This window comes from Limnohabitans sp. Hippo3 (assembly GCF_003063665.1).
In the GTDB taxonomy this organism is placed as follows: Bacteria; Pseudomonadota; Gammaproteobacteria; order Burkholderiales; family Burkholderiaceae_C; genus Limnohabitans_A.
Map to the genome: position 1 here is coordinate 55,561 of NZ_NESF01000006.1, position 86,119 is coordinate 141,679.

Annotated in this window: 89 protein-coding genes, 3 tRNA genes and 2 pseudogenes (1 of these 94 cut by a window edge); 55 read left to right on the top strand and 39 right to left on the bottom strand. The window is 61.5% G+C overall.

Annotation, left to right across the window (positions count from 1 at the left end; translation table 11 throughout):
• Positions 1–340 carry the 5' portion of a glycine zipper 2TM domain-containing protein gene (locus tag B9Z34_RS08520; protein ID WP_108427696.1) on the bottom strand. It extends 275 nt beyond the left edge of the window, so 340 of the gene's 615 nt are visible here — the first part of the coding sequence; its start codon is at positions 338–340; its stop codon lies beyond the left edge, outside the window.
• Between the two features lie 122 nt (positions 341–462).
• A complete protein-coding gene (locus B9Z34_RS08525) occupies positions 463–807 on the bottom strand; it encodes an ArsC family reductase (RefSeq protein WP_108427697.1) in 345 nt (114 codons plus the stop codon).
• 50 nt (positions 808–857) lie between these two features.
• Between B9Z34_RS08525 and folC the strand changes: the two genes are divergently transcribed.
• From folC to B9Z34_RS08575, 10 genes are all read left to right on the top strand, one after another.
• On the top strand, positions 858–2,147 hold the full coding sequence (gene folC / locus B9Z34_RS08530) for a bifunctional tetrahydrofolate synthase/dihydrofolate synthase (RefSeq protein ID WP_108427698.1): 1,290 nt from the start codon (positions 858–860) through the stop codon (positions 2,145–2,147).
• Between the two features lie 10 nt (positions 2,148–2,157).
• A complete protein-coding gene (locus tag B9Z34_RS08535; protein WP_108427699.1) occupies positions 2,158–2,946 on the top strand; it encodes an SPOR domain-containing protein in 789 nt (262 codons plus the stop codon).
• A 1-nt stretch (position 2,947) separates the two neighbouring features.
• On the top strand, positions 2,948–3,442 hold the full coding sequence (locus B9Z34_RS08540) for a CvpA family protein (protein ID WP_108427700.1): 495 nt from the start codon (positions 2,948–2,950) through the stop codon (positions 3,440–3,442).
• 39 nt (positions 3,443–3,481) lie between these two features.
• Complete coding sequence (gene purF, locus B9Z34_RS08545; protein WP_108427701.1) at positions 3,482–4,996, top strand: amidophosphoribosyltransferase; 1,515 nt, start codon at positions 3,482–3,484, stop codon at positions 4,994–4,996.
• An 8-nt stretch (positions 4,997–5,004) separates the two neighbouring features.
• Complete coding sequence (locus B9Z34_RS08550; RefSeq protein ID WP_108427702.1) at positions 5,005–6,216, top strand: O-succinylhomoserine sulfhydrylase; 1,212 nt, start codon at positions 5,005–5,007, stop codon at positions 6,214–6,216.
• 1 nt (position 6,217) lies between these two features.
• Positions 6,218–7,612: a glutamate--tRNA ligase gene (gene gltX, locus B9Z34_RS08555; protein WP_108427703.1), complete on the top strand. Its 1,395-nt coding sequence runs from the start codon at positions 6,218–6,220 to the stop codon at positions 7,610–7,612.
• A 75-nt stretch (positions 7,613–7,687) separates the two neighbouring features.
• Positions 7,688–7,763, top strand: a tRNA-Ala gene (locus tag B9Z34_RS08560).
• Positions 7,764–7,816: 53 nt separating this feature from the next.
• Positions 7,817–7,892, top strand: a tRNA-Glu gene (locus B9Z34_RS08565).
• A gap of 56 nt (positions 7,893–7,948) precedes the next feature.
• Positions 7,949–8,025, top strand: a tRNA-Asp gene (locus B9Z34_RS08570).
• 410 nt (positions 8,026–8,435) lie between these two features.
• On the top strand, positions 8,436–8,870 hold the full coding sequence (locus tag B9Z34_RS08575; protein WP_108427704.1) for an Hsp20/alpha crystallin family protein: 435 nt from the start codon (positions 8,436–8,438) through the stop codon (positions 8,868–8,870).
• 64 nt (positions 8,871–8,934) lie between these two features.
• Here the strand turns inward: B9Z34_RS08575 and B9Z34_RS08580 are convergent, their stop codons facing one another.
• Complete coding sequence (locus B9Z34_RS08580) at positions 8,935–9,513, bottom strand: HPF/RaiA family ribosome-associated protein (protein WP_108427705.1); 579 nt, start codon at positions 9,511–9,513, stop codon at positions 8,935–8,937.
• A 203-nt stretch (positions 9,514–9,716) separates the two neighbouring features.
• Here B9Z34_RS08580 and B9Z34_RS08585 point away from each other — a divergent pair, with 203 nt between their 5' ends.
• Entirely contained in the window at positions 9,717–10,178 is a 462-nt protein-coding gene (locus B9Z34_RS08585; protein ID WP_108427777.1) for a CBS domain-containing protein, read from the top strand.
• Positions 10,179–10,478: 300 nt separating this feature from the next.
• A complete protein-coding gene (locus B9Z34_RS08590; RefSeq protein ID WP_108427706.1) occupies positions 10,479–10,913 on the top strand; it encodes a host attachment protein in 435 nt (144 codons plus the stop codon).
• On the opposite strand, the gene B9Z34_RS08595 is transcribed toward B9Z34_RS08590, so the two are convergent.
• Positions 10,890–11,522 (bottom strand): phosphoribosyltransferase, encoded by a 633-nt coding sequence (locus B9Z34_RS08595; protein ID WP_108427707.1) that lies wholly within the window; start codon positions 11,520–11,522, stop codon positions 10,890–10,892. The two genes, B9Z34_RS08590 and B9Z34_RS08595, sit on opposite strands and share 24 nt — an antisense overlap.
• Before the next feature lie 190 nt (positions 11,523–11,712).
• Positions 11,713–12,894, bottom strand: coding sequence for a methionine adenosyltransferase (metK, locus tag B9Z34_RS08600; RefSeq protein WP_108427708.1), 1,182 nt, complete (start codon positions 12,892–12,894; stop codon positions 11,713–11,715).
• Between the two features lie 177 nt (positions 12,895–13,071).
• On the opposite strand from metK, the gene B9Z34_RS08605 reads away from it, so the two are divergent.
• Together B9Z34_RS08605 and B9Z34_RS08610 are read left to right on the top strand one after the other, a co-directional pair.
• Positions 13,072–13,293 (top strand): SlyX family protein, encoded by a 222-nt coding sequence (locus B9Z34_RS08605; RefSeq protein ID WP_108286412.1) that lies wholly within the window; start codon positions 13,072–13,074, stop codon positions 13,291–13,293.
• 20 nt (positions 13,294–13,313) lie between these two features.
• On the top strand, positions 13,314–14,372 hold the full coding sequence (locus B9Z34_RS08610) for an RNA methyltransferase (protein ID WP_108427709.1): 1,059 nt from the start codon (positions 13,314–13,316) through the stop codon (positions 14,370–14,372).
• Here the strand turns inward: B9Z34_RS08610 and B9Z34_RS08615 are convergent.
• Both B9Z34_RS08615 and B9Z34_RS08620 read right to left on the bottom strand, forming a co-directional pair.
• Positions 14,353–15,249: a DMT family transporter gene (locus B9Z34_RS08615; protein ID WP_108427710.1), complete on the bottom strand. Its 897-nt coding sequence runs from the start codon at positions 15,247–15,249 to the stop codon at positions 14,353–14,355. The two genes, B9Z34_RS08610 and B9Z34_RS08615, sit on opposite strands and share 20 nt — an antisense overlap.
• Before the next feature lie 11 nt (positions 15,250–15,260).
• Positions 15,261–15,761, bottom strand: coding sequence for a methylated-DNA--[protein]-cysteine S-methyltransferase (locus B9Z34_RS08620; RefSeq protein ID WP_108427711.1), 501 nt, complete (start codon positions 15,759–15,761; stop codon positions 15,261–15,263).
• Positions 15,762–15,931: 170 nt separating this feature from the next.
• Between B9Z34_RS08620 and B9Z34_RS08625 the strand changes: the two genes are divergently transcribed.
• From B9Z34_RS08625 to B9Z34_RS08650, 6 genes are read left to right on the top strand one after another with little or no spacing between them, the layout of a single operon-like run.
• Positions 15,932–17,335 carry a phosphomannomutase/phosphoglucomutase gene (locus B9Z34_RS08625; protein WP_108427712.1) on the top strand — a complete coding sequence of 468 codons (1,404 nt, stop codon included), beginning with the start codon at positions 15,932–15,934 and terminating at the stop codon, positions 17,333–17,335.
• A gap of 25 nt (positions 17,336–17,360) precedes the next feature.
• Entirely contained in the window at positions 17,361–18,443 is a 1,083-nt protein-coding gene (locus B9Z34_RS08630) for a glycosyltransferase family 4 protein (protein WP_108427713.1), read from the top strand.
• The gene (locus B9Z34_RS08635; RefSeq protein ID WP_108427714.1) at positions 18,440–19,795 is read left to right on the top strand and encodes a 3-deoxy-D-manno-octulosonic acid transferase; all 1,356 of its coding nucleotides are present in this window, start codon (positions 18,440–18,442) and stop codon (positions 19,793–19,795) included. The genes B9Z34_RS08630 and B9Z34_RS08635 overlap by 4 nt, the downstream gene beginning before the upstream one ends.
• Positions 19,792–20,652: a glycosyltransferase family 2 protein gene (locus B9Z34_RS08640; RefSeq protein ID WP_108427715.1), complete on the top strand. Its 861-nt coding sequence runs from the start codon at positions 19,792–19,794 to the stop codon at positions 20,650–20,652. Before B9Z34_RS08635 ends, B9Z34_RS08640 begins: the two co-directional genes overlap by 4 nt.
• On the top strand, positions 20,649–21,440 hold the full coding sequence (locus tag B9Z34_RS08645) for a glycosyltransferase family 2 protein (RefSeq protein ID WP_108427778.1): 792 nt from the start codon (positions 20,649–20,651) through the stop codon (positions 21,438–21,440). The genes B9Z34_RS08640 and B9Z34_RS08645 overlap by 4 nt, the downstream gene beginning before the upstream one ends.
• Before the next feature lie 27 nt (positions 21,441–21,467).
• On the top strand, positions 21,468–22,448 hold the full coding sequence (locus tag B9Z34_RS08650; protein ID WP_108427716.1) for a glycosyltransferase: 981 nt from the start codon (positions 21,468–21,470) through the stop codon (positions 22,446–22,448).
• A gap of 102 nt (positions 22,449–22,550) precedes the next feature.
• Here B9Z34_RS08650 and B9Z34_RS08655 read toward each other — a convergent pair whose 3' ends face one another.
• The 7 genes from B9Z34_RS08655 to B9Z34_RS08685 all read right to left on the bottom strand — a co-directional run bounded on the left by B9Z34_RS08655 (position 22,551) and on the right by B9Z34_RS08685 (position 31,280).
• Positions 22,551–23,867 carry a TolC family outer membrane protein gene (locus B9Z34_RS08655; RefSeq protein ID WP_108427717.1) on the bottom strand — a complete coding sequence of 439 codons (1,317 nt, stop codon included), beginning with the start codon at positions 23,865–23,867 and terminating at the stop codon, positions 22,551–22,553.
• Between the two features lie 35 nt (positions 23,868–23,902).
• On the bottom strand, positions 23,903–24,232 hold the full coding sequence (locus B9Z34_RS08660; protein WP_108427718.1) for a rhodanese-like domain-containing protein: 330 nt from the start codon (positions 24,230–24,232) through the stop codon (positions 23,903–23,905).
• A 10-nt stretch (positions 24,233–24,242) separates the two neighbouring features.
• Positions 24,243–24,902, bottom strand: a complete 660-nt coding sequence (locus B9Z34_RS08665) for a protein-L-isoaspartate O-methyltransferase (protein WP_108427719.1) — start codon at positions 24,900–24,902, stop codon at positions 24,243–24,245.
• A gap of 40 nt (positions 24,903–24,942) precedes the next feature.
• Positions 24,943–28,137, bottom strand: a complete 3,195-nt coding sequence (locus tag B9Z34_RS08670; RefSeq protein WP_108427720.1) for an efflux RND transporter permease subunit — start codon at positions 28,135–28,137, stop codon at positions 24,943–24,945.
• A 12-nt stretch (positions 28,138–28,149) separates the two neighbouring features.
• Entirely contained in the window at positions 28,150–29,286 is a 1,137-nt protein-coding gene (locus tag B9Z34_RS08675) for an efflux RND transporter periplasmic adaptor subunit (RefSeq protein WP_108427721.1), read from the bottom strand.
• Between the two features lie 28 nt (positions 29,287–29,314).
• Complete coding sequence (locus B9Z34_RS08680) at positions 29,315–29,959, bottom strand: TetR/AcrR family transcriptional regulator (RefSeq protein ID WP_108427722.1); 645 nt, start codon at positions 29,957–29,959, stop codon at positions 29,315–29,317.
• Between the two features lie 133 nt (positions 29,960–30,092).
• On the bottom strand, positions 30,093–31,280 hold the full coding sequence (locus B9Z34_RS08685) for an acyl-CoA dehydrogenase (protein WP_108427723.1): 1,188 nt from the start codon (positions 31,278–31,280) through the stop codon (positions 30,093–30,095).
• Positions 31,281–31,380: 100 nt separating this feature from the next.
• Here B9Z34_RS08685 and B9Z34_RS08690 point away from each other — a divergent pair, with 100 nt between their 5' ends.
• From B9Z34_RS08690 to B9Z34_RS08705, 4 genes are all read left to right on the top strand, one after another.
• Positions 31,381–32,271 carry a LysR family transcriptional regulator gene (locus B9Z34_RS08690; RefSeq protein WP_108427724.1) on the top strand — a complete coding sequence of 297 codons (891 nt, stop codon included), beginning with the start codon at positions 31,381–31,383 and terminating at the stop codon, positions 32,269–32,271.
• A gap of 28 nt (positions 32,272–32,299) precedes the next feature.
• On the top strand, positions 32,300–32,833 hold the full coding sequence (gene msrA, locus B9Z34_RS08695; RefSeq protein ID WP_108427725.1) for a peptide-methionine (S)-S-oxide reductase MsrA: 534 nt from the start codon (positions 32,300–32,302) through the stop codon (positions 32,831–32,833).
• 21 nt (positions 32,834–32,854) lie between these two features.
• On the top strand, positions 32,855–33,094 hold the full coding sequence (locus tag B9Z34_RS08700) for a hypothetical protein (protein WP_108427726.1): 240 nt from the start codon (positions 32,855–32,857) through the stop codon (positions 33,092–33,094).
• 99 nt (positions 33,095–33,193) lie between these two features.
• A complete protein-coding gene (locus B9Z34_RS08705) occupies positions 33,194–34,150 on the top strand; it encodes an AEC family transporter (RefSeq protein WP_108427727.1) in 957 nt (318 codons plus the stop codon).
• Between the two features lie 14 nt (positions 34,151–34,164).
• On the opposite strand, the gene pdxH is transcribed toward B9Z34_RS08705, so the two are convergent.
• Both pdxH and B9Z34_RS08715 read right to left on the bottom strand, forming a co-directional pair.
• Positions 34,165–34,797, bottom strand: coding sequence for a pyridoxamine 5'-phosphate oxidase (pdxH, locus tag B9Z34_RS08710; RefSeq protein ID WP_108427728.1), 633 nt, complete (start codon positions 34,795–34,797; stop codon positions 34,165–34,167).
• A 98-nt stretch (positions 34,798–34,895) separates the two neighbouring features.
• Positions 34,896–35,510, bottom strand: coding sequence for a gamma-glutamylcyclotransferase (locus tag B9Z34_RS08715; RefSeq protein ID WP_108427729.1), 615 nt, complete (start codon positions 35,508–35,510; stop codon positions 34,896–34,898).
• A gap of 51 nt (positions 35,511–35,561) precedes the next feature.
• On the opposite strand from B9Z34_RS08715, the gene B9Z34_RS08720 reads away from it, so the two are divergent.
• The 3 genes from B9Z34_RS08720 (at position 35,562) to eda (ending at position 38,429) form a co-directional block, all read left to right on the top strand.
• Positions 35,562–35,783, top strand: coding sequence for a hypothetical protein (locus B9Z34_RS08720; RefSeq protein ID WP_108427730.1), 222 nt, complete (start codon positions 35,562–35,564; stop codon positions 35,781–35,783).
• 166 nt (positions 35,784–35,949) lie between these two features.
• Positions 35,950–37,791 (top strand): phosphogluconate dehydratase, encoded by a 1,842-nt coding sequence (edd, locus tag B9Z34_RS08725; protein WP_108427731.1) that lies wholly within the window; start codon positions 35,950–35,952, stop codon positions 37,789–37,791.
• The gene (eda, locus tag B9Z34_RS08730; RefSeq protein WP_108427732.1) at positions 37,782–38,429 is read left to right on the top strand and encodes a bifunctional 4-hydroxy-2-oxoglutarate aldolase/2-dehydro-3-deoxy-phosphogluconate aldolase; all 648 of its coding nucleotides are present in this window, start codon (positions 37,782–37,784) and stop codon (positions 38,427–38,429) included. Before edd ends, eda begins: the two co-directional genes overlap by 10 nt.
• 215 nt (positions 38,430–38,644) lie before the next feature.
• On the opposite strand, the gene gloA is transcribed toward eda, so the two are convergent.
• From gloA to B9Z34_RS08745, 3 genes are read right to left on the bottom strand one after another with little or no spacing between them, the layout of a single operon-like run.
• Entirely contained in the window at positions 38,645–39,055 is a 411-nt protein-coding gene (gene gloA, locus B9Z34_RS08735; protein ID WP_108427733.1) for a lactoylglutathione lyase, read from the bottom strand.
• Positions 39,052–39,624 carry a PaaI family thioesterase gene (locus B9Z34_RS08740; protein WP_108427734.1) on the bottom strand — a complete coding sequence of 191 codons (573 nt, stop codon included), beginning with the start codon at positions 39,622–39,624 and terminating at the stop codon, positions 39,052–39,054. Before B9Z34_RS08740 ends, gloA begins: the two co-directional genes overlap by 4 nt.
• Before the next feature lie 14 nt (positions 39,625–39,638).
• Positions 39,639–40,433 carry an SDR family NAD(P)-dependent oxidoreductase gene (locus B9Z34_RS08745; RefSeq protein WP_108427735.1) on the bottom strand — a complete coding sequence of 265 codons (795 nt, stop codon included), beginning with the start codon at positions 40,431–40,433 and terminating at the stop codon, positions 39,639–39,641.
• A 249-nt stretch (positions 40,434–40,682) separates the two neighbouring features.
• Between B9Z34_RS08745 and B9Z34_RS08750 the strand changes: the two genes are divergently transcribed.
• From B9Z34_RS08750 to B9Z34_RS08760, 3 genes are read left to right on the top strand one after another with little or no spacing between them, the layout of a single operon-like run.
• Entirely contained in the window at positions 40,683–41,060 is a 378-nt protein-coding gene (locus B9Z34_RS08750) for a VOC family protein (RefSeq protein WP_108427736.1), read from the top strand.
• Positions 41,060–41,815 carry a tRNA-uridine aminocarboxypropyltransferase gene (locus tag B9Z34_RS08755; RefSeq protein WP_108427737.1) on the top strand — a complete coding sequence of 252 codons (756 nt, stop codon included), beginning with the start codon at positions 41,060–41,062 and terminating at the stop codon, positions 41,813–41,815. The genes B9Z34_RS08750 and B9Z34_RS08755 overlap by 1 nt, the downstream gene beginning before the upstream one ends.
• A 17-nt stretch (positions 41,816–41,832) precedes the next feature.
• Entirely contained in the window at positions 41,833–42,711 is an 879-nt protein-coding gene (locus B9Z34_RS08760) for a pirin family protein (protein WP_108427779.1), read from the top strand.
• Positions 42,712–42,853: 142 nt separating this feature from the next.
• On the opposite strand, the gene B9Z34_RS08765 is transcribed toward B9Z34_RS08760, so the two are convergent.
• The 3 genes from B9Z34_RS08765 to B9Z34_RS08775 are packed head-to-tail and all read right to left on the bottom strand — an operon-like array spanning position 42,854 to position 45,380.
• A complete protein-coding gene (locus B9Z34_RS08765) occupies positions 42,854–43,492 on the bottom strand; it encodes a 2-dehydro-3-deoxy-6-phosphogalactonate aldolase (protein WP_108427738.1) in 639 nt (212 codons plus the stop codon).
• Complete coding sequence (locus B9Z34_RS08770) at positions 43,489–44,412, bottom strand: 2-dehydro-3-deoxygalactonokinase (RefSeq protein ID WP_108427739.1); 924 nt, start codon at positions 44,410–44,412, stop codon at positions 43,489–43,491. The genes B9Z34_RS08765 and B9Z34_RS08770 overlap by 4 nt, the downstream gene beginning before the upstream one ends.
• Positions 44,409–45,380 carry a sugar kinase gene (locus B9Z34_RS08775; RefSeq protein WP_108427740.1) on the bottom strand — a complete coding sequence of 324 codons (972 nt, stop codon included), beginning with the start codon at positions 45,378–45,380 and terminating at the stop codon, positions 44,409–44,411. Before B9Z34_RS08775 ends, B9Z34_RS08770 begins: the two co-directional genes overlap by 4 nt.
• An 89-nt stretch (positions 45,381–45,469) precedes the next feature.
• Here B9Z34_RS08775 and B9Z34_RS08780 point away from each other — a divergent pair, with 89 nt between their 5' ends.
• Positions 45,470–46,765 (top strand): alanine racemase, encoded by a 1,296-nt coding sequence (locus B9Z34_RS08780; protein WP_108427780.1) that lies wholly within the window; start codon positions 45,470–45,472, stop codon positions 46,763–46,765.
• Positions 46,766–46,834: 69 nt separating this feature from the next.
• Here the strand turns inward: B9Z34_RS08780 and denD are convergent, their stop codons facing one another.
• Complete coding sequence (denD, locus tag B9Z34_RS08785) at positions 46,835–47,839, bottom strand: D-erythronate dehydrogenase (RefSeq protein ID WP_108427741.1); 1,005 nt, start codon at positions 47,837–47,839, stop codon at positions 46,835–46,837.
• A 240-nt stretch (positions 47,840–48,079) separates the two neighbouring features.
• Positions 48,080–49,828: an IlvD/Edd family dehydratase gene (locus B9Z34_RS08790; RefSeq protein ID WP_108427742.1), complete on the bottom strand. Its 1,749-nt coding sequence runs from the start codon at positions 49,826–49,828 to the stop codon at positions 48,080–48,082.
• 189 nt (positions 49,829–50,017) lie between these two features.
• Between B9Z34_RS08790 and B9Z34_RS08795 the strand changes: the two genes are divergently transcribed.
• Positions 50,018–50,818: a FadR/GntR family transcriptional regulator gene (locus tag B9Z34_RS08795; protein WP_108427743.1), complete on the top strand. Its 801-nt coding sequence runs from the start codon at positions 50,018–50,020 to the stop codon at positions 50,816–50,818.
• A 12-nt stretch (positions 50,819–50,830) separates the two neighbouring features.
• Here the strand turns inward: B9Z34_RS08795 and gndA are convergent, their stop codons facing one another.
• Genes gndA through B9Z34_RS08835 form a run of 7 tightly spaced genes read right to left on the bottom strand, consistent with a single transcriptional unit; the run spans position 50,831 to position 56,732 of the window.
• On the bottom strand, positions 50,831–52,240 hold the full coding sequence (gene gndA, locus B9Z34_RS08800; RefSeq protein ID WP_108427744.1) for an NADP-dependent phosphogluconate dehydrogenase: 1,410 nt from the start codon (positions 52,238–52,240) through the stop codon (positions 50,831–50,833).
• Between the two features lie 9 nt (positions 52,241–52,249).
• Positions 52,250–52,999, bottom strand: coding sequence for an SDR family oxidoreductase (locus B9Z34_RS08805; RefSeq protein WP_108427745.1), 750 nt, complete (start codon positions 52,997–52,999; stop codon positions 52,250–52,252).
• 40 nt (positions 53,000–53,039) lie between these two features.
• A complete protein-coding gene (locus B9Z34_RS08810) occupies positions 53,040–54,080 on the bottom strand; it encodes an L-idonate 5-dehydrogenase (RefSeq protein ID WP_108427746.1) in 1,041 nt (346 codons plus the stop codon).
• A 21-nt stretch (positions 54,081–54,101) separates the two neighbouring features.
• Positions 54,102–54,869, bottom strand: a complete 768-nt coding sequence (locus tag B9Z34_RS08820; RefSeq protein ID WP_108427747.1) for an SDR family oxidoreductase — start codon at positions 54,867–54,869, stop codon at positions 54,102–54,104.
• A 4-nt stretch (positions 54,870–54,873) separates the two neighbouring features.
• Positions 54,874–55,212 carry a hypothetical protein gene (locus tag B9Z34_RS08825; RefSeq protein ID WP_108427748.1) on the bottom strand — a complete coding sequence of 113 codons (339 nt, stop codon included), beginning with the start codon at positions 55,210–55,212 and terminating at the stop codon, positions 54,874–54,876.
• 18 nt (positions 55,213–55,230) lie between these two features.
• The gene (locus tag B9Z34_RS08830; protein ID WP_108427749.1) at positions 55,231–55,755 is read right to left on the bottom strand and encodes a gluconokinase; all 525 of its coding nucleotides are present in this window, start codon (positions 55,753–55,755) and stop codon (positions 55,231–55,233) included.
• A gap of 14 nt (positions 55,756–55,769) precedes the next feature.
• Entirely contained in the window at positions 55,770–56,732 is a 963-nt protein-coding gene (locus B9Z34_RS08835; RefSeq protein ID WP_108427750.1) for a 2-hydroxyacid dehydrogenase, read from the bottom strand.
• Positions 56,733–56,876: 144 nt separating this feature from the next.
• On the opposite strand from B9Z34_RS08835, the gene B9Z34_RS08840 reads away from it, so the two are divergent.
• Positions 56,877–57,260 (top strand): hypothetical protein, encoded by a 384-nt coding sequence (locus B9Z34_RS08840; protein WP_108427751.1) that lies wholly within the window; start codon positions 56,877–56,879, stop codon positions 57,258–57,260.
• A gap of 57 nt (positions 57,261–57,317) precedes the next feature.
• Here the strand turns inward: B9Z34_RS08840 and B9Z34_RS08845 are convergent, their stop codons facing one another.
• A complete protein-coding gene (locus B9Z34_RS08845) occupies positions 57,318–59,117 on the bottom strand; it encodes a DEAD/DEAH box helicase (protein ID WP_108427752.1) in 1,800 nt (599 codons plus the stop codon).
• A 328-nt stretch (positions 59,118–59,445) separates the two neighbouring features.
• On the opposite strand from B9Z34_RS08845, the gene B9Z34_RS08850 reads away from it, so the two are divergent.
• From B9Z34_RS08850 to ettA, 10 genes and pseudogenes are all read left to right on the top strand, one after another.
• Entirely contained in the window at positions 59,446–60,447 is a 1,002-nt protein-coding gene (locus B9Z34_RS08850) for a tripartite tricarboxylate transporter substrate binding protein (protein ID WP_108427753.1), read from the top strand.
• A 258-nt stretch (positions 60,448–60,705) separates the two neighbouring features.
• Positions 60,706–62,217: pseudogene (gene istA / locus B9Z34_RS08855) on the top strand (IS21 family transposase).
• Positions 62,210–63,035, top strand: a pseudogene (gene istB / locus B9Z34_RS08860) (IS21-like element helper ATPase IstB). The pseudogenes istA and istB overlap by 8 nt, the downstream one beginning before the upstream one ends.
• A 71-nt stretch (positions 63,036–63,106) precedes the next feature.
• Positions 63,107–63,685 (top strand): hypothetical protein, encoded by a 579-nt coding sequence (locus B9Z34_RS08865; RefSeq protein WP_108427754.1) that lies wholly within the window; start codon positions 63,107–63,109, stop codon positions 63,683–63,685.
• On the top strand, positions 63,682–63,948 hold the full coding sequence (locus B9Z34_RS08870; protein ID WP_233249501.1) for an AbrB/MazE/SpoVT family DNA-binding domain-containing protein: 267 nt from the start codon (positions 63,682–63,684) through the stop codon (positions 63,946–63,948). Before B9Z34_RS08865 ends, B9Z34_RS08870 begins: the two co-directional genes overlap by 4 nt.
• Positions 63,949–63,995: 47 nt before the next feature.
• Positions 63,996–64,541 carry a hypothetical protein gene (locus B9Z34_RS08875; RefSeq protein WP_199220099.1) on the top strand — a complete coding sequence of 182 codons (546 nt, stop codon included), beginning with the start codon at positions 63,996–63,998 and terminating at the stop codon, positions 64,539–64,541.
• Positions 64,541–65,260 (top strand): hypothetical protein, encoded by a 720-nt coding sequence (locus tag B9Z34_RS08880; RefSeq protein ID WP_233249503.1) that lies wholly within the window; start codon positions 64,541–64,543, stop codon positions 65,258–65,260. The genes B9Z34_RS08875 and B9Z34_RS08880 overlap by 1 nt, the downstream gene beginning before the upstream one ends.
• The gene (locus tag B9Z34_RS08885) at positions 65,257–66,756 is read left to right on the top strand and encodes a class I SAM-dependent DNA methyltransferase (protein ID WP_108427757.1); all 1,500 of its coding nucleotides are present in this window, start codon (positions 65,257–65,259) and stop codon (positions 66,754–66,756) included. Before B9Z34_RS08880 ends, B9Z34_RS08885 begins: the two co-directional genes overlap by 4 nt.
• Positions 66,757–66,764: 8 nt before the next feature.
• A complete protein-coding gene (locus tag B9Z34_RS08890) occupies positions 66,765–67,835 on the top strand; it encodes a 3'-5' exonuclease (RefSeq protein ID WP_108427783.1) in 1,071 nt (356 codons plus the stop codon).
• A gap of 219 nt (positions 67,836–68,054) precedes the next feature.
• The gene (gene ettA, locus B9Z34_RS08895) at positions 68,055–69,716 is read left to right on the top strand and encodes an energy-dependent translational throttle protein EttA (RefSeq protein WP_108427758.1); all 1,662 of its coding nucleotides are present in this window, start codon (positions 68,055–68,057) and stop codon (positions 69,714–69,716) included.
• Between the two features lie 137 nt (positions 69,717–69,853).
• Here ettA and B9Z34_RS08900 read toward each other — a convergent pair whose 3' ends face one another.
• Entirely contained in the window at positions 69,854–70,132 is a 279-nt protein-coding gene (locus B9Z34_RS08900) for a hypothetical protein (protein WP_108427759.1), read from the bottom strand.
• A gap of 90 nt (positions 70,133–70,222) precedes the next feature.
• On the opposite strand from B9Z34_RS08900, the gene B9Z34_RS08905 reads away from it, so the two are divergent.
• On the top strand, positions 70,223–70,942 hold the full coding sequence (locus B9Z34_RS08905) for a pseudouridine synthase (protein ID WP_108427784.1): 720 nt from the start codon (positions 70,223–70,225) through the stop codon (positions 70,940–70,942).
• A gap of 93 nt (positions 70,943–71,035) precedes the next feature.
• Here B9Z34_RS08905 and B9Z34_RS08910 read toward each other — a convergent pair whose 3' ends face one another.
• The gene (locus B9Z34_RS08910; RefSeq protein WP_108427760.1) at positions 71,036–71,863 is read right to left on the bottom strand and encodes an alpha/beta fold hydrolase; all 828 of its coding nucleotides are present in this window, start codon (positions 71,861–71,863) and stop codon (positions 71,036–71,038) included.
• 84 nt (positions 71,864–71,947) lie between these two features.
• On the opposite strand from B9Z34_RS08910, the gene B9Z34_RS08915 reads away from it, so the two are divergent.
• The 9 genes from B9Z34_RS08915 to ntrC all read left to right on the top strand — a co-directional run bounded on the left by B9Z34_RS08915 (position 71,948) and on the right by ntrC (position 81,461).
• The gene (locus tag B9Z34_RS08915; RefSeq protein WP_233249505.1) at positions 71,948–72,904 is read left to right on the top strand and encodes a YncE family protein; all 957 of its coding nucleotides are present in this window, start codon (positions 71,948–71,950) and stop codon (positions 72,902–72,904) included.
• Complete coding sequence (locus B9Z34_RS08920; RefSeq protein ID WP_108427762.1) at positions 72,888–73,721, top strand: polysaccharide deacetylase family protein; 834 nt, start codon at positions 72,888–72,890, stop codon at positions 73,719–73,721. Before B9Z34_RS08915 ends, B9Z34_RS08920 begins: the two co-directional genes overlap by 17 nt.
• 4 nt (positions 73,722–73,725) lie before the next feature.
• The gene (locus B9Z34_RS08925; RefSeq protein WP_108427763.1) at positions 73,726–74,688 is read left to right on the top strand and encodes a sterol desaturase family protein; all 963 of its coding nucleotides are present in this window, start codon (positions 73,726–73,728) and stop codon (positions 74,686–74,688) included.
• A gap of 72 nt (positions 74,689–74,760) precedes the next feature.
• Complete coding sequence (locus tag B9Z34_RS08930; RefSeq protein WP_108427764.1) at positions 74,761–75,684, top strand: EI24 domain-containing protein; 924 nt, start codon at positions 74,761–74,763, stop codon at positions 75,682–75,684.
• Positions 75,685–75,711: 27 nt separating this feature from the next.
• Entirely contained in the window at positions 75,712–76,527 is an 816-nt protein-coding gene (locus B9Z34_RS08935) for a molybdopterin-binding protein (protein ID WP_108427765.1), read from the top strand.
• A gap of 286 nt (positions 76,528–76,813) precedes the next feature.
• Positions 76,814–78,229 carry a type I glutamate--ammonia ligase gene (gene glnA / locus B9Z34_RS08940; protein WP_108427766.1) on the top strand — a complete coding sequence of 472 codons (1,416 nt, stop codon included), beginning with the start codon at positions 76,814–76,816 and terminating at the stop codon, positions 78,227–78,229.
• A gap of 69 nt (positions 78,230–78,298) precedes the next feature.
• On the top strand, positions 78,299–78,811 hold the full coding sequence (locus B9Z34_RS08945; protein WP_108427767.1) for a hypothetical protein: 513 nt from the start codon (positions 78,299–78,301) through the stop codon (positions 78,809–78,811).
• Positions 78,808–79,872 carry a nitrogen regulation protein NR(II) gene (gene glnL, locus B9Z34_RS08950; RefSeq protein WP_108427768.1) on the top strand — a complete coding sequence of 355 codons (1,065 nt, stop codon included), beginning with the start codon at positions 78,808–78,810 and terminating at the stop codon, positions 79,870–79,872. The genes B9Z34_RS08945 and glnL overlap by 4 nt, the downstream gene beginning before the upstream one ends.
• A 35-nt stretch (positions 79,873–79,907) precedes the next feature.
• Complete coding sequence (ntrC, locus tag B9Z34_RS08955) at positions 79,908–81,461, top strand: nitrogen regulation protein NR(I) (RefSeq protein WP_108427785.1); 1,554 nt, start codon at positions 79,908–79,910, stop codon at positions 81,459–81,461.
• Positions 81,462–81,541: 80 nt separating this feature from the next.
• Here ntrC and B9Z34_RS08960 read toward each other — a convergent pair whose 3' ends face one another.
• The gene (locus B9Z34_RS08960) at positions 81,542–81,832 is read right to left on the bottom strand and encodes a 2Fe-2S iron-sulfur cluster-binding protein (protein ID WP_108427769.1); all 291 of its coding nucleotides are present in this window, start codon (positions 81,830–81,832) and stop codon (positions 81,542–81,544) included.
• A 120-nt stretch (positions 81,833–81,952) separates the two neighbouring features.
• Between B9Z34_RS08960 and B9Z34_RS08965 the strand changes: the two genes are divergently transcribed.
• Positions 81,953–82,852: a DMT family transporter gene (locus B9Z34_RS08965; protein ID WP_146179628.1), complete on the top strand. Its 900-nt coding sequence runs from the start codon at positions 81,953–81,955 to the stop codon at positions 82,850–82,852.
• Positions 82,853–82,856: 4 nt separating this feature from the next.
• On the opposite strand, the gene B9Z34_RS08970 is transcribed toward B9Z34_RS08965, so the two are convergent.
• The 4 genes from B9Z34_RS08970 to B9Z34_RS08980 form a co-directional block, all read right to left on the bottom strand.
• Positions 82,857–83,546 (bottom strand): RluA family pseudouridine synthase, encoded by a 690-nt coding sequence (locus B9Z34_RS08970; protein WP_108427771.1) that lies wholly within the window; start codon positions 83,544–83,546, stop codon positions 82,857–82,859.
• Positions 83,547–83,586: 40 nt separating this feature from the next.
• A complete protein-coding gene (locus B9Z34_RS14625; RefSeq protein ID WP_019427071.1) occupies positions 83,587–83,727 on the bottom strand; it encodes a hypothetical protein in 141 nt (46 codons plus the stop codon).
• A 125-nt stretch (positions 83,728–83,852) separates the two neighbouring features.
• Positions 83,853–84,491 (bottom strand): NAD(P)H-dependent oxidoreductase, encoded by a 639-nt coding sequence (locus B9Z34_RS08975; RefSeq protein WP_108427772.1) that lies wholly within the window; start codon positions 84,489–84,491, stop codon positions 83,853–83,855.
• Positions 84,492–84,578: 87 nt separating this feature from the next.
• The gene (locus B9Z34_RS08980) at positions 84,579–85,109 is read right to left on the bottom strand and encodes a pseudouridine synthase (protein WP_108427786.1); all 531 of its coding nucleotides are present in this window, start codon (positions 85,107–85,109) and stop codon (positions 84,579–84,581) included.
• A 58-nt stretch (positions 85,110–85,167) separates the two neighbouring features.
• On the opposite strand from B9Z34_RS08980, the gene B9Z34_RS08985 reads away from it, so the two are divergent.
• Positions 85,168–85,908, top strand: coding sequence for an SOS response-associated peptidase (locus tag B9Z34_RS08985; protein WP_108427773.1), 741 nt, complete (start codon positions 85,168–85,170; stop codon positions 85,906–85,908).
• Positions 85,909–86,119: the final 211 nt, after the last annotated feature.

The window sequence follows — 86,119 nt, forward strand, 5'->3', positions numbered from 1 at the left end:
AGACGGTTTGGGTGGTGCAGGTGGTGGTTGGCGTGGATGCGTTTTGGCCTTCCACATTGTTGCCCAGGACTGCACCGCCGATCATCCCGGCCATGGTGGCGATGCCTTGGCTGTCGCGGCCGCCCAGCTGGCTGCCAATCAACCCCCCGGTGATCGCGCCGATGATGGCACCTCCGCCAGACGTTTGCGCTGGGACTGAGGGGGGTGGGGTCGTACAGGTCTGGCGCGGCACAGCCACCTGTTGGTAAACCGGGGTGCGCGAAAGCACTTGACCGACTTCCTGGCCGTGCGCCCAAGCGGCTGTGACACAGATCAAAGCGATGGTGGCGTGTTTTTTCATGAAATGGTTCTTTGCGGCGGGCGCGAAATGAAGTTTATGCCGACCGAGCTGTCTGGCGTATGGCGAGATCGTAAAGTTTTGTAGCTGGCACCCGATCGAGCGTCGATTCACCGATTCGCGGTTCAGGCAGGCCACTGCTCGGGTGTGAACCCGATGGTGATTTGCCCCGAGGGCCAGGCAATGACCGGCCGCTTGATGGTGCTGGCGTGTTCGAGCATGACTTTTTTGGCGCTGGCGCTGTCGGTCACGCTGGCTTGCACCGCGGCGTCCAGCTTGCGCCAGGTGGTGCCTTTGCGGTTGAGCAGGGTTTCCCAGCCCACCGCGTCCAGCCACGTGTCCAGCTGCGCCTCGGGCACGCCTTGTTTTTTGAAATCGTGAAATGCCGCGTTCAAGCCCTGGTCAGTGAGCCAGGTGCGGGCTTTTTTGACGGTGTCGCAATTGGGAATGCCGTAAACAATGGGGTCCATGGGGATTTGATCCAAGGGAAAGTGACAAGACTGGGCGACAATCGCCGCCTATGAAGACTCTACAGGAATGGCTCGACTGGTGCGAGCAGTTACACCCCGTGGCCATAGACATGGGGCTGGACCGCGTGAAAACCGTGGCCGACCGCATGCAGCTGCGTTTCGACTGCCCGGTGATCACCGTGGCGGGTACCAATGGCAAGGGCTCGACCTGCGCCATGCTCGAAGCCGTTTTGCTGCAAGCCGGTTACCGCACAGGCGTCTACACCTCGCCGCACCTGGTGCATTTTGAAGAGCGCTGCCGCCTGCATGGCGAATCGGCTTCGGCCGAAGTGTTTGCCGAAGCTTTTGCCGCCGTGGAAGCGGTGCGGGGCGATGTGAGCCTGACCTATTTCGAGTTCAGCACACTGGCCATCCTGCATCTGATGGCCCGCGCCAACCTGGATGTGGCGATTTTGGAGGTCGGTTTGGGCGGGCGTCTGGACGCGGTGAACATCATCGACGCTGACTGCGCTGTGATCACCAGCATCGACATCGACCACACGGCCATTTTGGGCAAAGACCGCGAAAGCATTGGCTTTGAGAAGGCGGGCATCATGCGCGCCGGGCGGCCTGTGATCGTGAGCGACCCGGTGCCGCCGCAAAGCGTGATCGACCATGCGGCTGCAGTCGGCGCTGATCTGTGGCAGTTTGGCCGTGATTTCAATTTTTCGGGCGACAAGCAGCAGTGGGCCTGGGCGGGGCGCGACCGCCGCTACAGCGGCATGGCCTATCCGGCCTTGCGCGGGGCCAACCAGTTGATCAACGCCTCGGGTGTGTTGGCTGCGCTGGACGCCTTGCGCCAGCGCATCCCCGTCACGGCCCAGGCGGTGCGCAACGGTCTGGCCATGGTGGAGTTGCCTGGGCGCTTCCAGATCGTGCCGGGCCAGCCGGTTTTGGTGCTGGACGTGGCGCACAACCCCCATTCGGTGGCGGCACTGGCGGCCAACCTGGACGCCATGGGCTTTTACCCCACCACCCACGCGGTGCTGGGGGCCATGGCCGACAAGGACCTCTTGCCCATGCTGCAAAAGGTCAACCCGATGGTGGATAAGTGGTATTTCACCGATTTGCCCCTGCCCCGGGCCGCCAAAGCGGCCGATTTGCAGCAGGCCTGGCAAACGCAAAACACCCGCACCGACACCGCCTCGAGCGTACACGCCGACCCCATGCAGGCCCTGCAGGCGGCCATCGATGCGGCAGACCCGGCTGATAGAATCGTGGTCTTTGGCTCCTTCTATACCGTGGGCGGTGTTTTGAAAGACGGCATCCCGCGTCTGCATGCCAAACACCTGAGCCCGTGAGCACCACGCCATGGCCTTTTTCAAGTTCCGATTTCCTGGTCAAACCGCTTCGGGTGAAGCGGTGACTGCCGGCCCCAACGAAAACATCGAAGTGGTTCGCCGCCGCGCGCGGCACCGTTTGATGGGGGCTGTGGTGCTGGTGCTGGTGGCCGTGGTGGGATTTCCCCTGCTGTTCGATACCCAGCCCCGACCTGTCGCGGTGGACACGCCCATCGTGATTCCTGACCGGCAAAGCACACCCCCCTTGTCGAGCGGCACCCCGGTGCCCGCAAGCCAGGCCCCAGCCAAACCATTGTTGCCTGCCTCCGAGCCTGTGACGGCCCAAGCCAGTCTGGATGCCCGTGAAGAGGTGGTCCCTGCGCCCGCGCCCACCTCGCCAGCCCCCCAGGCAGAGCCTGCCAAAGTGGCTCCGCCAGTTGCGAAAGCCCCAGACAAAGAACCCGTGGTTAAGCAGAATGTCCCTGCCGCGGCCCCGGTAAAGGCGGACAAGCCCGCACCCGTGAAGCCCAAGGACGATGGCGACAAGGCCCAGGCACTGCTGGAGGGTAAGCAATCTGTCAAGGCATCCGCTGGGCGCGTCGTGATCCAGGTGGGCGCGTTCAGCGATCCTGCCAAAGTGCGTGAAGTGCGCAGCAAGCTGGAGCAAGCGGGCGTGAAAACCTACACCCAGATGGTGGAGCGCGACGGCAAGAGCACGACCCGCATCCGTGTGGGCCCTTTCGAAACGCGTGAAGAAGCCGACAAAGTGGCCGCCCGCATTCGCAAGCTCGACTTGCCTGTGTCTTTCTTGAAGATCTGACATGGCGGTCAGCCTCACCGATTGGGTTTTGTTGGGGGTGTTGTTCGCCTCCATGCTGGTGGGACTTTGGCGCGGGCTGGTCTATGAGGTGTTGTCCCTGGCGGGCTGGGTGGCTGCTTTTGTGGTGGCGCAGTGGCTGGCAGCCGATGTGGTCGGTTGGCTGCCCATGATCCAGGGCGCTCCCCAATCGGTGCAGTACGCGGTGGCTTTTGCGGTGGTTTTCATGGCCACGGTCTTTGCCGCTGGCTTGTTGTCCTGGTTGATCAAGAAGCTGGTGGAAACGGTCGGTTTGCGTCCGGTCGATCGCACGCTGGGCGGTGTGTTCGGCTTGGCGCGTGGACTGGTGCTGTTGTTGGCTTTGACTGTTGTCCTGCAATTGACGGGCATGGCGCGTGACACCTGGTGGACGTCGGCCCAAGGCCCGGTTTGGCTGGACCTCATCCTGACGGGCCTGAAGCCCCTTTTGCCCCAGACCTTTGTGGAATATCTGCCCTGAGTTTTTCGGGACAGTTCGATTTTTGAACGGATTAAAAGTATGTGTGGAATTGTCGGCGTTGTCAGCAGCGCACCGGTCAATCAGTTGATTTACGACGCCTTACTGCTGCTGCAGCACCGTGGCCAGGATGCCGCAGGCATCGTCACGCAACTGGACCGCAAGTTTTTCATGCACAAGGCCAAGGGCATGGTGCGCGACGTGTTTCGCACCCGCAACATGCGCAGCTTGCCCGGCAATTGCGGTCTGGGCCAGGTGCGTTACCCGACAGCGGGTAACGCCTTCAGCGAAGAAGAGGCGCAGCCGTTTTATGTGAACGCCCCCTTTGGCCTGGTGCTAGTGCACAACGGCAACCTGACCAATGCGCACGCGCTCAAGGCCGAATTGTTTTCCAACGACCACCGCCACATCAACACCGAGAGCGACTCCGAGGTGCTGCTCAACGTGCTGGCCCACGAGCTGGAAAAAACCACGCGCGGCTTGCCGCTGAAGCCGGTGGACGTGTTCGAGGCCGTGCGCGGGGTGAACCGCCGTGTCAAAGGCTCTTACGCGGTGATCGCGCTGATCGCTGGTCATGGCCTGGTGGCTTTCCGTGACCCGCACGGCATTCGCCCCTTGTGCGTGGGCCGCAGCGCCGACGGCACCATCATGTTGGCCAGCGAGTCGGTGGCGCTCGATGGCACAGGGCACCAATTCGAGCGCGATGTGGCGCCAGGCGAGGCGATTTTTGTCGACCTGCAGGGGCAGATGCACAGCCAGCCCTGCAGCGACAAGGCGCAGTTGAGTCCCTGCATTTTTGAATACGTCTATCTGGCCCGGCCTGATTCCACCATGGATGGCATCTCGGTCTACCAGGCCCGCTTGAACTTGGGCGAGACCCTGGCCAAGCGTGTGATTTCCACCGTGCCACCGAGCGACATCGATGTGGTCATTCCAATCCCCGAGTCCAGCCGCCCCAGCGCCACGCAACTCGCACACCTGCTGGGCATCCCCTACCGCGAAGGTTTTGTGAAAAACCGTTATGTGGGCCGCACCTTCATCATGCCGGGTCAGGCGGTCCGCAAGAAGTCGGTGCGTCAAAAGCTCAACGTCATCGTGAGCGAATTCAAGGGTCGCAATGTGCTGCTGGTGGACGACTCCATCGTGCGCGGCACCACCAGCCGGGAGATTGTGCAAATGGCACGTGATGCCGGTGCCCGCAAGGTCTACATGGCCAGCGCCGCGCCGCCTGTGCGCTACCCCAACGTGTACGGCATCGACATGCCCACCAAAGAAGAGTTGGTGGCGCACGGCCGCAGCATCGAAGAAATCCGCGAGATCATTGGTTGCGACGCCCTGATTTACCAGGACGTGGACGCCATGAAAACCGCCGTGGCCCAAGCGCGTGTCAACGCTGCCGGGGCACTGTCCAACTTTGATGCGTCCTGTTTCGACGGTGTGTACGTGACAGGCGACATTTCCATCGACGACATCACCCGCTTGAACCAAACCCGCCCCCAGGTGGAAGAGGGCGACGACGACCATTCGCGTTTGGCTTTGCCCAACGCCAGCGATTGAGCCCAGCCATGACGCAAGCCAAGCAATTTGACGATCTGCACATCGAAACCCTGGCGGTGCGTGCCGCTGTGGAGCGCAGCCAGTACGGTGAAAATTCCGAGGCCCTGTTCCTGACCAGCGGTTATGTGCAACCCACGGCCGCCGCCGCCGCCGCCCGATTTGCGGGTGATGAAGAAGGCTACACCTACGGCCGCTACGGCAACCCCACGGTGGCCAGCATGGAGATGCGCCTGGCCGCGCTCGAGGGGACTGAAGCGGCCATGGGCACAGCCTCGGGCATGTCGGCCATCTTGATGATGTGCCTGGGGCTGCTCAAAGCGGGCGACCATGTCCTGTGTTCGCGCTCCATGTTTGGCTCGACCATCAAGTTGATCGGCTCGGACCTGGCCAAGTTCGGTGTGGAGTCCAGCTTTGTCTCGCAAACCGACTTGAAGGAGTGGCAAGCCGCCATCCGCCCCAACACACGCTTGTTGTTTGCCGAAACGCCCACCAACCCCTTGACCGAGGTGTGCGACATCCAGGCGCTGGCCGACATGGCGCACAACGCAGGCGCGTTGTTTGCCGTAGACAACTGCTTTGCGACGCCTGCTTTGCAGCGCCCGGTGGCCATGGGAGCCGACATCATCATGCATTCGGGCACCAAGTACCTGGACGGCCAGGGCCGCGTGATGGCGGGTGCCTTGTGCGCGCCGCAGCAAATGATTACTCAGAAGTTTTTGCCGGTGCTCAAAAGCGGCGGCATGACGCTGGCACCTTTCAATGCCTGGGTGGTGCTCAAAGGTCTGGAAACGCTGGACCTGCGCATGCGGGCGCAGAGCGCCCGTGCGCAAATCCTGGCCGAGTGGCTCGAAAAGCATCCCTCGGTGGCCCGCGTGTATTACCCTGGCTTGGCAAGCCATCCGCAACACGATCTGGCTATGCGCCAGATGTCCGGCTTGGGCGGCGCGGTCTTGTCTTTCGACGTGAAAGCCGATGGCCCCGAGCAAGCCCGCGCACGGGCATTCCATGTGCTCGATTCGATGCAAATGTTGTCTTTATCGACCAACCTGGGGGACACCAAAACCCTGGTGGCCCACCCGGCCAGCACTTCGCACGGCCGCCTGACCGAGGCCCAGCGCCAAGCTGCTGGTATTGGCCAGGGCCTGATCCGCGTGGCCGTCGGCCTCGAATACCCGCAAGACATTCAAAAAGACCTCTCCCGTGGTCTCGACACCCTCTGATATGACCCTTCCTGTACGCACGCGCACCCGCTTTGCCCCATCGCCCACGGGCTTCATTCATCTGGGCAACATCCGCTCGGCTTTGTACCCCTGGGCCTTTGCCCGCGCTACGGGTGGCGACTTCATCTTGCGCATCGAAGACACCGACCTGGACCGCTCCACGCAAGCGTCGGTCGACGTGATCATCGAAGGCATGGCCTGGTTGGGGCTGGACCACGACGAAGGTCCCTTCTACCAAATGCAACGCATGGACCGCTACAAGGCGGTGCTGGCCGACTTGATTGCCGCGGGCCATGTCTACCCTTGCTACATGAGCATGGCAGAACTCGACGCCTTGCGCGAACGCCAGATGGCCAACAAGGAAAAGCCCCGTTACGACGGCACCTGGCGTCCGGCAGAGGGCAAAACCTTGCCCACGATTCCCGAGGGTGTGAAGCCCGTGCTGCGCTTCAAGAACCCGATCGGCGGTGTGGTGGCTTGGGACGACAAGGTCAAAGGCCGCATCGAGATCAGCAACGACGAGCTCGATGACCTGGTGATCGCCCGCCCTGACGGCACGCCCACCTACAACTTCTGCGTGGTGGTGGACGACATCGACATGCAGATCACCCATGTGATCCGTGGCGACGACCATGTGAACAACACGCCACGTCAGATCAACATCTTCAAAGCCTTGGGCAAAGAGCCTCCGGTGTATGCCCACTTGCCCACCGTGCTGAATGAACAGGGCGAGAAGATGAGCAAGCGCAACGGGGCCAAGGCGGTCACGGCCTACCGCGACGAAGGCTATTTGCCCGATGCCATGGTCAACTACCTAGCGCGTCTGGGCTGGAGCCACGGCGACGACGAAATCTTCAGCCGTGCACAGTTCCTCGAGTGGTTCAACCTGGACCACCTGGGCCGCAGCGCCGCCCAGTTTGACGAGGCCAAGCTCAAGTGGGTCAATGCCCAGCACCTCAAGGCCATGCCTGATGATGCGCTGGCCCAGCATGTTCAGCCCTTTCTGGCCAAACTGGGTGTGGTGGCCGATGAGCGCCTGGCCAATATTTGCGGCCTGTTCAAGGACCGCTGTGACACGCTGGTCGTTTTGGCCCAATGGATTTCGGCGTTTTATTTGGACGTGGTGCCCAATGCCGAAGAGAAAGCCCAGCATGTGACCGATGTGGTCAAGCCTGCTTTGGCTGTGTTGGCGGGCAAGCTGTCCAGCTGTGCGTGGGACAAGGCATCCATTGCGGCGGCGATCAAGGAAACCTTGGCCGAAACCGGCCTCAAGATGCCTCAAATCGCCATGCCTGTTCGGGTGTTGGTGATGGGCACGGCCCAGACACCATCGCTCGATGCGGTGCTCGCTTTGAGCCAGAGAGAAAAAATTCTGGAGCGCTTGAAAAACGCCTGAAATTCTGTCTATAATTCAAGTCTCGACACCAACGAGGCATAACGAAAAAGCAGCAATGCTCGACGTTTTACCAAAGGGGGTATAGCTCAGCTGGGAGAGCGCTTGCATGGCATGCAAGAGGTCAGCGGTTCGATCCCGCTTACCTCCACCAACGTGTTGAGAATGTTCGCAAGAACAAGTTTCGAAAGAAACAGTCCAGGTTATGACCCTATCGTCTAGAGGCCTAGGACATCACCCTTTCACGGTGAGTACCGGGGTTCGAATCCCCGTAGGGTCGCCAAGTTTTGTAGCACTTGGTCAGTTGCACAAGCAGCCTGACAAAAGTTACAGCTACCAGGAGTGGTAGTTCAGTTGGTTAGAATACCGGCCTGTCACGCCGGGGGTCGCGGGTTCGAGTCCCGTCCACTCCGCCAAAAAATAAAAACCGTTGTAAGTCTTGGACTTACAACGGTTTTTTGTTTTCTGAATCCACTTGATTGAATTTGGGATCTTGTCAAGGCGCAGGCGTGATCTCTCATCCTCTAGTTGCGCTTTTCAAGGCTTACCATGGTGTGCTCGACCGCGGCCATGAAATCTGCCAAGTGAACGCTACCGGTTTTGCGGTCTATTGTCACAATCGCCGCTTCATTCACCAGATTGGCCCACTCTGCTCGGGCGAAGCCAGGGCATCCCATCGGTGAAATGGGCAACAGACATCGTGCGTAGAAAAAACGACAGTGGACAAGGGGCTTGCAAGGGCCCTTGGGGCGATGCGTAATTCCACCGCGCTCCTCGTTGTCAGGCAGCACGGATGCTGCCTATTTGGATAGATGGAGAACACACCATGAGCAACCTCACACGATTCAACCCATTCAGCGAATTGCGCGACCCTTTCAATGAGGATTTTTTCAAAGGGTTTGCGATGCGTCCCATGTACCGACTGATGGAGGGCGAGCCTCAGATGCGGCTGGATTTGACAGAAGATGACAAAAATTTCTTTGTCAAAGCCGAAATTCCAGGCGTCAAGAAAGAAGACATCAAAGTGTCTGTGGAGGGCAATCAGGTGTCCTTGAGCGCCGAAGTGAAAAAGGAAAAAGAAGAAAAAGAGGGCTCTAAGATCATTCGCAGTGAGCGCTATTACGGAAGCGTCGCACGCAGCTTCACCTTGGATGAAAGCGTGGACCAAGCTAAGGCTTCCGCCAAATACGAAGACGGTGTGTTGCAGCTGACTTTGCCGAAGAAACCCAACGGCCAAAGCCATTTGCTCAAGATCGCATGATGACCCGGCTTGGGCTGCGGCCCAAGTGGTGCAAGGCCATTTTCGTGGGGCTTGACCCCACTTCTCACACCAGAATGTGGTGTTTGCCGATCGGGTGCACGCTGCTGGCCTGCGGACCTTCATCGCCGATGTCCTCGACGTAATACACAGGTGTACCGATCTGCAGCTTGTCCAGGTCCTCGCCCACCAGGCTGTTGCGATGGAAGTAAAGCCAGCGACCATCGACCGACTCAATCCGCCCGAATGTTTTGTCTGGCGCGATTTCAGTGATGTGTCCATGCGGTCTTTCTTCGTGCTGTTTGACATGGCCTTGCTGGTGCCTTACCAGGTCTTCCAGTTGACGGCGCATGGCATCAAAAGCATCTCGAATGGCCACATACACGTCGGTGTAAGCGTGGTTCTGATCAGGCTGTCGGTCTGCAATCAGTTCATGCCCGGGAACCTTCACAGCCATGCGCACATGGAAATGGTTGCCTTGGGTGTGATGTCGGTGCAGCTGTTCGATGGTGACATGGCAGTTGTGGATGCTGGGGTGAAACTTTCCCAGTTTGTCGGCTTGGTGGCGTATGTGGGTCTCAAGGGCCTCGGAGTAGGCCAGATGACGAAAATGGATTTCCAGAGGAACGGGTGCTGTGGGTTTCATGGTTTTTCCTGTAGTCGAGACCCCATGGAACATCATCGGAGCCGGTACGGGTAGAGAGGTTCGTCATGCCATCGTGGCGGGCTTTGTATGTCCGGTCTGTCTCTTGACTCACCGAGGCGTTTTGCAGGCGGTTAACCAAGGCACTGACAACCGAGGGTGCGCGAGGCACGATGCGAGCCAGCTGACACCTTTAAGGAATCATGATGGGCAAACAATTGACAGCGGACGATATTTGCAAACGCAAGGTCACCGTGGCTTACAAAAAAACCAGTGTGGTGGCTGCAGCGCAGCTCATGCGGGAAGACCACGTGGGTTCCTTGGTGGTGGTCAATGACGAGAACGGCAGTCGGCAGGTGTGTGGCTTGATCACCGACCGTGACATCGTGATGTCTGTGGTCGCTACCGGTTTGGTGCCTGAGCCTTTGTGTCTGGAGGACATCATGACTGAGCGTGTGGTCACGGTGAACGAAGCCGACTCCTTGCTGGACATGATGCGCAGCATGCGTGAGCATGGTGTGCGGCGCTTGCCCGTGGTCGGACAGCAGGATGAGCTGATGGGGATCGTGAGCATGGACGATGTGCTGAAAATACTTGCCCAAGAGATGAACGCGTTGGTGGGCACCATGGAGACAGGCATCAGGCAGGAGCGAGAGCGCCGTCAGTGAGCCCGCTTGTGGCGATGAAAACGCATTCTGGCGATTCAGGGTTGGGGGTTTGGCTCATCTGGCTGACAGGGTGAGGCTTGGATTTGTGCTGCGCATCCATCAAGCGAATGCTGTTGCAGAGGTCTTGAACAGCATGCATTGCCGCATGTCTCTGGGCTACAAAAATGGGATGCCGATCAACCCCCACGCTGGGGCCACGACTTGAGCCAAAGGGTCTACACCAACGGGTCAATTGACCACCGAGTGGGCCTCCCGAATAATGAAACACGGTTCAGACTGAAAAGTGAAAAGGATCAGAGCATGGCTCAAAAACATTGGATATTGGTGGCCAACGCTTCACAGGCGAAAGTTTGGGAGCGCACATCGTTCAACGAGCCCTTGGTGGAAGTGATCGATTGGATTCATCCGGAAAGTCGCATGCCTGCAAGCCAGACCGAGCGTGCACCATTGGGGCATTCAGAAGCAGGTCGGGCGGGTTTGGCGCCCCGTGCAGAACTTAAACAGCTGCATCGCAGCGAGTTTGCCAAGACGTTGGCGAAGTATTTTCACGAAGCGGTGATGAACCACCGTATGAGCGCCTTGGCCTTGTTCGTCTCCAACCCCTTCATGGGTGAGTTGTTGTCGCACCTGGACCCGTCCGTGCAACACACCCTTGTGGCCCAACATGTGCTGGATTTGACGTCCTTGAACGTGACCGAGCTGGATAAGCGCCTACGCAGTGAATTTCGTTTGTAACGACGCCAGCACCTGCGCATCGTCCACCTGTGGGAACTGTTGGTAAAACTGTGCCACAGCCATGAAGTCCTCGGGGGCATGCAGGTACACCGTTTCGTCGGCCAGGGGTTTGATTCGGGCAAGCGCATCCGGGCTGGCCACCGGAATGGCGCAGACCAAACGCTGCGGGTGGTGTTGGCGCACGGCTTTGAGTGCCGACATCATGGTGGCCCCTGTGGCCAAGCCATCGTCCACCACAATGACCACACGCCCCTGCACCGGAATCGGTGCCCGAATTTGGCTGTATTGCTGGCGTCGGGCCTTCAGTGTTTTCATCTGCAGTTTGATTTCATCTTTCACGTACTGCGGGTCGATGCCCAGCGTTGCAGCGCAGGGCGAGAGGTAGGCCAGCCCTGTTTCGTCCATAGCGCCGATGGCCACTTCGGGCTGAGACGGTGTGCGCAGTTTTCGCACCAGCACCACATCCATTTGCCCATGCAACACATCCGCAATCCAGGCACCCATGGGCACAGCGCCTCGGGGTATCGCCAGAATCAAAGGGTTTTGGCCTTCGTACTTTTTGAGTGCCTTGCTTAATTGGCGGGCAGCGTCCAGGCGGTCTTTGAACATGGCGGATTCCGTTGCAGTGGTTGGATCGCATTGTCAAAAAAGCGGCGGTTTGGGTCTGTACCTGGCACCACAAACCCAGCGCCCAGAGCAGGGTTCACTCATCCGTGCGCATGAAAAAGCCGCTCAACGGACGCTGAGCGGCTTGTGCTTTGCGCCCCGTCCCTGTCGGGGGCTTGGCGTTTGCTTGGGCTTACAGACCCGCAGCCGCTTTCAGCGCGGCGGCACGGTCAGTGCGCTCCCAAGTGAAGTCGGGCTCGTCGCGGCCAAAGTGGCCATAGGCGGCGGTCTTGCTGTAGATCGGGCGCAGCAAGTCCAGCATCTGGATGATGCCTTTGGGGCGCAGGTCAAAGTGCTCGGCCACCAGAGCCGACAATTTTTCGTCCGAGATCACGCCAGTGCCTGCGGTGTTGACGGTGATGTTCATGGGGCGGGCCACGCCAATCGCGTAAGCCACCTGCACCTGGCACTGGGTGGCCAGACCTGCGGCCACGATGTTCTTGGCCACGTAGCGGGCGGCGTAAGCGGCCGAGCGGTCCACTTTCGATGGGTCTTTGCCCGAGAACGCGCCACCACCGTGGGGGCAAGCGCCGCCGTAGGTGTCCACAATGATCTTGCGGCCTGTGAGACCGCAATCGCCCTGGGGGCCGCCGATGACGAAGCGGCCTGTCGGATTGATCAGGTATTGGGTGTCTTGCAGCCACTCTTTGGGCAGCACCGGCTTGATGATTTCTTCGATGATCGCTTCGGTGAAGCTGGCTTTCATCTTGGTGGCAGTCTCCGACTGGTCGGGGCTGTGCTGGGTGGACAGCACCACGGTGTCGATGCTGTGTGGCTTGCCATCCACATAGCGCATGGTCACCTGGCTCTTGGCGTCGGGGCGCAAGAAAGGCAGACGTCCGTCCTTGCGCAGCTGGGCCTGGCGCTCGACCAGGCGGTGGGCGTAATAGATCGGGGCGGGCATCAGCTCAGGGGTTTCGCTGCAGGCATAGCCGAACATCAGGCCCTGGTCGCCCGCACCGATGTTGAGGTGGTCGTCCGATGCGTGGTCAACGCCCTGGGCGATGTCGTTGCTCTGCTTGTCGTAGCAGACCATGACCGCGCAGCCTTTGTAGTCGATGCCGTAGTCGGTGTTGTCGTAGCCGATGCGTTTGATGGTGTCGCGGGCGACCTGGATGTAGTCGACGTGCGCGTTGGTGGTGATTTCTCCGGCCAGGACCACCAGACCGGTGTTGGTCAGGGTCTCGGCGGCCACGCGGCTGCGGGGGTCTTGCTCAAAGATCGCGTCGAGGATCGCGTCCGAGATCTGGTCGGCGACCTTGTCGGGATGGCCTTCGGAGACGGATTCCGAGGTGAAGAGGTAATTACTGGACATGAAAAAGGCTCCTAAAGTTTCAGTGGTTTGTCGGCGTTGCCGACCCTGAAAACCCGGAGCCTGGCGAACGCTTTAGCAGGTTTTATGAATCGCCCTGCAAGTAGTTCAGATAACTCGGCGATGAACGGATTATAAAAGATGTCAGAACATCCCCCGAAATCATGTCCAATACAGCCCATGGACATCCCCACCCCGATTGAAAACCGCTTGGTCGACCTGGAAATCAAGGCCGGCTTCACCGAAGACCTGCTCGACCAGCTCAATGCGCAGGTTTACCGACAGCAGCAGCAAATTGACGCGCTGATTCAGGAGCTGCGCCAGATGCGCGATCGTCTGCCCGAATCGGGTGGCGGCGCCGAGGTGCGCAACCTGCGTGATGAAATTCCGCCGCATTACTGAAACCTCTGTATTTGAAGCCGATGCACAGCGTTCAGGACATCCGCGACCACTTGCGCGCCTTAGGAGCCAACGCCCTGCACGAGCAGCGTGTGCTGCGCCTGTGGGCCCAAGCCAAGCCGCAGGACAGTGGCCGCAGGCCTTTGGCGAGCTTCATGCCCACGGCGGTGCGCGAGGCGCTGCCCGCGCTTACCCAAACGCTGACCGGCCTAGTCACGCTGCGCGAACAACACCCGGGCCAAGACGGTTCGGCCCGCTTGCTGGTCGGCCTGCAAGACGGCCAGACGGTGGAAAGCGTGCTGTTGCCACGCGACGGTCTGTGTGTGTCGTCTCAAGTGGGCTGCGCGGTGGGCTGCGTGTTTTGCATGACCGGGCGCGAAGGGCTGATTCGGCAGGTGGGCAGCGCCGAAATCGTGGCGCAAGTCGCTTTGGCGCGCACGCTGAGACCGGTCAAAAAAGTCGTGTTCATGGGCATGGGCGAGCCTTCGCACAACCTGGACGCTGTGATGGAGGCCATCGACCTGCTGGGGATGGTGGGCAATATCGGGCATAAAAACCTGGTGTTTTCCACAGTGGGCGATGCGCGCGTGTTCGAGCGCTTGCCGCAAGGGCGAGTCAAACCGGCGCTGGCCTTGTCACTGCACACCACCCGGGCCGATCTGCGGGCGCAACTGCTGCCGCGGGCGCCGCGCTTTGACCCGCAAGATTTGGTCGAGGCGGGCGAGGTCTATGCCCGTGCGACTGGCTACCCGATCCAGTACCAGTGGACGCTGATCGAGGGCGTGAACGACAGCGACGAAGAAATCGAGGGCATCGTGCGTTTGCTGAAGGACAAATACGCGCTGATGAACATGATTCCGTACAACGCGGTGCCCGATTTGCCTTACGCCCGGCCCAGTTGGGAACGTGCCGCCGAAATCGCCCGCACCCTGCACCGGCGGGGTGTGCTCACCAAATTGCGCCAGTCGGCCGGGCAGGATGTGGATGGCGGCTGCGGCCAGCTGCGGGCGCGGGATGTGGTTCAGCGTGAGCAGCGGGTGCATATGCACCCGCACCCGCGAGTTAACGCCCCGGCAATTTGACCAAGCCGCTGGACAGGGCGGTGCCCAGCAAAATCACCGCGCCGCACAACAGCATCCAGGCCGTCACGCTTTCGCCCAAAAAAAGCACGCCGTAAGCGATGGCAAACACCGGCACCAAAAAGGTCACTGTCAGCGCCCGTGCAGGCCCCGAGTTCTCTATCAGCTTGAAATACAGGATGTAGGCCACCCCGGTGCACAGCACGCCCACCACCAGCAAGGCCCACCATGCCGAGGCGCTGGGCCAGTGGTCCGGCTTGAACCACAAAGCTGGCAAGACCAGAGCCAGAGTCGCCCCAATTTGGCTGCCTGTGGCGGTGACCAGAGGTGGCAGGCTGGGGATGTGTTTTTTGGTGAAGCTCGCGGCCAGCGCGTAGCAGGTGGTTGCGACCAGGCAAGCGGCCACCGCCCAAACCGGGGCGATGCCCGAGGCGTTGGGTTTGAAGCTGGCTTGACCACCTGCCAACAGCACCACGCCACCAAAACCGACCGCCAGACCCACCGTGCGCGAGAGCGTTGGCTTGTCACCCAGCCAAAGCCAGGCGACCAATGCACCAAACAGCGGCACGGTGGCGTTCAGGATGGATGAAAACCCCGTGGTGATGTGCATCACTGCAAAGGAATACAAGGCAAACGGAATGCCGCTGTTGAGCACGCCCACAAACAGCACGGGCTTCCAGTGTTGGCGCAAATCGGCCCAGTGGCCTTTGGCCAGCATCAGGGGCAGCAAAAAAACCGAGGCAATGGCCACACGAACAGCGGCTGTGGGCAAAGCGCCCAGTTCCAGTGCCGCCACGCGCATGAACAGAAAAGAGGAGCCCCAGATGGCGGCCAGGATCAAAAAGTCGGCTAGCCAGCCTTTGGCGGGAGAAACATGCATGGAGAAAAAAGTCAGATGCCGGGATGGCCTTCCAGCTGCAGCAGCGCCTGTTTGCGCCACAGCCCGCCTGCGTAGCCCGTGAGTTGGCCACCGGCACCCAGCACGCGGTGGCAAGGCACGATGATACTCACCGGATTACGCCCCACGGCTGCACCCACGGCCCGCACCGCTTGGGGTTTGCCCAGTTGCCGAGCCAAGTCGCCATAAGTTTGGGTGTGGTGCGGGTTAATGCCCAGCAAGGCCCGCCAAACCGATTGCTGAAACGGCGTGCCCGCTGACAGGTCGAGTGGGAGATCAAAAACCTGGCGCTGCCCAGCAAAGTAGGTTTGCAGCTGCGCTGCTGCAGCTTCCAGCAAAGGGTGTCCGGCATGGGGCTGCCAGTGCTGGCGGTCGGCATCGGATGGGCCGTGCTTTTGGTCATCAAACCAGACACCGCACAGGCCTTGGTCGCTGGCGGCCAGGGTCATGGGTCCCAAGGGACTGTCGTAGCGCAGGACGTTCAACGGTTTCATGGCGTATCAGGTGGTCTCGGTGGGCTCCATGGTAGCAGGGAAACCCTGTTTCGGGTGTTTCACGCGGCTGGTTGAGGCGCTGTTTGGAAGCGGTTTGGACGGACTTGCCGCCTACAATGCAGTCAAGGCACAAAGCCAAGCCCATGCGGCCATTTTGATTGTTGGATCCCATGCAAATCACCCCCTCTATTTTCAAAGCCTATGACATCCGCGGTGTGGTGCCGTCGACGCTGAATGAGCAAGTGGCCGAGGGCCTAGGCAAGGCCTTTGGCACTCGGGCGCTGGCCGAAGGCCAAACCACGGTGGCCGTGGGGCGTGATGGCCGCCTGAGCGGGCCAGGCCTTGCAGCTGCGCTCATCCGTGGTCTGGTGTCGGCGGGCATCCAGGTCATTGACATTGGTTTGGCCACCACGCCCATGCTCTACTTTGCAGCCAGCACCGTGTGCCAAAGCGGCATTCAGGTGACGGGCAGCCACAACCCCAAGGATTACAACGGCTTCAAGATGGTGTTGGCCGGTCGCGCCATTTATGGCGACGAAATCCAGGCACTGCGTCAGATGATGGAGGCTGAGAACTGGCAGCTCCAGAAGGGTGGCGGCGTGAGTCAACGCGATGTGCTGGCCGATTACACCCATCGCATCGTGGGCGACATCCGACTGTCGCGCCCCATGAAAATCGTGATCGACTCGGGCAACGGCATCGCTGGCGCCTCGGCCCCCGGCATCTTCCGCGCCCTGGGTTGCGAAGTGATCGAACTCTTCAGCGAGGTGGATGGCAACTTCCCCAACCACCACCCCGACCCGAGCAAGCCGGAAAACCTGCAAGACCTGATCCAAGCCTTGAAAACCACGGGTGCTGAATTGGGCCTGGCCTTTGATGGCGATGGCGATCGCTTGGGCATCGTGACCGCAGACGGCCACAACATTTACCCCGACCGCCAGATGCAGTTGTTTGCGCAAGACGTGCTCAGCCGCGTGCTCGGCGGTACCATTTTGTTTGACGTGAAGTGCTCACAGCGCCTGGCCCCGGCCATCGAGGCTGCAGGTGGCAAGCCCCTGATGTACAAAACCGGCCACTCGCTCATCAAGGCCCAGATGCGGGCCATCGAGGCTGCTGGGGGCCAGGCCCCCTTGGGGGGCGAGATGAGCGGGCACATCTTCTTCAAAGAGCGCTGGTACGGTTTTGACGATGGCACCTATGCCGGCTGCCGTTTGCTCGAAATTGTGAGCAAAACCCCAGACGCCAACGCCGTCTTGAACGCCTTGCCCACCAGCTTCAGCACACCCGAGCTGAACGTGGCCTGTGCCGAAGGCGAGCCGCACAGCGTGACCAGCGCCTTGCAGGTGCTGGCTGGCGATGCCTTCAAGGCACCCGCCAAGGTTTTCACCATCGACGGCCTGCGTGTGGACTGGCCCGATGGCTTTGGCCTGATCCGCGCCTCCAACACCACCCCGGTGCTGGTGCTGCGTTTTGAAGGGCAGACCGAATCGGCCCTGCACCGCATCGAGGCCGATATGCTGGCGCTGCTGCGCTCAGTCAAACCCGATGCACAGATTCAGGCGGCGGCGCACTGAGCAAGACCTTCGAGAAAAAACGTTCATGAGTGCCCTTCACCCTTTGCTGAGTTCTGACCCTGAGGTCATCGTGTTCAACTTGAAGCAGCGTTACACCGGTGTTTCTGCCACGATCAATGCACTTGTGCCTTTGCAGGCCCAGCAATGGCCCTTGGGTTTTTGCGGTGTGCGCATGTCCAACGGCATCGATGGCATGACCTTGGGGCAGGCGATTGCCCTGTCGCGCAAGCCGCCTAAGGGTCGACCTTTCCGCATTTGGCATGTTCGACGTGATCCGGAAATGATGGCGGCGATTTTTGCACGTGATGTGTTGCGGCTGCCGATCAAGTTGGTGTTCACCTCGGCGGCCCAGCATTTGCATGGGCGCTTTCCACGCTGGCTGATTTCCAAAATGGACGCGGTCATTTCCACCACGCCTCTGGCGGCCAGTTTTGTACCCAATACCACCGCAGTGGTGCCGCATGGCATTGATTTGTCTCGTTTCAGTCCACCGCCGGACAAACTCAAGGCTTGGGCCGATTCGGGTTTGCCTGGGGAATACGGCATTGGTGTGTTTGGTCGTGTACGGCCTGACAAAGGCAGTGATGTCTTTGTGCACGCCATGATCCAGGCTTTGCCCCAGTTGCCGGGTGCGACGGCTGTCATCGCTGGGTTGGCACAGCCGCAGCACCAGGCTTATCAGCAAGATCTTCAGCGCCAGATCGATGCGGCGGGATTGCATGACCGGATTGTCTTTTTGGGCGAAGTGCCCGCAGGTGAGGTTCACCTGTGGTACCAACGATGCCTGTTGTGTGTCGCGTGTCCGCGTTATGAGCCCTTTGGCTTGACGCCGTTTGAGGCGGCTGCCACGGCTTGTGCACTGGTTTGTTCGCGCACGGGGGCCTTTGACCAATTGGCCATACCCGGCCAAACCGGTGAAATGGTGGACACCGACGACGTGCCAGGACTGACCCGCGCGGTCGTCTCTGTGCTGAAAGATCCGACCCATGCGGTGCAGATGGGGCAGGCTGCACGTGCCCGGGTGAGCGAGCACTTTTCGCTGGCCCGGGAGGCCGAGGGCATCTCGCGCGTGTACAAGGGACTCTTTGAAAAGGCCCGAGCCGGATGACACGGGTATGGCCTGGTTTGACTGGCTTCGAGCGACTGGCCTTGATCGCCTACGGTGTCTTGTTGCACGTTTTGCAGCCTTTGCTGCGCCAAAAGCTGCGTCGTCGTGCGCAGCACGAGCCTCAATACGGGCTGAATGTGGCGCAAAGGTTCGGACAATACGCTGACAGCTCGCCTGAGGGCGGTTTTGTTTGGCTTCACGCCGTGTCCTTGGGGGAGACCCGTGCTGCGGCCTTGCTCTTGCCGGCATTGCGTGAGGTCTTTCCGGGTATGCGCCTACTTTTGACACACGGTACGGCCACGGGATGGGTGCAGGGCAGGGCGCTGCTGGAGGCTGGGGATGTTCAAGTGTGGTTGCCTTGGGATACGGCGCAGGCGACGCGTCAATTTCTGGCGCACTTCAAGCCCAGCATGGGCTTGCTGATGGAGACCGAGGTGTGGCCCCATCTGGTGCAGGCCTGCCGTCAAGCGGGTGTGCCCTTGTGTTTGCTCAATGCACGCATGAGTGAAAAATCCTGTCGCCGTGCATTGCGCTGGCCCGCGCTGTCGGGGCCTGCTTACCGTGGTTTGAGTCTGGTGTTGGCGCAATCCGTGCCCGATGCGCAGCGTTTGTTGCGTCTGGGTTGCCGGGATGTGCGTGTTGTCGGGAACCTGAAATTTGATGTTGTGGTTTCTGACCAAGCCCGAAAACAGGCGACACTTTGGCGTAGCGGTCTGGGCAGTCGACCCGTCGTGATGCTGGCCAGTACCCGCGAGGGGGAAGAGGTGTTGTGGTTGCAGGCGCTGCAGTCCCAACCCGATCGTCTCGAACAACTCAAGGCGCTGGGCGTTTTGTGGCTTTTGGTGCCTCGGCACCCGCAGCGCTTTGACGAGGTGAATGCTTTGCTTGCACAGGCCGCGTTGCTATGTGAGCGCAGAAGCGCATGGGGTGATCGTGAACCTGATGCGGCTCGCATGACCAGTGCCGATGTGGTTTTGGGCGACAGCCTGGGCGAAATGCAGACCTACTATCTGGTCAGTCGCATGGCATTGCTCGGTGGCAGTTTTGCACCCTTGGGGGGGCAAAATTTGATTGAAGCCGCAGCGTGCGCTTGTCCCGTGGTCATGGGACCGCACACTTTTAATTTTGCAGATGCGGCCACTGCGGCTGTTGAGCAAGGTGCTGCAGTGCAGGTGCAGGACATGCAAGCGGCCTTGGACCATGTGGTGCAGGCCTTGAGTCAGCCGCAGTGGCTTGAGCAGGCGCAAAAAGCGGCGGTTCAATTGCTGGAAAAAGGGCGAGGTGCTGTGCCCCAGCACATCAAAGCCTTGCGTTCAATGGCTGAGATCAACAGGCATGGGGACATGGCATGAGCTATCCGGCTTTTTCGCAGGTCACCATCGTGGTGGTCACTTACAACAGCGCACATTGTTTGCCGATGCTCTCGCCCTTGTTGTCGGTTTGTCCGAATGTGCTGATCTCGGACAATGGCAGTGACGACGGTACGGCGGACAAAGCGCAGATGCTGTGGACGCATGTCACGGTTCTGGCGCACGGTCGTAACCTCGGTTTTGGCGCAGCCAACAACCGCGCCTTGGCCCAGGTGAAAACACCATTTGCCTTGCTGTTGAATCCCGATTGTGAAATGACGCCACAGGCTTTGCTGGCCTTGCTGTCATCGGCTGAAATTTTCACTGATGTTGCGCTTTTGGCGCCCCAACTCATGGCCTCAGAGGAAAAGGCGGAGGTCAATTACAGGTGGCCCTCTGCGTATTGGACCAGCCGTGGTCCTGCCGCCGAAGGTCCGCTGTGTGTGGGCTTTGTTTGTGGCGCCGTCATGCTGCTTCGAATGGAGAGGATGGCCCTGACCGGCTTTTTCGATGAATGCTTTTTTCTGTACTACGAAGATGATGACTTGTGCCTGAGGCTTTTTCAGGCCAAGCAGCCGATGGTGCTTTGCCCTGATGTGAAGGTGCTGCATCGGTCGCGAGGGTCTGTTCGAGGCCGATCACCTTGGCGCAGTGAATACCTGCGTGGTTTTCACCATGCACAATCGAAGCTGATATTTTTGAAGAAACATGAGTCTTTGCAGGCCGCACAAAAGCTGCGAAGACGCCTGATTTGGACGACCACGCTGGCATTGCCATTGCGGGTCATCCTGTTTTCGCCCAAGCTGCTGGCCCGCATGTGGGGTCGTTGGTGTGGGGTGTTGAAATGGAAAGCATCATGAAGTCTGTAGATCGAACCACGCTGTGCATCGGCATTCTGACGATGAACGAGGAACGTCGGATTGCCCAATGCATTCAAAGCGCCAAGTTCGCCGATCAGATTGTGGTCGTGGACAGTGGCAGCACCGATCGCACGAGGGAAATCGCCAAAGAGCTGGGGGCGGAAGTTCAGCGCCACGATGACTGGCAAGGTTTTGCGGCTCAACGCACTCGTCTGCTGCAGTATGTCAAAACGGACTATATTTTTTTTCTGGATGCCGACGAAGTGATTGGTGAGGCCTTGGCCGAGGAAATTCGCGCCGCTGTAGCCAGCCAACGAGATGCCATTTGGGAGGTCTTGTGGAACCAGGTAGCCTATGGCCGGCCGCTCACATTGATGAAATCAACAGCAGGCGTCCAGCGTTTGTTCAAAACGGCATCTGTCGAAAAATTTGAGGGTGTCGTGCACGAGGGCGCCATCATGCGCAATGGGTCACGTCCTGTGATCAAGTTTCGCGAACGCTTGTTGCACTACTCGCGAGAAACAGTGCATGGCAGTTTGCTCAAATTGGCGCAGTATGTGCAGCACGGTGCGGCCAAGAGGGCACAGCTTGGTAAAACTGGCGGCGTGTTGCGCGGGTTTGCGTCGGCCTTCGCCATATTTTTGAAACTCTACCTTTTTCGTCGTGGTTTTTTGTGCGGTGCAGAAGGCTTTTTGTTCTGTTTTTTCATTGCGCTCGAATGCTTTTTCCGTTACGCCGCTTTGAAATATGACTTCAATGAACCAGGGGTTGCGCTTTCAAAGCGTTGAATCACTTCACCAATCCAAGATTGATCCATGAAAATTTTGCTCGTTCATCAAACCAAGATTCCTGTCTTTTCTTATGGAGGGACCGAGCGTGTGGTATGGGATTTGGCCAAAGGCCTGATTGAGCTGGGGCATGAGGTCACTTTTTTGGTTCCAGAGGGGTCAAGCTGTGATTTCGCCAAGGTGATTTGCATCGACGCTACGAAACCAATCATGGCGCAGATACCGTCTGACGCCTTTGACATCGTTCACTTCCAGTCGAACACGGAAATGGAACCTGATTTCCCTTACCTGGTCACTGAACACGGTAACAGCAAGCGGGAATATCCTTTTCCACTGAATACAGTCTTCATTTCCAAAAATCATGCGGATCGGTATGGCTCCAAAGAATTCGTCTACAACGGTTTGGACTGGTCCTCTTATGGGGCTGTCGACTGGAGCATGCCTCGCCTTCGCCATCATTTCCTAGGCAAAGGCTCGTGGCCTGTCAAGAACCTCAAAGGGGCGATTCAAGTGGCTCGCAGGGCGGGTGTGGAGCTGGCCGTGCTGGGGGGCACGCGACTGAATTTGTCTCGTACCTTCCGATTCACCCCATGGCGCTCCATCCATTTTCACGGCATGGTGGGTGGTGAGCTGAAGTTTCGCTTGCTCAATGAATCCAAAGGCATGATTTTTCCAGTGCGCTGGAATGAGCCTTTTGGCTTGGCCGTGATCGAGAGCCTGTATTTCGGCAATCCGGTGTTTGCAACCCCCTATGGCGCGCTCCCGGAGATCGTGTTGTCTGAACACGGATATTTATCTGATTCCGTTTCTGACTTGGCTCTGGCGGTTCGTGAGATGACGTTCGATCCTCGTGAATGCCATCAACGAGCGGTTTCCATGTTTAACCATGTGGCGATGGCGAAGGGGTATCTGGAAAAATACCAGCGCGTCCTGGATGGTGAGCGCATGAATGCAACACAACCCGTGCTCAAAGAAAATGGCCATCAACTGTTGCCTTGGATGGCCTGAGTCAGCCTCAGAAAAAATACCCGTCAAACTTTGAACTGGTATTCTGTCTGGCGCGTTTGCCGAAGCTGATCCGCGCCGCTCCGCAGAGTGTGCCTGCAAAATTTACTGTCCAAAAAGATTGTTCAGTGTTTGAACATCTTCCGCCTTGAGCACTCCTGCCGCTTGACGCAGCTTCAGTTGACCCAATAAGACGTCGTAACGGGCTTTGGCCAGATCGCGCTTGGTCTGGAAGAGTTGGCTTTGGCTGTTGAGCACATCGATGTTGATGCGCACGCCCACCTGGTAGCCCAGCTTGTTGGCGTCCAAGGCGCTTTGGCTGGAGGCTTCGGCGGCTTCCAGGGCTTTGACCTGGCCCAGGCCGGATTGCACGCCGAAGAAGGCGGTGCGGGTGGCTTGAGCGACCGAGCGCTGCGCGGCATTCAGGTCGTTGCGGGCTTTTTCTTCCAGTGAGACGGTTTCCTGAATGCGGTTTTGTGTGGCGTGACCCGCGTACAGGGGCAGGTTGAAGCTCAGGCCAATGGTGCCCGTGTTGTTGTTGACCCTGGAAGGAGATGCGTCACCACGGAACCGTGTACCGCCATAGGATGCGGTCAAATCCAGTGTGGGCATGTGCCCGGCTTTGGCTTTTTCGGTTTCGAGTTGGGCCACTTCCACACCAATGCGTGCTTGTTCAATGCTGGGGCTTTGCGCTGTGGCTTGTTGGACCCAAGTCTCGGCATCCCCAATCACGGTGGGGCTGAGGTTGGCCCCTGATTTGAGGGCCACGGGCTGCGCATTTTGCAAACCCACCGATTGGTCCAGCGCCAGCTTTTTGACGCGCAGATCGTTCTCGGCCGCAATTTCCTGGGCGGTCACGAGGTCGAAGCGGGCCTGCGCTTCACGGGTGTCGGTGATGGTCGAGGTGCCGACTTCAAAGTTGCGCTTGGCGGCAGCCAGTTGCTCGGACACGGCTGTTTTTTGGGCTTTGACAAAAGCCAGACTTTCCTGGGCGGTGAGGACCTCAAAGTAGGCTTGGCTCACACGCACGATCAGTTCTTGCTCGGCCGCTTTCAGTTGTGCTTGGGCCAAGCCGACTTGCATCATGCCCTGTTGGTAGCCTGCCCAATTTGCAGGACGGTACAGCGGCTGGCTTGCGCTGAGTGTGGCAGTTCGGGTGCCGTAACGGGCATCGCCAGCGGCGTTGATTCGGTTGTCGAAGTCGCTCTCACTGACAGTGGCGCCCAGTCCAGCAGTCGGGCGCAGCAAGGCTTTGGCTTGCTCGGCTTTGGCCAGGTTGGCCTGGTACTGCGATTGCGCGGCTTTGAATGCAGCGTCATGGCCTTTGGCTGCCTCATAAAGCTGAGCCAGGCTTTGGGCCTGGGCCGTGCCTGCCAGTGCAGCGGCCAAAGAAAGGGACAAAGGCAAGAGGCGCAGTTTCATGGAGAGCTTTCAAAAATTCAGCGAGGCCAGTCGGTTCAATACACCGGGATGGTCGGGTCGACTTGGGCAGACCAGGCGTGGATGCCGCCCGAGACGTTGATCACCTGGAAGCCATGTTGTTGCAAAAAGGCCGCCACTTGCATGCTGCGGCCGCCGTGGTGGCACAGGCAGGCGATGGGGCGGGATTTGTCCAGCTCATCCAGGCGTGCAGGAATGGTTTGCATGGGCATGTGCACCAGGTCCAGCGCGTCGGTTTTGGCGCTGGCGGTTTGCACTTCCCAGCCTTCACGCACGTCCAGCAGAACGGGGCGTTGGGTTTGGCCTTTGGCCCAGTCGGTCAGCTGTGCGGGGGAGATTTGTTCCATGGCGGGCCGTTCAGAATTGAAAGCGTGAGTGCTCGGGGAAACCACTCAGGCGAGGGGCGTTGCTGTCCCAGGGCTCTGTGGTCGTCCAGCTGCTCTCGCTGGTACGGGTGATCAGCGTGGCACGCATCATGGGCTCGTCCCCCACGATGGCGACCAGACGGCCACCCACGGCGAGTTGCTGCAGCAAGGCGGCAGGCACTTCGGCCACCGAGCCGCTGAGCACGATCACATCAAAGGGGCCATCGGCTGCTGCGCCCTGGCTGCCATCGGCTGTGCGCACGACCACATTGGTCACGCCAGCTTTTTGCAGGTTGGCTTGGGCTTGGGCGGCCAAATGGGCGTCGATTTCCAGGCTCAGCACGCTGGCGGCCTGATGCGCCAGCAAGGCGGCCATGAAGCCGGAGCCGGTGCCGATGTCCAGCGCTTTGTCGGTTTTTTTCACAGCCAGGTCTTGCAGCATGCGTGCCTGAACGCGGGGCGCCAGCATGACCTGGTTGGGTGCGGCACCCAGCGGGATTTCCATGTCGACAAAGGCCAGTGCTTTGTGCGCCATGGGCACAAAGTCTTCACGGCGCACGACCGAGAGCAGTTCCAGCACTTGGGGGTCCAGCACTTCCCAAGGGCGGATTTGCTGTTCGATCATGTTGAATCGGGCTTGATTCAGATCCATTTGGGTACTCCTGAGGGGGTTATCGCTAAATGCATGGATTTTAAGGGGGGCTGATGTCCTGACCCTGACGGGCGGGGGCAAGGCCTGCTTTGCGGCGCAGCCATTGCGCCAGGTCGTCCATGTAGCAGTACACCACGGGCACAACCACGAGGGTGAGCAAGGACGAGGTGATGACCCCGCCGATCACGGCCTGGCCCATGGGGGCGCGTTGTTCCGAGCCTTCGGTCATGGCAAAAGCCAGCGGCACCATGCCGAAAATCATGGCCAATGTGGTCATCAAAATCGGGCGCAAGCGGACTTTGGCGGCCATCAGGAGGGCCGCGCTGCGTTCCATGCCTGGAATGCGGCGGCCGTCCTGGTCGGTTTGGTCTTCACGGGCGCGGATCGCAAAATCCACCAGCAAAATCGCGTTTTTGGTGACCAGACCCATCAGCATGATGACCCCGATGATCGAGAACATCGACAAAGTCGAGCGGAAAGCCATCAGGGCCAGCACCACGCCGATCAGCGTCAGCGGCAAGGCCGTCATCAGGGCCAGGGGCTGGAGGAAGCTCTTGAACTGGCTGGCGAGAATCATGTAGATGAAAATCACCGCCATCGCCAGGGCCGACACGGCGTAGCCAAAAGACTCGGCCATGTTTTTGGTGGAACCGCCAAATTGGTAACGGTAGCCCGGTGGCAGGTTGACACCGTCCATGATTTTGCGGATGTCTGCGGACACTTCGCCTGCGGCGCGGCCATAGGTGTTGGCGTTGATGGCCACCTCACGCGTCAGGTCGCGGCGGTTGATCTGGTTGGACCCGGTGGATTCGCTGATCTTCGCCACCTGGCCCAGGCGCACCACACGCGGGTTGCCATCAGGCCCGGCAGCCACGGCAAACGGCAGCCGCTCCAGGTCTTGGGTGGCGTTGCGGCTTTCCGGGGCCAGGCGCACGTTCACGTCATAGGTCTGGTCGTCGGGGGCTCGCCAGTTGCCCACCGTCTGGCCAGCCACCAAGGTGCGCAAAGGCCCGGCGATCTGGGCGGTGCCCAATCCCAGATCGGCCGCCGAGTCGCGCAACACCTCCACACGGATGGTCGGTTTGTTGGCTTTGACGCTGGAGTCCAGATCCACCAGGCCGGGGATGTTGCGCACTTTGTCCATCACGCCCAAAGCCAGTCGCTCCAGCTCGCGCTGGTCGGGGCCTTGTAGCGAAAACTCGACCTGTTTGTTGCCGCCCACCGAGTCCAGCAGGCCCACGTGCGTGACCGTGATGCCCGGCACTTGGCTCAAACGCTCGCGCAGCACGCCCGACATCTCGTCCACATTGCGTTGTCGGTCCTTGCGGTCGACCAGGCGGATGTAGATGCTGGTGCTGTTTTTGCCCAATGAATTGCCCGTGTTCAGCGTGGCCAGGGTGTAACGCACTTCCGGCAACTCGCGGATGATGGCTTCTACCTGACGGGCTTTGGCTTCGGTGGCCTCCAGTGAGCTGCCCACGGGGGTCTGGAAATTCACGGTGGTTTCAGAAAAGTCCGCCTTGGGCACAAACTCGGTGCCTACGAAACGCAGCATGAAGATGCTCAGCGCAAAAACGCCCACCGCCATCAGCACGGTTTTGCGTTTGTGCAACAGCGACCAGGCCAGGATTGTTTGGTAACCCTCGGCCAGTTGGTCGGTGCCCCGGTCAAACCAGCTGGTTACCCGGCCGATGGTCTTGTCGTAAAAAGTGACGGGGGCGTGGCGCTGGCCATGCGCTTCGATGCTCGGGTCGTGCCAGATGCTCGACAGCATGGGGTCGAGCGTGAAGCTGACAAACATCGAAATCAGGACCGCCGCCACGATGGTGATGCCGAACTCGTGGAAGAACTTGCCGATGATGCCTTCCATGAAGCCGATCGGCAAAAACACCGCCACGATGGACAAGGTGGTGGCCAGCACGGCCAGGCCAATTTCTTGCGTGCCATCCATCGAGGCGTGCCAGGCGTTCTTGCCCATTTGCACATGCCGCACGATGTTCTCGCGCACCACGATGGCGTCGTCAATCAACAAGCCCACGCACAGCGACAAAGCCATCAGCGTGACCATGTTGATGGTGAAGCCGAACATCTGCATGAACATGAAGGTGCCAATCAGCGAAATCGGCAAGGTCAGCCCAGTGATGACGGTGGACCGCCAGGAGTTGAGGAACAGGAAAACGATCAACACCGTCAGCACAGCCCCCTCGATGAGCGTGCGCCGCACGTTGTCCACCGCCACACGGATGGGGCGGGAGCCATCGGTGATCGGCTCCAGCCGGATACCCGCGGGCGTCTGGTTTTGCATCTCGCCCACGGTTTTGACCAGGCCATTGATCACGTCGATGGTGTTTTCGTCCTGGGCTTTTTGCACGGTCAGCAGCAGCGTGCGCTGGCCGTTGTACAAGGCCATCGTTTCAAGTTCTTGGGCACCGTCTTGCACCCGGGCCACCTGCGACAGGCGTATGGGGGTGCTGCCTTTGCGGGCCACGATGATGCGTTCAAAGTCCTCGGGGCGTTTCATGCGCGATTCGATCTGAACCATGCGCTCTTGCTCCAGCGAGCGGATCGCGCCCGCGGGCAAGTCCTGGTTCTCGTTGCGAACTGCGCTGACCACCTGGTCTGCGGTGACGCCCAGCGCCTCCATGGCCGAGGGCTGCAGGTACAGGTTGATTTCGCGCCGGGTTCCGCCGACCAAAGAAACCGAGCCCACGCCGCGCACGTTCTCCAGACGTTTTTTCAGCACTTGCTCGGACCAGTTGGTCAGCTCCACCGCACTGGGGGCTTGGCCTTGCACCGCTTGCGGCACCACGGCCAGCGACCAGATGGCACGGGCGGACGGGTCGAAGCGCAGCACTTTGGGCTCTTTGACTTCGGTGCGCAGGCTGGGGCGGATGGCCGCCACTTTTTCGCGCACGTCTTCGGCCGCTTTGCGCCCATTGATGTTCAACTGGAACTCGATGACCACCACCGACTGGTTCTCGTAACTGCGGGAGGTGAGGGCGCTGATGCCCGCGATCGAGTTGACGCCTTCTTCGATCTTTTTGGAGACTTCGCTCTCCACAATCTCGGGCGAGGCCCCGGGGTACTCGGTGCTGACCACCACCACCGGAAAGTCGATGTTGGGGAACTGGTCCACCTTCAGGCGCTGGTAGGAGAACAGGCCCAGCACCACCAAGGCCAACATGACCATGGTGGCGAAGACAGGGTTTTTCAGGCTGACGCGGGTGAACCACATGGGCGGCCTCTTTCAGCGCACGCCAGCGGTGAACTTCACCTGGGTGCCTTCGCGCACCGCCCCAGCGCTGGCCATCAGCACCTGGGTGCCTTCACTCAAGCCGTTGACCTCGACCCAGGTCAGGGTGATGTTTTGTTGGGTTTTTTCGGTGCGGGTGCCGGTTTGCACCGACACATGCCGCACCCGATCGCCATCGACCACCTGCACATAAGGCAGAGGTTTGTCGGTGCGCACGCTCGACAGCGGTGCGGCCAGCGCCCGGGCGCTGCGTGTGCCGAGCAAGCCTTCTGCAAACAAGCCTTGCCGCAAGCCGTCCTGGCCGGGCACGCCCAAGTACACCAGCACACTGCGGCTGGCCGCTTGGGCCGCGGGGTTGATGCGCAAGACCTGGGCGGTCACGGTCTCCTCCTGCCCCTCGATTTTGAGCTGGGCCTTCATGCCTGGACGCACCAGGCCCGCATCGGCGGCGGGCAGGGCCGCTTCCAGTTCCAGCTGCGTGAGGTTGACCACTTCGACGATTCGGGCGTCCAGCGCCATGCGCTCACCGGGTTGGGCCAGACGTTGGGCAATCTGGCCGCTGATGGGTGAACGCAGCGTTGCATCGTCCAGCGCCTTGCGGGCCACATCGAGTGCCGCCACCGCCGCCATGTGGGTCGCCTTGGCTCCGTTCAGGTTGGCCATGGCGTTTTGCAAGGCGGTCTGCGAGATGAAGCCCTGGTCGACCAATGCCTTGTTGTTGTCGTACTGCTTTTGTGCAATGTCCACTTGGGCCCAAGCCGCGTCGGCTTGTTGCTTGGCTTGGCGCTCCCGCGCCTGGTATTCGGTGGGGTCGATGCGGGCGATCACCTGGCCGGCCTTGACCACGTCACCTTCACGAACGGTCAGCTCCAGCAGCTCACCCACCACGCGGGCCTTGACCATGGCGCTTTGGCTGGCCTTGAGCGTGCCCGAAACGGGCAGGCCCAGCACCATGTCCATGTTTTGAACCTGAACCACATCGCTGGCGCTCAACTCAATGACGGGGGCGGCCGGTGCGCTTGTTTTGGCGGTGTTGCTGGCAGGCTGGCGTTGGCTCAGCCAACGCGCACCGCCTGCGACCAAGGCGGCAGCGGCCACGGCCGTCAAAATCCAGAAAGTCGATTTTTTCATGGTGTAGAGGGCAGAAATCTGTTGAGTATCAGGCGGGAGACAGCCCGCGCGCCATCAGGCGGGCGTGCTGCGTTATGAAGGCTTCGGGGTCAATCTGTTCATGGCTGGGGCAGCACGGCCCCATGGAATGCTTCCACATCACCAAAAACAAGAGCGGTGCCATGACCGAGTGCAAGACCAGATCGACGTTCATGGCCCGGAACTCACCCCGGTCAATGCCACGCTGCAATGCGTTGCGCACCAAGGCGTGGGCCGGTTCAATCACTTCGTTGCGGAAAAAAATCGCCAGGTCAGGGAAGTTGCTGGCCTCGCTCATCACCAGTTTGGAAATGCCGGACGCCTTGGTGGCCCCATAGCGACGCCACCACTGCAACATCATCCATTCGAGCAACTCTCCGGTGCTGCCCAGAAACTGCGCCACTTCGGCTGCGCCTTGAGCCACGGGGGCCACCACGTTTTCGCGCACCACGGCCTTGAACAGGTCTTCCTTGCTCGGGAAGTACAAAAACAGGGTCCCTTTGGACACGCCCGCACGGGCCGCGACCTCTTCCACGCGGGTGGCAGCAAAGCCCTTTTCGACGAACAAGTCCAGGGCCGCTTCCAGCAGCTCGCCGGGGCGGTCTTGCTTGCGGCGTTCGCGTTTGTGGGGGACGGCAGGGTCGCTGGGGTTCACAAGGTATAGTTAATGACTGACTGGTTAGTAATGTAAGCTTTGCGCAGGGCTTCGTCAAGGCGCTGGCGCACTCAGGCGGCCAACAAAAAAGGGCTGCCCCTTGGCAGCCCCTTTTGTGCGTGAAAGTGTCATCTCAATTGGAGAAAGCGGGTATCCCGGTGATCGCCCGGCCCAGGATCAGGGCGTGCACATCGTGGGTGCCTTCATAGGTGTTGACCACTTCCAGGTTCACCAGGTGGCGGGCCACGCCGTATTCGGCGCTGATGCCGTTGCCGCCCATCATGTCGCGCGCCATGCGGGCGATGTCCAGCGCCTTGCCGCAGCTGTTGCGCTTGAGGATGGAGGTCACCTCGACCGGGGCGTTGCCCGCGTCCTTCATGCGGCCCAGCGCCAGGCAGCCCTGCAGGCCCAGGCTGATTTCGGTCAGCATGTCGGCCAGTTTCTTCTGGATCAGCTGGTTGGCGGCCAAGGGGCGGCCGAATTGCTGGCGGTCCATCACGTACTGGCGGGCGCGCAGGTAGCAGTCTTCGGCCGCGCCCAAGGCGCCCCAGGCGATGCCGTAGCGGGCGCTGTTCAGGCAGGTGAAGGGGCCTTTCAGACCGCGCACTTCGGGGAAGGCGTTTTCTTCAGGGCAGAACACCTCGTCCATCACGATCTCGCCGGTGATCGAGGCGCGCAGGCCGACTTTGCCGTGAACAGCGGGGGCGGACAGGCCTTTCCAGCCTTTTTCGAGGATGAAGCCACGGATCTGGCCGCCGTCGTCCTTGGCCCAGACCACGAACACATCGGCGATGGGGCTGTTGGTGATCCACATCTTGGCGCCGCTGATGCTATAGCCACCGTCGACCTTCTTGGCGCGGGTGATCATGCTGCCGGGGTCGGAGCCGTGGTTGGGTTCGGTCAGACCAAAGCAGCCGATCCACTCGCCACGGGCCAACTTGGGCAGGTATTTCTGCTTTTGCGCTTCGGTGCCGAAATCGTTGATCGGCACCATCACGAGGGACGACTGCACGCTCATCATGGAGCGGTAGCCGCTGTCAACGCGCTCGACTTCGCGCGCCACCAGGCCGTAGCAGACGTAGTTCAAGCCTGCGCCGCCGTACTGCTCGGGAATCGTTGGGCCCAAGAGGCCCAGCTCGCCCATCTCGCGGAAGATGGACACGTCGGTGGTTTCTTTCAGAAACGCATCCTTCACGCGGGGCAGCAGCTTTTCCTGGCAATAGGCGCGGGCGGCTTCCTGCACCTGACGCTCGTCTTCGGTGAGCTGGGCGCTGAGGTTGAAGGGGTCTTCCCAGTTGAAGGTGTTTTTGGGGTTGGCCATGTTGAGGTCTCCGTTAGAAAAATCTTGAAGCCGATTGTCAGGGTGTGATGAATAGTTGTCTAATATTGATTATCGATGCATCAATACATTTTTTAAATTCATGGAGTTCCGTCACCTGCGCTATTTCCTCATGTTGGCCGAAGAACTGCACTTTGGCCGCGCCGCCCAGCGCCTGTCCATTTCCCAGCCACCGCTCAGCCTGAACATCCAGCAACTCGAAGCCTCGGTGGGGGCGCAGCTGTTCACCCGCAATAGCCGAGGCGTGCAGCTCACGGCGGCAGGTCAGGCCTTTGTCCCGGCCGCCCGGGCACTGCTGGCGCAGGCCAGCGCCGCCGCGCGCGAGGCGCGCGATGTGGCCGAGGGCCAGTCGGGCCAGCTGCACATCGGCTTTGCCGGGACCATGCTGTATTGCGGCCTGCCGCAAATCCTGAGCCGCTTTCAGGCCAGCCACCCGCGTTTGCGTCTGGAGTTGCGCGAACTCAGTTCGTCCGAGCAGCTGTCCGAGCTGCTGCGCGACCGCTTGGATGTGGGCTTTGTGCACACGCCGCGTGTGCCGCCGGGGTTTGAGCAAATTTTGGTGGCCAGCCAGCCCTTGTTGGCGTGTTTGCCCGCCAGCCACGCCTTGGCCGGGGCGGCCAGCATCGGTCTGGATGAGCTGGTCGGGCAAGACCTGGTGGTGGTGTCGCGCACGGTGTCGCCCGATTACCACGAGCGCATCGTGATGCTGTGCGAGCAGGCGGGCTGGATGCCGCAGGTGGTGCACGAGCTGCGCCATTGGCTGAGCGTGGTGTCTCTGGTCTCGCAAGGCCTGGGGGTGGCGCTGGTGCCGCAGGCCCTGCAGCAGTCGGCGCTGGCGGGCGCGGTGTTCGTGCCGCTGCGCGATGTGGAGACGCGTTACGACACGCGCTGCCTGTGGCGCAGCGACCGAGACCAGACGGCGCTGGGGGACTTTGTGCAGGCGGTGCAGGGCGGGCTGATGGGCCACGGATAATCCAGCGCACGTTTCAAAAGGAATCCACATGACCCAAACCCTGGTTTTAGGCGGCGGCTGTTTTTGGTGCACCGAGGCGGTGTACGTCAAGGTGCGCGGCGTGACCGATGTGGAGTCGGGCTACAGCAACGGCCAGACCGTGGCCCCCACGTACGAAGAAGTCTGCACAGGCCGCACAGGTCACAACGAAGTGGTCAAGCTGGAATACGACCCGGCGCAAATCAGCACCCGCGAGCTGTTGGAAATCTTTTTCGTCATCCACGACCCCACCACCTTGAACCGCCAGGGCAACGATGTGGGCACGCAATACCGCAGCGGCATTTACTTCACCACGCCCGAGCAGGCCGAGGTGGCGCGGGCACTGATCGCCGAGCTGAGCGCTGGCAAGGCCTTTGGCCAGCCCATCGTGACCGAGGTCTTGCCGCTGGCCAACTACAGCGCGGCCGAGGACTACCACCAGGACTTTTTTGAGCGCAACCCCTACCAAGGTTACTGCATGGCGGTGGCCGTGCCCAAGGTGAGCAAATTCAAAAAGACGTTTGCGCGCTTGGTGCGCGACTGACAGCAACCCCCATAGATACCCATGAACCGCATTGCTTTTTTCCTCGCCGCCATGACCTTGTCTTGGACAGCGGCCGCCCAACACAGCACCAAGGAAACCCAGGAAGACATTGCCCGTCACCGCGCCATGGCCCAGGCGCACGAGGCCGCCGCCAAGTGCCTGGAGTCCGGCAAGAAGCCCGACCAATGCACCCAGGAATTGCAAAAGGCCTGCAAGGGCCTGGCGCTGGGCAAGTATTGCGGCATGAAACACGCCCATTGAGGACAGGTTTTAGGGGCCGTCAGGTTGGGCTTTGCGCCAAGGGCGGGGCTACGTGGTTTCCGTTGAATCCGTGCGTTAACAGGCCGGGATAATCCAGACATGAACCTCGATCACCCCGTCCTGTCCTCTCTTTTGCCGGTTGTTTTTCTGATCTTCATTGGTTTTGTCGCGGGCAAAGCGAAGCTGGTGCGCGGTGAATCGGTGCGCGACTTGTCGAACCTGGTGTTTCTGGTGCTGACGCAGGCGCTGCTGTTTCGCACCATGAGCAGCGTGCACATCGAGCAGCTGGACTTCAAACCTGTGGCCCAATATTTTTTGGTGGCGGGCAGCCTGTTTGCAGCCATGCTGTGGGCGTATGGCGGCAACAGCCGGGCGTCGGTGCTGGCGCTGGCCAGTATTTTCAGCAACACCTTGATGATCGGCGTGCCCCTGATCGGGCTGGCCTATGGGCAAGAGGGCCAGGTGTTGCTGTTCACCCTGATTTCCTTGCACGCGCTGGTCTTACTCAGCGCAGCCACTTTGGTGCTGGAGCTGCAGGTGGCGCATGAACAGGCGGCCTTGTCGGGCGAGCGGCGTGCCATTTGGCGCACGGTGGCGTCGGCCATCCGCAACGCCATCATCCACCCGGTGCCATTGCCAATTCTGGTGGGTTTGGCTTATGCCCAAACCGGCTGGGGCCTTCACCCCATCGTGGACCGCCCATTGGCTTTGCTGGGCAGCGCTTTCGGCCCGATCGCCCTGGTGCTGGTGGGCATCACCTTGTCGCAAACGCCCATTGGCAAGCAAGCCCTGTCGGCTTTCAAGCTGTCTTTGGTGAAAACCTGGCTACACCCGGTGCTCATGCTTGCGGTGGGCTGGCTGTTGGGTTTGCGGGGCTTGCACCTGGCGGTCATGACCGTGGCCGCGGCTTTGCCCATCGGGGCCAATGTGTTTTTGTTCTCGCAGCGTTACCGCAAAGAAGAAGACGCTGTCACGGCTGGCGTGGCCGTTTCGACCGCCATGGCGGTGTTCAGTGTGTCGGCGGTCATGGCCGTGCTGCCTCTGCTGCCGGCCTGAGCCCGCCCATTCGCTCAGGGGGCCAAACGCTCGCGCAACCAGCCGCTGCCTTCGGGCGTGTAGCGCAAGCGGTCATGCAGACGGCTTTTGCGGCCTTGCCAGAACTGCCAGCTGTCGGGCACCAGGCGGTAGCCGCCCCAGTGCGGGGGGCGCGGTGGGTTGAGCATGAATTGCGCCGCGTATTTGGCAGCATTGGTCACCAGCACGGTGCGGCCCTCGATCACCTGGCTTTGGGGTGAGGCCCAGGCCCCGATGCGCGAGTCCAGCGGGCGGCTGTGGAAGTAGGCGTCGCTTTCTTCGTCGCTGACCTTTTCCACCCGGCCTTCGATGCGCACCACGCGTTCGAGCTCGACCCAGTGAAACTGCAGCGCGGCAAAGGGGTTGCCCGCCAGTTCCTGCCCCTTGCGGCTGTCGTAATTGGTGTACCAGACGATGCCGCGCTCGTCATAACCCTTGATCAGCACCACCCGGGTGCTGGGGCGCAGGTTGCTGGCCACGGTGGCCAGCGTCATGGCGTTGGGTTCGGGGACTTCGGCGGCGATGGCTTCCTGCAGCCATTGGGCAAATTGCTGCAGGGGGTCGGCGTGGGAAGCGTTTTCGTTGAGCTCGGCTTTTTCGTAGCTCTTGCGCAGGTCGGCGATGTTCATGGGCTGAGTATAGGCAGAGCCAGTGTGCGGTGGCCGACTCGGGGGCGATGGGCTTGGGGCGCACTGGGCTTGGGTGAGAGCGGACGCTCAGGCGGGTTTCAGTCTGCGTGCCGCAGCAAAGCGGCCAAAGCGCGGTCTTCGATACCGTGGGCCCGCAAGCTCTCATAGGTTTGGCGGGCATAGTCCAGGGTGGTGCCAAAACGCCCGCAGGCCTGCCGGAAAATTTGCCGATAGGTTTCACTGGGCAAATGGCCGGTGAAGCTGGGGCTGGTGCGCGGCAAGGTAAAGGCCAGTGCCTGAACGCGTCCTTGCGGTGTGTCGCAGGGCAGCCAGTGGGGGGTGTAGACGTCCATGGGCATTTCACGCGCCCACAGCCGAACCAACACGTCATCGGCCTGGTCCCGGGCCACCCGGTAAGCCACGCCCTGACAACTGCCACCGGGCAACAAGGCGAACACCAGGCCCGGACAGTCGGGGCTGCCCCGGTTCAGTCGGCTCCACATTTTCAGGGCGCGGTGCCAGCCCCAGACGCGGGTGATGTGCTGTTCTTGCGCCTCGAACTCGGGCCGCCACAAAAGAGACGCATAGCCAAACACCCACAAATCCCGGCCAGCAGCTTGCGTTCTGAAACGGTCGAGCAAATCGGTTTGAAACGCCGTCGCTGCGCGATCTGCCCCGTGGGCGCTTGCGGGATGGGCGGGTGTGTCAGTCATGTGCCATGGGACCCCATTACAATCTCGCCACTATTTTCGGAGAAAACAAACATGTCGACCCCTCAAGATGACAATCAACCTGTGGTTTGGGCCGTTTTGGTGGCCGTGATCGTGCTGGCCGTGGGCCTGGCCATCGGGTTTGGTATTGCCAAGAGCAAAAAAGCCGCACCGGCTGCCCCTGTCGCCGCGACAGCCCCTGCTGCCGAGGCCTCTGCACCCGCCGTGGACGCCTCTGCAGCGCCCGCAGCAGCCGAGGCATCTGCCGCCAAGTGATGCGTCACCGGCCTTGAGAAACCCGCTTCGGCGGGTTTTTTTACGCCTCTAAGCTGCCCATGGCGAGTTGTACCCTGTCTGTAACTCGTCCAACGCTGCAAAACAAGGGAACACGGTTACCATTGATCATGTAATTTAGTTACAACGCCCGCTCCGGCGTCACCACATGACACTTCACACCACTGTGGCGGCCGTCACCGCCCGCATCACCGAGCGCAGCCGTCCGACCCGCCAGGCCTATTTGCAGCAGGTCGACGCCGCTGCCGGGCGTGACCCCGGTGCCCAGCGCCTGGGCTGCGCCAACGTGGCCCATGCCTTTGCCGCCATGCCGGGCGGCGATAAAGACCGCGCCACGGCGCTCGACAAAATCAAGGTGGTGGCCCCGCGTGCGCCCAACATCGGCATCGTCAACGCCTACAACGACCTGCTCTCGGCCCACGCGCCGCTGCAGCACTACCCGGATCTCATCAAGGACGAGGCCCGCAAACTGGGCGCCACCGCGCAGGTGGCCGGGGGTGTGCCCGCCATGTGCGACGGCGTGACCCAGGGCACGCCCGGCATGGAACTGAGCCTGTTCAGCCGCGACGTGATCGCCATGGCGACCGCGGTGTCGCTCAGCCACGATGTGTTTGACGCCGCCCTGATGCTGGGCGTGTGCGACAAGATTGTGCCGGGCTTGCTCATTGGTGCTTTGCAGTTTGGCCATTTGCCCACGGTGTTTGTGCCGGCTGGCCCCATGACCAGCGGCCTGTCCAATAACGAAAAATCCAAGGTGCGAGAGCAAGCTGCGCAGGGCCTGGTCGGCCGCCCCGAGTTGCTGGAGGCCGAGTCCAAGGCCTACCACGGTGAAGGCACCTGCACCTTTTATGGCACGGCCAACAGCAACCAGATGCTGCTCGAAGCCATGGGTCTGCATGTGCCCGGCACGGCCTTCATCAACCCGGGTGAGGGCGTGCGCCAGGAGCTGACGCGAGAAGCGGCCCGCACCGTGCTCGATTTGGTCAAGGCCAAAAACTTCACGCCCATTGGTCGCTTGGTCGACGAGCGCTGCATCGTCAACGCCATGGTGGCCTTGTTGGCCACGGGCGGTTCGACCAACCACCTGATCCACTGGGTGGCGGTGGCGCGTGCGGCGGGCATCGTGATCGACTGGGACGATTTTTCGGCCTTGTCGGATGTGGTGCCGCTGCTGACCCGCGTCTATCCCAACGGCAGCGCCGACGTGAACCAGTTCCAGGCTGCAGGCGGCCCGGGCTACGTGATCCGCGAGTTGCTCGATGCGGGTCTGATGCACGCCGATGTGCTCACGGTGCGCCCGGGCGGCCTGCGTGAATTCACCCGCATCCCTTCTGCGCAAAACGGCCAACTGGTCTGGCATGACGCGGGGGCCAGCCAAGACGAATCGGTGGTGCGCCCGGCCAGCAGCCCCTTCAGCGTCACGGGTGGCCTGAAACTCTTGCAAGGCAATTTGGGCCGCAGCGTGATCAAGATTTCTGCCGTACCCGAAGCCTTGCACGTCATTGAAGCCCCGGCCCGTGTGTTCGATTCTCAGGACGAACTGCAAGCCGCGTTCAAGGCGGGTGAGCTCGATCGGGACATCATCTGCGTGGTGCGCTGGCAAGGCCCGCAAGCCAACGGTATGCCCGAGTTGCACAAGCTCACACCGCCGCTGGCTGTGCTGCAAGGCAAGGGCTTCAAGGTGGCGCTGGTCACCGATGGCCGCATGAGCGGCGCTTCGGGCAAAGTACCCGCCGCCATCCATGTGTCGCCCGAAGCTGCAGCCGGTGGCCCCTTGGCCAAGGTGCAGGACGATGACCTGATACGACTGGACGGCGTGGCTGGCACCCTGCAAGTGCTGGTGAGCGAGGCCGAATGGGCTGCCCGCCCATTGGCCCAAATGCCTGCCGAACTGCGCGCCGCCAATGGCGTGGGCATGGGCCGTGAACTGTTTGCCAACATGCGCCGCAACGCGCTCAAAGCCGAAGAAGGAGCCTGCACATGGCTGTGAATCTGAGTGGACATTTGACCGCCCTGCAAGTGATGCAGGACGCCCCCGTGATCCCCGTGATCGTGCTCAACGACGTGGCCCACGCCGTGCCCATGGCCCGCGCCCTGGTGGCGGGCGGCATCCGCATGCTCGAAGTGACGCTGCGCACACCGCAGGCGCTGGCCTGCATGGAGGCCATAGCCAAGGAAGTACCCGGCGCGGTGGTGGGGGCGGGCACTGTGCGCTGCGCAGCCGATGCGGCTGCAGCGGCCAAGGCGGGCGCCCGTTTTGCGGTGAGCCCTGGCTACACCAAGACTGTGGGCCAGGCTTGCCGCGACTACGGTTTGTCGCTCTTGCCCGGCGTGGCCACGGGCAGCGAAATCATGATGGTGCAAGAAGACGGCTACACCGAACTCAAATTCTTCCCGGCCATGCAAGCAGGCGGTTCGGCCATGCTCAAGGCCTGGGGTGGCCCATTCTTTGATGTGAAGTTTTGCCCCACAGGCGGGGTCACGCAGCAAAACGCACGCGACTTCTTGAGCCTGCCCAATGTGGCTTGCGTGGGCGGTTCATGGCTGGTGCCGGCCGATGCGCTGGCTCAAGGTGACTGGGCACGCATTGAGCAGCTGGCCCGCGAAGCCAGCCAGTTGCCACGCTGATTCTGGCCTCGTCATACCCGACTTGATCGGATATCCATGGCCTCGAAGGCACAGCCCCCCATCCTGTCGGGGGTGACGATTTTCGGGGAGTTCGGTGCTCCTTATCCCCATACCGATCGCAGCCTCTGGCCTCGTCATACCCGGCTTGACCGGGTATCCATGGCCTCAAAGGCACAGCCCCCCATCCAGTCAGTAGTGACGATGCTCCGGGGAGTTCAGCGCAAACCTTGCCCGCCCGCGTACTCAGCCCGCTGAATCAGCTCGACCTTGTAGCCATCGGGATCGGTCACAAAGGCAATTACCGTGGTGCCGCCTTTGACGGGGCCGGCCTCGCGTGTGACCTTGCCGCCTGCGGCCTTGATTTTTTCGCAAGCAGCGTAGGCATCGGGCACGCCCAGGGCGATGTGGCCGTAGGCCGTGCCCATCTCGTAGCTGTCCACGCCCCAGTTGTAGGTCAGCTCCAGCTCGGCATGGTCGGGGTTGTTGCCGTAGCCGACAAAGGCCAGCGAGTATTTGTACTCGGGGTTTTCGGAGGTGCGCAGCAGCTTCATGCCCAGCACCTGGGTGTAGAAATCGATCGAGCGTTGCAGGTCGCCCACGCGCAGCATGGTGTGTAAGAGTCTCATGGTTTATTTCCGTGTGTGGAGGGGATTTCAAAAACAAGGCAGGCTGTGCTGGCGTGCGCATACAGCGTGCCATCGGGGCCGACCAGTTGGGCTTCGGCCGTGGCCAGTTGGCGGCCACAGTGCAGCACTTTGCCAATGGCGCGCACACGCTGCACTTTGGGCGTGATGGCCTTGACCAGTTTCACACTCAGGTCGGCCGTGGTGTAGCCGCGTCCGGGCGGCATCATGGTGTGCACCGCGCAGCCCAGGGCCGAGTCGAGCAGGGTCGCAAACCAGCCGCCGTGCACTGTGCCCAAGGGGTTCAGATGCTGCACGCCGGGCGTGCCCTGAAAAATGGCCAGGCCCGGGCCGACTTCGACCAGCAGGAAGTCCAGCGTTCTGGCCATGTGGGCGTGGGGCAGCTCGCCGCTCAGCAGGCCCTGCATGACTTGCAGGCCGGTCTTGCCAGCCACCTGCTCGGGGCGGGCCACTCCGGGGCCAGCCCCGGCATCCATGCGTGTTCGCACGTCGCGCTCCTGGGCCAGCCAGGCCTCTAAATCGTTGGGGGGTGTGTCGGTTGCGGTGCTCATCAAAATGGTTTCTTTCAAACGGGTACGGTGTAGTTCAGCGCCATGCGCCCGCCGTCCACGGTGACGATCTCGCCGGTGATGTAGCTGGCTGCGTCACTGGCCAAAAAGGCCACCACCTTGGCCACTTCGTCGGGCTCGCCCAGACGCTTCATCGGGGTACGCATCATGATTTTCTTTTGGGCCTCTTCGCTGGTCAGCACGGCCTGGCGGGCCAGTTCGGTGGCAATGGTGCCCGGGGCCACCGCATTCACGCGGATGCCGAAGTCGGCCAGGGCCAAAGACATGGCCCGCGTGAGCTGGTTGATGCCGCCTTTGCTCACGTTGTAGCTGGCGATATTGGGGATGGCCAGTACCGCATTGACCGAGCTCATGTTGACGATGGCGCCGCCCCCGGTGCTTTTCATGGCACGGGCTGCGGCCTGGCCCATCAGGAACGAGCCCTTGATGTTCACCTTGATCACTGCATCGAAATCCTCTTCGGTCACGTCCAGAAAGTCGGCCGCCTTGAAAATGCCTGCGTTGTTGACCAGCACATCGATGCGACCAAAGGCCTGCAACACATGGTCCACCAGAGCGTCGACATCGGCTTTGCGCGAGACGTCGCAGGCCATGAAACCGGCGCTGTGGCCCTGGCCGCGCAACTCGGCCGCTACCGCAGCACCGCGCTCGCTGTTCACATCGGCCAGCACCACATGGGCTTGTTCGGCCGCAAAGCGGCGGGCACAGGCCTCACCAATGCCGTTGGCCGCCCCGGTGACGATGACGACGCGGCCTTGCAAGCCAAACGAGAGGGCGTTGGGGGTGGACATGGGGGTGACTCCTTGGGGTCTTGGGATAAATGCACAGCTGCGATGCTGCCACAAGGCTGCTTCCTTGGCAGCAGCGAGGTGTCCCTTTGGCAGCAAGGGGCACCTTGAACGAATTGGCCCTTGACACTGCCAATGACCCGTTGTCCATCAGGGACAGCCCGTACGCCTCGGCCTTCCGTGTCCCGGGGGTTCAAGTAACATGTTTGCCACAGAGTTTGCCCGGTAACGGGTCTATCAACGGAGAGTGCAATGTTCAGTCATGTGATGCTGGGTGTGAATGACCTGGAAGTTTCCAAAAAGTTTTACGACGCTCTGCTGGGCACCCTGGGCTATGGCCCCGGCGTGGCCAACAAGAACCGTTATTTCTACCGCAGCCCCACTGGCACCTTCGCCATCACCACGCCCATCAATGGCCAACCCGCCACCCACGGCAACGGCAGCACCATCGGTTTCACTGTGCAATCGGCCGAGCAGGGCGATGCCTTCCATGCGGCAGGCGTGGCCCATGGCGGCACCACCTGCGAAGACCCACCCGGTTTCCGCGAAACCCCGGCGGGCAAGCTTTACCTGGCCTACCTGCGTGACCCGGATGGCAACAAAATTTGCGCCTTGCATCGGCCCAGCTGATGACTGACCACAGACGGCCGCCTCACGCCGTCTCGCGCCTGCGCACCGAGCGACTGGCCCGCAGCGCCAAACCTTTTCTGGCCCGTGGGGGCATGAAGGGTGAGCGTTGCCCCGGCTGCCGTTTGGTGCCCAGCCACTGCCTGTGCGCGTTGCGCCCGGAGGTGCCCACGCAAGCGGGCATGTGCCTGCTCATGGCCGACATCGAGCCGCTCAAACCCAGCAACACCGGATGGCTGATCGCCGATGTGGTGCAGCGCACCTTCGCTTTTGGCTGGGCTCGCAACGAAGTCGACCCCGCTTTGCTGGCGCTGCTGGCCGATCCGCAGTGGCAGCCGTATGTGGTGTTTCCGGGTGAATTTGTGGCACCCGAACGCTTGGTGCATGAAGTGTCGACCACCGATGCGAACAAGCGTCCGCTGTTCATTTTGCTGGACGCCACCTGGCCCGAGGCCCGCAAGATGTTCCGCAAAAGTCCTTACCTGAATGCCTTGCCCGTGCTGAGTCTGCACCCCGAGCAGGTCTCGCACTACCAGCTGCGCCGTTCCCGGCGTGATGACCACTTTTGCACCAGCGAAGTCGCCTCCCTGTGCCTGGATCTGGCAGGCGAGGGCCATGCCGCGCAGACCCTGCAGGCCTGGCTGGATGTGTACACCCACCATTACCTGCAAGCCAAACATCAGTTGCCGCCGGATACCGAGGGCGCAGCGCGCACGCGTTTGGAGGCATTGAAATGGGCTGCCGAGCGCCCCATATGAATCCAAAGGAATTGCCCATGACCCACCACACTTCTCCCGCCACCGTTACCGTTTCCCGCACCATCGAACGCCTGGTCGCAGGCCAAGCCACATCCGACGGCGCGGGTGTCAAGCTCAGCCGCATCCTCACGCAAAACCTGCAGCACCGGCTCGACCCGTTTTTGATGCTCGACGCCTTTGGCAGTGACAAGCCGGATGACTACATCGCCGGGTTTCCGGACCACCCGCACCGGGGGTTTGAAACCGTGACCTACATGATCGCCGGGCGCATGCTGCACCGGGACAGCGCGGGCAACGAAGGCCTGTTGCAAAACGGCGGCGTGCAATGGATGACGGCGGGCCAGGGCGTGATCCACTCCGAAATCCCGCAGCAAGAAGAAGGCGTGATGGAGGGCTTTCAACTGTGGCTCAACCTGCACAGCAGCGAGAAGATGAAGGCGCCCTGGTACCGCGATTTCCAGAACGATCAGTTGCCGCAATTCCAGACGCCGCAAGGCGTAGGCGTGACGGTGATCGCCGGGGCCAGCCACGGCGTGCAGGGTGCGGTGACCCGCGAGATCACGCAGCCGATCTACCTCGATGTGCACATGCCCGAAGGCTCACGCTTTGAGCAGACATTGCCCGCAGGCCACAACGCTTTCATTTATGTCTACCGCGGCGAAGTTCGTATCGGTGGTCAGGCCGTGCCGCTGCAGCGTATGGCCATTTTGGCGAACACCCCACAGACCGATGGCGTGGTGATCGAGGCCAGCAGCGATGCCAAATTGATTCTGGTGGCCGGCAAGCCCCTGAAAGAGCCTATTGTTCAATACGGCCCGTTTGTGATGAACACCAAGGAAGAAATTTACCAAGCCCTAGCGGATTTCAGAGATGGGCGACTGGGGGAGAAGGCTTGAGTTTCTTTTTGTCACCCCGGACTTGATCCGGGGTCCATGCTTGTCAGGCATGGATGCCGCATCAAGTCCGGCATGACATGGGGTTTGCTAGGACGAAGGGTTTGCTGATGGATGTGTGGGGTGTTGAGACAAGCTCAATGGCTCAGTCCTTGAAAGCCCGCACAAACGCCTGCGCCTGCTGTTGCACCGCCTGCGCCGACCGCCCTGGCGCGTACAGGGCTGAACCCAGACCAAAGCCATTGGCCCCGGCGGCGCGGTAAGGGGCCATGTTGTCGGGCGTGATGCCGCCCACGGGTATCAAGGCGGTGCTTGCAGGCAGCACCGCCCGCAGCGCTTTGACCGTTGCAGGCGAGATCATTTCGGCTGGGAACAGTTTGAGGCCGTGCGCACCCGCATCCAGTGCGGCAAAGGCTTCGGTGGGCGTGACCACACCGGGCAGTACCACCATGCCCAGGGCCAGGGCTTGCGCTACCACAGCAGGGTTGAAGTTGGGGGCCACGACCAGGCGGCCGCCAGCGCCGTGCACGTCTTTGACCTGCTGCGCGTTCAACACGGTGCCAGCGCCGATCAGCGTTTGTGGAAACAGTTGGGTCAGGGTGGCGATGCTGCGCAAAGGCTCGGGCGAGTTGAGCGGCACCTCGACGATGGCAAAGCCGCTGCTCACCAGTGCTTCACCGATGGCAGGGGCCTCAGCAGGTGTGAGACCGCGCAAGATGGCGATCAAGGGCAGCTGGGCCATGGCTTGCGCCAGGTTTTGAGCGGGGGATGGCAAGGTGATCATGAGACGTGACCTCCAGTGAAGGCAAGCGATGAAGCCAGCGCGAACAAGCCCGCCCAGGTGGCTTCGGCCCCTCGGCTTTGGCAAGGGATCTTCAGGTGTTGCAGGGCCAGGGTGTAGCGCAGTGTGAGCGCAACGCTTCCGATCAAGATCAACGGGGCCGCGTCATTCGAGACCGCTTGCGCGCGCAGCTCTTCACCGATCAGCAGGCCCGACAAATAGCTGGACAATTGGGCGGCGCTCAGGCGTTCAAACAAGCCCAGCGTGCGCACGGCAAACAGGTGGTGCAACACACTGCCAGCCTGCTGGCTTTGGTCAATGCCTTGCAAAAAAGCCGCTTCGTCAAACGCACCTTGCAGGTCCAGCGTCTTGCCCAGAATCGAGTGCTGGCTCATCAGGGCAAACACCTCGCCGGTCATGAAGGTCTGGAACTGCGTGACGCGACCGCCCTGCACCTGGACCCATTTGCTGTGAGTGCCCGGGAGCACCAGCGTGGCGCTGTCGCGGCCAGCCAATTGCAAGGCCCCGAAAATTTGCACCTCTTCACCGCGCATCACGTCCGGCGTGTGCAGCGCGTCAGCACCCAAGCAGCTCAGGCCTGGCACCAGCGCGATGCGCCCGGGTTGCAGCCACAGCAGGTGTTTTCCAAGTTCGGCAAAGCCTGCGGGACAGGGGCAGTAGGGCGCTTCTTGCCAGCCTTGGCGGCTGCCGGCCATGCCCGAGATCAGGCACAACGCATGGGGCTGCTGCATCCAGTCGCCAAACAACTCCTGGAAGACGGCTTCAAACTGACCGGTGGGCACCGTGAGGATGCCCCGTGGAAATTCGCGTGATTCGAGGACCTGGCCGCTCTCGCCCAGCCGCGCACCGCGCAGCGAAGAGGTGCCCCAGTCGATGGCGATCAAAGGTCTCGTGGCGTTCATGCGGGTGTGCCTTTCGATGGGGTGTGCAACATCTCCAAAACCGCTTCGCGCGTTGGCAAGGGCGCGACAGCGCCGTAGCCTTGCACCGACAGCGCAGCGGCCGCATTGGCGTAGGCGGTGGCAGCCCACAGGTCGTCGCCAGCCGACAAGCGGGCCAACAGGTTACCGGCAAAACAATCCCCTGCGCCTGTGGCGTCCACAGCCTGGACCATGTGGCCGGGTATCTGGTGTTGCTTGTGCCCGTCGCTGGCCAGGGCCCCCTCGGCGCCGAGTTTCAGCACCACCTGCGCCGCGCCTTGGGCGTGGCTCCAGCTGATGATGTCTTGCGCTTGCGTGAGTCCGGTGAGTGCCGTCATGTCTTCGAGGCTGGGCAAAAACAGATCGCACAAACTGACCGCATGGCGGATGCAGGCCTGCGCCCGGGCCAGAGGCCACAGCGACAAACGCAAATTGGAGTCGAGGGCCACCCGTGTGTCGCTACTCCGGGCCTGCGCCATGGCCGCAAACGCCGTGTCGCAGGCCGTGGCCGAGATGGCCAAAGAGATGCCCGACAGGTGCAGCCACTGGCTGTTAGCGATGGGCTCTGCCCAATGTGCCAGGTCTTGCACTTGCATGCGGCTGGCGGCTGAGCCCGCACGCGCGTAGCTGAAGTGGTGGCCCTGTGCGTCGTGGCTCACGAAGTACATGCCGGTAGGGGACTGCGCATCGCGTTGCACGGGCGTGGTGTCGACGTTTTCTCGCTGCCACAGATCCATGAGTCGATCACCCCAGCGGTCGGTGCCCAGACGTGTCAGGTAGGCCACACGGGCCCCAGCACGTGCTGCGGCAATGGCGGCGTTGCTGGTGTCGCCGCCAAAGCCTTGCAGGTAGAGCGGGGCATCGTCGGCATGTTCATGAGGCCGCTGGTTGAACTCGACCATGGCTTCGCCAAGCGCCACGATGTCCAGAGTTGGGGTGGTGTGGGTCATGTCAAAAAAGGGCAGCGGGGCTGAATTGGAGGTGGGAGAATCATCGGCAAACTTGGATCGCCATGGGCGACATATTGGAGACGATCAACATGTGGACAGCAGACATAGAGAGCGATTTTGTACTGAACGCGAGCTGCAAGGGCTTTCCCTTGACGGCGGAGCCTTCTCGTGTGTCCGAGCTGGGGCAACGTGGCTGGCACCTGTTGGACGATGCGTTGGCTTACCCGGTGGCCGTGCTGCGCCGCCCAGCCCTCACACACAACCTGGCCTGGATGCAGGATTTTGTGCAACGCAAAGGTGTGGCCCTCGCCCCGCACGGCAAAACCACCATGTCGCCCGAGCTGTTTCGCCTGCAGTTGGAGGCAGGCGCCTGGGGCCTGACTTTTGCCAATGTGCACCAATTGCGCGTGGGCCTGGCGGCTGGCGCGCAGCGCGCCATCATCGCCAACCAGCTGGTGTCGAATGCTGATCTGGACGGGCTGGATGCTTTGTTGCAACAGCATCCCCAAGCGCGTGTCTGGTTTTTGGTGGATTCGCTGGCGCAGCTGGACGCACTGGCCGATTGGGGCGCACGGCGGGGCCATGCCCGTTGTTGGGACGTGTTGCTGGAGCTGGGCATCGCGGGCTACCGCACCGGCTGCCGCACGCACGAACAAGCCCTGGCTTTGGCGCAGGCCATCGCCGCATCGCCCATTGCGTCTTTGGGCGGCGTGGAATGCTACGAAGGCGGGTTGGGCCGTTGTGACAGCGCGCACGACATCGAGGCCGTGAGCGCTTTGGTGCGCAGCGTACAGGCGCTGGTGCAGCAAATCGATGCGCAAGGCCTGTGGGGCGGTGACGAAGTCTTGCTCTCGGCGGGTGGCTCGGCGGTGTTCGACCTCGTGATCCCCATGCTCAAAACCCAGGTCAAGAGCCGCCCGGTGCAAGGCGTGTTGCGCTCGGGCTGTTATGTCACGCACGACCATTGGAACTACGCCCGTTACCTCAAACTGGTGGAAGAGCGAGAGGGTTTGAGTTCGTCCTTGCAGCCTGCGCTGGAAATCTGGGCCAAGGTGCAGTCGGTGCCCGAGCCGGGGCTGGCGATTTTGAGTGCGGGGCGGCGGGATCTGTCCTTTGATCAATGCATGCCCATGCCGGTACGCTGGGCTGCGCGTGGGGAAAGTGGTGAGGGTGCCATGCAGGCCACGCCCGAGTCCTGGAAAGTCAAGGCGCTCAGCGACCAGCATGCGCACATGGTGTTCGATGCCAGTGGGGTGTGGCCGCAAGTGGGTGACCGTGTGGCCTTGGGTATTTCTCACCCCTGCACCACGTTCGACAAATGGCGCTGGATGGCGGTCATCGAAGACGATGGGCGCATCAGCGGGGCGATCAGCACGCATTTTTAAGATACAGGTGCAGCCATGAAAAAGGCCGCCACGCGGATGTTGCGTGGCGGCCTGGTTTCAGGTTCCAGGTCACTTCAAGCCGTTCAAGGCTTCGGCCGGATAGCCAGGTCGGGTTTTGCAGTCTTCAATGTATTGCTCGATGATGGCCTCGAAGCTCGCATCGGCGCGCAAACCCAAGGCATGCGCACGGTCAAAAGTGCAGCCTTTGGCCCAGTTGTCCACGATGCCTGCGATGCGCTCGTCCTTGGCAAAGGTCACGCGGGCACGCACAGCAGGGCCGGCCACTTTTTCCAGCGCGGCCAGCATCTCGCTGACCTTCACGTTCAGGCCGGGCAGGTTCAGTGCCATGCGGCCACCGAAGGCTTCGCGGCTGGCTTCGAACACGGTGATCAGGCCGTGCACGGTGTTGCCGGGTGAGGACATGGGGTGCGACACGCTCGCGTCCACCGGGCAGGTGGTGGCGGTGCTGGCCAAAGGCTCGCGGATGATGCCGCTGAAGAAAGAGGATGCTGCGCCGTTGGGCTTGCCCGGGCGCACGGTCACCGTCATCAGGCGTGCGGCGCGGCCATCGATGTAGCCCTTGCGGGTGTAGTCGGCCACCATGTACTCGATCATCAGCTTGTGTGTGCCATACGAGGTTTGTGGCGTGGGCAAGGTGGTGTCGGCCACCAGGGCAGGCATGGGGTTGGCCGCGTCGGGCCCGAACACCGCAACCGAGCTGGCAAACACCAGCCGTGAAACTTTGCCCGAAGCACGGATGCTGTCGAGCAGTAAGCGGCTGCTGTCCACGTTGGAGCGCAAGCCCAGATCAAAGTCCAGCTCGCATTCGCCCGACACGGCTGAGGCGAGGTGGAACACACCGTCAAAGCCGCTTTTGAACAGGTCGCCTTGTTCCAGCATGGGGCCTGCATGGCCTTTCACACGCGGGTCGGCCAGTAAATCGGCAGGTGCAGGGAACAGGTCGGCAATGACCAGTTCCTTCACGGTCTGGCCATTGAGCTGACCGCGTTTCAAAATCTCGCGGGCCAGGCGTGCACCCAAAAATCCGGCACCGCCGGTGATCAAAATACGCATTGAAAAATCTCCTGAATAAGGTAATGGATCGTGTCTCAAAGCCCGAATGGCACGCTGGACTTGGTGCTACAGCTCAACCGCTGGGTCATGCTGGATTTGAACCGAGAGTCACACCGGGCTGTCATGCCGGACTTGATCCGGCATCCATGGTTGTGCACAAATGGATCCCGGGTCAAGCCCGGGATGACAAAACAAATCAAGCCCGGGATGACAAATTGAGCGTAGCCCTGAGGGGTCATTTCAGTGGTTGTCTTTCGGAACGGCCGCGCCGCGCTGGCCGACCAAGAAGTCCATGTCGGCGCCTTCATCGGCTTGCAGCACATGGTCGATGTAGAGTTTCCAGTAACCCGATTGCATGGCGGGCTCAGGTTTTTTCCATTGCGCCATGCGTTTGGCCAGCTCTTCGTCGCTGATGAGCAGCTGCAGTTTGCGCTCGGGCACGTTCAGCTCGATCATGTCGCCGTTTTGCACCACGGCCAGCGGACCACCCGCAGCGGCTTCGGGCGTGGTGTGCAGCACCACGGTGCCGTAGGCCGTGCCGCTCATGCGGGCGTCCGAGATGCGCACCATGTCGGTGATGCCCTTGCGCAGCACCTTGGGCGGCAGCGGCATGTTGCCCACTTCGGCCATGCCGGGGTAGCCCTTGGGGCCGCAGTTTTTCAGCACCAGGATGCAGTTTTCGTCCACGTCCAGGTTCTCGTCGTCAATGCGCTTGTGGAAGTCGTCGCTGTCTTCGAACACCACCGCGCGACCGGTGTGCACCATGAGTGCAGGCGTGGCCGCGCTGGGCTTGATGACTGCACCGCGAGGCGCCAGGTTGCCACGCAAGATCGCAATGCCCGCCTTTTCCTTGAAGGGCGCGTCAAACTTCTTGATGACACGTGGGTCGTAGTTCACCGCATCGGCGATGTTTTCGCTCACGGTCTTGCCGCTCACCGTCACGATGTCTTTGTGCAACAGGTGCTCGATCTCCTTCATCACCACAGGCAAGCCACCGGCGTAGCAGAAATCTTCCATCAGGTGCTCGCCCGAAGGTTGGAGGTTGAGCAGGCAAGGCAGTTCGCTGCCCAAGCGCTCGAAATCGTCCACGGTCAGCTTCAGACCCAGGCGGCCAGCGATCGCGATCAGGTGGATCACCGCGTTGGTCGAGCCGCCAATGGCCGCCAGCGTGCGGATGGCGTTCTCGAACGCCTCTTTGGTCAGCACTTTGCTGATGGTCTGGTCGGTGTGCACCATCTCGACGATGCGGCGACCGGCTTCGCGGGCCAGCACATTGCGGCGGCCGTCCACGGCAGGGTAGGCTGCGTTACCGGGCAGGCCAATGCCCAGCGCCTCGACCATGCTGGCCATGGTGCTGGCGGTGCCCATGGTCATGCAGTGGCCGTGGCTGCGGTGCATGCAGCTTTCGGCTTCAAAAAATTCGGTCAGTTTGAGTGTGCCTGCACGCACCTGTTCGCTCATGCTCCACAGGCCTGTGCCCGAGCCGAGCTCCTGCCCACGCCATTTGCCGTTCAGCATGGGGCCGCCCGACACGCCGATGGTGGGCAGGCCGGCGCTCGATGCGCCCATCAGCAAGCTGGGGGTGGTCTTGTCGCAGCCCATGAGCAGCACCACGCCGTCGATCGGGTTGCCACGGATGGATTCTTCAACGTCCATGCTGGCCAGGTTGCGGTAGAGCATGGCGGTGGGGCGCAGCAGCGTTTCGCCCAGCGACATGACCGGGAATTCGAGCGGGAAGCCACCGGCCTCGTACACGCCGATCTTGACCTGTTCGGCCAGTGTGCGGAAGTGCGAGTTGCAGGGCGTGAGTTCGCTGAAGGTGTTGCAGATGCCGATCACGGGGCGACCGTCGAACTGGTCGTGCGGCACGCCCTTGCCCTTGACCCAGCTGCGGTAGGCAAAGCCATCGCGGTCTTGGCGGCCAAACCATTGCTGGCTGCGCAGTTCTTCGGGTTTTTTGCGGGTGTTTTTGCTGGATTTGTCGCTCATGGTGCAGGTCCGGGTGGGTGGAGTGAATTGTAAAAATATTATCGTATGACGATAGAAAAACAAGCCGATCTTGTAAAGCCTGTGACATGCGGATAAACCCTTGACGCCTTGATCGAGCGTCACAGGGTTTACCAGAGCGCTTGGCAGCTATTTAGTCATCATATGATGAGCCATCAACCTCTTTTGCTCATGATCAAGAATTTTCACGGATACACCCTCGATTTGCTGGGTATGGCCATCTTGTCGGGTCGCTATGCGGTGGGAGCCAGTTTGCCGCCTGAGCCGCTTTTGTGCGAAGAATTCGGCGTCAGCCGAACCGTGGTGCGCGAGGCCATCAAATCCCTGGTGGCCAAAGGTTTGCTGTCGACCGGTCCCAAGGTGGGCACGCGTGTCATGCCCGATGCGCACTGGAATTGGTTCGATCCGGATGTGGTGACCTGGCAGGCCCGCTGCGGATTGACGCCTGAATTTTTGAAAGACTTGCAAGAGCTGCGCCGTGTGGTGGAGCCTGCTGCTGTGCGCCTGGCCGCCGAGCGCGCCACACCCGAAGACATCGCCTGCATCGAAGCGGCCTACGCCGGAATGAAACAGGCGGTAGAAGAGGGGGGCGACTATGTCACCCACGATTTGCGTTTCCATGCAGGCTTGTTGCAGGCCTCTCACAATCGCATGCTGGTCCAGATGAGCAAGGCGCTCAATGCCTTGCTGCGCACGAGCTTCGAAATTTCAACCCGCATCAAGGACGGTGCGCGAAATTCCTTGCCTTTGCACCGCGCGGTGCTCAATGCTGTCGTGGCCCGCAATCCTGCCAAGGCAGAGCGGGCCATCATGGTGCTCATCGAAGGGGCCAGCGACAACATTGACAAAGTGCTCTCTTCGAGGCGCAAGTTGCCCATGGTTTCGGGGCCGACCGTGACCGGTCAGCTCACAGGTTCAAATCAAGCCGCCAGTCGGAAATCACGCAGCCCCAAAACCCCGCCCAAAGGCTGAATCGAGCTTGGCTCAACCGTTCCAGCGCGTATGGAATTTGCCGGGACGGTCGATGCGTTGGTAGGTGTGCGCGCCAAAATAGTCGCGCTGCGCCTGCAGCAAATTGGCGGGCAAACGCGCTGAGCGGTAGGCGTCGTAGTAGCTCAGGGCGCTCATGAACGAGGGCACGGCCACGCCGTGCAAGGCACCCATGGCCACCACTTCACGCAGGTCTTGGTGACACCTTGTCATCACCCCGGCAAAGTGGCTGTCCATCAAGAGGTTGTCCAAATTGGGCGCGCGGTCAAAACTGGCCCGAATGTCTTCGAGCAAGCGTGCTCGGATGATGCAACCTGCGCGCCAGACCGAGGCCACGGTGCCCATGGGCAGTTGCCACTGGTGTTCGCGGTCGGCGGCCTTGAGCAGGCTGAAGCCTTGGGCGTAGGCGCAAATTTTGGCCGCCAACAGTGCGTTTTTGATCTGGCCCAGCACGGCATCTCGCACGCCTGCTGTGCGGGGCAAGGGGCCGGGCAATACCTTGGAAGCCAGGGCCCGCTCGGCATGCAGGCCGCTCAGTGTGCGCGCGAACACGGCGTTGGCAATGGTCGGTGCGGCGACGCCCAGATCGAGCGCAATCTGGCTTGCCCATTTGCCCGTACCTTTTTGTTCGGCCGTGTCCAAAATCAGGTCCACCAAAGCACGTCCTGTTTCGGGGTCGGTGTACGCCAGGATGTCTGCGGTGATACCGATCAGGTAACTGGCCAGCTCGCCCTGGTTCCACTGGCGGAACACCACGCTCATCTCGGCCGGGCGCATGCCCAACAAGTGATGCATCAGCCAATAGGCTTCGCAGATGGTTTGCATGTCAGCGTATTCGATGCCGTTGTGCACCATTTTCACGAAGTGGCCTGAGCCGCCGGGGCCCATCCATTCGCAGCAGGGCTGACCATCGTCGGTTTTGGCGGCAATGGCTTGCAGCATGGGCCGCACCCTTGGCCAAGCGGCTGACGAGCCACCCGGCATGAGGGCCGGGCCATGCAGCGCGCCTTCTTCGCCACCGCTGACGCCCGCACCCACGTAGTGGATGCCCGAGCCCTCCAGGGCCTGCAGGCGGCGCTGGGTGTCGGTGTAGAGGGTGTTGCCCCCATCGATCACCACATCGCCCGCGCTCAGCAAAGGGCTCAGCTCGGTCAGAACCGCGTCTACGGCGGCTCCTGCGGGCACCATCAGCCACACGCAACGCGGCGTTTGCAAGCTGGCCACCAGCTCCTGGAGCGAAGCCGCAGCCTGCGCATTCAGGCCATGTGTGCGCTGGCCAAAGCTGGCGCGTTTGCCTGCATCCAGGTCAAAACCACCCACGCCAAAACCGTTGCGCACCAGATTGAGCGCCAGGTTTTCACCCATCACGCCCAGGCCCACCAGGCCGATATCCAAGCCCTGCATGGTTGGGTTTTAGCCCCGACCGACGAAGGGCATGTTGGTGGCCATCACGGTGGTGAACAAGATGTTGGCCGACAAGGGCAGACGGGCCATGGTCATGAAGGTCTCGACCACGGCGCTCATGTCCATGCGGGGCTCGGCCTTGATGCTCAGGTCGGCCTGGTGCACGCCTTGCGCCATTTTGAGGGTCATGTCCGAGGCCACGTTGCCAATGTCGATCTGGCCCACAGCGATGCTGTAGGGGCGGCCGTCCAAAGACGCGGCGCGGGTCAGGCCCGAGATGGCGTGCTTGGTGGCGGTGTAGGCAATCGAGCCCGGACGGGGCACATGGGCCGAGATCGAGCCGTTGTTGATGATGCGGCCGCCTTGCGGGCTTTGCTCTTGCATCAGCTTGAAGGCATAAGACAAGGTGTAGAACGCGCCGTTGAGGTTGATGTCCACCGCGCGGCGCCACTCGTCGCCTGACAGGTCGCCTGGCAAGGTGTAGGGCAGCGAAATGCCCGCGTTGTTGAACACCAGATCGAGGCGGCCAAAGCGCGAGCGGATCTGATCAAACAGGGCTTTGACTTCGGGTTCTTTAGACAGGTCGGTCGGGATGGCATGGCCGTTGGCCGCGTTGGGGCCAGCTTCGGCGACGGCAGCGGCCAGCGCATCGGCGCGACGCCCCACCAGAACGACTTGCCAGCCTTCTTGGAGAAGGGCCAGGGCGCAGGCTTTGCCGATGCCGGAGCTGGCACCGGTGACGAGGGCGATTTTGGACATGGTGTGAACTTTCTAGAGAGGAACAGAAAACGCCAGATTTTCAGGCGTTTTGAAAAGAAATCTGTACCTTGAGTGACTGGCTCTTGTCGGCCGCCAGGTCAAAGGCTTCGATGGCGCGATACAGGGGCAGGACACGGGTGATGACGGGTTTGCCGTTGACCAGGCCTTCGTTCAAAAAGCGCACCGCCGTGGCAAATTCGGCATGGAAGCGGAAGGTGCCGCGCAGATCCACTTCTTTGGCCACGATCTGTGTCATGGGAAGGCTGATGTCCCCGCCCATGCCCACGGTGATCAGCACGCCGCGCGGCACGATGGTGTCCAGGCCCACGCGCAAAGCGGCTTCGCTGCCCGAGGCCTCGAACACCACGTCAAACTGGCCTTTGTCCACCTTGTAGGCGTCCAGCGCTTGGGGTTGGGACTTGAGGTTGATGGTTTCATCCGCGCCCATCTCCTTGGCGCACTTCAGGGGCAAGTCGGCAATGTCGGCCGCCACGATGCGGGCCGCGCCCGCACGGCGCAAAGCGCCAATCAGCAGCGAGCCAATGGGGCCGCAACCGGTCACCAGCACCTGCTTGCCCAGCACGCTGCCAGCGCGCTGGATGGCATGCAGGCCGACCGACAAAGGCTCGGCCAAAGCGGCTTCTGACAGGCTCAGGTGGTCGGCAATCGGATGGGCTTGGTAACCCTCGATGATGAGCTGCTCGCTGAAGCCACCCTGGATGTGCGGGAAGGGCATGGCGCTGCCGTAAAAGCGCATATTCAGGCAATGGTTGTGCTGGCCCGCTTGGCAAAAGCGGCAGTGGCCGCAAGGGCGCGAAGGCGAGATGGCGATGCGCTGGCCTGGCTGGATACCGCTGGCCTGGCTGCCCAAAGCGTCCACCACGCCCGAAATTTCGTGGCCCAGCGCAATGGGCTGCTTGATGCGCACGGTGCCAAAGCCGCCGTGCTGGTAGTAATGCAGGTCCGAGCCGCAGATGCCGCCATAGGCCACATTCACGCGCAACTGGTGTTCGCCCAAGGGGGGCAGCTCGGTGTTTTCAATGCGCAGGTCTTGGGCCGAATGGCAAACAACGGATTTCATGGGAGGCTCCTCGCAAAAGCTTCAAAGGGTGGCGGTCACGCCGCCGTCAACGTAAAGGATATGGCCATTCACAAAACGCGAGGCGTCGGAGGCCAGAAACACCGCCGCGCCGCCCAGGTCCTGCACATCGCCCCAGCGGCGGCTGGGCGTGCGGCCCACCAGCCAGCTGCTGAAAGCCGGGTCGTCCACGAGCTTTTGGTTCAGCTCGGTCTTGAAATAGCCCGGGCCAATGCCATTGACGTTGAGGCCAAACTGGCCCCAGTCAATCGCCATGCCCTTGGTCAGCATTTTCACGGCGCCTTTGGTGGCGGTGTAGGGCGCAATGCCGGGGCGGCCCAGCTCGCTTTGCACCGAGCAGATGTTGATGATCTTGCCGCGACCCCGCGGGATCATTTTTTTGGCGACCGCCTGGCCCACGAAGTACACGCTGTCCAGGTTGGTTTTCATGATCGTGTGCCAGTCGCTGTCGGCATACTCGTGCAGCGGACCGCGAATCTGCATGCCCGCGTTGTTGACCAGGATGTCGATCGGCCCCTCGGCCTCGATCTGGTCCACCGCCGCACGCACGCTGCCCGCATCGGTCACGTCAAACACCGCGCTGCTGACCGACAGGCCTTGCGCTCGCAGGGCCTGCTGCGCCGCCTCGACTTTGCTGGCGGTGCGCCCGTTCAGGATGACATGGGCCCCGGCTTGTGCCAGCGCCTCAGCCATGGCCAGACCAATGCCAGCCGAGGAGCCCGTGATCAGGGCGCGGCGGCCTGTCAGTTGGAAGGTGTCGAGTACGTTCATGGCTTCAATCGGTGGGCAGTGCGTAGTCGTCTGCGCTGAAGACGGTGTGGAAGACGGTGCCATCGAACATGGCGATCAAATCCTTGGACACTTCGCGGCTTTCCATGCGCACGGCCGAGGCCAGTGCGACCTCGATCGATTCGCGGCTCGGGTAGCGCACCGACAGCACCATGCCAAAGTGTGGATCGTTCACATCGCTCTCGACCTGGCGCAGGACACGCACTTCTTGAGCGCCCGGAAAACGGGTCCAAAGGGGCACAAGTTTTTCGCGGATGTAGCGGTTGAAAGCGTCTTCCATGCCGGGTTTGACCTGGCCCTGAAAGAATGCACAGCGGATGAACATGGTGAGTCCTTTTGAAAATCAGAGGGCAGTCTGCAGACGGCGCTGCAGGGCCTGAAGTGCATGCGCCACCATGTCCTGCACCGTTTCGGTGATGGGCAGGCGGATGACGTCGAGTTCATCGGCCTGGGGGATTTCGAGTGTGCGGAATTGGCTGTCGAGCAAGCCGGGCTGCATGTAGTGGCCCACGCGTTGGCGCATGCGTTGCTCGATCAAGGCAAAGTCGCCGTCGAGGAAAACAAAGCACACATCACCGGCTTGAGCACGGATGCGGTCGCGGTACACCCGCTTGAGGGCTGAGCACGCCACCACACGGCCTTGCGGGTGGGGTTGCGACAAATAGTCGCCAATGCGGTCCAGCCAAGGCCATCGGTCGGCGTCTTCAAGCGGGACCCCAGCGCGCATTTTGGCCACGCTCTCGGGCAGGTGCAGGTCATCGCCATCGACCATGTCGAGTGACAGCCTCTCACCCAGCGCCGCAGCCATGGTGGACTTGCCGCAGCCGGACACCCCCATGACGATCAAGCGCAAGGGCGGCTTGTTCATGCTCGGCGAGGGGTTCACTTGTGCAGCATGGCCGCACACTCGGGCACAGGTGTGCGCAAGGGCTGACCTGAGATGCCCGCTTTCATGTTGGCAAAAGCCAGATCGGCCATGGCCTGGCGGGTCTCGGTGGTGGCGCTGGCCATGTGCGGTGTCAGCACCACATTGCGCATGCTCCACAGGGCTTGGGGCACGTTGGGCTCGTTGGCAAAGACGTCCAGGCCTGCGCCCGCGATGGTGCCGTTTTGCAGCGCAGCGATCAGCGCCTCTTCATCGACCACGCTGCCACGGGCTACGTTGATCAAAAAGCCACGCGGCCCCAGCGCCTTGAGCACATCGGCGTTGATGAGGTGTTTGGTGCCCGCACCGCCGGGGGTGATGACGACCAGAAAATCCACGTTCGCTGCCAGTTCGGCGGCAGAGGGGTAGTACTTGAAACCGACGTCACGCTTTTCGCTGCGCGCGGTGTAGGCGATCGACATGCCAAAGCCGCAGGCGCGTTGGGCGATGGCTTTGCCGATCCGCCCCAAACCCACAATGCCCATGCGGGCGCCAGAGACTTTGCGGGCCAGCGGCATGGGGCCGTTTGGCCATTGGCCTGCGCGCACAAACTGGTCGGCTTGCGGGATGGTGCGGCCCACCGACAGCACCAGGCCCATGGCCAGGTCGGCCACATCGTCGGTCAGAACCTCGGGGGTGTGGGTGACGGGAATGCCGTGCTCGATGGCGGCGGGCACATCCACGCCGTCGTAGCCTACGCCAAACACCGACACCACTTTGGCATGGGTCACTTGGGCCAGCAGGCTGCGCGGCACACTGGCTTCGCCCGTCCCTGCCACACCCATGATGCGGGGGGCCAGCTGGGCAAAAGCCGCAGGGTCGGTCACATGGGTGCGGTCATGCACGGTGTAGAGGGTTTCCAAAGCCTGGAGGTAAAAAGGGTGCAGTTTGGCCACGGCCAGTACATCGGGTTTGGTCAAGGGTTCTCCTGGAGCTTCAAGGGCAAATGCTTCTATCGTATCGGTGCACTCTCTGGACCCATCTACGGATAAACCCCTGCACACCGACCCGCGTCTGCAGCCTCGTTGACAATCAGGCTTTGGTTTGAATGGAGGCCTTGAGCCATGCATGCCCTGAAAAAAGTCATTCTCTTCACCGACAGCGATGGCCGTGCCCGTTTCAGGGACGAAGAAGTGCCCCTGACCGAGGGCACACCGCAAAGCCGCTTATCGGCCCTGATGGCGGCCAGCGCCTGCCAGCTGCGCCAAAGCCCGGTGGGCTTTCGCAGCACTTTCCATTGCACCGGCAACCCGCAGTGGTTGTTTGTATTGGCGGGTCAGATGGAGATTTTTTTGCAAGACGGCAGCTCGCGCATTTTTGGCCCCGGCGAGTTCTTTTACTCGGCCGACACCCTGCCCGAAGGGGCCACGTTTGACCCCACCGTGCACGGCCACTGGAGCCGTCAGGTGGGCCCACACCCCCTGGTGACCTTGCTCGTGCGCGACTGATCCAGATCAAAAAAGAGCCCGCATGCTGCGGGCTCTGTTCAGGGGGCAGGGCGCTGGTCAGCGACCGAAGCCACGGCCACCGCCGCCGTTGCCACCGCGGTTGCCACCGCCGTAACCGCCGCCACCTTGACGGCGGCCGCTGCTGGCCAGGCTGTCGATGCTGGTGCGGGTGGGGTCGGGTTGGCCACTGGTGCGCACGGGCTTGCGGTTGGGCAAGTCCAGGCGCGCAAACTGCGTGGTTTTGAGCGGGTCAATGTGGCGTGGCAGCTCGTCGCCATCGCCCCGGCGGCGGTCTTGACCACCTTGGCCGCCACGCGCGGGGCCACGGCCTTCAGGACGTGGGCCACGTGGTGCGGGACGGCCTTGGCCATCACCACGGTTGTCAAAACGCGGATCGCCGCGCTGCTCCTGGCCACGACCACCTTCGCGGCGGCCATCGCCTTGACCTTCAAATCGGGGTGCGCCTTGCGGGCCATTGCGGCGTGAGGGCGGTGGGCCGTTGCGCGAAGGACGCGGCTGACCTTGGCCTTCGGCTCGGGCCTGGCGCGGACCACCACCGCCACCGCCCGCGGCTTTGTTGTCCCGGATGCGTTGCATCATGTCCTGGCGCGCAGCTTTGGCCGCAGCGGCCATCACATCGCGGCTGGGCGGCTTGCCTGCACCGCCCCACAGAGTCTGGCGACCCATGGCGATGGGCTCGGCCACTTCGCCGGGTTCGGGGCCAAAGCCTTCGAGCATCTGGACCGGAATCTCCTGCTTGGTGAAGCGCTCGATGTCCATCATGAAGCCTTCTTCGTCCAGGCAGACCAAGCTCACCGCCTCGCCGCTGGCACCCGCGCGGCCTGTGCGGCCAATGCGGTGCACATAGTCTTCCGACACGTTCGGGATCTCGTAGTTCACCACGTGTGGTAAGTCTTCGATGTCGATGCCGCGCGCTGCAATGTCGGTGGCGACCAAGGCACGGATCTCGCCGCTCTTGAAGCCTGCCAAAGCTTGTGTGCGGGCGGTCTGGCTCTTGTTGCCGTGCAAAGCCATGGCTTTGACGCCATTTTTGGTCAAAAAGTCGGCCACATTGTTAGCGCCAAATTTGGTTCGGGTGAATACCAGCACCTGGCTCCAGTCGTGCTTCTGAATGATGTGCAGCAGCACGTCTTTTTTCTTGTTGCGGCCCACGGGGTGGATCACCTGCGTGATGCGTTGCACCGTGGTGTTGCTGGGCGTGACCTGGATGCTCTGCGGGTTCTTGAGCAGGTTGCCCGCCAACTCGCGGATCTCGTCGCTGAAGGTGGCCGAGAACAGCAGGCTTTGCTTTTCTTTGGGCACCAGGGCCAGCACTTTTTTCACGTCGTGGATGAAGCCCATGTCCAGCATGCGGTCGGCTTCGTCGAGCACCAGCATTTCCACCGTCGACAAGTCCAGGAAACCCTGGCCTTGCAGGTCGAGCAAACGACCCGGTGTGGCCACCAGAATGTCCACGCCTTTTTTGACCTTGTTGATCTGCGGGTTCATGCCCACACCACCAAAGATCACGGTGGAGTCGAGCTTCAGGTATTTGCCGTAGTCGCGCACCGACTCTTCGACCTGGGCGGCCAGCTCGCGGGTGGGTGTGAGCACCAGGGCGCGGATGGCTTTGCCGCCAAAACGGTTTTTGCCCGGTTCGGTCAGGCTCAGCTTGTGCAGCATGGGCAGCGTGAAGGCGGCGGTTTTGCCCGTGCCGGTTTGCGCACCAGCCAACAAGTCCTGACCGGCCAGGACGGCGGGGATGGCTTGAGCCTGGATGGGCGTGGGGGTTTCGTAGCCGAGCTCGCGCACAGCTTGCATGATGGCCGGGGCCAGGTTCAATTCTTCAAAGTTCATTTTTCACAGAGCGCCATGTCCGGCGCAGGCATCGGCTCAATCAACTGCTGTTGGCAGTGTCCAGTGAGGGCCGATAAGTCTTAGGGTGGGCATGGAAACCGCAGGCGCTTGTTTTGAGCGTGCCTGGGTCAGGCCCCAGCAGAAGTGCTGATGCTGGGGCAACTGGAGGCCTCAGCGAAGTGCATTGTCGCACAAAGCCAGGGCGGTCATGTATTTGAGGCCTCTAGGCGCTTGCGCGGCTTCACGGCCCATGGGTTCAAACCCCAATTCAAACCCGTGCAGGGGCCCATTAGACTGGGCTTCACATTTCATCCCTCTACGGAACACTATGCGCCCCACCCACGATCGCCGTACATTTTTGCAAGTCGTTGCATGGGCCTCGCTTGCCCTGGCTGCCAGCAGCGCTTGGAGCCCCGTCGCGGCCCAAACGCCCAAGTGGCCATCCAAGCCCATCAAAATCGTGGTGGCCTTTCCCCCCGGCGGCCTCACCGACGCCTACGCCCGCAACTATGGTGAATTCCTCAGCACCCGGCTGGGCGTGCCTGTGGTCATCGAAAACAAGCCCGGCGCGGGTGCCATCATCGGCATCGACGCGGTGGCCAAGTCGCCTGCCGACGGCTACACCTTTGTCATGAGCACCTCGGGCACCTTCTGGCAAAACCGCATTCTTTACTCCAAGCTGCCCTACAATCTCGACAAAGACCTGACCCCGGTCACTGTGTTCCCCTCCGGCCCGCTGGTCGTGGGCATCAACGATAAAATCCCGGCCAAAAACATGGCCGAGTTTGTGGCCTGGGCCAAAAAGAACCCGACCTCCATGGGCACCTATGCGCCGGGCTCGTACCCGCACATGGTGGCCGACCAGACCAACCGCCAGCAAGGCACGGCCATCCAGTCGGTGCACTACCGGGGCGAAGCACCCATGTGGCTTGACGTGGCCTCTGGCCAGTTGCAAATCGCGGTGGGCAGTTTCCAAGCCTTCAATGCCGTGGCCACTCGGGGCGTGCGCGCCATTGGCGTGACAGGCAGCTACCGATCACCCAAGCTGCCCGATGTGCCCACCCTGACCGAGCAAGGCAACACCGAAAAACTGGTCACGCTTGAAGGTGGCCTCCCCCTGGTGGCCCCAGCGGGCACCCCAGAGGCGGTGCTCAAACGCATGGCCGATGAGGCGGTGGCTTGGTCCAACACCGACAAAGCCGCCAAACTGCGCGAAACCTTTGCCATCCCGAACAAACCCAAAAACCTCGCCGACACCCGCAAGGACTGGGAAGCCGAAGTGCCCGTGTGGATCAAGCTGGCGGTGGACCTGGGGATCAAGCTGGACTGATGCATTGGCTTTGCGCCGTAGGGGTGCGCTGCATTTTGTTGGAGCGCACCCCCGTGCGCGATGGCTTGCAGACCGGTGACCTGAGCCCAAGCCAAGGAAGCCCCGGCATTTTCTAAAGTGCCGGGGCTTTTGTCTGTTGGCCCTGTTGCCGCCGACCGAAAACTGACCATCTAAACGTGGGGGTGCCGACTCAAAATTGACCAGGGTGTTCAACTGGCCTGCTGAAATATTCAGCAGGAGAGATAGAAGGTGATCACCATGGAAATGATAGGTAAGGTCAGGCGCATGAAGTTGCGCGAACAACTCTCCAACAGCGAGATCGCCAAGCGCACGGGGCTGTCGCGCAACACGGTCAAAAAATGGCTCAAAGCCCCAGGCGACCAGGCTCCCAAGTACAAAAGGCAAAGCGGATTCACCAAGCTCAGCGTGTTTGAGGCGACGTTGGTGCAGTCGCTCAAGGCCGATTCCCACAGACCCAAACATGCCCGGCGCAGTGCGCGGGCGTTGTTGGCGCAGTTACAGGCGCAGGGCTATAGAGGCGGCTACAGCCGATTGACAGATTTCATTCGGGGTTGGCGCGAGCAAGAGGGCAAGGCTGCATCCAAGGCGTATGTGCCTTTGAGTTTCGAGCTGGGCGAGGCGTTTTAGTTTGACTGGAGCGAGGAAGGGCTGCTCATTGGCGGGGTGTACCACCACATGCAGGTCTCACACCTGAAGCTGTGCGCCAGCAGGGCGTTCTGGGTGGTGGCTTACCCCAGCCAGGGGCACGAGATGTTGTTTGACGCGCACACCCGCAGTTTTGCGGCGCTGGGCGGTGTGGCGCGCCGGGGCATTTACGACAACATGAAGACGGCGGTGGACAAGGTCAAGAAGGGCAAAGGTCGCATCGTCAATGTCCGCTTCAATGCGCTGTGCAGTCACTACCTGTTCGAGCCGGACTTTTGCAATGTGGCTTCGGGCTGGGAGAAAGGGGTGGTGGAGAAGAACGTGCAGGACAGCCGCAGGCGTATCTGGATAGAGGCTGGCACCAAGCGGTTTGGCTCGTTTGTGGAGCTCAATGCCTGGTTGGCAGAGCGCTGCCGCTCGATCTGGGCCGAAACACCGCATCCAGAGCACAAGCAGTTCACGCTGGCCGAGATGCTGGATTTGGAGCGTGAGCACTTGATGAGCATGCCCGAGCCGTTTGATGGGTATGTGGAGAATCCGGCCCGGGTGAGCAGCACCTGTTTGGTCAATGTGGCGCGCAACAAGTATTCGGTGCCGTGCGAGTGGGCTGGGCAGATGGTCAGTACAAGGCTGTATCCGGGCCGAGTCGATGTGGTGGCCCAAGACGCCATCGTGGCCAGCCACACGAGGCTGACCAACCGGGCGCAAATCAGCTATGACTGGCAGCATTACATCGATTTGGTGCAGCGCAAGCCTGGTGCGCTCAGAAACGGTACGCCGTTTATGGACTTGCCGCCTGCGCTGCTGAGGCTGAGGCAGTCGTTGATGCGCCATGCGGGAGGTGACCGAGTGATGGCCCAGGTGCTGGCCGTGGTGCCGCAAGCGGGGCTGGACGCTGTATTGGTTGCGGTGGAAGTTTTGCTGGAAGGCGCCACACCCAACGGTGGCATCAGCGTGGAGCATGTGCGCAACGTGTTGGCGCGGTTGAGCAGCCCACCGATGCCGCAGCAAGCCGAGACATCGCTGCAGCTCAGTCAGGCGCCTCTGGCCAACACGGCGCGCTACGACGGCCTGCGCTCTGGCGTGGAGGTGAGCTATGACTGAGCACAGGGCAACGCAGCGGGACATCCAAGCTGAACTTAAAAACCTCAGACTCAGCGGCATGGCCATGGCCTGGGCGGATCTGGTGGAGCAAGGCGGCAATGCCGAGCTGCACGCATCTCGCTGGCTGATCGAGCACTTGCTGCAAGCCGAAGCAGTCAACCGCCACATGCGATCGATTGCGCATCAAACCAAGGCGGCCCGATTCCCGGTTCACCGAGATTTGGCGGGGTTCAACTTTGAGGCCTCGCAAGTGGACCGGGCATTGGTGCACAAACTGGCTGATCTGTCGTTCACGCAGGATGCGCAAAACGTGGTGCTCATAGGGGGGGCCGGGGACGGGCAAAACGCACCTGGCCACGGCGCTGGGCATCTCGGGGCTGACGCAACACGGCAAAAAGGTCAGGTTCTACTCGACGGTGGACCTGGTCAATGCGCTGGAGCAGGAGAAGGCGCAAGGCAAGGCGGGTCGGCTTGCGCTGAGTTTGTCGCGCATGGACTTGGTGGTGCTAGATGAGTTGGGGTATTTGCCGTTCAGCCAGGCCGGAGGGGCACTGCTGTTTCACTTGCTGTCCAAGCTGTATGAACGGGTCAGTGTGCTGATCACAACGAACCTGACGTTTGCCGAATGGTCGAGCGTGTTTGGGGATGCCAAGATGACGACGGCGCTATTGGACCGGTTGACGCACCACTGCCACATTGTGGAGACGGGCAATGAGTCTTATCGGTTCAGGCACAGCTCCAATGAGGCGAGGGGCCGAATCAAAGCCAGGGAGCAGGCAAGAAAAATGGAGAGAAAGGAGCTCCAGGACGACAATTGATCTTATAGTTATCCACAGCCAGCCGACATAAAAGCTGGCTCAAGCCCCTGGTCAAAATTCAATCGGCACAGGTGGTCAATATTGGATCGGCGGCAACACATCGTGGTCAGGGCGGTCAGCGCTTTGGTGACCGTTTTACCCAGCTGGACAAAACTGCCGTGCAAGCGGTGGTGACCGCCCAGGTAGAGGGGAGCGTGACCAATGCCCGCATGCAAGAAATCACGGGTGAGCATTCCAAAGACATCACGGGCGTGCTGCAAACCTTGGTGCGTGATGGCCTGCTGACGCAGCAAAACCAGCGCCGCTGGGCCAGTTACCGCGTGGCGGGTGCCCCCCCAATTGGGCGAGGACTCCCGTCATTTGGAGGCGTACTCCCGTCATTTGAGCCCCGAACTCCTGTCATTGGCAGAGCCGGCACACTCAAAGCCAAGTTAGCGACGGCAGAAATGCAGGCTTTGGTGTTGAGACTGTGCGACACCCGATGGCTCACCACCCGTGATTTGGCCGAACTGTTGAGCCGTGACCCAGAAAACCTGCAGAGGCGAATCCTGACGGGCTTGGTCAATCAGGGTTTGCTGGAGTTGCGTTACCCAGGTGTGCCCAATCGGCCAGATCAGGCGTATCGCGCTGTAGTCAAAAGCGCACCATGAATTTTTCACTGAGCCCAGGAGATGCCCCGATGCTGACCAAACTCAATGCCAAAAACCAGATTACGCTGCCCAAGAGTCTGATGCAAGCGGTGGGGCCGACCGACTACTTTGATGTCCAAGCCAAGGGCGGACAGATCGTTTTGACGCCTGTGCGCTTCGTCGTAGCCGATGCGGTGCGTGCGAAACTGGCCGAACTGGGCATCACAGAGACCGACATGACTGCCGCCGTCGATTGGGCGAGGACGCAACCTCCTACCACCTGAGTCTATTCGCTATTCGCGAATAGCGAATGAGGTGCTAAACTGGCTCCATGAGTCGAACAATTTCCAACCCCCAAATGGTGTTGCGACCTCAAGACGTGGTGGTGCTGCTGCGCCTGTCTTTGGGCGCAGACAGCGTGCCCACGTATGCCGCTTTGGCCGAAGAGCTCAAGCTCACCGCGTCCGAAATTCACGCGGGTGTGGACCGCGCCGTGGCCGCGCAGCTGGCTCGCAAAGACGAGTCGGGCAAGCCCGTGGTGTTGTTAGATGCCTTGCGCTTGTTTGTGCAGCATGGCGTGCGCTACAGCTTTCCGGCCACGCACGGCCCCATGGGGCGGGGTATGCCCACGGCGCATGCGGCTGCGCCACTGAATAAGCTGATTGTGCAAAGTGCCGAGCCCGTGCCCGTGTGGCCGCACAAAGACGGCACGGCGCGTGGCGTGGCGTTTTACCCGCTGTACCCCACTGTGCCCGACGCCGCCATAAATAACCCCGCCTTGTACGAGTTGCTGGCCTTGGTCGATGCCGTGCGCGGGGGCAGCATGCGCGAGCGTGCCCTGGCCATTACTGAGCTGGATAAACGTTGGGCCAAATAATGCAGACCTTCAACCCCAACGATCCCAATGTGGCCATGCTGGAGCAGGTGGCCCGCAGTTTGGGGCCTGAGCTGTGCGGCCAGTTTGTGTTTGTGGGTGGGGCCGCTGCTGGCTTGTTGATCACCGATTTGGCCTTGCCACCTATTCGCCGCACAGACGATGTCGACATCGTCACCAACGCCGAGGCCTTGGCCGACTACTACCGTTTTGAAGAGCAGCTGCGTGGCTTGGGCTTTGTGCAAGACCAAAGCCCCGATGCGCCGGTGTGCCGCTGGCGCGTAGATGGTGTGGCGGTCGATCTGATGCCGACGCAAGAAGAAATTTTGGGCTTCACCAATCGGTGGTATCGCATGGGCGTGGCAACGGCTCAAACACTCACACTGCCGAGTGGTATTCCCATTCGTGTGTTACGCGCACCCGAGTTCATCGCCACCAAGCTGGAGGCGTTTTATGGCCGGGGCGGTGGCGATTATTTGTTCAGCCATGACATGGGCGACATCATCAGCGTGATCGATGGCCGCGAGTCTTTGCTGAGCGAATGCCAAAGTAGCCTTGCACCTTTGCGTGCGTATTTGGCAGCGCAGTTTCAGCACCTGCTGACAGACTGCAGCTTTGTCGATGCCCTAGCTGGGCACCTGCCATCCGATGGCGCAAGCCAGGCGCGTTTACCAGACTTGCTGATCAAGATTCAACACATTTCCGAGTTACCCACCCTATGAGTACCCACACCCTCGTCCAGAAGCTCTGGAACTACTGCAGCGTGCTGCGCGACGATGGCATGAGCTACGGCGATTATGTGGAGCAGCTGACGTATTTGCTGTTCCTCAAAATGGCCGACGAGCGCAGCCAGCCGCCTTACAACCAGGCCAGCATCGTGCCTGCTGCCTATGCCTGGCCCACGCTGCTGGGGCGCGATGGCGACGATTTGTTTGACCATTACCGCCACGCGCTCGAAAAACTGGGGCAAGAGAAGGGCACGTTGGGCCTGATCTTTGCCAAGGCGCAAAACAAGTTTCAAGACCCGGCCAAGCTGCGCCGCGTCATCGTCGATTTGATTGACGCCGAAACCTGGACGGTGCTGGGTGCCGATGTGAAGGGCGATGCCTATGAGGGCTTGCTGGAGAAGAACGCGCAAGACACCAAGAGCGGGGCGGAGCAATATTTCACGCCGCGTGCGTTGATTGCGGCCATGGTGGAGTGCATCGACCCCAAGCCCGCCGAGCGCGTGTGCGACCCGGCCTGCGGCACGGGCGGCTTTTTGTTCAGCGCCCACCAGCATGTGGTGGACCACCACCCCAACCTGACCAAGGACGAGAAAAAGCACCTGAAGGAAAGCGCTTTTGTCGGCTTTGAGCTGGTGCAGGCCACCGCCGGTGTGTGCGCCATGAACTTGCTGCTGCACGGCATTGGTTCTGAAAAATCGGTGCCCGTGCGCGTGGGCGATGCGCTGGGCGCAGACCCCGGCGACCGCTTTGAGGTGGTGCTGGCCAATCCGCCCTTTGGCAAGAAGAGCAGCACGATGATCGTGGGCGAAGACGGCCGCGTGTCGAGCGAGAAAGACACCATCGAGCGCGACGACTTTTGGGCCACCACCAGCAACAAGCAGCTGAACTTTGTGCAGCACATCAAGACGCTGCTGGCCATCCATGGCCGGGTGGCGGTGGTGTTGCCCGACAACGTGCTGTTTGAAGGCGGTGCGGGCGAGACCACCCGCAAAAAGCTGCTGCACGAGTGCGAGCTGCACACGCTGCTGCGCCTGCCCACGGGCTTGTTTTATGCGCAGGGCGTGAAGGCGAACGTGCTGTTTTTTGACAAGAAGCCCGCCGCTGAAAAGCCCTGGACGCAAAAGCTCTGGATTTACGACCTGCGCACCAACAAACACTTCACGCTCAAGACCAACCCGCTGCGCCGCGAAGACCTGGAAGAGTTTGTGCAGCTCTACAAGGTGGGCAAGCGCCACGAGCGCATTGAGACCTGGAGTGCAGCGCAGCCCGATGGCCGTTGGCGTGCCTATGGTTACGACGAGCTGATTGCCCGTGACAAGACCAGCTTGGACATTTTTTGGCTCAAGGACGATAGCCTGGCCGACAGCGACGACTTGCCCGCCCCAGCGGTGATTGCCCAAGAAATCGTGGAAGACCTGCAAGCCGCACTGGAACAGTTCAAGCTGATTGCAGGCGATTTGGGGGCCGACGTGCCCGAAGAGGCGGTTTAATCGTGGCCATGAACAAAACCGATCAACTGAGTTTTTTCGGCTTTGAAGCCGGTGGCTCAGACAAGCCCGCCAAACCGGCCAAGCCTGCCAAAGTGCCTGCGCCAGCCGTTGCTGGCACACCCACCGCACCCGCTGCGCCTGAAGCCTTGAGCGCTCCGGTCCCCCCTGCCGTCCCTGCTTCCGAACACGACGCCATGGCCCAAACCTTAGCGCAGCACCCCGACTTTAGGGTTTTGCGCCGTTTGCAGCCTGTTGCCGACTATGGTGGCCTGCATGGGCAGCCCACACAGCGCGTGATCGTGCTTGACACCGAAACCACCGGGCTGGACAGCAAAACCGAAAGCATCATCGAGCTGGCCATGTTGTCGGTGCTGGTCGATGCGGCCACGGGTTTACCCGTGGGTCCGGTGTCCGTTTACGAGTCGTTTGAAGACCCGGGCAAGCCGATTCCGCCGCAAATCACCGAGATCACGGGCATTGACGACAGCATGGTGCAGGGCCAACGCATCGACGACGCGGCCGTTCATGACTTGGTGGCGCAGGCCGATTTGGTCGTGGCGCACAACGCTGGGTTTGACCGCCCGTTCGTGGAGGCGCGTTTTCCGGTATTTGCCAGCAAGGCCTGGGGCTGTTCTTTTCAAGGCATCGATTGGAAGAAAGAGGGCAGAGGTTCGGCCAAGCTGGAGTTTCTGGCTTCCGAGCGCGGCTGGTTTTACGACGCGCACCGGGCGCAGGTCGATTGCCATGCCTTGCTGCAGGTGCTGGCCTCGCCCTTGGCCGATGGTCAGACCGGTTTGTCTCGCCTCTTGGCCGGGGCCGGGCAGACCCGCTACAAGCTGCGTGCCACGGGGGCACCGTTTGAGGCCAAAGACAAGCTCAAGGCCCGGGGCTACCGCTGGGATGGCGAAGGCCGGGTCTGGTGGTGCAGTTTGGCTTCCGACGGGCTGCTGGACGCCGAATGTGCCTGGTTGCGGGCCGTGGTGTATGGCTCGCGCAGCGCCCGTGTGCAGATCGAAGCGCTGGACAGCCGGGTGCAGTATTCCAGCCGCCCGGGCTTGCAGACGGAGCGGCAGCTTTAAACAGCTTGACTCGGCGTCGATCGCTGGCGCTCATCGAAGGCCCCTTCGCGACGAGGGCGTCGCTCCCACGGGGGCGCTCTCCCACAGGGGCAGTCTCTAAAGGGGACCGATTTCACTAACAGGGACAGCCTGCCATAGGGATAGCGCCATTTGTTGGGTGCCGCGTCACGGCAAGCTGGGATAATGCGCGGTTATTGGTATTTTTTCAGGCGGGTATAAATGGCTCAATACGTATTTTCGATGAACCGGGTTGGCAAGATCGTGCCGCCCAAACGTCACATCCTCAAAGACATTTCGCTGTCTTTCTTCCCAGGCGCCAAGATCGGCGTGCTGGGCACCAACGGCTCGGGCAAGTCCACTTTGCTCAAGATCATGGCCGGTATCGACAAGGAAATCGAAGGCGAAGCCATTCCGATGGCGGGTCTGAAAATCGGTTATCTGCCGCAAGAACCCGTGATGGACCCTGAGCAAACTGTGCGCGAGGCCGTGGAAAGCGGCATGGGCGAAGTCAAGGCCGCGCAGGCCCGCCTGGAAGAGGTGTACGCCGCCTACGCCGAAGAAGACGCCGACTTTGACGCCTTGGCCGCCGAGCAGGCCAAACTCGAAGCCATCATCGCCACAGCGGGCGATGCGTCCGACCACCAACTCGAAATCGCGGCCGACGCGCTGCGCCTGCCCCCGTGGGACGCCGTGATCGGCAAGCTGTCGGGCGGTGAAAAGCGCCGTGTGGCCTTGTGCCGCTTACTGCTGTCGCGCCCCGACATGCTGCTGCTCGACGAACCCACCAACCACCTGGACGCCGAATCGGTGGACTGGCTGGAGCAGTTCCTGCAGCGTTTCTCGGGCACCGTGGTGGCCATCACCCACGACCGTTACTTCCTGGACAACGCCGCCGAGTGGATTCTGGAACTCGACCGGGGCTCCGGCATACCTTACAAAGGCAACTACTCCAGCTGGCTGGAGCAAAAAGAAGCCCGTCTGGAGCAGGAGCAGCGCACCGAAGACGCCCGCACCAAGGCCATGAAGAAAGAGCTGGAGTGGGCACGCGCCAACCCCAAAGGCCGTCAGGCCAAGAGCAAGGCCCGTCTGGCCCGCTTTGAAGAGCTGTCGGACTTCGAATACCAAAAGCGCAACGAGACGCAGGAAATTTTCATTCCTGTGGCCGAGCGCTTGGGCAATGAAGTGTTCGAGTTCAAGAACGTCAGCAAGTCCTTTGGCGACCGTGTGCTGATCGACAACCTCAGCTTCAAGGTGCCTGCGGGCGCCATCGTCGGCATCATCGGCCCCAACGGTGCCGGTAAGTCGACCTTGTTCAAACTGATCGCGGGCAAAGAGCAGCCAGACAGCGGCGAGGTCAAGATCGGCCAGACCGTGCGTATGGCCTTTGTGGACCAAAACCGTGACGACCTGAACAACGACAAGACCGTGTGGGAAGACGTCTCGGGCGGTCTGGACATCCTGAACGTGGGCAAGTTCCAAATGGCCAGCCGTGCGTATTGCGGCCGCTTCAACTTCAACGGTGGCGACCAGCAAAAGAAGGTGGGCATGTTGTCGGGCGGCGAGCGCGGTCGCTTGCACCTGGCCAAAACCCTGATCGCGGGCGGCAACGTCTTGCTGCTGGACGAGCCCTCGAACGACCTGGACGTGGAAACCCTGCGCGCCCTGGAAGACGCGCTGCTGGAATTCGCAGGCTCGGTCATGGTCATCAGCCACGACCGCTGGTTCCTCGACCGCATTGCGACGCACATTCTGGCCGCCGAAGGCGACAGCCAGTGGGTGTTCTTTGACGGCAACTACCAGGAATACGAAGCCGACAAGAAACGCCGTTTGGGCGAAGAAGGTGCCAAGCCCAAGCGCGTGCGCTTCAAGGCTTTGAAGTAATCAGCTGCTTCGCACAAACAACGGGCCCTTCAGGGCCCGTTGTCGTTGGTGGAATTGGGTAGGTCGGTGGCTTTAGCCCCGACAAGTGATGGCGGGGATCTTTGTCGGGGCTAAAGCCGCCGACCTACCGATCCAACCTACAGCGCGGTCAGCCTGGCCCGCGCCTTGTCGGCCCACAGTTGCAAACTGGCCATCAGGTCTTGTTGGCTGAACGAGCAGCTTTCTTCGCTGAACAGGGCGCTGGCTTCGATGCGGTCGAGCAGGTTGCCCAGCACTTCGCCAAATGGGTTGGGCAAGGGCAGGCTGGCCGCACCGCTGCGCCATTGGCGGATCATGTCGCTTTGGGCCAATTGGCCTTGGCCGCAGGCCGTCAGCGCCTGGGTCATGCGGTCGAGGGTGTCAAGGGCGGTGCTCATCCATGTGTCTCCTGCCGGGTCCATTCCCCAGGGGGTGGGGGCTTTTCGAGGTGACAATCATGCCCCATGAAAGCCAAACCTCTCAAACCCATGCGCCTGGAAGACATTCTGTTTTGCCAGGGCTTTGGCACCCGCCGCGTGTGTGCGGGCCTGGTCCAGCAGGGCCATGTGCAAGTCCACGGCCAAACCGTCACCGATGCGGGCGAATATTTTGATTTGGAAGGGTTGCATTTCACGGTGCAAGGCACCGACTGGCCTTTCAAGGACAAAGCCTATGTGCTGCTGAACAAGCCGACCGGCACCGAGTGTTCGCAAAAGCCCTCCACCTGGCCCAGCATCTACACCCTGCTGCCCGCGCCTTTGCGCCAACGCCCGCAAAAAGCGGCGGTGCAGGGCGTGCAGGCGGTGGGTCGGCTGGACCAGGACACCACGGGCTTGCTGCTGCTGACAGACGACGGCCAGTTCATCCACAAGATGAGCTCACCCAAGCACCATGTGCCCAAGGTGTACGAGGTGACCACCAAGCACCCGATCACCCCCGAGATGGTGGATAAATTGCTCAGCGGCGTGGTGCTTGACGACGACCCCAAGCCGGTCAAGGCGGCCGCCTGCGAGGCCGTGAGCGAGCTGCACCTGAAGCTGACCCTCACAGAGGGCAAATACCACCAGGTCAAGCGCATGTTGGCGGCGGTGGGCAATCGCGTTGAGGGCCTGCACCGCTCGCAAATCGGTGGCCTGGTTCTGGGCGACTTGGCACCCGGTCAATGGCGTTGGTTGACCGACGAAGATCTGGCCCTGCTCAAGCCCTGAAGTTGAGTCTCAGGTCTGACAAGACCCTGTGAGTCGGAGCTTCAGCTGCGACAAAGCATCCCAGCGAGGCCTGTCGGGGCTAAAGCCACCGACCTACAGATCGCGGATGAAGGTTTGCACAGCCTGCGCCACGGCCTCGGGCTGGTCTCGTTGGGGTGAATGGCCGCAATTGGGCAGCTTGAGCAGCTGCGTCTGCGGCACGGCGCGGGCGATTTCGTCGATCTGGGCCATGGTGCCGTAGGGATCGTTTTCGCCCTGAATGGCCAGCAAGGGCGCGCGGATGCTGCCCAGTTCGGGGCGGATATCGAAACCGCGAAAGGCCTCGCTCAGCCAGACATCGTTCCACTGCCAAAACGCGCAGTCCACATCGGCATGGTAAGGGGTCAGACGCTGGCGCAGGGGGCCGTGTTCGTAGGCTTGCCGAGCGGCCAGGATGGCCTGAATCGAGATGTCTTCGACCATCACATGCGGCGCCATGACCACACAAGCGGCCACCTCAAAACGGCTGGCGTGGATCAGGGCGATGGTGCCGCCGTCCGAATGGCCCACCAACACAGGCCGCTGGATGTTCAGTGCCTCCAGCAAGGTGGGCAAAATTTCCAGGGCTTCGCGGTGCATGTAGTCGGGCAGCAGGCGGCCGTGGCGCACGCCCGCCGTTTCGCCCGAAGGGCCGCGCACATTGGTCACCGGATCGGATTGACCATAGCCTTGGCGCGAGTAAACCAGGCCCGCGCACCCCAGGCGTTGGCACAGGCGTGCGGGCCAGTCGCGCCACATGGCGACGCTGCCCAGCCCTTCGTGCAGAAAAACCAGGGTGTGGGCGGCGCGGATGGTCTGGTCGGGCTGCCAGTGGGCCACCTCCAAAGTGAGGTTTTTCAGTGAGAGCTTCGTAGGGGTGGGCGAGGGCGTTGCTGTGGGCATCCGGGGTCCTGAATCGGCGTTTACACTTGGATGTGATTTTGAAAGCGTTTTGTGATTGATTTGCGTTGGGTGTCTCGATTTTTTGTGGGTGCGGTTTGGGTGCTTTTGCTTTGCGGCAAGACGGTTCAGGCGCAGCCCCCGGTTTTTGTTCTCAATTCCCTGGATGGCAATGTCAGTGTGATCGATCCGGTCAGCTGGAAAGAGACCCAGCGCATTCCCACGGGCAAAGAACCCCACCACTTGTACCTCACGCCCGATGAAAAGTCGGTCATTGTGGCCAACGCCATGAGCGACTCGCTGACCTTCATCGACCCACGCACCGCCCAGGTCCAGCGCACCGTGACCGGGATTCTGGACCCGTACCACCTGCGGTTTTCGCCCGACATGAAATGGTTGGTGATCGCCGCCAACCGCCTTGACCATGTGGACATCTACCGCTGGGACGGGCAAAACGCTACCTTGGCCAAGCGCATCTCGACCGGCAAAACCCCCAGCCACCTGTGGATCGACAGCCAAAGCAAGACCGCCTGGGTCTCGATGCAGGACAGCGACGAGATCGTGGCGATTGACCTGGGAAAGCAAACCCTCAAATCGCGCACTGCGGTCGGCCCCATGCCCGCCGACGTGTTCGGTACGCCGGACGACAAATTTTTGCTGGTCGGCCTGACCGGGGGGGATGGGGTCGAGGTGTACGACATCGGCAGCGGCCAACCCAAACTGGTCAAGAAAATCCCCACGGGCAAGGGCGCGCACGCGTTCCGGGCACTGGGCGACAAACGCCATGTGATGGTCAGCAACCGCGTGACCAACACCATCAGCCAGATCGACTACACCCAGATGGCCGTGGTCGCGGATTTTCCCGGCCCCTCCGGCCCGGACTGCATGGACATCACGGCCGATGGCAAATACATCCTGGTCGCTTCGCGCTGGGCCAGAAAACTGTCGGTGATCGACATCGCCACGCGCAAAGTGGTGCGGCAGGTTCGGGTCGGCAAATCGCCACACGGGGTGTGGACACTGGACCATGCGCCACGCTATTGAGTGGTGTCGTGGGCTGCTCGTCGGCCCCTTCTGGGCGTGCAGCTTGTCCGCTCTCGCGGCCACATGCGAGAAGCCGGTTTATTTGACCTTCGACACAGGCCACATGGGCGTGGCCCCTTTGATCGCCGAAGTGTTGCAGCGCCAGCAGGTGCCCGTCACTTTTTTTGCGGCGCATGAAAAAACCCGCGAGGGCGATGGCACCTTGGGCCAGCATTGGGCTCCCTGGTGGCGGGCGCGTGCCGCAGAAGGTCACGCCTTTGCCTCGCACACCTGGGACCACGCTTACTGGCGGGCCGACCTGCAAGAGGGCGAGGTTTTGAAGTTCCGCATCCGCCCCAGCGCGGGCGACCAAGCGGGTCAGACCCTCAGCTGGACGGCTGCGCAGTATTGCGACAACTTGCGCCAGGCGGCACAGCGTTTGCAGGCCTTGACCGGTCAAGCGCCACTGCCCTTGTTCAGGGCGCCGGGCGGCAAAACCTCGCCCCGCTTGATCGAAGCGGCGCGGCAATGCGGCTTTGCCCATGTGGGCTGGTCCGATGCCGGCTTTTTGGGCGACGAGCTGTCCAGTGCCACCCATCCCAACGCCCAGTTGCTGCAAAAGGCGCTGAAAAACATCCGAGCGGGCGACATCCTGATGGCCCATCTGGGCATCTGGTCGCGGCAAGATCCGTGGGCCCCGGCCGTGCTGGAGCCGCTGATCGTGGGCCTGAAGGCCCGAGGGCTGTGCTTCGCCACTTTACGTGAGCACCCGGCTTACCGGGACTGGGTGCGGCAGCGGCCCTTGGCGCTGCCGGTTTTGCCCGATTCGCGACAATGAAGCCATGGACTTTTTGATCGACTTGTTTGACCGCGGTCAGCAGATGCTTTTCGAGGCCATCGTGCAACCCCTTGCCTTTGCGGCGGGTCAGGGCCAGCTGCTGGAAAAAGCCTACGAAGGCACGGGCTGGGTGGTGGTCGGCCTGTTGCAGCTGCTGGTGATGTGGGTGGTGATCGGCCCCATGCAACGGCGCTGGCCTGCCGAGCCGCTGCACGACCGACAAGCGGTGCGGGTCGACGTGATCTATACCCTGATCCACCGCCTGGGGCTGTTCAAGCTGGGCATGTTTTTCACCCTCGACTACGCCTTCGAGCAAGGCCTGGGCGTGTTGCGGGTCTGGGGCATGCCCACGCTGCACCTGGACGGCCTGTGGCCCGGGGTGACCGATCTGGCCCTGGTCAGTTTCGTGCTGTACCTGGTGGTCTTTGATTTTGTCCATTACTGGATCCACCGTGCGCAGCACCAGTCCAACGCCTGGTGGGCCTTGCATGCCTTGCACCATTCGCAGCGGCAGATGACCATGTGGAGCGACAACCGCAACCACTTGCTCGACGACATGCTCACCAGCCTGATTTTGTCGGCCGTGGCGGTCTTGATCGGCGTGGGACCGGGGCAGTTTGTGGCGCTGGTGGCCATCAGCCAGCTGAGCGAAAACTTCCAGCACGCCAATGTGCGCCTCTGGTTTGGCCGCGTGGGCGAACGCCTGTGGGTCAGTCCGCGCTTTCACCGCAGGCACCACAGCGTGGGCATCGGGCATGAATTTGACATTCAAGGCCGCAAAGTCCTGGGCGGCTGCAATTTCGGGGTGCTGCTGCCTTGGTGGGACATGCTGTTTGGCACGGCCGATTTTCAGCTGCGCTTTGACCCCACTGGCGTGCGCGACCAGGTGGAGCAGGGCCGCGATTACGGCCGAGGATTCTGGGCTCAGCAACGATTGGGCCTGCTCAGGCTGTTGGGCCGCGCCTGAGGCGGCGTCTCTGGCCGCACCCCGGGCGGCAGTCTGGCACGCCAGCCCCGCTCAACTGTTAAGCTTTCGCCCATGAAACTCCTGATCGATTCCTTTTGGCGCGCGGCGATGTATTGCCTCTACCCCCGGGTGATCGGCTTGTCGTTTTTTCCGCTGGTGCTGATCGTGGCTTTGTCCTGGTTGCTCGGCTACCTGTACTGGGACATCGCCGTCTCCGGGGTGCGCGGCTGGCTGGATGCATCCAGCTGGCTGGCGGTGGTCTGGCGCTGGCTCGAAGGCATTGGTTTGCCCGACCTCAAGACGGTGGTGGCCCCTTTGCTCGTGATTTTTTCGGTCACCCCTTTGGTGGTGGTGGCGTCCTTGCTGGCGGTCTCGTTCCTGATGACGCCTGCACTGACCCGTCTGGTGGCCGACCGGCGCTTTGCGGGCCTGCAGCGCAAGCACGGCGGCAGCCTGGCGCTGAGCCTGTGGTGGACATTTTTGTCCTTGCTGCTGGCGCTGGGCGCTTTGTTGCTGACCTTGCCCATGTGGCTGGTGCCGCCCTTGGCCATGGTGCTGCCTGCGCTCATTTGGGGTTGGCTCACCTACCGCGTCATGGCTTTTGATGTGCTGGCCGAATTCGCCAGCGCCGACGAGCGCCATGCCCTGGTGGCGCGCCACCGCATGAGCTTTCTGGGCATGGGCGTGGTCACCGGGCTCATGGGCGCTGCGCCCAGCTTGGTGTGGGCTTCGGGGGCTTTGTTTGCCGCAGCTTTTGTGATCCTGGTGCCTGTGGCCATCTGGATCTACACCTTGGTGTTTGCGTTTTCTTCGCTGTGGTTTGCCCACTTTGCGCTGGCGGCGTTGCAGGCGCTGCGTGACGAACCCCATCGCGCGGCTGTCGATGACGTTTTGCCCGCCGTGCCGGCTTCGCCCCATGCCGCTGCCCGGCTGGGCCCGGGCCCGGAAGACAAGGCCGACAGCGTCACCGATGTCGAACCCCGCCCCAGCCTCTGAACCGACTGCTTTTTCCTCAAGACCACCATGACCCCCACCTTTGGCCTGATCATCATTGGCGACGAAATCATGTCCGGCAAGCGCCAGGACAAGCACATGCCCAAAGTCATCGAGTTGATGACCGCGCGCGGCCTGAGTCTGGGCTGGGCCGAATACGTGGGCGACTCGCCCGAGCGCATCACCGCCACCCTGAAACGCGCATTCGCTTCGGCCGATGTGGTGTTCAGCTGCGGCGGTATCGGGGCCACGCCGGACGACCACACACGCCAATGCGCGGCCAAAGCGCTGGGCGTGCCCTTGGCCTTGCACCCCGAAGCTAAGCGCTTGATTCAGGAGCGCATGCAGGACACCGCCAAGGAGCAGGGCGTGGCTTACGAGCCGGACCGCCCGGACAACGTCCACCGCCTGAACATGGGCGTGTTCCCTGAAGGGGCAGCCATCATTCGCAACCCCTACAACAAGATTCCCGGGTTCAGCTGTTCAGGCGCGGGCGGCGGCGCGGTGCATTTTGTGCCCGGCTTTCCGGTCATGGCCTGGCCGATGATCGAATCGGTGTTGGACAGCCAATACAGCGTCCATTTCCGGCGCAACGCGTACATCGAAAAGTCGGTGATCGTCCTCGGGGCGATGGAAGCCACCCTGACGCCCTTGATGGAGTCCATTGAGGCCGCGCATCCGGGCATCAAGGTGTTCAGCCTGCCCAGCGTGGACCACCCGCAGTGGGGTCGTCACATCGAGCTGGGGGTCAAGGGCAAACCGTCTGATGCCGAACGGGCTTATCTGGACCTGCGGCAGGGCCTGAAGGCTTTTCCTTTGGAATACGGCCCCGAATTGGTGCGTTGATCTCAATATCACTAAAATAGTGCAAAATTGCACAATAAAAGTGCATTGTCGCGGAGGCTGAGCAAACCGTTGAGATGTCCAGGGGCTTGAAAAAGCCAAAACCTGGCGGCGGTGGCCATCGACCATGCTGGCGGGGCACTCTTTTTTATCCCCCGTAGATGCCCAACGGGTCGCCTGCAGGGCACAATCTGGGGTTGTTCGAATGTGGTTTTTAGCCTCAAGTTGGCACAAAAACTGCAAGACCTATGAGCAAGCTTTTTAACCCCTTTCCATTCAGGAGATTTTGATGGCCAAGACCGTCGCAGACGTGATGAAGATGGTGAAAGAGAACGAAGTCAAGTTCGTTGACTTCCGTTTCACCGATACCCGTGGCAAATGGCAGCACATCACTGCGCCCGTGTCGCAGTTCAACGAAAGCAAGTTCGAAGAAGGTCAAGCGTTTGACGGCTCTTCTATTGCGGGCTGGAAAGGCATTGAGGCTTCGGACATGTTGTTGATCCCCGATCCCAACAGCGCCATCATTGATCCCTTCTTCGAAGAAGTCACCCTGGTGTTGATCTGCGACGTGATCGAGCCCACCGATGGCAAAGCCTACGAGCGTGACCCACGTTCGATCGCCAAACGCGCCGAGACTTACCTCAAGCAATCGGGCCTGGGCGACACCGCTTATTTCGGTCCTGAGCCAGAATTCTTCTTGTTTGACGACGTGCGCTGGAGCACTGAGCCGAACAACACTTTCTACGCCATCGACGAAGCCGAAGCCCCCTGGAACACCGGCACCAAGATGGACAACGGCAACAGCGGTCACCGCAACCGCGTCAAGGGCGGCTACTTCCCCGTGCCACCCGTGGACAGCACACACGACATGCGCAGCGAAATGTCGCTGATCCTCGAATCCGTGGGCATCCCGGTCGAAGTGCACCATCACGAAGTGGCTGGCGCTGGCCAGTGCGAAATCGGCACCAAGTTCTCCACACTGGTCGAGCGCGCCGACTGGACACTGCTGCAAAAGTACGTGATCCACAACGTGGCCAACGCCTATGGCAAAACCGCCACCTTCATGCCCAAGCCCTACGCTGGCGACAACGGCTCCGGCATGCACGTGCACCAGTCCATCTGGAAAGACGGCAAGAACCTGTTCGCAGGCAATGGCTACGCTGGCTTGTCTGAATTCGCCCTGTACTACATCGGCGGCATCATCAAGCACGCCCGCGCCCTGAACGCGATCACCAACCCCGGCACTAACAGCTACAAGCGCTTGGTCCCGCACTACGAAGCGCCTGTGAAGCTGGCTTACTCGGCCAAGAACCGCTCGGCTTCGATCCGCATCCCCAACGTGGCCAGCGACAAAGCCCGCCGAGTGGAAGCTCGCTTCCCCGATCCATTGTGCAACCCTTACCTCGGCTTTGCGGCCCTGCTGATGGCGGGTCTGGATGGTGTGGAAAACAAGATCCACCCCGGCGAAGCTGCAACCAAGGACTTGTACCACCTGCCTCCAGAAGAAGATAAATTGGTGCCCACCGTGTGCTCCAGCCTGGACCAAGCTTTGGATGCGCTGAACGCAGACCGTGCCTTCTTGACCAAAGGCGGTGTGTTCACCGACTCGTGGATCGACGCTTACATCGAATTGAAGATGCAGGAAGTCAATCGCAGCCGCGTGGAAGTCTCGCCTGTCGAATACGACATGTACTACTCGCTGTAATTCACCATGCGGCACATTGCACCTGCCCGTGCAATACCCACCAAGGACGGCTTCGGCCGTCCTTTTTTTATGCACGCCCTGCGTCAGGGTCTGCTCGTGGTGTCGGCTGCCGCCTGGTGCCAGAGTGGACTGACTCAGGAGGCCATTTACCGCTGTGGTCAGGAATACACCAACGCCCCGCGCGACGTGTCCCGCTGTGAGCGACTCGCTGAACAGACCATCACGGTCATCCCCGGGGTGCGCCCCCAAGCGGTGCCCGTCAAGACAAGCGCCGACAGCCAGGCACCGGACGAGTCGCGCAGCACCCAAGCCGAGCCCCCACGCGCCAGCACCACCCGGCAAACCGAGCGCGATGCGCAGGCACGCACCATTTTGGTCCAGGAGCTGGAGCGGGTGCAAAAGCAGCACCAAACCTGGGTGCAAGCGTACAAGCAAGGGACCCCCATCCAGCTCTCGCCCGAACACGCCGCCCCCCTGCAAGACCATGAGCGTGTGGCAGCGCTCAAAGCCGCCATCGACCGCGCTGCGCGTGACATCGACAGCTTGCAACGTGAGTTGGCCCAGAGAAGCGTGAAACCATGACCGTACCCGTTGCCCGATTTCTGGCTTTTGACTTGTTGGCCACGCCTGTGGCGGTGTTGCAGGGCCAGGGCCGTGTGCGCTTTGTCAATGCAGCGCTCGAAGACGCCTTGGGCATGTCCCGACGCACGCTGTACGACACGCATCTGCCCGACTATTTTGTGGACCCACAGCCTCTGATTGCGGCTTTGTCCGGGGCCCAGTCCAACGAGTTTGCCGCGCTGCGTTACGAAGCCCAGTTGCGCCGACTGCACCACGAAGATCCGCTGCCTGTGCACGTGATCGTCGCCCCGTCGGACCAGCCCCATGAGGTGATCGTCGAGCTGCTGCCTGTGGAGCAGCAAACCCGCCAGGAGCGCGAAGACCGCCTGTCCGAGCAGGCCCAGGCCAACAAGGAGCTGATCCGCAACCTGGCGCACGAGATCAAGAACCCGCTGGGCGGCATCCGGGGGTCGGCTCAGCTGCTCGAGATGGAGCTGGACAGCAAGGACTTGACCGAATACACGCAGGTCATCATCCACGAAGCCGACCGCCTGCAGACGCTGGTGGACCGCTTGCTGGCCCCACACCGCAGGCCCCATGTGGTGAGCGATGTGAACATCCACGAGGTGTGCGAGCGGGTGCGCGCCCTGATCCTGGCCGAGTTTCCCAAGGGCCTGAAGGTGGTGCGCGACTACGACATCTCGATCCCCGAGTTCCGGGGTGATCGCGAGCAACTCATTCAGGCGGTGCTCAACATCGCGCACAACGCGGCGCAGGCCCTGCAAGAGCGCATCGCACAGGGCGATGCACAGATCACGCTCAAGAGCCGGATCTTGCGCCAAGTCACGTTTGGCAAGCAGCGTTACCGCCTGGCATTGGAATTGCATGTGATGGACAACGGGCCTGGTGTTCCAGACTCGATCAAGGACCGCATTTTCTTCCCGTTGATTTCGGGGCGCGAAGGCGGCTCGGGCCTGGGGCTGACATTGGCGCAAACCTTTGTGCAACAGCACCACGGCATGATCGAATGTGACAGCGAGCCCGGTCGTACGGACTTCAAGATTTTGATTCCGTTGCCTTAATGCACACAAGAGTGACCACAGAAAGCGCCACGTTGATGAAGCCGATCTGGATCGTAGACGATGACCAATCCATCCGCTTTGTGCTTGAAAAAGCACTGCTGCGCGAGGGACTGCCCACCCGCAGCTTCACCAACCCACGGGAGGTGCTGAAGGCGCTGGAGGCCGAAGGGGAGAGCGACGGCCCGCAGGTGCTGGTCAGCGACATCCGCATGCCCGGCGGCTCGGGGCTGGATTTGCTCGCTGCCATCAAGCAGCGCATGCCCGGGTTGCCCGTCATCATCATGACAGCGTTTTCTGACCTGGACAGCGCGGTGTCGGCTTTCCAAAGCGGGGCCTTCGAGTACCTGCCCAAGCCCTTTGACTTGCCCAAGGCGGTGGAGCTGATCCGCCGCGCCGTGGGCGAGAGCCAGCGCGAAGACGTGGCCGAAGAAAAAATGGACGATGCGCCTGAGATGCTGGGTCAGGCCCCGGCCATGCAGGACGTGTTCCGCGGCATCGGCCGTCTGGCGCAAAGCCATGTCACGGTGCTCATCACGGGCGAGTCGGGCTCGGGCAAAGAGCTTGTGGCGCACGCACTGCACAAACACTCGCCCCGCGCCAACCAGCCTTTTGTCGCCATCAACACCGCCGCCATTCCCAAAGACCTGCTCGAGAGCGAACTCTTTGGCCACGAGCGCGGTGCGTTCACGGGCGCGCAGGCCTCGCGCCGGGGCCGCTTTGAGCAGGCCGATGGCGGCACGCTGTTTCTGGACGAGATCGGCGACATGCCCTTTGATTTGCAGACGCGTTTGCTGCGCGTGCTGTCGGACGGCAACTTCTACCGCGTGGGTGGCCACAGCGCCGTCAAGGCCAATGTGCGGGTGATCGCCGCCACCCACCAGGACCTGGAGCAGCGCGTCAAGGAAGGCGTGTTCCGCGAAGACCTGTACCACCGCCTGAATGTGATTCGCCTGCGCCTGCCCGCACTGCGCGAGCGGCGCGAAGACGTGCCCGCCTTGGCCCGCTACTTTTTGCAGCGTAGCGCCCAACAACTGGGCGTGGAGCCTAAGCGCATTTCAGATGCGGCGCTGGAGCGCCTGGTCCAGTTCCAGTTCCCGGGCAATGTGCGCCAGCTCGAAAACATTTGCCATTGGCTGACCGTGATGGCCCCGGCGCAGGTGATTGAAGTCAAGGACTTGCCGCCCGAAGTGCAGCAAAGCCCCGGCGCAGCCGCCGAGCCAGCTGCTTTGCCCTCAGGCATGGCCACGCCCCACGCCAGCTTTTCAGCGCTGGATGCCGCTCAGCATGTCAGCGACCAGGTTGGGGCCCCATCGCCGCCAACCTTGGGTTCGGTCGAAGCGGGGTCTGTCACCGCCGCCAGCACTGCCGCCATGGGCTGGGAGCTTGGCCTGGAACAGGAAGCGCTGGCCTTGCTCAACGCGGGTCACACCGATGTGTGGGATGCGCTGACCCGCCGCTTTGAGCGCCAACTGATCGAGGCCGCCCTCACCACCACGCGCGGCCGCCGCATCGAGGCCGCGCAAAAACTGGGCATCGGCCGCAACACCATCACCCGAAAAATCCAGGAGCTGGGCCTGGACGACGCTTGAACTATTTCCCCGTCTGTCATCCCGGACTTGATCCGGGATCCATGCCTGCCTGGGCGAGTGCCTCGGCACTGGCCCGGCGGTCAGGCAAAAGGGTCTTGCAGCACCACGTCGCTTAGGGGTCTGGCCACGCAGGTGAGCACGCAGCCCTCGGCTTTTTCTTCGGCGGTCAGGCCGGGCCATTTCATCTCGTAGTGCACCTGGCCCGAGACCAGTTGACCGATGCAGGTGCGGCACGTACCTGATCTGCAGGAGCTGGGCCACTGCAAGCCGCCTTGCTCCAGCGAGTCGAGCAGGCTCTGTGTTTTCCAGGCGTCAAAGCTGCCGCCATCGGGCGCGATGCGGCCATTGAAAAAAGGGATTTCTTGGGACATGGTGGGCGAGTGTAGTGGCTTGGCTCCATGGGGTAAGGCGCTTGTACAGGTTTGCCTTGCGCGACAGCCCTGGGCGGCGAGGTGTGCCAAGATGGCCGTTCACAGAACATTTCGCTGCCCGTGAATCACCCACTGCATCAGCCCCGAACATCTTCCCCAACCCGCTGGATGGGCCCCGGCATTGTCTTCGCCGTGCTGGCCATGGCCAGCCTGAGCTTCAGCGACGCCACCAGCAAATGGGTCATGCTCAGCGTCACGCCTTTGATGGTGCTGTGGTTTCGTTATGCGGTGCAGGCTTTGGGCACCACAGTGGTGCTGGCCCCGGTGCGGGGGCGTGCCATGTGGCGCACCGACAAGCTGCGCTGGCAGTTGCTGCGCGGCTTGCTCATGGTGTCGTGCAGCTTGTTGGCTTTTTATTGCCTGCAGCGCATGCCTGTGGCCGAGTTCACCGCCACCGTCATGCTCGCGCCTTTGGTGCTCACGGCGCTGGCCCGCTTTGTCATGAAAGAGCAGGTTTCGTTGCTGCGCTGGCTCATGGTGGTGGGCGGCTTGATCGGGGCCATGCTGGTCATCCGCCCGGGTGGGCAGGTCGACAGCTCGGTCGGCTGGATGGCGCTCACGGTGGTGCTGACTTATGCCGTGTTCCAGGCCGTGACCAGCCACATGACGCGCACCGAAGACCCGGCCGTGATGCAGCTCTACACAGGCTGGGTGGGCTGGGCGGTGAGCACGGTGTTGGTGTTCAACGCTTGGGTCACGCCGCAAAGTCTGAACGAGTGGGCGCTGTTGCTCTTGGTAGGCCTGGCCGCAACGCTGGGCCAATACCTGCTGATCGTGGCTTTTTCCAAAGCTCCGGCCTCGGTCGTTTCGCCTTTTCTTTATACCGGGGTGGGCTTTTCCACGCTCATGGGGTGGTGGCTGTTTGACCACATCCCTGATGCCTTGGCTTTCACGGGCATGGGCCTGGTGGTGTTATGCGGTGTGGTGTCGGGCCGCATCCAGGGCTCGGACAAAACCTGAACGCTCAGGGTTGGGGGGCGATGAAAGGTGACGTGGCCGACCACTCGACCGGGGCCTTGAATGCCAAAGCTTGATCGGTGAACGGGTGCACAAAGGCCAGCTCTTGCGCGTGCAGCAACAAGCGCGGGCTCAGCGCCTTGATGTCGGGCGGCGCGTACAGTGAGTCGCCCAACATGGGGTGGCCAATGCTTTGCAGGTGCACGCGCAGCTGGTGGGTGCGGCCTGTGATGGGTTCGAGCTCGATCAGGCTGGCGCTGAAACTGTCGCTGTGGCTGCTTTGCAGCACGCGCCAGCGGCTGCGGCTGGCTTTGCCGTCGGGGTGAATGATGTGCAGCGGGCGGCGCTCCCAGTCGAGCAGGATCGGGCCGTCGATGGTGCGCCAGCCGTCTTCGTCGGGCACCACAGCCGCTTGGGTTTGTTCTGGCTGCCCAGCGACCACGGCCACGTAGCGTTTTTTGACCTGGCGGGTTTCAAATAGTTTGCTGAGGCGGCGCTGGGCTTCAATGCCCCGCGCCATCAGCAGCAGGCCTGAGGTGTCCTGGTCCAGGCGGTGGACGATGAGGGCTTCGGGGTAGCGGTCTTGCACCCGTTTGGACAAGCAGTCTTGCTTGTCCGGGCCGCGACCGGGCACCGACAACAAGCCGCTGGGTTTTTCCAGCACCAGCAGGTGCTCGTCTTCGTGGATCGGGATCATGCAGGGCGGGCCGGGCGCGCAGAGCGCTCGGCAGGAAAAATCACTTGTCCTTGACTTTGCCGCGCGGCGCCACAAAGGTGGACGGGGCCATGGGGCGGTCTGATGTGAACGTCTTGGGGGGCGAGGTGTCTTTCTTTGGCTTCTTGGCCATTTTGTTGCTGCGTTGTTCGCCTTTGGCCATGAGAGTTCCTTGGATAGACATCCCGGTTCGGGAAGTCCTTGATGTTAAAGCACAAAGCCGCAGGATCTGCGGCTTTGTGGGGGGGCGGCACCTGACGCTTCAAGAGCGGCAGGTGCGCTGCGACTTTATTTGACTTCGGTCACGAACTGGGCAGTGGGGCGGCGCACTTTTTTCAGGTTGGCCAGCCAGTCGCCTTCAGCGGCGCGGTAACCCAGGGGCACGATCACCACGCTGCGCAGACCGCGGGCGCTCAGGCCCAAGATCTCGTCCACCGCTTTGGGGTCAAAGCCTTCCATGGGCGTGGCGTCCACTTCTTCAAAAGCCGCAGCGATCAAGGCTGCGCCCAAGCCGATGTAGGCCTGGCGTGCAGCGTGCTCGTAGTTCACCTCGGGCGTGCGTGCGGGGTAGTTCTTGAGCAACATCTGGCGGTAGTTTTCCCAGCCTTCGTTGGTGCCGCCGCGTTGTGCGTTGGTCAGGTCAAACATCATGTTGATGCGCTCGGCCGTGTAGTTGTCCCACGCAGCAAACACCAGCAGGTGCGAGCCGTCGGTGATCTGGGCCTGGCCCCAGGCCTTGGGCTTGATCTGCTCGCGCACGGCGGGGTTGGTCACCACGATGATTTCGAAGGGCTGCAGACCACTGGAGGTCGGGGCCAAGCGGGCGGCTTCGACGATGCGGTCCACTTTGTCTTGGGGCACCACCTTGGTCGGGTCCATTTTTTTGCAGGCGTAGCGCCATTCGAGTTTGTTCAGCAAGTCAGACATGGGGATTCCGTTGGATTGAAAGATGCGCGATTGTGCAGGAAGACGCGGGGCATTGGCGTCGCGTTGGCGCAAGCCACTGCGCCGGGCTCAGACTTGCTGCCAGGTGCCCGTGGGCAGGCCATCCAGCTTGTAAGGCCCAATGGCGGTTCGTATCAGCCGCAGCGTGGGCAAGCCCACGGCCGCAGTCATGCGCCGCACTTGGCGGTTGCGGCCCTCGCGGATGCTCAGCTCCAGCCAAGATGTAGGGATGCTCTGCCGCTCGCGAATCGGCGGGTGGCGCGGCCACAGGTCGGCTGGCGGCTCCACCGAGCGGGCGCGGGCGGGCAGGGTGGGGCCGTCGTTCAGCGTCACGCCCCGGGCCAAGGTGGTCAGGGCCTGGTCGCTCACCACGCCCTCCACCTGCACCAGATAGGTCTTTTCCATCTTGAAGCGCGGGTCGGCAATGCGGGCCTGCTCCTTCCCGTCGTCGGTCAGCAGCAGCAAACCTTCACTGTCGGCGTCCAGCCGCCCGGCCACATACACCCCCGGCAGGTCGATGTGGTCCTTGAGCCCCTGCCAGCGCCCCTCCGGGGTGAACTGGCTGAGCACGCCATAGGGCTTGTTGAAACGGATCAGCATGGGCAAGCACGTCTTGTTATCGAGCGCTGAGCGTATCAGGTCGGTTAGCATCGACCGCATGAGCACCCAATACGAATGCCTGAAAAGCCCCGACCTGTACGCCGAGGCCTTTGGCATCGCCCCGCCCGAAGCCCTGTTGGGCAAAGAAGTCTGGCCGCGCCAGCCGGGGTTTTTCATCCGCAAGGCGTTTGTGCCCGGGCAGCCCGCCGCAGAGCCATCTGCTGAACCCGGTGCTGAACCCAACGCTGAACCCGCTTGCGAGGTGGCAGCGCCTGTCGCCCCCGCCTGCCCGTTGGTCATGGAGCTGGCCCAAGGCCAATTCGGTCTGGTGCCCACCTGGGTCAAGTCGGCGTCAGACGCCAAACTCCGGTCCACGAAGTTGGCCGTCACGCGCTATGAAACCATGAGTACCGCCACGGCCACGCGGGAGACCTGGCTCAAAGGCCAGCGCTGCATCATCCCCATGCAGGCGTTTTTTGAAGACGACTGGCGCAGCCGCAAAGCCGTGCCTACCCGCATCGCCCGCGTGGACGGCCAGCCTATGGGCGTGGCAGGTTTGTGGGAGCGCTGGGCCAAAGAGGGTGAAGAAATCATCAGCTTCACCCTGCTCACGGTGAACGCCAACAGCCACGCCCTGATGAACCGCTATGGCCAAAACGGCAACGAAAAACGCATGCCCGCCATCCTGAACGAAGGCGCTTACGGCGCCTGGCTCAACGCCCCCCTAGACAAAGCCCGCGAGTTCATGCGCGCCTACCCGGCCAACCTGCTGCTGGCCAACCCGGTGCAGAAAAAATAAGCCCCGTTCTTTGTCGTGCCCTCCTAGAACTGTCATACCCGCCTAGAAACGTCATAGCCGCCTTTCACTGTCATACCCGCGCATGCGCATATGCGCTAACTTAAAATATCAATTTGAGATATGCTCTTCTCCATTGCGTATGGAAGGAGAAGGCCATGGAGTGCTCGGTGCAGCCGTCGGAATTTGTTCGCCTCGATGAGGACTGGCAGCT

What these genes read in the sequence shown, in the direction of transcription:
- denD (WP_108427741.1), bottom strand. Translation starts at nt 47,839, where the DNA reads ATGCGTATTTTGATCACCGGCGGTGCCGGATTTTTGGGTGCACGCCTG.
- B9Z34_RS08755 (WP_108427737.1), top strand. Translation starts at nt 41,060, where the DNA reads ATGACTGACCACAGACGGCCGCCTCACGCCGTCTCGCGCCTGCGCACC.
- B9Z34_RS14625 (WP_019427071.1), bottom strand. Translation starts at nt 83,727, where the DNA reads ATGGCCAAAGGCGAACAACGCAGCAACAAAATGGCCAAGAAGCCAAAG.
- B9Z34_RS08875 (WP_199220099.1), top strand. Translation starts at nt 63,996, where the DNA reads ATGAGTCGAACAATTTCCAACCCCCAAATGGTGTTGCGACCTCAAGAC.
- eda (WP_108427732.1), top strand. Translation starts at nt 37,782, where the DNA reads ATGGCTGTGAATCTGAGTGGACATTTGACCGCCCTGCAAGTGATGCAG.
- B9Z34_RS08650 (WP_108427716.1), top strand. Translation starts at nt 21,468, where the DNA reads ATGAAAATTTTGCTCGTTCATCAAACCAAGATTCCTGTCTTTTCTTAT.
- B9Z34_RS08970 (WP_108427771.1), bottom strand. Translation starts at nt 83,546, where the DNA reads ATGATCCCGATCCACGAAGACGAGCACCTGCTGGTGCTGGAAAAACCC.
- folC (WP_108427698.1), top strand. Translation starts at nt 858, where the DNA reads ATGAAGACTCTACAGGAATGGCTCGACTGGTGCGAGCAGTTACACCCC.
- B9Z34_RS08595 (WP_108427707.1), bottom strand. Translation starts at nt 11,522, where the DNA reads ATGTTCAAAGACCGCCTGGACGCTGCCCGCCAATTAAGCAAGGCACTC.
- B9Z34_RS08780 (WP_108427780.1), top strand. Translation starts at nt 45,470, where the DNA reads ATGTGGACAGCAGACATAGAGAGCGATTTTGTACTGAACGCGAGCTGC.
- B9Z34_RS08690 (WP_108427724.1), top strand. Translation starts at nt 31,381, where the DNA reads ATGGAGTTCCGTCACCTGCGCTATTTCCTCATGTTGGCCGAAGAACTG.
- B9Z34_RS08625 (WP_108427712.1), top strand. Translation starts at nt 15,932, where the DNA reads ATGCAAATCACCCCCTCTATTTTCAAAGCCTATGACATCCGCGGTGTG.
- B9Z34_RS08810 (WP_108427746.1), bottom strand. Translation starts at nt 54,080, where the DNA reads ATGAAATCCGTTGTTTGCCATTCGGCCCAAGACCTGCGCATTGAAAAC.
- B9Z34_RS08655 (WP_108427717.1), bottom strand. Translation starts at nt 23,867, where the DNA reads ATGAAACTGCGCCTCTTGCCTTTGTCCCTTTCTTTGGCCGCTGCACTG.
- ettA (WP_108427758.1), top strand. Translation starts at nt 68,055, where the DNA reads ATGGCTCAATACGTATTTTCGATGAACCGGGTTGGCAAGATCGTGCCG.
- gloA (WP_108427733.1), bottom strand. Translation starts at nt 39,055, where the DNA reads ATGAGACTCTTACACACCATGCTGCGCGTGGGCGACCTGCAACGCTCG.
- B9Z34_RS08890 (WP_108427783.1), top strand. Translation starts at nt 66,765, where the DNA reads ATGAACAAAACCGATCAACTGAGTTTTTTCGGCTTTGAAGCCGGTGGC.
- B9Z34_RS08825 (WP_108427748.1), bottom strand. Translation starts at nt 55,212, where the DNA reads ATGTTCATCCGCTGTGCATTCTTTCAGGGCCAGGTCAAACCCGGCATG.
- B9Z34_RS08985 (WP_108427773.1), top strand. Translation starts at nt 85,168, where the DNA reads ATGAGCACCCAATACGAATGCCTGAAAAGCCCCGACCTGTACGCCGAG.
- B9Z34_RS08635 (WP_108427714.1), top strand. Translation starts at nt 18,440, where the DNA reads ATGACACGGGTATGGCCTGGTTTGACTGGCTTCGAGCGACTGGCCTTG.
- B9Z34_RS08745 (WP_108427735.1), bottom strand. Translation starts at nt 40,433, where the DNA reads ATGTCCACCCCCAACGCCCTCTCGTTTGGCTTGCAAGGCCGCGTCGTC.
- B9Z34_RS08740 (WP_108427734.1), bottom strand. Translation starts at nt 39,624, where the DNA reads ATGAGCACCGCAACCGACACACCCCCCAACGATTTAGAGGCCTGGCTG.
- B9Z34_RS08540 (WP_108427700.1), top strand. Translation starts at nt 2,948, where the DNA reads ATGGCGGTCAGCCTCACCGATTGGGTTTTGTTGGGGGTGTTGTTCGCC.
- B9Z34_RS08585 (WP_108427777.1), top strand. Translation starts at nt 9,717, where the DNA reads ATGGGCAAACAATTGACAGCGGACGATATTTGCAAACGCAAGGTCACC.
- glnL (WP_108427768.1), top strand. Translation starts at nt 78,808, where the DNA reads ATGACCGTACCCGTTGCCCGATTTCTGGCTTTTGACTTGTTGGCCACG.
- B9Z34_RS08880 (WP_233249503.1), top strand. Translation starts at nt 64,541, where the DNA reads ATGCAGACCTTCAACCCCAACGATCCCAATGTGGCCATGCTGGAGCAG.
- B9Z34_RS08645 (WP_108427778.1), top strand. Translation starts at nt 20,649, where the DNA reads ATGAAGTCTGTAGATCGAACCACGCTGTGCATCGGCATTCTGACGATG.
- B9Z34_RS08605 (WP_108286412.1), top strand. Translation starts at nt 13,072, where the DNA reads ATGGACATCCCCACCCCGATTGAAAACCGCTTGGTCGACCTGGAAATC.
- B9Z34_RS08615 (WP_108427710.1), bottom strand. Translation starts at nt 15,249, where the DNA reads ATGCATGTTTCTCCCGCCAAAGGCTGGCTAGCCGACTTTTTGATCCTG.
- B9Z34_RS08920 (WP_108427762.1), top strand. Translation starts at nt 72,888, where the DNA reads ATGCGCCACGCTATTGAGTGGTGTCGTGGGCTGCTCGTCGGCCCCTTC.
- B9Z34_RS08960 (WP_108427769.1), bottom strand. Translation starts at nt 81,832, where the DNA reads ATGTCCCAAGAAATCCCTTTTTTCAATGGCCGCATCGCGCCCGATGGC.
- B9Z34_RS08665 (WP_108427719.1), bottom strand. Translation starts at nt 24,902, where the DNA reads ATGGATCTGAATCAAGCCCGATTCAACATGATCGAACAGCAAATCCGC.
- B9Z34_RS08795 (WP_108427743.1), top strand. Translation starts at nt 50,018, where the DNA reads ATGATCAAGAATTTTCACGGATACACCCTCGATTTGCTGGGTATGGCC.
- B9Z34_RS08765 (WP_108427738.1), bottom strand. Translation starts at nt 43,492, where the DNA reads ATGATCACCTTGCCATCCCCCGCTCAAAACCTGGCGCAAGCCATGGCC.
- B9Z34_RS08630 (WP_108427713.1), top strand. Translation starts at nt 17,361, where the DNA reads ATGAGTGCCCTTCACCCTTTGCTGAGTTCTGACCCTGAGGTCATCGTG.
- pdxH (WP_108427728.1), bottom strand. Translation starts at nt 34,797, where the DNA reads ATGAACATCGCCGACCTGCGCAAGAGCTACGAAAAAGCCGAGCTCAAC.
- B9Z34_RS08790 (WP_108427742.1), bottom strand. Translation starts at nt 49,828, where the DNA reads ATGAGCGACAAATCCAGCAAAAACACCCGCAAAAAACCCGAAGAACTG.
- B9Z34_RS08850 (WP_108427753.1), top strand. Translation starts at nt 59,446, where the DNA reads ATGCGCCCCACCCACGATCGCCGTACATTTTTGCAAGTCGTTGCATGG.
- B9Z34_RS08620 (WP_108427711.1), bottom strand. Translation starts at nt 15,761, where the DNA reads ATGAAACCGTTGAACGTCCTGCGCTACGACAGTCCCTTGGGACCCATG.
- B9Z34_RS08820 (WP_108427747.1), bottom strand. Translation starts at nt 54,869, where the DNA reads ATGAACGTACTCGACACCTTCCAACTGACAGGCCGCCGCGCCCTGATC.
- B9Z34_RS08945 (WP_108427767.1), top strand. Translation starts at nt 78,299, where the DNA reads ATGCACGCCCTGCGTCAGGGTCTGCTCGTGGTGTCGGCTGCCGCCTGG.
- B9Z34_RS08905 (WP_108427784.1), top strand. Translation starts at nt 70,223, where the DNA reads ATGCGCCTGGAAGACATTCTGTTTTGCCAGGGCTTTGGCACCCGCCGC.
- B9Z34_RS08670 (WP_108427720.1), bottom strand. Translation starts at nt 28,137, where the DNA reads ATGTGGTTCACCCGCGTCAGCCTGAAAAACCCTGTCTTCGCCACCATG.
- B9Z34_RS08830 (WP_108427749.1), bottom strand. Translation starts at nt 55,755, where the DNA reads ATGAACAAGCCGCCCTTGCGCTTGATCGTCATGGGGGTGTCCGGCTGC.
- B9Z34_RS08770 (WP_108427739.1), bottom strand. Translation starts at nt 44,412, where the DNA reads ATGAACGCCACGAGACCTTTGATCGCCATCGACTGGGGCACCTCTTCG.
- gltX (WP_108427703.1), top strand. Translation starts at nt 6,218, where the DNA reads ATGACCCTTCCTGTACGCACGCGCACCCGCTTTGCCCCATCGCCCACG.
- B9Z34_RS08885 (WP_108427757.1), top strand. Translation starts at nt 65,257, where the DNA reads ATGAGTACCCACACCCTCGTCCAGAAGCTCTGGAACTACTGCAGCGTG.
- B9Z34_RS08640 (WP_108427715.1), top strand. Translation starts at nt 19,792, where the DNA reads ATGAGCTATCCGGCTTTTTCGCAGGTCACCATCGTGGTGGTCACTTAC.
- B9Z34_RS08975 (WP_108427772.1), bottom strand. Translation starts at nt 84,491, where the DNA reads ATGTCTGACTTGCTGAACAAACTCGAATGGCGCTACGCCTGCAAAAAA.
- B9Z34_RS08675 (WP_108427721.1), bottom strand. Translation starts at nt 29,286, where the DNA reads ATGAAAAAATCGACTTTCTGGATTTTGACGGCCGTGGCCGCTGCCGCC.
- ntrC (WP_108427785.1), top strand. Translation starts at nt 79,908, where the DNA reads ATGAAGCCGATCTGGATCGTAGACGATGACCAATCCATCCGCTTTGTG.
- B9Z34_RS08750 (WP_108427736.1), top strand. Translation starts at nt 40,683, where the DNA reads ATGTTCAGTCATGTGATGCTGGGTGTGAATGACCTGGAAGTTTCCAAA.
- metK (WP_108427708.1), bottom strand. Translation starts at nt 12,894, where the DNA reads ATGTCCAGTAATTACCTCTTCACCTCGGAATCCGTCTCCGAAGGCCAT.
- B9Z34_RS08700 (WP_108427726.1), top strand. Translation starts at nt 32,855, where the DNA reads ATGAACCGCATTGCTTTTTTCCTCGCCGCCATGACCTTGTCTTGGACA.
- B9Z34_RS08845 (WP_108427752.1), bottom strand. Translation starts at nt 59,117, where the DNA reads ATGAACTTTGAAGAATTGAACCTGGCCCCGGCCATCATGCAAGCTGTG.
- B9Z34_RS08775 (WP_108427740.1), bottom strand. Translation starts at nt 45,380, where the DNA reads ATGACCCACACCACCCCAACTCTGGACATCGTGGCGCTTGGCGAAGCC.
- B9Z34_RS08760 (WP_108427779.1), top strand. Translation starts at nt 41,833, where the DNA reads ATGACCCACCACACTTCTCCCGCCACCGTTACCGTTTCCCGCACCATC.
- B9Z34_RS08705 (WP_108427727.1), top strand. Translation starts at nt 33,194, where the DNA reads ATGAACCTCGATCACCCCGTCCTGTCCTCTCTTTTGCCGGTTGTTTTT.
- edd (WP_108427731.1), top strand. Translation starts at nt 35,950, where the DNA reads ATGACACTTCACACCACTGTGGCGGCCGTCACCGCCCGCATCACCGAG.
- msrA (WP_108427725.1), top strand. Translation starts at nt 32,300, where the DNA reads ATGACCCAAACCCTGGTTTTAGGCGGCGGCTGTTTTTGGTGCACCGAG.
- B9Z34_RS08900 (WP_108427759.1), bottom strand. Translation starts at nt 70,132, where the DNA reads ATGAGCACCGCCCTTGACACCCTCGACCGCATGACCCAGGCGCTGACG.
- B9Z34_RS08535 (WP_108427699.1), top strand. Translation starts at nt 2,158, where the DNA reads ATGGCCTTTTTCAAGTTCCGATTTCCTGGTCAAACCGCTTCGGGTGAA.
- B9Z34_RS08910 (WP_108427760.1), bottom strand. Translation starts at nt 71,863, where the DNA reads ATGCCCACAGCAACGCCCTCGCCCACCCCTACGAAGCTCTCACTGAAA.
- purF (WP_108427701.1), top strand. Translation starts at nt 3,482, where the DNA reads ATGTGTGGAATTGTCGGCGTTGTCAGCAGCGCACCGGTCAATCAGTTG.
- B9Z34_RS08715 (WP_108427729.1), bottom strand. Translation starts at nt 35,510, where the DNA reads ATGACTGACACACCCGCCCATCCCGCAAGCGCCCACGGGGCAGATCGC.
- B9Z34_RS08980 (WP_108427786.1), bottom strand. Translation starts at nt 85,109, where the DNA reads ATGCTGATCCGTTTCAACAAGCCCTATGGCGTGCTCAGCCAGTTCACC.
- B9Z34_RS08925 (WP_108427763.1), top strand. Translation starts at nt 73,726, where the DNA reads ATGGACTTTTTGATCGACTTGTTTGACCGCGGTCAGCAGATGCTTTTC.
- B9Z34_RS08930 (WP_108427764.1), top strand. Translation starts at nt 74,761, where the DNA reads ATGAAACTCCTGATCGATTCCTTTTGGCGCGCGGCGATGTATTGCCTC.
- B9Z34_RS08720 (WP_108427730.1), top strand. Translation starts at nt 35,562, where the DNA reads ATGTCGACCCCTCAAGATGACAATCAACCTGTGGTTTGGGCCGTTTTG.
- B9Z34_RS08590 (WP_108427706.1), top strand. Translation starts at nt 10,479, where the DNA reads ATGGCTCAAAAACATTGGATATTGGTGGCCAACGCTTCACAGGCGAAA.
- B9Z34_RS08685 (WP_108427723.1), bottom strand. Translation starts at nt 31,280, where the DNA reads ATGGCCAACCCCAAAAACACCTTCAACTGGGAAGACCCCTTCAACCTC.
- gndA (WP_108427744.1), bottom strand. Translation starts at nt 52,240, where the DNA reads ATGCAGGGCTTGGATATCGGCCTGGTGGGCCTGGGCGTGATGGGTGAA.
- B9Z34_RS08805 (WP_108427745.1), bottom strand. Translation starts at nt 52,999, where the DNA reads ATGTCCAAAATCGCCCTCGTCACCGGTGCCAGCTCCGGCATCGGCAAA.
- B9Z34_RS08525 (WP_108427697.1), bottom strand. Translation starts at nt 807, where the DNA reads ATGGACCCCATTGTTTACGGCATTCCCAATTGCGACACCGTCAAAAAA.
- B9Z34_RS08575 (WP_108427704.1), top strand. Translation starts at nt 8,436, where the DNA reads ATGAGCAACCTCACACGATTCAACCCATTCAGCGAATTGCGCGACCCT.
- B9Z34_RS08935 (WP_108427765.1), top strand. Translation starts at nt 75,712, where the DNA reads ATGACCCCCACCTTTGGCCTGATCATCATTGGCGACGAAATCATGTCC.
- B9Z34_RS08550 (WP_108427702.1), top strand. Translation starts at nt 5,005, where the DNA reads ATGACGCAAGCCAAGCAATTTGACGATCTGCACATCGAAACCCTGGCG.
- B9Z34_RS08610 (WP_108427709.1), top strand. Translation starts at nt 13,314, where the DNA reads ATGCACAGCGTTCAGGACATCCGCGACCACTTGCGCGCCTTAGGAGCC.
- B9Z34_RS08840 (WP_108427751.1), top strand. Translation starts at nt 56,877, where the DNA reads ATGCATGCCCTGAAAAAAGTCATTCTCTTCACCGACAGCGATGGCCGT.
- B9Z34_RS08660 (WP_108427718.1), bottom strand. Translation starts at nt 24,232, where the DNA reads ATGGAACAAATCTCCCCCGCACAGCTGACCGACTGGGCCAAAGGCCAA.
- B9Z34_RS08870 (WP_233249501.1), top strand. Translation starts at nt 63,682, where the DNA reads ATGAATTTTTCACTGAGCCCAGGAGATGCCCCGATGCTGACCAAACTC.
- B9Z34_RS08580 (WP_108427705.1), bottom strand. Translation starts at nt 9,513, where the DNA reads ATGAAACCCACAGCACCCGTTCCTCTGGAAATCCATTTTCGTCATCTG.
- glnA (WP_108427766.1), top strand. Translation starts at nt 76,814, where the DNA reads ATGGCCAAGACCGTCGCAGACGTGATGAAGATGGTGAAAGAGAACGAA.